Genomic DNA, 110927 nt, shown 5'->3' with positions numbered 1-110927 from the left:
GGTACAGGCTCATGGAGGTCAGCGAGGTCAGTGAGGTCATCGAGTTCACCGGGGTCACCAGCGCAGGAGGACGAGTTCGGAGGCGAAGCCGGGGCCGAAGCCGAGCATCAGCCCGACCGACCCGGGCGGCGGTCCGGCACTGCGGACGCCTTCGAGGATGTGCAGGACCGAGGCGGAGGAGAGGTTGCCCACGGCGGCCAGCGAACGCCGGCTCGCCGCGAACGCCGACTCCGGCAGCCCCAGCGCGTCCGAGAGCGCGTCGAGGATCTTCGGGCCGCCGGGATGGCAGATCCAGGCGTCGACGTCCGCGGGTTTGAGGTCGTGGGCGGCGAGGAAGCTCTCCACCTCCTCGGCCACGTGCAGCCGTGCCAGGTCCGGGAGTTCACGGCCGAGCACCATGCGCATGCCCCAGTGGCCGATGTCCCAGCCGAGGAGGTGTTCGGTGCCGGGGTAGAGACGGCTGCGCGTGGCGACGACTTCGGGGCCGGCGCCCGTCGCGTGCAGGGGATGGTCGTGGCCCACCGCCACCAGGGCGGCCGCACCGTCGCCGAAGAGGGCGCCCGCGACCAGGTTCGCCATCGAGGAGTCGGTGGCCTGGAGGGTGAGGGAACAGAGCTCGGTGGAGAGCAGGACCGCCGCGTGGCCGGGCCGCCCCGCGAGCAGGTCGTGCAGATGGCCCAGCCCGGCGGCTCCGGCGGCGCATCCGAGGCCGAAGAGCGGCAGCCGGCGTACGTCGGGTCGCAGCCCGGCCCGGGTGGCGAGGCGGGCCTCCAGCGAGGGCGTCGCCAGCCCGGTCACGGTGGTCGACATGACCAGGTCGACCTCGGAAGCCGTCACGCCGGCGTCGGCAAGGGCGAGTTCGAGCACCCGCGGCCCGAGTTCGAGGGCCGTCTCCACGAACAGGGCGTTCGTCATGCCGAAGTCGTTCGCGGGCCCGTAGCGCTCCAGGGGGAGCGCGAGATTGCGGCTCTCCACGCCCACGGAGGCGTGGACCCGGCGCAGCAGGGCGGTGTCGGAGCCGGGAGGCAGGAAGCGGGCGAGCGCCTCCGTGATCTCGGCCTGCGGATGGCGATGGGGCGGGAACACGCTGCGCACTGCCAGGACACGTGTCATTGAGTCACCATAGAAAACAACTGACACTTCGTTACGAATCACCGAATTCCGGCGCGGCGCCACATAGCGTGTCGCCGTGCCCGTGCGAACCCCGCAGATCACCGAGAACGGCAGCAGTGGTGCGGTCGCCCGCGCCGGACGTGCCCTCTCGGGCCTGCCGGCGGCGTGCCACCCGCTGCCCGCGTTGGCCGTGACCCTCTTCACCGCCGTGCTGGCGGTCGCCGCGGGCCACGGCCCGTCGGGGGTCGCCCTCACCGCCGGGGCGGTGGCCGCCGGCCAGCTGTCGGTGGGCTGGTGCAACGACCGGGCCGACCTGTCGCGCGACCGGGTCACGGGCCGACGGGACAAGCCCCTGGTCGCCGGTACGGCGTCACCCGCCGCGGTGGCCCGAGCGGCCGCGGTGGCGCTCCTGGCCTGCGTTGCGCTGTCGCTGGCGGCCGGTGCGCCCGCCGGCTGCGTGCACCTGGCCGGTGTGGCGGCCGCCTGGGGGTACAACCTGCGGCTCAAGGGCACGGTCGTCTCCTGGGCCCCGTACGCCCTGGCCTTCGGCCTGCTGCCCGCCTTCGTCACCCTCGGCCTGCCCGGTGCGCCCTGGCCGCCGCCGTGGCTGATGGCGGCCGCGGCCCTGCTCGGCGCGGGCGCGCACTTCGCCAACGTCCTGCCCGACATCGACGACGACCTGGCCACCGGCGTGGTGGGACTGCCCCAGCGGCTCGGTGCCCGGCGCTCGGCCGCCCTGGCCGGGCTGCTCGTCCTGGGCTCGGCCGCGGCCCTCGTGGCGGGCCCGCCGGGGCGGGTGACGGCGTACGGCTGGGCGCTGCTGGCCGCGACGGCCACGGCCCTGTTCCTCGCATCCCGCAGACCCGCGGGCAGGATCCCCTTCCGCACGGTGATGGCGGTGGCCGGAGCCGATGTGATCCTGCTGGCGGCCGAACTCCGCCCCTGAGCGCCGTGCCACGGGAACGCGTCGCGCAGCGGCAGGGTGAGACCCCTGGGTCGTGTCGTCAAAGTCCCGCCTGGTCGGCGGGGCGCCGACCCCGCCCTTCGGGCGGCCGACGCCACTTCGACGACACTCCCTAAGGCGCGCGCCGGGTGCGGGTCCAGGCCAGGAGGTCGTCCGCCGGCCAGGTGTTGACGACGCGTTCCGTCGGGACACCGCATTCCACGGCCCGTTCGCAGCCGAGGACCTGCCAGTCCAGCTGGCCCGGGGCGTGCGCGTCCGTGTCGATCGCGAAGAAAGTTCCGGCCGCCACGGCCAGCCGCAGCAGCCGCCGGGGCGGGTCCAGACGTTCGGGCCGGCTGTTGATCTCCACGGCGGTACCGGCCTCCGCGCAGGCCGCGAACACCGCCTCGGCGTCGAACTGCGACTCCGGACGGCCGCGGCCGGTGACCAGCCGGCCCGTGCAGTGGCCCAGGACGTCCATCAGCGGATTGCGTACGGCCGCCACCAACCGCCGGGTCATCGCGGGCGCGTCCATCCGCAGTTTCGAGTGGACCGAGCCGACGACGAGATCGAGCCGTTCCAGCAGCTCCGGCTCCTGGTCGAGCGCCCCGTCGTCGAGGATGTCGCACTCGATCCCGGTCAGCAGCCGGAAGGGCGCCCAGCCGGCGTTGAGCTCGGCCACCACGTCGAGCTGTTCGCGCAGCCGGTCCGGGGAGAGGCCCCGGGCGACCGTCAGCCGCGGCGAGTGGTCGGTCAGCACCGCCCACTCGTGGCCCAGACCGGCCGCCGCCCGGCCCATCGCCTCGATCGGGCTGCCGCCGTCCGACCAGTCCGAGTGCAGGTGGCAGTCCCCGCGCAGCGCCGCCCGCAGCGCGGCGGCGGCGGGCGGGGCCGGAGGCCCCTCCGGAAGCGCGGCGGCCTCGTCCTCCAGGGCCTGCAGATAGGACGGCACCGTGCCGGCGAGAGCCTCCTGCACGACCTTCACCGTCTTGGGGCCGAGGCCCCTGACTGCTTCCAGGGAGCCGGCGGCGGCCCGCTGGGCCACTTCCTCCCGGCCCATGCGCGCGACGACGGCGGACGCCGTCCGGAAGGCCCGCACCCGGTAGGTGGGTGCCAGTGAGCGCTCCAGCAGGAACGCGATCCGGTCCAGCGCCGCAACCGGGTCCATCGGCCACCTCCTGCCGCACGCCGCTCGGGTCGGGTGGCCCCAGTGTCCGTCGCGGACGGCGGCTACGCCTCCCGTGCCTCCTCAGTGGGCACCGCGGCGTCCAGCGCGGCGGTGAGGCGGCTCAGCCGGGCCTGGAGGTCGACGACCTCGGCCAGGTCGAAGCCGGTGGCCGCCGCGATCCGCCGCGGCACCTCCACCGCACGGGCGCGCAGCGCCGCGCCCTCCCCGGTCAGGCGGGCGCGCACGGAGCGCTCGTCCTCGGTGCTGCGCTCGCGGCTGATCAGCCCGGCCGCCTCCAGTCGTTTGAGCAGGGGCGACAGGGTGCCCGAGTCCAGCCGCAGGTGCCGGCCGATCTCCTTGACCGGCATCTCGCCGTGCTCCCAGAGCACCAGCATCACGAGGTACTGGGGGTACGTGAGCCCCAGATCCTTGAGGACCACGCGGTAGAGGCCGCCGAAGGCGCGGCTCGCGGCGTTCAGCGCGAAGCAGATCTGGCCGTCGAGGCGCAGGAAGTCCTGGTCGGCGCGGGTCGTGGTGGGCTGCTCGGTCATGTCCGCCAGTGTACCGGGGGCGAAGCTTGAACGGCATTGAATTGCGCACAACTGAATTGCGTGCTCTACTGGTGGAGCGCGGTCGGGAACCACCGGCCGCCGCCACGGTTCATTTCTGCGAGAGGAACTCTCATGGACGCGCTCTACACCGCTGTCGCCACCGCCAACGGCCGCGAGGGCCGCACCGTCAGCTCCGACGGCCAGATCGACCTCGCCCTGGCCATGCCCCCGGCGCTGGGCGGCAACGGGCAGGGCACGAACCCCGAGCAGCTCTTCGCCGCCGGCTACGCCGCCTGCTTCGCCAGCGCGCTCGGCCTGGTCGGCCGTCAGGCCAAGGCGGACACCAGCGAGGTCTCGGTCACCGCGGAGGTCTCCATCGGCAAGGACGGCGCCGGCTTCGGGCTCGGGGTCACCCTGCGGGTCGAGCTCCCGGACTCCCTGGCCGGCGAGACGGGCGCCCTCCTGGTGAAGCAGGCCCACGAGGTCTGCCCGTACTCCCGCGCCACCCGCGGCAACATCGACGTCGAGCTCGTCGTCGAGTAACCGACACCGCACGAAGACCGCACGAAGATCGAAGATCGCACGGAGATGCCGGACGCCCGGCGGACGGCCACCATGGAGTCAGACCGACTCTGACGGGGGCCGCACGCCGGGAGACGCCAGTGGGGCACAGCAGCACGACGGACGTTCTGGTCGTAGGCGCCGGCCCCATCGGGCTGACCGCCGCCGCGGAGCTCCGCCGGCGCGGCGTCTCCTGCCGCATCGTCGACCGGCTCCCCGCCCCGCTGCCGTTCGCCAAGGCCGTGGGCATCCAGCCGCGCACCCTGGAGATCTTGGACCGCATGGGGACGGTCCGCGCCGTCCTGGACGCGGCCGTCCCCATGCGCGGACAGATCACGTACGTCAACGGCGTCGAGCAGCCCCGGATCGACCTCGTCCTGCCGCCCGAAGTGCCCTACCGCTTCGCGGCCCTGCCGCAGTACGAGACCGAGCGCATCCTCGCCGAACACCTGGGCCGCTGGGGGACCGCCGTCGAACGCGGCACCGAACTGGTGTCCTTCAGCCAGGACACCGACGGCGTCACCAGCCGGCTGCACACCCCCTCCGGCGCCGAGGAGGAGCTGCGCACCCGGTACCTCGTGGGCTGCGACGGCGCCCACAGCATCGTCCGCAAGGGGCTCGGGCTCTCCTTCGAGGGCGGCGCCTTCCCCGAGGAGTACATGCTCGCCGACGTCGAGGCCGACTGGGACCTGCCGTACGGATACTCCCTGCGCGCCATGCACCTGGACGGCGCCGGCGCCGTCGACGACGTCCTCGTGTGCATCCCGCTGCCGGGCCGCGGCCGCTACCGGATGTCCATGAAGGTGCCTCCCGAACTGTCCACCGCCCAGCAGGCGGCGGCCGCCGCCGACGGTGTCGTCCACGGCCTCCAGGGCGGACGGGCCCCGCAACTGGCCGACATCCAGACCGTCCTGGACCGCCTCTCGCCGACCCCCACCACCGCCTCCGACATCCGCTGGTCATCGGTCTTCCGCATCAGCCACCGGATCGTCGACCGGTACGGCCACGGCCGGGTCTTCATCGCCGGGGACGCCGCGCACATCCACCCGCCGACCGGCGCCCAGGGCATGAACACCGGCATCCAGGACGCCTGGAACCTCGCATGGAAGCTCGCCCTGGCCGTCGACGGCGCCGCCCACCCCGGCCTCCTGCCCAGCTACGACACCGAACGCCGGCCGGTCGGCGAGGAGGTCGTCGGCCGCACCGTGCGCCACGCCTCCGCCCAGGGCGTCCAGTCCGACCCCGAGGACACCGACACCCTGATGCTGCGCGAGGCCCAACTGCTCGTCGGCTACCGCGGAAGCCCCGTCGTCGACCCGCCCGGCGAGGGCCCCGGACCACGCCCCGGCGACCGGGCCCCCGACTGCGGCGGCCTCACCTCACCGATCGCCGCCGTCCCGCTCCGCCTCGCCGACCTCCTGCGCGAGCGCGAACACGTCCTGCTGCTCTACGGGACCGGCCTCGACGAACTCGCCCGGACTGCCCGGGAATCCTCCGGCGGCCGCGTCGGGACGTGTGTCGTCCTGCCGGCCGACACCCCGCCCGACACCCCTGCGGGCCCGGCCGCACTGTCGGCCTACCACGACACCGGCGGCGAATTCGCCCGTGTCTACGCGGCCGAACAGCCGACCGCGTTCCTCGTCCGCCCGGACGGACACCTCGGCGCCCGGCTCTGCCCTCCCACCCCGCAGCGACTGGCCGCACACCTCGCGACCGTCTTCGCCCCGACCGCCCGGCACTGACCCTCCGTCACCGGCTGCTCGGCACTGACCGTCCGGCACCGGTCGCTCCGTCACTGACCGTCCGTCACCGGCCGCTTTGGCCGGTTCACGTCGCGGTCAGGCCTGCGCCGCGCCGCGCGCGGCCTCCCGGCGCTGCCGCTTGCCCAGCGGAGCCAGCGAAAGGTCCTGGGCCTGCGACCGCAACTGCTTGAAGCCGTATCCGCGTTCTGTCAGCCAGCCCTCCGCGGCCAGCTCCGCGCGGGCCGTCGCGTCGAGGACGTCCTCCTCCGCCTCGCCGGAATCCAGGAAGCGGAAGGTGAAGAACGGACGGGCCGCCAGGTCGTATGTGAGGTGCCCCTCGGCGGTGAACTCCGCACGCAGCATGTCGTGCGCGGGCGCGGCCGCGAGCAGCTCGGCCCGCTGGTCGTCGGTCAGCCCGTCGAACGCGCCGCGGACGGTGATACGGAAGGTACGGGTGCTCATCCGGTCAGCCTAGGCCGCGGGCTCCGTCCCGCGCATCCGGATATCGACCGGTCCGCGCCGCCCCGATTTTTGGATTGCCGGACGATCCTCAATACGATCCGGCGATGATCACTAGAAAACGGCTTGCGGCCAGGGCGTGCGGCCTGTTCGCCGCACTGGCCGTCGGGCTCTTCCCGGCGGGCGCCACAGCCGCCGACGCACCGACGGCGAAGGAACCCCCCAAGGTCGACCTCGTCCTGGACGTCAGCGGCTCCATGCGGGCCAACGACATCGACGGCGGGTCCCGCATGGCCGCTGCGAAGCAGGCTTTCAACGAGGTCATCGACGCCGTACCCGCCGAAGTCCAGCTCGGCATACGGACCCTGGGCGCCGACTACCCCGGTGACGACCGGACGCTCGGCTGCAAGGACACCAAGCAGCTCTACAAGGTGGGCCCCCTCGACCGGACCGAGGCCAAGACCGCCGTCGCGACGCTCGCCCCGACCGGCTGGACCCCCATCGGACCGGCCCTGCTCGGCGCGGCCCAGGACCTGGAGGGCGGCAACGCCACCAAGCGGATCGTGCTCATCACGGACGGCGAGGACACCTGCGCCCCGCTCGACCCGTGCGAAGTCGCCCGCGACATCGCGGCCAAGGGCATCCACCTGGTCATCGACACCCTCGGCCTGGTCCCGGACGCCAAGACCCGGGCCCAGCTGACCTGCATCGCCGAGGCCACCGGCGGTACGTACACCTCCGTGCAGCACAAGGCAGAACTCTCCGGCAGGGTCCGCCAACTCGTCGACCGGGCCGCCGACCCGGTCGTCAACCCCGTCGCGACCGAGGGCGCCAAGCAGTGCGAGGGCGCCCCGCAGTTGAAGGCCGGCCTCTACAGCGACCGCGAGACCTTCGGCGAGCACCGCTGGTACCGGGTGGACGTCCTGCCCGGCCAGGAACTGCGCGCCTCGGTGAGCATCGGCGCCGACCGGGCCGTCAACAACGACTACGGCGTCCTGCTGCGCGCCACGACCGTCCACGGGCGGGAGATCGTACGCGGCTCGGAGGCGGGCGACGGCCGAACCGACGTCCTCTCCACCGGCCTGCGCTACCCCAAGGCCGAGACCGACGACGACTCGGACTCGGACGCGAAGCCCGCGGCGGAGACCGTCTGCCTCCAGGTCAGCAACTCCTTCTCCGCTCCCGCGTCCGTCAAGACCACCCCCGGCATGCCCGTCGAGCTGACCATCGACCTGGTGAACGGTCCCGACAGTGCCTCCGACGCCGCGGCATTCGGCCTCGGGCGCGGCTGGTGGACGCTGGCCGTGCTGGTGCTGGCCGGACTGCTGGCCGGTCTGGTGTGGGGATGGATCTCGCGCTGGCGCATCTCCGTCTGGAGGACCAACTGATGCGTACCGTACGCACACTGACCGCGGGCCTGCTCGCGGCGGCCGCCGCCCTCGCTGTGGCCGGTACGGCCGCTGGCACGGCCTTCGCGGACACCCCGTCGCCGAGCGCCACCACCGGTAAGGGCGGCGCCGGAGCCGAGTCCGCCCCGACCGAGGCGGGCACGAGCTTCCGTACCGCCACGCCGTTCCGGCCCGGCCAGAAGGCCACGGCCGGCGCCTCCAGCGGCGACTACCTGTACTGGGTGCTCCCGGTCGACGCCCAGCAGCGCGTCACCGTCAAGGCAGCCGTCACCCTGCCCGAGTCCGCCGCCCGGCACGGCGCCTCGACCTGGCAGCTCGACGTGTACGACGGCCTGCGCCGCCGACAGGCCTGCACCTACGGCACGCAGAGCCGGTCGGCGGCCAAGGAGGCCGCCTCGGTCGAACTGTCCTGCACCCTGCGCACGGTCCGCGCCGGAGCGGAGCCGTGGGCCAACGACCCGCTCCCCGGCAGCTACTACGTCCGGCTGACGGTAGTGGACCTGCCCGAGGAGGACCTGGGCCTGCCGGTACGCGCGGCCGTCGAGGCCGACGTACATGAGGCCGGAGGCGCCTACGCGGTGGACGGGGCCCTCGCCGCGCCGCTGGTCGCCGGCACCGTGACCGGCTCCCTGCGCGAGCCGGAGGACGGCTGGTCCGGCGGCCGGTGGTCGGACCGCTGGCTCTGGACCGCGGCCGGGGGAGTACTCGGCGCCCTCGCGGGCATCTTCGGGTACTGCCTGACGCGCGGCACGGGCCGCCCGTCCCGGGTGCCGCCCGGCGCCTGACCCGGCGCACCCGGCCGGGCAGGGCGGTCACGGACCGTGCCGTGACCGCCCTGCCCGCAGCCGCGGCGGCGGACGGGTCCGGCGGCAGGCGCTGGGCCATGTGAGGACCGGCTGCTCAAGCGTTCCCGGACCCCGTCCGAAGGAGAGGGAGGCCGCGACCGACCACGGCGAGGACGCGGCCGTCTCCTGACGACCGCCGACCTCCCGGGGAGTACCTCCATGCGCCTGCTCGCACGTCTGACCACCGCGGCCCTGATCGCGGCGGCCCCCGCACTCGCCGGCGCCGCGGCCGCGGACGTCCCGGAACCCGTGCGGGCTCCGCTCCTCGTGTCCACCGCCGCCGTCCCCGGCAAGTACATCGTCAGCCTCGACGAGGGCGTGGACGCCACCGGGCTCGCGGAACGGCTCGGGCTGGAGCCCACGTTCGTGTACGGGTCCGCGATGAACGGCTTCGCGGTACCGCTGACCGCGCAACAGCTCGACGACGTCCGTACGACCCCCGGCGTCCGCTCGGTGGAGGCGGACGCGGAAGTCTCCGCCCCGCCGACCCCGGCCGGCCCCGCAGCCCTCTCCGCCGCCGGGGTTCCCGCCGCGACCTGGGGCTTGGACCGCATCGACCAGCGGACCCTCCCGCTCGACGGCGGCTTCTCCACGGCCGGCGACGGCGCCGGGGTGACCGCGTACATCCTCGACACCGGGATCGACTACGACCACGCCGAGTTCGAGGGCCGCGCCGAGCCCGGATTCGACGCCGTCGGGGACGGCGGCAACGGCCGGGACTGCGAGGGCCACGGCACGCACGTCGCGGGCACGGTCGGCGGCCGGACCTACGGCGTCGCACGCGCCGCCCGCCTGGTCAGCGTCCGCGTACTCGGCTGCGACGGGCGCGGCGAGTACTCGGCGGTCGTCGCCGGCCTGGACTGGGTGGCGGAGAATGCCAGGCAGCCGGCCGTCCTGAACGTCTCCCTGGGCGGGAGCCGCTCCGATGCCGTGAACAGGGCCGCGACCGCCGTGGCCGAGTCGGGCACCCTGCCGCTCATCGCCGCGGGCAACTCCGCGGCCGACGCCTGCACGGTCTCCCCCGCCTCGGCCGACCGGGTGGTGACGGTGGCCGCGAGCAACCAGGCCGACGAGCAGTCCGGATTCTCCAGCCGCGGCGAGTGCGTCGAGATCCACGCCCCCGGCGAGCAGATCGACTCGGCGATGCTCGGCGGCGGCAGCGTCGCCCTGGATGGCACCTCCATGGCCACCCCGCACGTCACCGGAACGGCGGCCCTCTACAAGGCTGCGCACCCGGCCGCCACGCCCGAGGAGGTCGCCGGCTGGCTCGTCGAGACGTCCACCGAGAACCTCCTGACCGGAACCGGTACCCCCAACCGGCTGCTGTTCACGGACGGCGTCTGACGGCCGGCCGCCGCCCGTCCTCAGCCGCCCGCCCGCCGGTTCGGTGACCGAACCGGCGGACGGCACCGGCCCAGCCGGTGGTCGGGGGCCGCTGGCCGGGGGCACCGGCCGCTCAGCCGAGACGCGTGAGCCTCGTACCGAACGAGGGCTCGGCCAAGACCCCCTTGACGGCCACCGGGACGCTCTTGACACCCTCGCCCTCACCCGCCGTCAGCACACCGACCTCCGTCCCGTCCTTCGCGGTGTGCGGCAGCGGCGAGGCACCGGCGTTCAGGGACAGCTCGAACCGCTGGCCGGGCACGCTGATCACGTTCAGGTCCTTGACGGCCACGAGCGGAGTCCGGCCGCCGAGCCCGTCGTCCACGTACCCGACGACGTCGCCCTTGCGGACGAGCGGGGCGGAGGCGAGGGCCGTCCGTACCGCCTCGATGATCTTCTTGCTGTTCGCCTTCACGAGGGCCAGGCTGTTGAGGGCGTCCTTGTCGGGGGCGGGCGCGCGCTGCTCCATCAACGAGCCGACGATCAGCGGGGTCTCGTCACCGACCTCCTTGTAAGCCGCCCACACGAAGCTTCCGCCGGCGGGTGTGCTGGAGCCGGTCTTGATGCCGCGGATGCTCAGGCCCTGCACCGTGAGCAGGTCGTTGTTGTTGACGAGCTTCTTGCCCAGGCCCTTGATGGGGGCCTCGGGCAGGGCGACGATCACGCGGAACGCCTCGTCCTTCATCACCGCCTCGGCGAGCTTCAGCTGATCGGTGGCGGTGCTGACGGTGCCCGCGTCCAGACCGCTCGGATCGGTGTACGTGGTGTCCTTCATCCCGAGTTCGCGGGCGGCGGCGTTCATCTTCTCCACGAACGCGGCCTCGGTGTCGGTGCCCGTGTCCCAGCGTGCCAGCAGGCGGGCGACGTTGTTGCCCGAGGGGATCATGAGCATCTTCAGCATGTCCTGCTGGCTGAACCTGGAGCCGACGGTGAGGCCCGTGATCCGGGACTCGTGCTCGGAATTGCCGTCCGCCACGGTCTTCGCGTCGACCGTGATGTCGGGACCGGGCTCGTTCTTGCGCAGCGGGTGGCCCTTGAGGATCACGTAGGCCGTCATGATCTTGGCGACGCTGGCCGTCGGGACGGGCTTCTGATCGCCGAAGGTGCCGATGTCGCCGGAGCCGGAGACGCGAACGGCGCCCTGGCCCTTGGCGGGCCACGGTATGGAGAACTGCCCGTCGACGGTGTGGTCGGTCTCGGCGGCGACGAGCCGGGGGGCGGGCAGGGGCCGCAGCATCTGGCCGCCGATGCAGGCGCCGACGAGCAGCAGCAGGATCGGCGTCCACACCTTGACGCGGCGCAGCGCGGTCCGCCGGGGGGTCTGCGGCGGGGGAGGGGTGTTGGTGAGGTCGGCCAGCAGGTCCAGCGGGGGCAGGGGCGGCGCGGTGGCCGCCCGCGCGGGTGCGGGTGCCTGCGGCTGGGGGCGCGCCGGGACGGGCGGCGGGACGTCGAGGTCCTTGAGCGCGACGAACTGGCTCGTCCGCTCGGAGTCCTTGTCCTTCGCCGCTCTGGCCCATCCGGGCACCCGCGGCCCGTCGCGGTCGTCACCGGCGGTGTCCGGGCCGGCGGAGCGACCCGCTCCGGGCTCGGCCCCGTCGCGCGACGCGTCGGCGTCCGCCTTCAGCAGGGGCCAGGCGGCCTTGTCCGCGGCGGACCGCTCCTGGGCTGCGCCGTCCGTCTCCTCGTCGGCCCGGCCGCCCGGCTCGCCGTCCTTGGCCTCGGTGCGGCTCGTCCCGGAAGCCTTGGCCTTGGCGGCGGGGCTTTCCGGGCCGCGCGGGACGTCGGCCGTGGCCTTGGGCTCGGTGGAGGCCGGCGCGGGCATCTTGAGTACGCGTGTGGCGTCGGAAGCCTCTGTGACCTCGTCCTCCGCGTCGGTGCCGCTCGGGACGTCGGCCGTGGCCCTGGGCTCGGTGGCGGGGCCTTTCGGGCCGGTCGGGGTTTCCGTGTCGGCGTCGTCGGGCGCGGCGGTGGTACGCGCCGGCATCTTGAGCACGCGTGTGGCGTCGGAAGCCTCCGTGGCTTCGTCTTCCGCGTCCGTGCCCTGGGGCTCGCCGGCCTCGGCCGTGGGCTCCGGAGCCTCGGCGTCGGCCTCGGGTTTGGCGGTGCCGGTTGTAGGTCCCGCCGGAACCTCGGCGGGCGCGGACGTGTCGTCGGCTCCCTCGACGCCGTCGTCGGGAGTGGTAGCGGTGGTGGTACGCGCCGGCATCTTGAGCACGCGTGTGGCATCGGAAGCCTCCGGGGCTTCGTCCTCCGCGTCCGTGCCCTTGGGCTCGCCTGCGGCGTCGGCGTCAGCCTCGGGTTTGGCGGTGCCGGCTGCAGGTCCCGCCGGAACCTCGGCGGGCGCGGACGTGTCGTCGGCTCCCCCGACGCCGTCGTCGGGAGTGGTAGGGGTGGAGGCCGGCGACGCCGGCACCTTGAGCACCCGTGTGGCGTCGGAAGCCTCCGGGGCATCGTCGGCCTTGGCCGGGGGCTTCGGAGCGTCGGCCTCGGGTTCGGCGTTGCCGGCTTCAGGCCCCGTCGGGGCTTCGGCGAGCGCGGACGTGTCGTCGGGAGTGGTGGCGGTGGTACGCGCGGGCATCTTGAGTACGCGTGTGGCGTCGGAAGCCTCCGGGGCCGCGTCCTCCGAATCGGTGTCCGCGGGCTCGTCCGAGCCGGGCTCGGGCTCGGGCTCCGGCCCGGCCTCGGGCACCGGCTCGTCGTTCCGCGCCGCGGCGCCGTCGGCCTCGGCCGACCCCGCCTGGTCATCGGTGTCAGGTTCCGTGGACGTGTCATCACGGTCCGCCCCCGCGACGGTGGTTCCCTCGATCTTCGGGTCGTCCGAGGAACCGCCCGTCACCCTTACCGTCTTCATCCCAGCCCCGCCTTGCCGCTCACACTGTGCAGATACCGTTCGGCGGCGCCCGAAGAGGGCCCCGCCGCACTTCTAGATGCGGGCCGTGAACCACGCGTTCCCCGAGCCCGATCTTGTGACCGTTCGGTCATATTCGGTGAGTACGGCTACTCATGACCGCGCCCCCACCCCCGCCGACGATGGACCGCAACACCACCGCACCGCCACCGCACCACCACCGAACGGGGCCGTCCATGCTCAGCCGAATCGCCTCCGCCCTGGTCCCCGCCTTCGGGCGGCTGACCGTCACCGCCGACCCCGGTGCCCGACCCGCCACCGGTTCCATCCTCGTGGCCAACCACACCTCGCTCGCCGACCCCGCCGTCGTGGTCGCGGCATTGCGCCGGCACGGGATCGAGCCGGTCATCCTGGCCACCGCCGGCCTGTGGCGCGTACCGCTGCTCGGTCCGGCGCTGCGCCGCGAGGGGCACATCGCCGTCCACCGCGGTACCGCCCGGGCCGCGGACTCCCTGGACGCCGCTGCCGTGGCCCTCGCCTCGGGCCGCAGCGTGCTGCTCTACGGCGAAGGCGGCCTGCCCGCGCGCCGCGACGCGGGGGAATCCGCCCCGGGCCCCTTCCGCAGCGGACTGGCCCGTCTCGCCGCCGCCACCGGAGCCCCCGTCGTGCCCGTGGGCCAGGCCGGCTCCCGCCGACTGTGCTCCGGCAGCCGCACCAAGCAGCTCGCGGGAGTCTTCACGGCGCCGCTGCGCAGGCCCTGCCTCCACGTGCACATCGGGTCGCCGCTGCAGCTCCCCACCCGGGTGCCGGAGGCGACGGACCGGGCCCGTGACGCCGTCACCGCGGCCTGGCGTACTGCGGCGTCCGCCGTCGGGGAGACCTGCGCGGCCGCCTGAGGACGGCTCAGCCGGTGCTGTGCCCGAGCAGGACATGGGCCGCGGCCTCCCGGTCGGCGTCGGTGTCGATGAAGGACATGACCACCGGGCTGCTGCCCGCCGGGCCGCCGGCCGTCGCGCGCAGCCGGTAACGCTCGATACGGACCGCCCCGCGGGCGAGCGGCTCGCCGCCCGTGAACAGCGACAGCGGCTTGGCGTCGTTCGCGACACGCAGCTCGGCCGACCGCCAAATGCCCGAGGTCCGGTCGAACCGCTCCAGCAGGAACCCCGGCCCGCTGCCCGCCCTGTCTCCCGGTTCACCGACGAGGATCTCCATCTGGAGGGCGACCAGCAGATGCCGGTACTCGGCGGAGTTCCCGTTCCGCAGGGTGACGGTGAACTCCTGCGCGGCGCCGCCCCGTACGAGGGCGAGCCGGCCGCCGCGGGTCTCCACCGCGACGGTCAGCCGGGTCGGAGCCGCAGGCGGCGTCGTTGCCGCCCCGGTCGTGGGCGCGGCCGACGCAGTGGCGGTACCGGGCGTGGAGGCAGCCGCGGAGGGAGCCCCGGAAGCAGTGGACGCAGTCGAATTCGTGGCGGTGGCCGTGGACGTGGCCGTCACGGGAGCGGAGGCCGCAGCCGAGACCGAGGACCCCCCGCCGTCCTCCGTGCCGCATCCGGAGGAGCCGGCGAGCAGGACGGCGGCCACGGCCGCGGCGCACAGGCCGCTGCGGGGCACTGTACGGGGCCTCGGGCTACGGGCATGGGATCGGTTCCCCCGGGGTCGGCGACGTCAGGAACCTAACAAGCGGGTGCCGGGCCGACGAGCCCGATCGGGCCTCGGGGCGGCGACGGTTCGGTCACGGAAAACGCGACCGGCCCCCTCAGCGGAGCGGCTTCTCGAAGCTGAAGGCGGTCACGGCCATCCGCTCGCGGAAGTAGAAGCGGTGCGCGTCGGTCCGCTGGGTGCCGGAGTCCAGGGTGAGGGCGGTGCACCGGGCGGCCACGGCGTGCTGCTCCAGGTGTGCGAGCAGGGCGCGGCCCACACCGGTGGACCGGGCGGTGGCGGACGTGACGAGATCGTCGACGTAGAGCTTGCGGACCATGGCCGTGGTGGCGACGATGCGCCAGCCCGCCGCGCCCACGCACACCCCGTCCGCGTCATAGGCCGCGGTGAAGCGCAGCCCCTGGCCCTGCCCCTCCGCGAGGACCGAGAGGAAGAGCTCCTCAGTGAGGTGGGGACGCAGTTCGAGCAGCACGGGCAGCAGGTCGGCGGTGAGCCGGGCGTCGTCGGGCTCCAGGTCGATGATCTTCATAGCGGCAGGGTACGGGCTCACCCGGCGCGGCGTTCTCGCGCGGTTGCGGCCCACGTGTCGAAATGGGAGGGACGGCTCCGACGTCCCGTGCGAAAGGCTCCCCACCCAGGAGCCCGCGACCAGAACAGAAGGAGTGGCACCCCATGAAGTACATGCTGATGGTCCTCGGGAGTCAGGCGGACTACGACGCCATGGGCGGTCGGGCGAGCACCGGCAACCCCGCATGGTCGGAGGCGGAGCTGAAGGCGATGTTCGACTACATGGCCGCCCTCAACGACGACCTCGCCGAATCCGGCGAGTGGGTCGACGGGCAGGGGCTCACCGAACCCCGCCAGGCCCGGCTGGTGACCGCGGGCGCCGACGGCACACCGGTGGTCTCCGACGGGCCGTACGGCGAGGCCAAGGAGGTGCTCGCCGGCTACTGGATCGTCGACGTCCCCGACTTCGCCCGGGCCGCCGAGATCGCCGCCCGCGCCCACGCCTGCCCGGTGCCCGAGGGGGCACCGAACTACCCGGTCGTCGTCCGGCCCGTCGACTCCGCCGCGGGCACCGAAATGTGACGACGCCTAGACGCACCTCTGCTCCCGCACCCCGATGACGCACCCCGCCCCCGAACCCGCGAGTGAGGACCTGCTGCGCCGGCTGGCGCCGCAGGTCCTCGGCGCGCTCGTCCGCCGCTACGGGCACTTCGACGCCGCGGAAGACGCGGTGCAGGAGGCCCTGCTCGCCGCGACCCGGCAGTGGCCCGAGGAGGGCCGCCCCCGCAATCCGCGCGGCTGGCTGATCCGCGTCGCCTCCCGTCGGCTCACCGACCAGCTGCGCAGCGAGGACGCCCGCAGGCGGCGCGAGGAGACGGCCGCGGCGCTGACGCCCCGTGACGAGTTCGTCGCACCACCACCCGGCGAGGACCGCGCGCCCGCCGAGGACGACACCCTCACGCTGCTCTTCCTCTGCTGCGGTGCCGACCTGCCCGCCGCCGGCCGGATCGCCCTCACCCTGCGGGCCGTCGGCGGCCTCACCACGGCCGAGATCGCCCGCGCCCTCCTCGTACCCGAAGCCACGATGGCGCAGCGCATCAGCCGCGCGAAACGACGCATCAAGACCTCCCCGTCGCCGTTCGGCACCCCCGACGGGCAAGAGGACGCGGCACGGCTCGCCGACGTGCTCCACGTCCTCTACCTGATCTTCAACGAGGGCTACACCGCCAGCTCCGGCCGCGAGCTGCAACGCGCCGACCTCGCCGCCGAGGCGATCCGCCTCACCCGCGCCGTCCACGCACTGCTGCCGGACGACGGAGAGGTGGCCGGCCTGCTTGCCCTGATGCTGCTCACCGACGCCCGCCGCGCCGCCCGCACCGGGCCGGACGGCAGCCTGATCCCCCTCGCGGAGCAGGACCGTACCCGCTGGGACCGCGCCGCCGTCGCCGAAGGGGTCGCCCTCGTCAGCGACGCCCTCACCCGCACCCCGCTCGGCCCGTACCAGGTGCGCGCCGCGATCGCCGCAGTCCACGACGAGGCGGCGAGCGACGAGGACACCGACTGGGCGGAGATCCTGGGCCTCTACGAGGTGCTGGTCCGGCTGGTCCCTGGGCCCGCGGAACGCCTGGGCCACGCCGTCGCCGTGGCCATGGTGCACGGCCCGCGACGGGCCCTGGACCTGCTCGCCGCACTGGACGAAGACGACCGCCTCGCCGGCCACCACCGCCTGGAAGCCGTACGGGCCCACCTGCTGGAGATGGCGGGCGACCGGGCGGCGGCCCGCGCCGCCTACGCGAAGGCCGCGGGCCTCACCCTCAGCACCCCGGAACGCCGCTACCTCCGGTCCAGGGCCGCCCGTATCGCCGAATGAGTCCATCATCGCGGGGCCCGCCGTCCGCATGCCGGACATCGACCACGGTTGTCGGAGCCCGGCCCCTACTCTTGATCACGTGAGCCCGACGCCTGACGACCACCCGGCCCCCGAACGCTCCCTCGCCGAGATCAACGCCGACATCCGCTGTCTCTTCGCGCGCGCCGAGGGCCGCCTCTCCGACGCGGAGCGGGTCCGCCACGCCACACTGCTCCAGGAATGGGCCGCGGCCATGCGCGCATCGGTGGTCCCGGCCGCGTAGCGGAGCAGCCGGGGCGCGAGCCGGCCCTGGGTACCCGGCGGTCGAGGCGCGGGAGGCGGCGAACGACGTGACACTCCCTAGCGGCCGAGGACGCGCCGGAGCCAGCGGACGCGGGCGTCACGGGCGTCCCGGGTCAGGGCCGCGCCCGGTGCGAAGGAGTCGAAGCCGTGGAACGCCCCGGGCCACACGTGCAGTTCGGCCTCACCGCCCGCCCGCCAGAGCGCGTCGGCGTACGCCACGTCCTCGTCCCTGAACGTCTCGGCCGACCCGACGTCGATGTACGCCGGAGGCAGCCCGGACAGATCCGTCGCCCGCGCGGGAGCCGCGTACGGCGGTACGTCCGAGGTGCCGTACAGGTCGCCCAACAGCGCCTGCCACGCCGTCGCGTTGGAGGTGCGGTCCCAGATGTCGACGCCGGCCATCTGGTGGCCGGAGACGCTGTCGCCGCGGTCGTCGAGCATCGGGCACAGGAGCAGCTGCCCGATGGGTGTGGGACCGCCCCGGTCGCGGGTGAGCAGGGCGAGCGCCGCGGCGAGGCCGCCGCCCGCGCTCTTCCCGCCGATCACGATGCGTTCCGGGTCGATGCCCAGCTCCTCCGCGTGTGCGGCCGCCCAGACGAAACCGGCGTAGCAGTCCTCCACCGGTCCGGGATGGCGCACCCGGGGCGCCAGCCGGTACTCGACGGAGATGACGGCCAGCTCCAGGGGGAGGGCCCACTCGCGGAGCAACTGCGGAAGCACGCACGAGGCGTTGCCCATGATCATGCCGCCGCCGTGCATGTAGTACAGCAGCGGCAGCGGCCCGTCGAGGCCGGCGGGCCGCGCGCTCACCAGCGTCACCTCGGGCTCACCCGGCGGCCCCGGCACGCACAGCTCGTCGACCTCGAAGCGGCCGCCGTCCCGAAGGTCCCGCACGGACGGTCGAGGCCGCACGGCGGCGTCCCGCTCCCGCCGGGCCGCGAGGTTTTCCGGAGTGAACGGCTCCCCGACCACCCCGCCCCCCAAAGCCGCCAGCGCCAGCGCCAGTTCGGGGTCCAGCGCAGGCGCACACCACGCCACGGAGTCGGGCCCGGTTCGCGTGAAATCCATGCCCCCAGTCAACCACCCACCCCTGAGCGTCAGCCGAGTTCGAGCCGTCCGAGCCGTCGGCCGACCGCCTGGCCTGCAGCTGGAACCGCAGAAGTTCTGTGGGTCCCACAGTCGAACGGTGCCGCCTGTTGAGTGGTCAATTGAATAGTCCACGTCCTCGACTTGCAAGCCGACCGGCCGGTGGCAAGCTATAAGCGAACCGCGTGTTCGGAATCGGATCCACCTTGACGATGCAACCATTGCATGAATGAGCGGAAGGTTGGATTTCATGGAAAACAAGCTGTCGCGCATCGATGATGCCGTTGTGGAAGGAGACTGCGTGGTCTCCGGAAGTCGCGACTCGGTGATCGAGCTGGTGAAGCAGGTGGTTGAGTCTGGGATCTCGGCGTCGTTCTACGTTCCCCGCAGCATCGCCGAAGCTGTCTTGGCCTGGTACTGGACTGCCGAAAGAATTCGGGAAGTCGGAGTGGAGGTAGTGTCGAGCGAAGAGCAGAGAAGAATTGAGAAGGAGCTCGGGCTCGAGGGCGTCATCCACTTCGCGAATCGCACCGAATGCGAGAACTGCGGTCACGTGTACGGGGCCTTCGAGTTTGTGGAGCAGGGAATTCGGACGCACGGGAGGGAAGCGGTCGAAGCTGTCCTGGAGCTCAAGAGTGCTGTCCTGATTCGCGTGAACCCCACCGAGGTCTCCGTCTGCCCCGATTGTGAACAGCGGATCACGCAGGGCGGCCTCAAGCTGGGGGAAAGAATTGTCGGCGGAACTGAAGTCCCTCACTACTATGGCGGGACATCTGCGTATGCGGGCTGCTGCAGAGGAGGACAACTTCAGAGGTAGCCCTCCTCGCACCACCGCACCGCGGACCTGGACGCGCCGGTCGGCCCCGTCCGCCGACGGGCCCGTCAGGCCCCGTCCGGTGGGGGGACGTGCCCCGCAGCCCGCTGCACCATGGCCTCCAGCTCGTCGCGGTCCAGACCGGTCGCCTCCGCGTAGTTCTCCAGGGCCGTGTCCAGCAACCACCAGGGCTCGCGAGCGTCTTCCCACGCGTCCCGCCAGGTCACATGCTGCTCGTCGGTCCACTGAGACGTTTCGCCGAGCTCTTTCTGAAGGAGCATCAACTCGGCGTGCGCCTCGTCGGACGCCTCCTGCAACTCCACCAGTTCGTCCAGTGCGTCAGACAGTTCGATTTCCACCCCGGGATCCTAACGGTGAGGGCGACGGATGGCCTCGCCCTCGCTACGCACGCCCGCCGTCGGTGGCGGGAGCCGTCGCCGCGTCGCTGCGCAGGCGGCGCTTGTCCGGTTTGCCGCGGGGGGTCAGGGGGATCTCCCGGAGCCAGAACACCGCGGTGGGGCGGTGTGCGCGGGCCAGCTCCCGTTCCACCGCGTCGCATACCTCGTCGGCCACGCCCGGACCCGGCGCGTACCCTGCCGCCGGGACGAGGAAGGCGCACACCTCCTCCCCGGTGAGGTCGCTGTGCCGGCCCACCACCACGGCCTGGGCCACGGCGGGGTGCCGGGTGAGGGCCGCCTCGACCGGCAGGCAGTACACGTTGTCCCCGTCGACCATCACCACGTCCGCGGTCCGGTCGTCGAGGTACAGGTAGCCGTCCCCGTCGAAGTGCCCAAGGTCCCCGGTCCGCAGCCAGCCGTCCCGCAGCACCTCGGCCGTCAGCTCGGGCCTGCCCCAGTAGCCGGCCATCACGGCCTGCGACCGGGCCCACACCTCACCGGTGCGCCCTGCCGCCACCGTCGCGCCCCGCTCGTCGCGTACCTCGGCCTCCACCCCGTCGACGGGCCTCCCGACCGACGCCAGCAGCTCCGGCCGCCCCCGCACCGCCGCGTCGTGGTCTGCCGGGGTCAGCCGGCAGACCACTCCCGCCTCGTTCGTGCCGTAGCCCTGCCGCCAGCGCCCGCCCCAGCGCGTCACCGCCTCCCGCAGCCGTTGCGGATGGACCGGCGAATCCCCGTACGAGATCACCTCCAGCCCGGGCACCCCATGGGCGGTCACCGGGTCGTCCAGCAACCGGTACACCATCGATGTCGTCAGGTACGTGGACACCGGTCCCAGGCGCAGGCAGGCCGCCGCGAACTCCCGCGTTCCGAACGGCTCCAGGATCTCCACCCGTCCCCCGGCCCGGAACTGCTCCAGGCACCGGCCCCCGGACCGCTGCGCCAGCGAGGTGACCGACAGGTAGTCCGTCCTGGCCCAGCCGGCCGGCCGTACGGTGTTCCGCGCGGCCATCGCGCCGAAGGTCGAGGCCACCCCCTTGGGCCGCCCCGTCGTCCCGCCGGTGTACGTCACCCGCGCCACGTCGTCGTCCCGCGCCCCCACGGACACCGGCCCGGCAGCCGCGCGTCCGCCGGCCTCGCGGACCGCTTCGTCCAGGTCCAGCTGCCGCGCCCTCGCAGCGGGCACCGGTACGTCGTGCACCACCAGGTCCGGCCGGCAGTCCCGCAGGATGAAGTCCAACCCGTGCAGGGCGGGTCCGGCGAGGACCTGCGTCAGCCGCGCACCGAGCAGGTGCGCGGCGATCCGCACCAGCAGCACCTCCGGCCGGTTGGTGCCCGCGACACAGGCCAGCCCCGAACCGCGCCCGATCCCCGCATCGGCCAGCACCCCGGCGAGCCGCCAGGACGCGTCGAGCACGTCCTGGAACTCCAGCACGACGGGTCCGGTCCCGAGCGCCGGCCGCCCCGCGTGGCGCTCGAACGCCCCGACCAGCTCCGTGACATACCGCGCGGCGACCATCCGCGATCCACCTCTCCACGTACTGCTGATGATCGTACGGGGCCTGCCGGGCCGCCGGCCCCACCACACCGGCGGCCCACTCCACGGACGGGCGGCCCACCGGCATCATGGGCGGCATGACGACCGAATCCCGTGCTCGTTCATTCAGCTCCGCGGCCGCGCGCTACGCCGCGAACCGCCCCTCGTATCCGCCCGAGCTCTTCGACGCGCTGGAGCAACTGGCCGGGTTTCCCCTGGCCGGCGCCCGCGTCGCCGACGTGGGCGCGGGTACGGGAATCGCCACCTCGCTGCTGGAGGCCCGGGGCGCCCGCGTCGTCGGCGTAGAGCCGGGCGAGGGCATGGCCGCCGAGTTCCGGCGCCGCAACCCCCGCACACCACTGGTCCGCGCGGACGGCAACAGGCTGCCGTTGACGTCCGGATGCCTGGACCTGCTGACGTACGCGCAGTCCTGGCACTGGACCGATCCGGACCGCGCGGTCCCCGAGGCGCTGCGGGTCCTGCGGCCCGGCGGGGCGCTCGCGATCTGGCACAACGACCCCGACGTCACGGTCGGATGGATCGCGGAGCAGCAGGCGCGCATCGAGGCCCGGTTCGGGCCCGGCTGGTACATCAACGAACGCGCCCGCTCACAGGACGGGCTGCGGTTCACCGACCGTCACCTGCCGTGGTCGCGCCGGGTCCCGGTCGACACGCACCTGGCCAAACTGTCCACCCACTCCCTCTTCCTCGTCGGCGAGCCCGGCACGGACGCCTTCCTGTCCGACGAACGCGCCCTCCTCATGGGCCGCTTCCCCGACGGCTGGGTGGAGGAGCACTACGTGGTCGAGCTGAACGTTGCCGTCCGAGGAGCGTGACGGGCAGCATGCCGCCGAACGGGTGAAGCACCGGAACCCGGCGCCGCCCCGGCCGTTGATCAAGGCGCTCACCCCCACGCACTCGTGTGACATAAGGACCTCTGATGCTCAAGAAGATCATGGCCACCGCCGCCGCCACCGCATCCATCGTCGGCGCGGGCGCCGCGGTCGCCGCCCCGGCCATGGCCATCGGCAACGACAACGGGATCAACACCGTCAACGGCAACGGCGCCCAGCAGATCTACGGCAACCAGAAGACCCACGGCGACCAGAGCCCGCAGCTCGGCCTGGTCCAGGGCACCCTGAACAAGCCCTGCATCGGCCTGCCGGCCAAGGTCAACGTCCAGTCCGTACTGGCGCTCATCGCCAACATCGGCGTTCAGGACATCAACGTCCTGTCCAACCCGCAGAACCAGCAGTGCACCGAGAACTCCACCCAGGCCAAGGGTGACGAGCCGCTCTCCCACATTCTGGACAACATCCCGGTCCTGTCCGGCAACCTGTCGGCCGGCAGCTGACGCAGGCCCCTTGTGCGAGCCGGGGCCTCCGACGCCTGCGCGAGTGCCCACGGGGCCCCGGCTTGTTCCACCCGGATCCGCCGATCCGACGCTTCCAACGGCACGCGCCGGCCATACGGCCTCGACGTGGGCACCGAACCTCGCAGCACAGAGCCTCCAGCCCGACCGGGCCGGAGGCTCTGTCGCGTTCCGCGAACCGCGTCAGCAGGACCTGAAGTTGCTGGCGCCGATGTTGCCTTTCCCGAACGGTTGGTGGACCGAGGCCTTCAGGGTGGTGCCATAGACCGGGAGCATGTCGAGGAAGCGGGAGATCGTCGGATCGCTCGGGATGCCGCCGTGACCCCCCTGTACACGGAGACCCTCGGCCTGGTCGTCACCGCCGAGGACGGCGGCCCGGATGCGGGGCTCCCGCCCCTGCCCGTACGCGACCTCGCCGCGCGCCGACTGGCCCTGCCCAGCGGGGACTTCCCCACCCCCGGTCACATCGACGACTACCTCGCCGCGCACGGCATCCGGCCGCACACCGCGGTCGAGGCGAACTCCGCCCAGGCGCTCACCGAGATCGTCCGGCGCACCTCGCTGGCCACCGTCCTGCCCAACGCCGTCACCCTGCTGCACCGGGAAAGCGCGCACGAGAGCGCCGCGTCGCGCACCTTCACCGAGCCGGCCGCCCGCCTGGTCCGCACCCGCGGGTATCCGCGTCCGAGGGGGCGGCCGGGTGGCCGGCCCGTGCGTGGCGCGCTCAGCGGGGGGGCGTGACCCGGCCCCGGCGGCCGGTGATCGTGGTGCGGCGCCGCGACGTGTGAAACCGGCTGCGCGCTTCCCCATCCGGTAGCTTCGGTTCCATGACCACTGAGCCGCAGAGCTTCGAGATCCTGGTGGTGCCCGAGCACATCGAGAACCTCCGTGGCGCCTCCCCGGCGGACCGCGCACTGAGGTCGGCCGTGGTCGAGGCGACCGGCGAACAGGGGGCCTCCGGGTACCCGCGCTACCGGGGGCAGGGCGTGGAGGCCGACATCGACCCCGACACGCGCACCATCGAGGCCCTGCTCATCGACGGCGCGGAGCTGGACTACGGGCTGATCGCCATGATCGCCCCCGAGGAGAAGGGCCGGGGAGGCCGCCGGACGTAGCGGCGTACGGCCGGGTGAACCGGGGCGTTTCGGTCGTATTGATGTTGGCCGGGAGCGGGCCAGCGCGGGCCGGGTGCGGCGCCGTAGCGTCTTTCCCATCGGGAAGAACGTGACTGGCGCGCATCGAGGAGACCGACGGATGACCAAGCCCGTTCCCCAGCAGACGAGTTCGCGTGCCGCCGTGCGGGAGGTCCTGGATCGGGCGGTGAGCGGGGCCGGCCTCCCCGGCATGGTCGCCGAGGTCCTGGACCGCCGGGGCCGGTGGTTCGGAGCGGCGGGGGTGGCCGACACGGCGACCGGGCGCGAACGGCTGCCCGAGGAGCAGTACCGCATCGGGAGCACCACCAAGACCTTCACGGCCACCCTCGCCCTCCTGCTCGCCGCCGAGCGCAAACTCTCCCTGGACGACACCGTCGAGCGATGGCTCCCGGGCCTGGTCAAGGGCAACGGCAACGACGCCGGCGCGATCACCGTCCGGCACCTGCTCGGCATGACCAGCGGGCTCTTCAACTACTCCGTGGACGAGGGGCTGCTCTCCCGGCACTACGGCCCGGCCTTCCTGGAGCACCGCTACGACCGCTTCAGCCCCGAGCAGCTGGTGGAGATCGCGACCTCCCACGCCCCGGACTTCGCCCCGGGCGAGGGCTGGACGTACAGCAACACCGGCTACGTCCTGGTCGGACTGATCATCGAGCGGGCGACCGGCCGGACCTTCGCCCACCAGGTGGAGCAGCGCATCGCCCGCCCGTTGGAGCTGACCGGCACCTACGTCCCGGGCGACGACGAGCACGGGCTGCGCGGACCGCACGCCCGGCTGTACAGCAAGAACTTCCTCACCGCGCCCGACGCCGAGATCCACGACGTGACCGAGCTCGACACCAGCTTCGCCTGGTCGGCCGGCGGCATGGTCTCCACCGCCGGTGACCTGAACCGCTTCTTCGCCGAGCTGCTGGGCGGCCGGCTGCTGCCGCCCGCCCAGCAGGAGGAGATGTTCGCGGCCCGCCCGACTCCCGAGGGCAAGTGGATCCCCGGCGCCTCCTACGGCCTGGGCATGTCGTCGATGACGGTGCCCTCGGGCGCGACGGTCTGGGGCATGGGCGGCGCCATCAACGGCTCGTTCTGCTACACCTACGGCACCCGCGACGGCGAGCACCTCGTGGCCCAGAGCGTCAACGGCGACTGGAACGACCCGATCGGACTCTTCACGCAGGTCCTCGAAGCGGAGTTCGCCGCCGACGGCCCCGCCTGACGGCCCGGCGTGACGGCCCCGCGTACGGAGGCCGGTGCGCGGGCGCCCCGGTGACAAGCGTCCGGCCCGGCCCCCGTGGGTGAACCGGTCGTAGACGACGCTCTCGTCCTCGTCCGTGTCGATGTGCAGGAAGAAGCCGAGCCGGTGCGAGGCGCAGGCCGAGGGGACGGATGGGGACTGCGAGGCGCTGTCCGCGTGGGTGGACCCGTACCCGTTGAGCCAGGCGTCGTAGCTGCCGCCGTGCGGGGCCTGGCCGGACTGGTTGGTGATGACGTGCATCCGGTCATCGACTGACCGGCCGGGTGGCCCCGGGGCGGGCGTCTCAGCTGCGGCGGTGGGCGGTCAGCAGGAGGTACCCCCACTCCATGACGCCGTCCGTGGTGTGCTCGGCGGCGAGGGCGTCGAGCGCCGCGTCCAGGGCCGCGACCTTCTCCGGATCGTCGCCCACCGCGCGGTACACGGCGATGGTCGGCCCGTAACAGGCCTTGAAGAACTCTCGGAAGTCCGACGGGTTCTTGAAGAGGGTCACGGGGACCGTCCGGCGGCGGGCGACCACGTCGGTCACCGCGTCGCCGAGCAGCTCGTGGACGTACTCCTCGTTGCCCCACAGGGGCGGCGGCTGCACACCGGGCGGGGGCGGCGGGGCGTACGGCTTCATCGTGGCGAAGAGTCGGCCGACGAAACCCTCGGGGGTCCAGCTGAGCAGCCCGACCGTCCCGCCGGCCCGGCACACGCGGAGCATCTCATCGGCGGCGGTGCGGTGGTGGGGAGCGAACATGATGCCGATGCAGGACATGACGACGTCGAACTCGCCGTCCGCGAAGGGCAGGGCCTCGGCGTCCGCCTCCCGCCACTCCAGCTTCGCGCCCTGCACGGCGGCCAGGTGCCGTCCGACCTCGAGCAGTTCGGGGGTCAGGTCCGACGCCACGACGTCCGCCCCGGCCAGCGCGGCCGGGATGGCGGCGTTGCCGGAGCCCGCCGCGATGTCGAGGACCCGGTCGCCGATCTGGATCCCGCACTCCTTCACCAGCAGGGGCCCCAGGGGGGAGACGACATGGGATGCGACGGACGGATAGTCGCCCAGTGCCCACATCGCCCGGTGCTTGGCCTTCAGGGTGCGGTCGGCCTGCCCCGCCTCGCTCGTATCGGTCACGACAGCCGTCCTCCAGCGCTCGAAGCGGTCCTTCCCCGAGCCTAGGGACGGTCGCGCGGACCGGCCCGTCGGCGGAGCCGCCCGGGTGACGGGTGCCTGCGGCGGACCGCGCCGGGCCACGGCCCGTCAGCCGTGGCCGTCCGCCGTGGCCGTCAGTCACGGGCCGCGAGGCCCCCGAAATCGCGGGCGAAGCCTTCGCGGAAGCCGGGGCGTTCGAGGGCCTCCTCGAAGGCCCGGGCGGCGCGCGCGAGCGCGGTCGCGTTCTCCTGGGCGGCGGTGAGTTCGGCGAGGTACGCGCGCAGGCTCAGTCCGCGGTCGGCGGCGAGCACGGCGAGCCGGTCGCGCACGTCGGTGTCGACCTCGACGGTGGTGGTGTCGGCCATCCTCCGAGTATGCGCGCCCGGCGCCCGCCCGGGGGCCCGTTCGCCCCCGCCGGCCCGCACCCCTGGGGAGTGTCGTCGAAGTCCCGCCTGGCGGGCGGGGTCTGGCACGCGGGTCCCGCCCTTCGGCGGCCGACGCCACTTTGACGACACTGCCTAGCCCGCCCAGCGTCCGGTGAGGAAGGTGACGGCCACCACGGTGCACAGCGGCCCCGCGACGTACAGGTAGGCGCTGCGCACCCAGGGGCGGCGCATGCTCCAGCCCGCCAGGCCGATCCACAGCGGCCACCACAGCAGGGTGGAGCGGGGCAGGGAGGTGTACCAGTAGGACGTGCCCAGGGCCCAGAGGGTGAGGGCGATGTAGAGGGCCTCCGGCCAGCGGCGGCCCCGTACCAGCACGGCCAGGAGGGCGAGGCCGGTCACCATGGCCAGGAGCTCGGCCTGCGACATCAGTGCGTAGCCCGTGGGCTGGGTGTGCTCGAAGGCGGCCGTCCAGGTGTGGGACCAGGCCTCCCACGGCAGGTGGAAGTCGCGGTACCAGCCCCGCTCCTGGGAGTGCTTCCAGGCCATCCAGTCGCCGGTCCACGCGTGCAGGTACCAGCTGTGCAGCACCGGTGGGAGGGCGGGCAGGAACAGCCAGGGGGCGGACCGCCAGGCGGCGCGGGTCCGGGCGGTCAGGAGGAAGTGGAGGGCGAGCGCGGCCGCGAGGAAGAGCCCGGTGACGCGCACCGAGCAGGCCAGGCAGGCAAGGACCGAGGCGACGGCCCAGCTCCGGCGCTGCGCCGCCAGCCAGGCGGGCAGGGCCAGCGCCAGGAAGAGCGACTCCGTGTAGCCGGCGGCGAGGAACACCGCGCAGGGCGAGACCAGCAGGAAGGCCACTGCCCGTCGGCCGGCCTCGTGGTCGCCCGGCAGGCCGCGGGCCAGGCGGGCGAGCGCCAGGACGGCGACGCCCCCCGCGGCGAAGGAGATCAGTGCTCCGGACGCGGCCCAGGAGGGGACGACCGTGTGCACGGCGCGCAGGGCGAGGGGGAAGCCGGGGAGGAAGGCCTCCCGGTTGTCCCAGCCGACCGTCCAGGGTCCCGCCCCGCCGGGGAAGTAGCCGTCCTTGGCTATGTGGAAGTAGAACGACCAGTCCCATCGCTGCCAGGGCGCGAGCAGCGACAGGGGCCGGTGGCTCTCGCCGTCGGAGGGGAACAGCCGGCCGACGGCGCCCGCGGTGGCCCAGATACCGGCGCGGGTCACCAGGTAGAGCCACAGCACCTCCCGGTCGGCCCTCCCGAGCCACCGCAGGGCGGGGAGCGCGCGGCGGGGACGAGGGATGGCGGGACGGCCCGCGGGTGCCGGCCGCCGGCCGGGGGTCTCGGACGGCCGAGTCGGGGCTGATAGGGACATAAGGGATCTCCTGGGCCGTCTGAGGGTGTGCGGAACCGCCGGCCCGGGGAGTCCGAGCCGGTGTCCGCAGGCGGCGGTGTGGGGCGGGGTGAAGGCGAAGGGCAGCGGGGCGGGCAGGGCCGGCGGGACGCCGCTACGGCGGCGGCTGCGCGGTGGTGGGGGCGCCGGGGTACGTCGACCCCTGGGGCGGGCGGGCGCTCATCGTCCAGGTGGGGTCGGGGCTACCCGCGCCCGCGGTCGCGGACGGCGGCGGGCTCGGCGCAGTCGTCGTGCTCTGCCCTGCCGTGGTGCTCTGCGCCGAGGGGGGAGGGGACGCCGGGACGGAGGTCGGCAGGTCGGACGGGGCGACCGGAGAGGGAGTGGTCGCCGGGAGCGTCGGCCGGCCGGAGTCCTGCGGGAGGAGCGCTGCCAGCGCCGCGCCGGATCCGCCCAGGAGCAGACAGCAGGCGGCGGCGATGCCCGCGATCCGGCGCCGCCGCACCAGTTCACCGCGGTGTTCGATGGCGGAGACGGGCGGGAGCGAGGTCGCGGACTGCCCGGCGGAGGCCGCGGCGCGGAAGGCCGACCGCAGGGGGTCGTGGGACTCAGGCATCGGGAGCCTCCTCGGTGCGCGGATCCTGCAGATGACGTGAGAGGGCGGCGCGGCCGCGGGAGAGGTGCGTCTTGACCGTGCTCGCGGACAGCGAGGTCTCGGCGGCGATCTGTTCGACGGTCAGGTCGCACAGGTAGTGCAGCGCCATCGTGCGGCGCTGCTTCAGGGGAAGCTGCCGCAGCGCCTCGACGAGGGCCACCGCCTCGGGCCCGGGCCCCTCCGCGTGCGGCTCGGGAGCGGTGCGCCGCCACGCCTCGGCGCTGCGCCGGCGCACCCGCCAGCGGCTGACCGCGAGCCGCCACGCGACGGTACGGATCCACGCTTCCGGGCGGCCGTCGCGGTCCAGCTGGCGCCGGCGACCCCATCCCCGGACGAAGGCCTCCTGTACCACGTCCTGTGCCTCGTGATGATCACCGAGCATCACGTACAGCTGTCCTGTGAGCCTTCCCGCCGCTTGTGCGTAGAACGCTTCGAACTCCTCGACGGTCAAAAATCGCTCCCGGATCCATGTGTCCCTCTCATCGGGCATACGCCCGGCGCACCGCATCCGGTCGACATCGGACGACGGGTTCTTCTTGTGACTGCGGTCACACGGCGTGCGGCCGGCTCATTGTCGCGTCGGCCGTCCCGGGGGCGGCGGCGCCAGGAGGCCGGACAGGGCCTGGCGGGTGAGGCGGATCCGGATCCGGACCCGCGGGAAATGCGGGGTCTGTTGCGGCCGCGGCTCCGCAGCTGCCCGGAAACGGCGGAAGGGCCCGGATCCACAAGGATCCGGGCCCTTCCGTGCAGTAGCGGGGACAGGATTTGAACCTGCGACCTCTGGGTTATGAGCCCAGCGAGCTACCGAGCTGCTCCACCCCGCGTCGGTGGACCTCACCCTACGGCATCCGGGGGACGCCCTTCGACGAATTTTCCGGCGGCGACGCCCGGCAAGTCCGTACAAGGGCGAAATCCCGCCGCGCAGGCGTGATCATTCCCCCTGGTGACAGTGCGTGCAGGCGTGTACCTTCTCCGGTAGCTGTCGTGGTTCCGAGTGCCTTGCCCGCGCCTTCTGGTGTGGGCAGTTTTGCTGTGTTGTGCCGTAGGACCAGGGCGATCACCTCCGTCCTCCACGCCGTGTGGAGGACGTACGTCAACGGGAAGGCATGAACATGGCTACGGGAACCGTGAAGTGGTTCAACTCTGAAAAGGGCTTCGGCTTCATCGCCCAGGACGGTGGCGGCCCGGACGTCTTCGCCCACTACTCGGCGATCAACGCCTCGGGCTACCGTGAGCTCCAGGAGGGTCAGGCCGTGACCTTCGACATCACGCAGGGCCAGAAGGGCCCGCAGGCGGAGAACATCACCCCCGCCTGATCCACGGCCGGCCCGGGCTGTGGCCCGGGCTCCGGAGAACCGTTTCCTCCTCCGGTGTGAACCGGGGGAGTGGACGATGAGGGCCGTGCGGCACCGCCGCACGGCCCTCATCCGCGCACGGGCCGGGACGCCGGCCGGCGCGTGCTCCGGAGCCGGACCGCCGCCCCGACGGCGGCGAGTGCGACCGTCGCGATCCCCGACGCCGCCAGCACCCCCCGGGGGCCCATCAGCGCGGTCAGGGGCCCGCCGAGCGCCGTGCCCACCGGCCCGGCGGTCAGGAGTGCCGCGCTACGGGCCGCGAGGACGGTCGTCAGCCAGGCGGCCGGGGTGCGTTCCTGGAACAGGGTGTACGACAGCGCCGTGAACGGGCCGTAGATCAGGCCGCCCAGGGTGAAACAGGCCAGCGTGACGGGTGCGGACGCGCCCAGGCCGAAGGGCACGAGAGCGAACCCCCAGCCCGCGACGATCCCCAGCGTCACCGGCCAGAGCGGGAACCTCCGCAGCGCGCCGGCGGCCAGCCCGCCCAGCACGGCGCCCGCGCCGAACAGCGCCCAGTACAGCCCGAGAAGAGCCGCCCCGGCATGCAGGTCGTCGGTGACGTGCAACGGCAGCGCGACCTCCGCCGGCCCGTACAGGAAGTTGAAGAACCAGGTCAGGGCCAGGACGCCGAGGAGTTCGGGCTGCTTCCGCAACAACCGCAGGCCGGCGGACGGTCGGTCGGCGCCGGCACCCGCCTGCGGCCCTGCCTCCGCATCTGCCTCCGCCTCCGACTCCCACTCCGTCTTCGGTTCCGTCTTCGGCTCACCGCCCGGGGCCCGGACCCTGCCCACCTGCACGGCGAGCACGGCGAAGGACAACGCGTCGAGGCCGATCAGCCAGGCGGGGCTCACCCCCGCGGCCAGGAACCCGGCCAGGGCCGGCCCGACGACGATCGAGGCCGCGACGCTCGACGACAGGAGGGCGTTGGCGGCCAGCCGCTGGTCCGGCGGGAGCATCTGCGCGACCAGCGAATACCGCCCCGCGTTGCCCCATGCGTGCAGTACGGACGAACCCGCGAGCAGGGCCACGTACAGCACGGGGTGCAGCAACCCGGCGGCCCAGGCCAGGGGTACGCAGCCGAGGAGGACCGCGCGGATCCGGCTGTCGGCCGCGAGCAGCCGCGCCGCGGGAAGGCGGCGCAGCAGGCGCCCGAACAGCAGCGCGCCCAGGGCGCCGGGAAGTGCGTACGCGGCGAGCGCGGCCCCCAGGAGCAGGCCCGAACGACCGGGAGGCGCGATCTCGATGGCCAACCAGGCCACCGCCACCACGCTCATCCCGTCACCGAGATCGGAGGCCGCCAGGGCCGGCAGCAGGCGTCTGAAGCCGGTGTGGGCGAAGAGCGGACGGTAGGCCTGCGGCAGGAGGCGAGTTGTCTGTGCGGGAGTCACCAGGTCAGACTCCTGGTTCAAGCGCACTTGAGGTCAAGGGGGAGCGGTCGGTGCGACAGCTCGGGATAGGAGAGCTCGCGCGACGGGTCGGTATGCGGCCCTCGGCTCTGCGCTACTACGAGAGCGTCGGGCTGTTGCCGTCCGCCGAGCGGACGGCGGGCCGACGGGTCTACCCGGTCGCCACCCTGCGCCGGATCGCCCTGATCAAGATGGCGCAGCGGGCCGGCTTCACCCTGGCCGAGATCCGAGCCCTGCTGGACACCGACGGGGACCGCGGCACCACCCGGCAGTGGCGCGCCCTCGCCGAGAGCAAGCTCCCCGAGCTGGACCGGTTCATCCGGCAGACGCAGATGCTGCGCGACGCCGTCGCGGACTGCCTCGCCTGCGGATGCATGAACTTCGACAAGTGCGGGCTGCTCGCCGAGGACGGTCCGGGGACCGCGCAGCCCCGGGGATGAGGCATGATCGGGGGATGTCTGATCGCATCATTGCCGCCTGTGACGGAGCGGCGAAGGGTAACCCCGGGCCCGCCGGCTGGGGATGGGTCATCGCCGACGCCGAAGGACGCCCGGAGCGCTGGGAGGCCGGTCCCCTGGGGCGGGCCACCAACAACATCGGAGAACTCACCGCGCTCCAGCGGCTGCTGGAGGCACTGGCGCCCGGTACGGCCGTCGAGGTGCGGATGGATTCGCAGTACGCGATGAAGGCCGTCACGCAGTGGCTGCCCGGCTGGAAGCGCAACGGATGGAAGACCTCGTCCGGCCAGCCCGTCGCCAACCGCGAACTCGTCGAGGAGATCGACCGGCTGCTGGCCGACCGCGACGTGACCTTCCAGTACGTTCCCGCGCACCGCGAGGACGGCGACCACCTGAACGCGATCGCCGACCAGGCCGCCAGCGACGCGGCCCTGCGGCAGGAGGCCGCGGGCACGGCCCTCGGGAACGCGGACATGCCCGTACCGGCGCCCGCCGCACCCGCGCGGAGCAAGTCCGGGACGGCGAAGAAGCGATCGGCCGCCGGCTCCGCGACGGGCCGGGGGAGCCGGGCCATCAAGGCGAAGTTCCCCGGCAGCTGCCCCTGCGGGAAGCCGTACGCCGTCGGCGACATGATCGCCAAGAACGGCAGCCGCTGGGGTCACGAGAGCTGCGCGACCGCCGTGACCGACTAGGTCGCGGTCAGGCCGCGGCTCGTGTCCCACAGCCGCGCCGCGACGTGGGGGCGGCGACGTGGTCCCACACCGGTTCGCGCCGCTGCTCGCCCCGCAGGCCGAACGCCCGCGTCCGCCGCGTCGAGCGGGGCGAGGGCGGCGAGGTCCAGCCGTACGGCCCGGACCCGCGCGCCCGGGACCCCGCGTACGGAGCGATGCCGGGGCGGCCTCGGCCCCGGCGGGGTCCCGGCAGCCGAGCACGACGGTGGCCCCGAGGGACGGCCGCCCCCGGCGGGCACACCGGTCCCCACGCTGCCGCCCCCCGCCGACGGCCCAGCGCCACCCCTACGGGCGGATCACGCGGAGGTAGGCCACCTCGAAGGACATCTCGGACACGTCCCGGTCGGGCGCGGGGTGGTAGCGGCCCGCGCAGACCGAGAGGTTGACGATGAGGTACGCGCGCCAGCGGCGGCCCACCCCGCGCCGGTCGGCGAAGACCTGCGTGCCGTTGACCCACCACACGACCGAGCGGGACCCGAACTCGACCTTGAGGTCCACCCAGCGACCGGGTCCGACCGCCGCGTCGCGGTGGTAACGGGAGCCGCCCTTGACGTGGTTGGACAGTTCGAGGAGGTCGGGGTTGTCCGGGTGGTACTCGAAGACGTCGATCTCGTTGCCGCCGTCCAGCCAGGTCCAGATCGCGGGCCAGGCCCCGAGCTCGGAGGGAAGCCGTACGCGGGACTCCAGCACGTCCCCGGTCCGCACCATGAACCCTTCGTCGCTGCCCTCGGTGGTCAACAGGCCCGTGTTCCAGTTGCCGTCGGGGCGGCGGACGGCCCGGAAGGTGCCGCTGCGGCTGTAGGAAGGGTCATGGACGAGGTGGTCGAGCTTGTTGTCGCCGGGGTTGGTCGGGCCGCCGTTCGGATAGGCCCAGGAACGGCCGGCGACCCACTGGCGGGTCGAGCCGAAGTCCGCCGTGAAGACCGGGGTCCGGGCGTTCGCCGGGCCGGCGCCGTCACGTTCGGGAGCGGAGGTGGAGGTAGAGGAAGAGGAAGAGGGGCGTCCGAGGAGCCGTCGGATCCGGTCGAGAACCTGAGTGAGCACATCGCTCCTTCCCGAGAACGCGAGCCCTTGCAGCATGCCCGCCTCCCGGACCATACATACCGGTCCACCGGTTTGTATTTCACCCACCCCGACGTGTAATAATCCAAATGCATTTTCAGCCATTACGTGAGAGGGTGGGTCCGCCGGGCGGTGGCACGTGTCCGGGGCACCGACTCGAAGAGCCGTGCAGGGAGTTGCACCAGTATGTGGAAGTGTGAGCGGGTCATCGGCGCCGACCTCGATGTCGAGGAGGTGCTCGGCGTCTACCGCGCCTCCACCCTCGCCGAGCGGCGCCCCGTGCACGACGTCGAGCGGTTCGCCCGCATGCTGGCCGGAGCCAACCTGGTCGTCGTCGCCCGCGACGAGGACGGCCACCTCATCGGCATCGCCCGCTCGATCACCGACGGCGCCTACTCGACCTACCTCGCCGACCTGGCCGTCGACGTCGCCCACCAGGGCAGGGGCGTGGGCCGCGACCTCATCCGGGTCACCCGGGAAGCGGTCCCCGAGGCGAAGGTGGTCCTGCTCTCCGCACCCGCCGCGGTCGACTACTACCCGCACATCGGATTCACCCGCCACGAATCCGCCTGGACCATGGACCGCTTGTCCCAGGGGCAGTCCTGAGCCGCATGCCATGCGCCAACAACGCTTGTGCATAAGACAGTTGCGCACGCCCACGGCGGGGTACGATCCGTGCCGTGGGGGGAAACGTGACACGACGTGATGTCGCGCTGCGCGCCTGCGGCTGCGCGGCGACAGGCTTGTTCTTCATGGTCATGGCCGGGTGCACGGCCGACGGAACGGCCGGAGGCGGGGCGACGAGCCGCGCCCCGGCCGCGTCACCGGCATCACCCACCTCACCCGCACCGCCGCCGTCCACCGCCCAGCCCTCACCAGGGGCCTCGCCCCTCTCCCTCGTACCGGAGCTGGACGAGTCCAAGCAGCCGAAGACGGCCGCCGAGGCACGCGCGCTGCTCGACCGGATCGTCATCACCGAGGACGCCTTCGGCCCGGACGTCGTGCGCCGCACCCCGTTCGAGAGCCGGCCGGACCGTTGGCCCGTCCTCGACGAGCAGTGCGTGTGGCAGACCGCCGACCTGCCGCGGGACGTACTCGCCACCAACACCCGCTACTTCCAGATCCCGGCCGGGAGCGGCCACGGCCGCGTTCAGATCAACGCCACGGTGACCGTCCACCACAACCGCGCGGAATCGGGCTGGGAGACCGCCCGCGCCATGGAGGAGGTCGTGCGCTGCCCCGACCAGAAGCTGCGCGAGGGCGAGGACATCAAGGGGCTGCTGGGCACCGCGAACCACCAGGGCGAACAGATGAACAACTGGAGCGAGGACGCCTTCAGCGAGTTCGGCACGTACGTCAGCGCACAGGGGGGCGAACCCCAGCGCTACTTCTGGTACCAGGCGCAGTTCGGCCCCGTCACCGTGGCCATCGCCGGCAAGGGCGCCGAGGGCTTCAAGCAGGAGACCCTCACCCAGCTCGTCGTGCAGGGCAACAGCCGCATGATCGCGCAGGCCAAGCAGGCCCTCGGAAAGGCGGCCGGCTGATGGAGCAGCTGCACCCCTCGGACCCGTCCCGGATCGGCGGCCACCGCCTCCTCGGACGGCTCGGCGCCGGCGGCATGGGCGTCGTCTACCTCGGCCGCACCGACGACGGTGCGCTCGCCGCCGTCAAGGTCATCCGTGCTGAATACGCCGAAGAGGCCGACTTCCGGGCCCGCTTCCGCCGCGAGGCCGAGATCGCCGCCGAGGTCGACACCCCGTGGGCCGTACGGATCACCGGCGCCGACCCCGACGCCCGCGAACCGTGGCTGGCCACCGCCTTCGTCGCGGGACCCTCCCTGGCCGAGGCCGTCTCCGCCCACGGGCCGCTCCCGCTGCGCGCCGTACGGATCCTCGGCAAGGCCTTGGCCAAAGCCCTTCAGGTAATGCACGCGCAGGGCCTCGTCCACCGCGACGTCAAACCCGGCAACGTACTCCTCGGCATGGACCGGCCCCGGCTCATCGACTTCGGCATCGCCCGCGGCGGTGAGCACACCGCTCTGACCTCCGCCGACGCCGTACTCGGCACACCCGGCTTCATCCCGCCCGAGCAGGCCGAGGGCCGCCCCGCCGAACCGTCCGGCGACATCTTCTCCCTCGGCTGCCTCCTCGCGTACGCCGCCACCGGCCGGCTGCCCTTCGACGCCGGCACCGCGGAGGCCGTGCTCTACCGCACCGTCCACGACGAGCCCGACCTCGGCCCGGAACTCCTCGCCGACCCCGAACTGACCGGCCTGCTGCGGACCTGCCTCGCCAAGCACCCCGACGTCCGCCCCACCGCGGCCGGGCTCGACGAGGCCCTCACCGAGGACACCCCGGGCGAGGGCACCGACTGGCTGCCCGACCCGGTCGTCGCCACCATCGCCGAACGGGCCGCCGCCCTGCTCGCCCTGCCCGGCATCGAGGAGACCGCCGCCGACCCGAAGGCCGCCCCGGCACCCGGCAGCACCGGCCCGGCGCCGTCCCGCAGGCGTTTCCTCGGCTTCGCCGCCGGCGCCGTACTCGCGATCGGCGGGGGCACCGCCACCTGGCTGGCCCTGCACGAGGACGACGACCCCGAAGGCACACCGGCGGCCGCTCCCCGGCCGTGGGTGATCGGCGTACAGGCCGACCTCTCCGGCCCGCAGAAGGCCGCCGGACTCGCACAGGAGCGCGGGGTGCGTCTCGCCGTCGACGCCTTCAACTCCCGCAAGGACAAACCCTTCACGCTCACCGTCGCCACCGCCGACGACGCGGGCGCGGCGGACCGCGCCCCGGCCGCCGCCACCAGCCTGATCTCGAACGCGGACGTGCTCGCCGTGATCGGCCCGACCGGCAACGCCACGGTCACGCCCTGCCTGGAGCTGTACGGGGAGGCGGCCCTGCCCCTGCTCACGGTCTCGGCCCTGGCGAGCGCCTTCAGCGTCGCCGACCGGCGCAGCTTCTTCCAGGTCAGCCCCATCTCCTTCATCCAGGGCTCGGCCCTCAACACGGCGCTGGCCCGCCAGCAGGGGGTGAGCAGGCTGGGCGTCCTGTGCGACCGGGACGGTGACGGAGAAGGCTGGCAGGCGATCCTGCACGCCAGCCGCACCATCGCCGGCTACGTTCCCGGAGCCACCGTCTACCCGCGGGTCGTCCCGCGCGGTACCCAGGACCTCTCCCCGGTCGTCACCGACATGCTCGCGCACGGCGTCGACGCCTTCTTCTACTCCGGCACCCCGCAGGGCGCGGCCAGGACCGCCACCCTGCTGGCGGCCACCGGGTACCGGGGGCACCGGGCCGCCGACTACGCCAGCATGGGCCCGGAGTTCCTCGCCGCGGCGGGCCCGGCCGCCGAGGGCTGGCAGTTCGTCGCCCCGTACACCGGCCCCGAAGCCCCCGAGACGGCCGAGTTGGCCCGCGCGCACAAGGCCGCCTACGGCACGGCGCCCGACGTGTGGACGGCGGAGGCCTACGACGCGGCCGGCCTGGTCATCGACCGGCTCGTCACGGCGGCCCGCGGCGGGAGCCGCCCGGCCCGCGCCGAACTGCTGACCTCCCTGGCGCAGGGCACCTTCCGCGGCCTGACCAAGGAGTACGCCTTCGGCGAGGACCGGACGGTGAAGGGCAACACCTACTTCCTCCACCGGGTGGAAGGCGGCCGGATCCGCTACGTGGGCCCGGCCGCCGAACCCCCTGCGGGATAGCGGCCGATGCGCCCCCTCCTGCCCGCCGATCCGGCCGCGATCGGCGGGAACCGGCTGCTGGGCCGCCTCGGCTCGGGCGGCATGGGCACCGTCTACCTGGGCCGTTCCCCCGAGGGCGTCCTCGTCGCCGTCAAGGTGATCCGCGCCGACCACGCCGCGGACCCCGCCTTCCGGGCCCGGTTCCGCCGTGAGGCGCAGGCCGCCGGCGGGCTGACCGGGCGCTGGGTCGTGCCGGTGATCGCCGCCGACCCCGAGGCCCGCGAACCGTGGCTGGCCACCCCGTTCGTCCCCGGCCCCTCGCTGGCCGAGGCGGTGGGCGGGTACGGGCCGCTGCCCGTCCGGACCGTGCGGATCCTCGGCACGCGCCTCGCCGAGGCCCTGGCCGAGGTGCACACGGCCGGGCTGATCCACCGCGACGTCAAGCCGGGCAACGTCCTACTGGCCCCCGACGGGCCCCGCCTGATCGACTTCGGGATCGCGCGGGTGGCCGGCGCGACCACGCTCACGGCCGTGGACGCCGTCGTCGGCACCCCGGGCTACCTGGCCCCCGAGCTGGCCCGCGCGGGCGGTCCGGTCGCGGGACCGGCCGGCGACGTGTTCTCCCTCGGCTGCGTGCTCGCGTACGCGGCGACCGGGACCGGCCCGTTCGGCGGCGGGCACGCGGCCGCGGTGGTCTTCCGCACCGTCCACGAGGAGCCGCACCTCGGCTCGCTGCCGGAGGAGTTGCGGGAGGCCGTCGGCGGCTGCCTGCTGAAGGAGCCGGCGGACCGGCCGACGCTCGGCGAGCTCACCGCACTCCTCGGACCCGACCCGGGCGGTGCGGGCTCAGCGGCGGCCGCGGACTGGCTGCCCGCCCCGCTGCCCCGGATCATCGCCGAACGCTCCACCCGGGCCCTGGACCTGCCCGCGCCCGAACCCACCCGGATCGACGCCCCGGCGCCCGCCCGGCAGTTCACCCGCAGGCGCCTGCTCGCGGCCGGCGGAGCCCTGGTCGCCGCCGCCGCGCCGATCGCCTGGTTCACCGCCCGGGGGCCGGGCGGCCGCGGCGCACCGCCCGCCGACGCCGACCGGGACCTCCCCGTCCCCGTCCTCACCCTCGGCCTGCAGGCCGACCTGACCGGACCCGGCCGGGCGACCGGCCGGGCACACGAGCGGGGCATGCGGCTGGCCGCGGACCGGCACAACGCCCGGGCCGACGCCCCCTTCCGGCTGGCCCTGCGGGTCGCCGACGACGGCGGCGACATGCAGCGCGCCGCCCCGGCCGCCAAGGAGCTGGTCGCCGACCCGGCCGTGCTCGCCCTCGTCGGCCCCACCTGGGACGCGGCCGTACCGGAGCTGGCCGGGGCCTGCCTCGCCGCGGACCTCGCCCTGGTGCTGGTGTCGGTGAACAGTCCGGAGAACACCCAGACGCTGTGGCGCACGGCGTGCGCCACCCGCCCGTCCGACGAGGGCCTCGGCCTGCCGGTCCTGCACTACCTGTCCCAGGTGCGGATCTCGCGCCGCACGGCGGTCGTGGAGGACGCGGCCGACGGATCGACGGCGTGGCAGGTCACCAGGGTGCTCCAGCAGAGCCCCCCGGCGCAGGGCACGGTGAGCGTCCACCGCGCCCCCGAGGGGGGCTCCGACTTCGCGGGCACCGTACGCGCGCTGACCGAGGCCCGCGCCGAGGCGGTCGTGTACGCCGGTACCTCACCCCAGCGCGCGGCCGAGCTGGCCCGCGCGCTGACCGACGCCGGCTTCCGGGGCCCGCGCGTGGGCCTCCAGCAGGCCATGGAACCGGCCTTCCTCACCTCGGCCGGCCAGGCGGCCGAGGGCTGGGTTTTCAGCGCCCTGTACACCGACCCCCTGGCCACGCCCCCGGCCGCCGAGTTCGTCGCGGCCCACCGGAGCGCGTACGGCGAACCGCCCGCCCGGTGGGCCACCGAGGCGTACGACGCGGTGGGGCTGCTGGCCACCGCCCTGGCCGGGCTGGAGGGGGAGGGCCGGGACCGGGCGGGTCTTTCCCGCCGGATCTTCCGCACGACGTACCAGGGCCTCGCCAAGGCGGTCGCCTTCGACACCGGGACGCGCGCCCTGACCGGAGACGCCCTCGGCCACCTCTACCGGGCCGAGGCGGGCGCCTTCCGGTACCTGGGCCGCTACGCGGACGTGAGGAGCGACCCGTGAGCACCGACCCGTGACCTGCGACCCGTGAGCGGCCTACTCGAACCGTGAGGTGTCTCCGGCCCCCCGGCGCACGATCTCCACGTCACCACCCGAGAAGTCGATCACCGTGGTGGGCTCGGTGCCGCAGTCACCCGAGTCCAGTACGGCGTCCACCTCGTGGTCGAGCCGCTCCTTGATCTCCCAGCCCTGCGTCATCGGCTCCGCCTCGTCCGGCAGCAGAAGCGTGCTGGACAGCAGCGGCTCGCCCAGCTCCGCGAGCAGGGCCTGGGTGACCACGTGGTCGGGGATCCGGACGCCCACGGTCTTCTTCTTCGGGTGCAGCAGCTGGCGCGGCACCTCCGAGGTCGCCGGGAGGATGAACGTGTAGCTGCCGGGCGTGGCCGCCTTGATGGCGCGGAACACGTTGTTGTCGATCTGCACGAACTGCCCCAGCTGGGCGAAGTTCTGGCACACCAGGGTGAAGTGGTGGCGGTCGTCGAGGTTGCGGATCGACCGGATCCTGTTGATGCCGTCCCGGTTGCCCAACTGGCATCCCAGCGCGAAGCAGGAGTCGGTCGGGTACGCGACGAGCTTGCCGGAGCGGATCATGTCGACCACGTTGTCGATGGTGCGCCGCTGGGGGTTCTCGGGGTGCACGTCGAAGTATTTCGCCATCCGCCGAGCCTACGCGGTCGTGGCGGGGCCCGGTCACGGCCGCTCGGGACGCTTCCCGGCGCTTTCGGGGGCACGATGAGAGGTAACCGTGCGCCCTGGACCGGCCCGGACCACCCCGAACGGGGGAGGAGCGGCCCGGGGCGGGTGGCCGCCGGGCCGACGGTGCCGGAAGGGAGCATCGCCGATGGGTGCGATCGACGGGTCGGGGGCCAACGGGAGGCGGCCCGCCGCGGCCGGACTCGCCCCGCCGAGCGGGCTGCTCGACGTCCTGAACGTCGCGGCCGTCGTCCTCGACGCCGAAGGCCGGGTAGCCCTGTGGAGCCCGCAGGCCGAGCAGCTGTTCGGCTGGACGGCGGCCGAGGCCCTGGGCCAGCCCGCCGCCCGGCTGCTCGCCGCCCCCCAGCACGTGGGCCTGGTGTCGGAGCTGTTCGCCCGGGTCATGGGCGGTGCCGGCGACTGGGCGGGCGCCTTCCCGGTGCGGCACAAGGACGGCAGCACACGCCTCGTGGAGTTCCGCAACATGCGGCTGCTCGACGAACGCGGCGACCTGTACGCCCTGGGCATCGCCACCGACCGCACCACGCTGCGGCAGCTGGAGCGGGACCTCGCCCTGTCCGCCCGCCTGGTGGCCCAGTCCCCGATCGGGCTCGCGGTCCTGGACACCGAGCTGCGCTACGTCCTGGTCAACCCCACGCTGGAGCGGATCAACGGGCTGCCCGCCTCCGAGCACATCGGCCGGGGGGTTCGGGAGGCGCTGTCCTTCCTCGACGACACGGAGGCCGCCGAATCGGCGATGCGCCAGGTCCTGGCCACCGGCACGCCGCTGCTGGAGCAGTTCACGGCCGGCCGCACCCACGGCGGGCACCGCGCCGAACACGCCTGGTCGGTGTCCTACTACCGGCTGGAGGACGCCACCGGCCGGGTCCTGGGCCTGGCCACCTCCGTGGTGGACGTCACCCAGAGTCACCAGGCGGCCCTGGAGATCGCCCGCAGCCGCCGCCGCCTCGCCCTGATCGCTGACGCCACCGTCCGTATCGGCACCACCCTGGACCTGGACCAGACCGCGCGCGAGCTCGCCGACGTCGTCGTGCCGGAGCTCGCGGACATCGCCGCCGTCGACATCCTCGACTCGGTCCTGGAAGGCCGGCCCACCCTGAGGTCCTCGGCCCACGAGCCCGCGGTGTTCCGCGCCCTCGCCGTCGCGGCCGCCTACCCGAGCGAGGCCGTCCGCGCCGCCGACCCGCCGGGGGACATCGCCCGCTACGCCGCGGACCGGCTGGTCACCCAGTCCGTGACGACCGGCCATCCCGTGCTCGTCGCGCACGTCCAGGCCCGGGACATCTCCCGGATCGCCCGTGACAGCAACGCCGCCTCCCTGCTGACCCGCGCGGGCCTGCGCTCCTACCTGGCCGTGCCGCTGATCGCGCGCGGCGAGGTCCTCGGCGCCCTCGACCTCAAACGCACCCGCAACCCGCTGCCCTTCAACGACGACGACATCGTGCTGGCCGGCGAACTGGCCGCACGGGCCGCCGTGTGCATCGACAACGCCCGCTGGTACCGCAACGCCCACCACACCGCCCTCGCGCTCCAGCACCACCTCCTGCCCCACCACCCGCCGACCACCCCCGGCCTGGAGGTCGCCTCGCGCTACCGGCCCGCCGCCGCCAGCAGCGAGATCGGCGGCGACTGGTTCGACGCCATCGCCGGACCGGACGACACCACCGTCCTCGTCATCGGGGACGTCATGGGCAGCGGCATCAACGCCGCCGCCAGCATGGGACAGTTGCGCACCGCGACCCGCACCCTCGCCGAACTCGCCCTGGACCCGCCCCAGGTGCTCCAGCAACTGGACCGCACCACGGCCGCCCTCGAGGAGACCATCGCCACCTGCGTCTACGTCGTCCACGACCCGCACCGGGCACAGTGCCGCATCGCCGTCGCCGGCCACCTCCCTCCCGTGCTCATCCGCTCCGGCCACGCACCCCGGCTGCTCGACCTGCCCACCGGCGCACCGCTGGGCGTGGGCGGCATCCCCTTCGAGGCCACCACCGTCGCCATGGCGCCGGGAGACCAACTGGTGCTCTACACCGACGGCTTGGTGGAGACCCGGGACCAGCCCATCGACGAACGGCTCGACCTCCTCCTGGACCTGCTCGCCGACACCGGCCGCCCGCTGGAGGAGACCTGCGACCGGCTCCTGGACTCCCTGCGCCGCCCCGACGACCACGACGACGTCGCCCTGGTCATCGCCCGCGCCAGGTCCCTGACGCCGGGCGACGGCTCGCCTCGCGGCCCCGCCGGTACGGGCCTAGGCTGACCGTGCATGCCTTGCCCTGGTCCTCGTACCGAAGGAGGCATTGGTGAAAACGACGCACGCACGGCTTCGCCGGGCCTGCGCGGCCACCGCCGCGGCGGGCCTGCTCCTCACCGGGGCCGTCACGGCCACCGCGTACGGCGCCCCCACTCCCGGACCGTCCGTTACCGCCACCCCCTCCCCGGACACGGCCGGGGAGTTCAAGCAGCTCACCCCGGCCGTCGCGCTCCAACTCGACGCCGCCGTCCGACAGGTCATGCGCGAGGCCCAGGTCCCGGGCGTGATCGTGGGGCTGTGGGCACCCGGCAAGGGAAGCTACGTGAAGGCCTTCGGCGTCGCCGACAAGGCGACCGGCGCGCCCATGCGGACCGACTTCAACACGCGCATCGGCAGCCAGACCAAGACGTTCACGGTCACCGCCCTCCTCCAGCTGGTCGACCAGGGCAAGGCCGGCCTCGACGACCCGATCGGCGACTACATCTCCGGCGTGCCGAACGGCGACCGCATCACCCTGCGCGAACTGGCCGGCATGCGCAGCGGGCTGTTCAACTACAGCGAGGACCCGGACTTCGACAAGGCGTTCACCACCGACCCCGACCGCCGTTTCACCCCGCAGGAGTTGCTCGACTACTCCTTCAAACACCCGGTGCAGTTCGCGCCGAACGCGGAGTTCCAGTACTCCAACACCAACCTGGTCCTGCTCGGCCTGGTGATCGAGAAAATCACCGGCCGGCCGCTCGCCGAGGTCATCGACAAGAACGTCGTGGAACCGGCGGGCCTGGGCCGCACCTTCTTCCCGACCGGCGCCGAGTTCCCCCAGCCGCACGCGCAGGGCTACACCGACCAGACCGCCACCGGCAAGGTCGAGGTGGCGACCGACTGGGACCCGTCCTGGGCCTGGGCGGCCGGGGCGATGATCTCCGACCTGCAGAACCTGCGCAGCTGGGCGCGCACCCTCGCCACCGGCACGCTGCTGACGCCCGCGACACAGGCCCAGCGCCTGAAGACCACGTCGGTCGGCATCCCCGGCGCCGGCTACGGCCTGGGCCTCTTCAACGTCCAGGGCTGGATCGGCCACAACGGGTCGCTCCCGGGCTACGAGAGCCTCGGCGTCTACCTCCCGCAGGCGCAGGCGACCATGGTCGTCATCCTCAACACCGACATCCTGCACGACGGCCAGGAACCCAGCACGCTCTTCGGCGAGGCGATCACCAGCATTGTGACCCCCGGCAACGTCTACCCCGGTCACAAGCCGTCCGAGCCGAAAAGCGGCTGACCGGGTCGGATGATCCGACTGTTAGGGTCCGAGGTATGCCCGAGCTCATCGCCCCCACCCCCCGCCTGCACCGATCCTGGACCGCCGCGCAGGAGGAATGGGGGCCCGACGCCCACATGGACGGCGCGGGGCTCGGCTCCGACGACGACGTCGACAGCCCCGAGGGCTTCGCCGCCTGGACGCAGAAGCTGCGCGGGTACGCGGACCGCTCGGTGCCGGTCGACCACGGCCGCGTCCACGCGACGTACTGGTGGATCGCCGAGGGCGACACCTACCTGGGCGCCATAGACCTGCGCCACTACCTCAACGGCTTCCTCCTCGACGCCGGCGGCCACATCGGCTACAGCATCCGGCCCTCGGCCCGCAGGCGGGGCCTCGCCACCTGGGCCCTGTCCGCGGTCCTCCACGAGGCGCGCGTCCTGGGAATGGACCGCGTCCTGCTGACCTGCGACCCGGGCAACGAAGGGTCCGTCCGCACCATCGAGCGCGGCGGCGGCGTGCTGGAGGACGTGCGCGAGACCCTGATCGGACCGAAGCGGCGCTACTGGATCACCCTCTGACCACCCCGGCCGGCCCGGGCGCACTGGCGGCCTGACCGTCCGGCGGCACGTGGGCGGCCCGTCGGCAGCACCGGCATCCCGGTGCGCTTCGGCCGACCCTGCGGGCCGTTGCCGCTCCCTGACGGCGCCGCCGCCCAGACCTGCTCCCCGGGCGATTGCGGACGGCGACCCGGCCACATAGTGTCGCGTCCATGTCCAAGGCCGAGATCGACGGGGTGACCGCCGAGTTCTTCGGCTCGTTCGACAACCGGGGCGGCAAGGCCGCCGACGTGGCCCGGATCCGCAGGCTCGCCCTGCCCGGCGCGGTGATCGTCATGACCGGCCCGCGGTTCACGGTCTACACCGTCGAGGAGTTCATCGAACCGCGCCGGGAACTGCCGGCCGGGGGCCGGCTGGTGGAGTTCTCCGAGTGGGAGACCTCCGAACGCACCGACATCTCGGGCGACATCGCCTCGAGGTTCGGCGAGTACCGCAAGTCGGGGGTGCTGGACGGCGAACCGTTCGAGGGCGGCGGCACCAAGACCATCCAGTTCGTACGCACCGCGGAGGGCTGGCGGATCGCGGCGTTCTCCTGGTACGACCGGCCCTGACCGGGCGGCCCGCTACACCCCGCCCTCCGCGCCGCCGCAGCAGCCGTCGCGGAGCATCTGGTGCAGCACCCCGCGCCAGTCGTCGGCCGCCGCGCCCGCCGGCGTCCCGTAGCCGGTGAAGGCCCGCTCCAGTACGGGGCGTTGGTGCCGGAACCCGCCGCGGAGGGTCGCGCGCACCCGGACCAGGTCCGCGAAGTCGGCGAAGGGATCGCCGTCGACGAGGGTGAGGTCGGCGATCCGCCCCGGTTCGACCGTGCCGAGCCGGTCCGCGACGCCGAAGACGCGGGCCGGAGTCCGGGTCACGGACCTCGGCGACGACCCGGTCCCCGCCCGCGGTGGCCGTCGCGGCGCCGTTGGTCGCACGGGTGAAGCGGAGTCTGACCGGGGCCGTCGGGCGCGGCCGCGCGGGCGTCCGCGGGGGAACGCCCCAGCAGTGCCGCAGCGGCGCCCGACGACGCCGCCTGGAGCACGGTTCTGCGCGCGACTCGCATCCCGACCACTCGCCTCACGTGTAGAGGTAACCGGTGACGACGGCCCGGACGGCCCGTCCGCCAGCGAACGATCAAGACCCCTTCCGGGCAACGGCGCCACGGAAGGGACCGGTCGGGACCCGCCGGGACCGCCGGGACGAGTCGGGACAGGTCGGGACGGGTCGGGACGGGCGGTGATCGGTCGGGGAAACCGTTTGACCCCGGCCGTTGCCGACGGGTCGGATGACCGTCGTGAGCACAGGACAGATGCACCCCGGGCAGTACCCGGTCGACGAACACCTCGTACGGCGGCTGCTCGCCGGGCAGTTTCCGCAGTGGGCGGGGTTGAGGGTGGAGAGGTTCCCGTCCGGCGGCACGGTCAACGCCATGTACCGGCTCGGCGAGGACATGGTCGTACGGCTGCCGCTGTACGAGGGCGGGGCCGAGGACGTGGTGACGGAACGGGACTGGCTGCCCCGCCTCGCTCCCCGGCTGCCGACGGCCGTCCCGCAGGTGCTGGGCGACGGCGAGCCGGCGGAGGGGTATCCCTGGCGCTGGTCGGTCTGCCGGTGGCTGGCGGGGGAGAACCCGGAGGCGGGGGCGCTGGGCGAGCCCGCCGCCCAGGACCTGGCGCGGGATCTGGCCGCCTTCGTCGCGGCGATGCGGAGCATCACCCTGCCCGGGGCGCCCCTGGCCCACCGCGGCGGGCCGGTCGCCTCGCTGGACGCGTCGACCCGGGCGGCGATCGGGGAGCTGCGGCTGGTCCCGGAGGAGGGCGTCGACTGCGATGCCGTGACGGCCGTATGGGAGGACGCGTTGCGGGTCCCGGAGTGGGGCGGGCCGCCGGTGTGGCTGCACGGCGACCTGATGCCGGGCAACGTCCTGGTGGACGGCGGCAGGCTGACCTCGGTCATCGACTTCGGCTGCACGGGGGTGGGGGACCCGGCGTGCGACCTGTTCCCGGCGTGGAACCTGCTGCCCGCCGCTGCGCGAGGGGTGTTCCGCGAAGCGCTCGGCGTGGACGACGCGACCTGGATCCGCGGCCGCGGACGGACGCTCTCCCAGGCCGTGATCGCCCTGCCCTATTACCGGACGACGAATCCGGCGATGGCGCGCAACGCCCGGCACGTGATCCGGGAGGTCCTGGCGGAGGGCTGACGGGCGGGGTCGGCCGGGCGGGGGAGGGGCGGTCGCGCGCTCTCAGGCGCCGCCCCTGAGGCGGTCGCGCTGGAGCTGGCGGGCGACGGCCCGGCGTACCGACGCCGGGGCCGACCCGGGGGCGGCCGGCTCCGGGCCGACGTCGAGGCCGCGGCTGATCTCGTCGTACGCGGCCCGGAAGGCGGCGGGCAGCTCCGCGGCGCCCAGCCGGAGATCCTCTTCGAGGAGGCGCCGCAGCTCGTCGGAGCTCTCCGGCGTGAACCGCTTCCGCCCCCTGGCGAGGGCGCCGACGAAGCGCGTACAGCGTGCGGCGTCCAGGGTCTCGGCGACCTCCTCCGCCAGCGCCCACAGGCGCCCTTCGAGCCATGCGGCGTCGGGCTGGTCGAGGGCGAGTCCCAGGTGCGGCGCCGGTCCGTCGGCCGCGAACCGCGTGATCTGCTTGGACACGGCGGGTTGGCTCATGTCCGTGATGCGGGCGATCTTGTCCTGCGTCCAGCCGAAGCCGGCGAACAGTTTGATCATCTCGGTGCGCAGCCTGCGCATCTCCTCACCCGCGCGGATGACCTCGTTCATCCCGGCGAGCATCCGCGCCGCCTGTTCCTCGGTCAGGGCCCCGGGCCCGTGCCGTACTCCGTCTTCCGCGTTCACAACCCGGTTATACACCCGAAGCGCACGCCCGCCATAACCGGGTTGTACAACCTGGTTATGGATGTCAGGATCCGCGTCATGCCCACATCCGCGTTCACCGCACCTGACGGAACCCTCCTCGCCTACCGCACCCACGGCAGCGGCGAGCCGCTCCTCTGCGTCCCCGGCGGACCCGCGGACTCCGCCTACCTCGGCGACCTCGGCGGCCTGTCCGCCCACCGCCGCCTGGTCGTCCTGGACCTGCGCGGCACCGGCCGCTCCGCGGTCCCGCGGGACACCTCGTCCTACCGCAGCGACCGTCTTGTCGACGACATCGAGGCCCTGCGCGAGCATCTCGGCCTCGGCCGGATCGATCTGCTCGCCCACTCGGCCGGGGCCAACCCCGCGACGCAGTACGCGGCCCGGCACCCCGACCGCGTCGGCAGGCTCGCCCTGATCGCACCCGGCACCCGCGCCGTCGGAACGGTGATCACGGGGGACACCCGGCGGGAACTCGCCCGTCTGCGCGCGCACGAACCGTGGTTCCCGGCGGCGTTCGCCGCGCTGGAGGACCTCATCGAGGGCGCCGGCGGCGACCGCGACGCCATCGCCCCCTTCTTCTACGGCCGTTGGGACGCCGAAGCGCGGCGCCACCACGCGGCGGGCCGCCCGGACAATCCGGCGGCCGTCGCCCACTTCGGAGCCGAGGGCGCCTTCGACCCGGAGGCCACCCGCGCCGGTCTCGCGGCCCTGCGCGCCCCGGCCCTCCTGCTCGCCGGGGAGTTCGACCTGAACAGCCCGCCCCGGACGGTCGCCGAGTGCGCGGAGCTGTTCCCCAACGCCACGCTCGTCGTACAGCCGGGAGCGGGCCACTACCCCTGGCTCGACGACGCCGGCCGGTTCGTGGCGGCCACCGCGGCGTTCCTGGGGTGAGCCCGCCGGCGGCGCGCGCAGCGCCCCCAGCCCGCCGCCGCCGTCGGCCGAGCCGCCCGTACGCTGCCGCCCGTACGCCCCCCGTACGCACGGCGACGGCCCCAGCCGGATTCCCCCCGGCCGGGGCCGTCTTCAACGTGCGGGCGCGCCGCCGCGCGCCGGCGCCGCTACCAGAGGACGGGGAGCCGCTCCGGCAGACGCTTCATGAAACGGGTGCGCCAGACGAGCTGGTCGAACGGCACGGCCAGCTGCAGGTTGGGCATCTTCTCCAGCAGTACCTCGATGGCGATCTCCGTGTGCCGCTTGCCGAGGGCGGTCGCCGGGCAGTAGTGCGGTCCGCCGCCGAAGGACAGGTGCGTACCCGCGTTCGCCCGGTCGATGTCGAAGACGTGCGGGTCGGTGTAGACGGCCGGGTCGGTGTTGGCGGCCTCGACCAGGACGAGCAGCAGCTCGCCCTTCTTGACCTCGACGTCGCCGAGGGTGACGTCCTCCAGCGCGAGCCGCGGCAGGCCGTCGGCGATCGACAGGTTGACCCGCAGGAGCTCGTCCACGGCGGACGGGATCTTCTCCGGGGACGTGCGCAGCTGCTCCCACACGTCGGGGTTCTGCAGGAGCGAGACGATCGCCATGGTCAGGAAGCCCATGGTCGAGATGACTCCCGCGCCGAACAGCGTGACGCCGACGGTTGCCAGCATCTCGTCCGTCAGGTGCGCGTAGTCGGGGTCCTCGCGCAGCGCGGCGAGTTCGGCCATCAGCCCGACGGTGGCCGGGTCGTCGAGGCGCTCCACCATGTAGGCCATGTCGCGGTCCCAGTTGAGCTTGGCGCCCGTGACGGGGCAGGCCGAGTTCATGAACGCGATGTCCAGGCTGGCGGCCAGGCGCGGGGCGTCGGCCTCCGGGATGCCGAGGATGCGGCAGTGGAGGTTCTCCGCGTACGGGTTGGTGAACGCGCCGCGCAGGTCGACCGGCGCACCGCTGCGCAGGATGTCGTCGACGAGGGTGTTCGCCTGGTCGCGCATCCAACCCGTGAGGTTGTCGGTCTTCGGGTTGATCGCCTTGAGCACGGCCTTGCGCAGGCCGGCGCCGGTGATGTTGCCCATGTTGTTGACGACCTCGGGCGGGATCGTCAGGGCGTACTGACGGGGCACGCCGGGGGCGGAGGTGTCCTTCAGACTGAACCGCGGGTCTTCGAGGACCTGCTTGCAGAGCGAATAGGACGAGACGAGCCACGCTTCGTCGCCGGCTATCGTGCGGACGCGCTTGACCGGTTCGTTCCGCAACTGTTCGACTTCAGCGGGGAGTTGGTCGCCGCGTGCGGAGAACGGGAAGTCGAGGAGGGTGTCAGCGGTCATCGGAGTCTCCTTCGGCGGGGGTGATGATGGCGTGGCCCTGGTTGCGTGAGGCACGAAGCCCCGAGCCGCGCGAGTAGAGCAGTTCCGCCATGGGCAGGAGCTGGTGGTAGCAGTTGAGGGAGGACGGCACGCCCAGGATGGCGGGCGTGTCCAGGAACAGCGGCGCCTCGGCGCAGACGTATTCCAGGCAGACCTCGCGCTGACGGGTGGTGGCTGCCTTGCCGTTCAGCACCTTCGAGGAAAGGAACGCGTCGACGAGGGAGTTGCAGGTCTCGCGGAACTCCGGGTCGATGTCGAGCAGGTTGTTCAGGTGGTTGTGGAGCGTCCGGTACGCCGGGATGTCGGTGAGGGACGACATCGGACGGGCCCGGAGGCGGGTGCCGGTGGGGTCGGCTTCGGCGGCGGCGTTGTTGACCTTGGCGCGGACACCGCGCAGGTTCTTCACCGCCTTGCGGCGTGCTTCGTCCTCGCCGTATCCGAGGGCCTCGTACATCTCCGCGACGTGCATGTCGGTGTAAATGAGGTCGACCTGCGCGAAGTTGCGCAGGCCCCACTGGGCGAGGTCGTTGACCCGCTGGGCCGAGAAGTAGCTGTTGCCCGGCGAGATGCCGATGACGGCGTGATCACCTTCGTCGTTGATCACCTGGCAGTGCGGGGTGTACGGACGGACTGTGAAGACTTCGGTTGCTGTCGTCAACAGGGGTCGGGTCCTTTGCGCCGCAAGTCCCGTGGGGCCCTGTGCCCCGGGTGTGGCGGCGACGTGATGGAAGGTACCCGAACTCTGAGCGACGTTCCATGTCTTCTGGGTAGTAACTCATCTGGCGGACAGAGCAGTTGACCAGGGCATCTTTCCTCGCCCCGGGCGGGCGGCCCGATACCGGCGACCTGCTGCTCGTCCGATCCGGTCGCCTCGGGCGTCTCCTTGGACGGCTGGGCTCCGTTCCGTGCCCTGAGTGTTCATCAGGACTTGACCCGGGGCTCAGTACTCGAGTTCCGTGAGGACCGGTGCGTGGTCCGACGGACTGTCGTGCGCGGCGGCCGGACGCGCCTCTTCCACGGTCGGCAGCCGCTCGGGTCCTGTGAAGACCTTCTCCACACGGTCCAACACGCCCCGGCTCACGAGGATGTGGTCGATGAGTTCCTTCTGGCCCTCGAAGATCCGGGAGAACCCGCCCTTCTCAAGGATGTGCGGAGCGAGGTTCCACAGCCGTCTCGGGTCCCCGAGGTCGGTGTCCCTGAAGCCCCCGGTCCCGATCTGGGAGCCGGGCGGCCCGTACAGGATCTGCGTGGTGGCGGCCTCGAACGCGTCGTTGAGGTCCCCCATCACGATCACCTCGTGCGCGGCGCCGTCGCCCTGGAGCAGCCGGTCGGCCATGGCGCGGAGGGTGACGGCCTCCGCCGCCCGCCGGTACAGGGCGTACGCGGCGTAGCGGGCGCGCAGTTCCTCGTCGTCGGTGCTGTGCCGGTTGCCGGGGAAGGTCAGCAGCTTCGACTTCAGGTGGCAGACGACCACGTCGACGCTCTGCCCGGCCGCCGGACTCCACCGCACCGCCAGCGCCCCGCGGCCCATCCGCCTGATGGTGGTCCCGTCGTCCTCGACCTGGACCCGGGGCAGGTGCTCCGGGAAGGCGGTGCGGTCCTCGGTGACGGTGAGCGGCCGGCGGCTGAGGAAACCGACCCGGATGCCGCGGCGGTCGGCGTGCTTCGACAGGGCGGTGTGCCACTCGCCGTCCAGCCGCTCCACCAGGTCGGCCAGCGCCTCGGGACCGCCCACCTCCTGCACGCCGAGCAGATCGGGCGCGAGGTGGCCGACGGTGGCGGCCAGACCCTCCAGCTTCGCCTCGTACGCGGCCCGGTCCTTGGCGGCGCACCTGCCGGAGGGCGGGCTGCCGGGGGCGAGGGGGCGGCAGAGGTTCTCCACGTTCCACGTACCGATGACCACACCCACAGCGGCTCCCGCCCTCCTCGACCAGGTCCCCCGTCGCCGCCAGTCTTCCGGCCGCCTCGGCGGCAGGCGGGCAAGCGACCGGGACTCGCTCACGTGTTCACCCGATCGCCGCGCCGACGCGGCCGGCCGGTTCCGGCCGGCCGAGGAAGACGTCCCGCCCCGGGTCGAGGAGGCGTCGGTGTGGTGACAGTGCACTGGCTCGATGCCAGGGGTGAATCGTGTGCCGCATCATGGTGAGCCCGGGTCATCCCCGACGAGACCTCCGGAGGCCGGCAGTGGAAGGACCGTCGCGCCGCGCCGTGCTGGGCGCCGGGCTCGGTGCCGTCGCGGCGCCGCTCGGCGGATGCTCCGGGGCCACGGGCCCCGTGCGGCGGCTGCGGCTCGCGACGGGCCCCGAGGGCGGCCCGTACAACGCCTTCGGGAAGGCCCTGGCGATCGCCGTCGGCGCGAGCGGTCTGCCGCTGGAGATCGTCCCCGTGAGTACCGCGGCGAGTGTGAACAACCTGCGCGGCCTCGACGAGGGCTCCGCGGAGCTGGCCCTGGCCATGGCGGACACCGCCGAGGACGCGGTGCTCGGGCGCGACACCTTCACCAGGCCGGCCGCCGTGACGGCACTGGCCCGCGTCTACGTCAACTACACGCACCTCGTCGTCCCGGCGGACGGGCCGGTGCGCGCGGTGACGGACCTGGCCGGACGTCCGGTCGCGGCCGGTGCCACGGGATCGGGCGTCCGGGTGGTGGCCCAGCGGGTCCTGCGGGCGGCCGGACCGGCCGACGAGCGGCCACTGGGCCTCGCCGCGTCGGTGACGGCCCTGCGCGAGGGCACGGTCGACGCGCTGTTCTGGTCCGGCGGCGTGCCCACACCGGCGCTGGCCGCGCTGGCGCGCGAGCTGCCCCTGCGGTTCCTCCCGCTGGACGCCTACGTGGCCCCGCTGCGGGAGCGCTACGCCCCCGTCTACACGGCGGTGACCCTGCCCGCCGGGGTCTACGGGCTGCGGGAACCGGTGGGCACCATCGGCGTCGGCAACTACCTCCTGGCCCGCACCGATGTGGACGCGGGCGTCGTACGGGGCCTGCTGCGGGTCGTCTTCGACCAGTGGCGCGACCTCCTGCGGGAGGTGACGGCGGGCGCCCGCCTGGAGCCCCGCTTCGCCATCTCGACCGGCCAGGTCCCCCTCCACCCCGGCGCGGCCGCGTACTACCGCTCGGTCTACGGCTAGGCCGTGTCTCGCGGAGGCGGGAGGCGGACTTGGGCGACCAGGCCGTGCGGGGTGTTGGCGGCGAGGTCGAGGGCGCCGCCGCTGATGCGGGCGATCTCGTCGGCGATGGCCAGGCCCAGACCGCTGCCGGGGACGTTCTGGTGTCCGGGCGCGCGGGTGAAGCGCCGCAGCAGCATCCCGAGCTGCTCCTGCGGCACGCCCGGGCCGTCGTCCGCGACCCGGATGGCGGTGCTCCCGTCCGACGCGCGCGAGGCGCCTACCTCGACCCGGCCGCCGCACGGCACGAACTTGACCGCGTTGTCCAGGAGCGCGTCCAGGATGCGGCCGGCCGCGTCGGGCAGGGCGCGGGCCCACAGGCCCTCCGGGACACCGTCGGCCGTCAGTTCCAGCCCCGCCGCGTGGAAGACCGGGGTCCATGCCGTCACCCGGTCCCGTACCGCCCGTGACACGTCCTGCCGGGTCGGTTCGGCCGTGCCGGATTCGACGCGCGCCAGGGCCAGGAGACCGTCGAGGAGCTCCTCCAGGCGTTCCGCCTCGTCCAGGGCGCGGGCGTGTTCGGCGAGGCCGGGCCCGGGGGCGACGTGCGGTTCGACGTTCTCCAGCTGCAGCACCAGGGTGGCCAGGGGATTGCGCAGCTGGTGGGAGGCATCCGCGACGAAGTCGCGCTGGCGGCCGATGGAGTCGGCCACGGCCTCCGCCATGGTGTTGAAGTGCTGCCGCAGTCGGCGCAGTTCGGGCGGACCGGTGTCCGAGCCTGCGCGGGCCTGGAGGCTGCCGGCCGCCAGCCGTTCCACCGCCCGGTCCAGATCCAGGACCGGCCGCATCAGCCAGCGGGCGATCCCCGCGGCGACCAGGGCGGCCGCCGCGAAGGAGGCGAGCGCCCCGGCGGCGATGAGCGACCAGCGGACCGTGACGTCCCGGCGTGCGGCGTCGGTGGGGACCGCCAGCAGGACCGCCCCGCTGACCCGCTCGTCGCGGCCCACCGGCTCGGCGAGCACGACACTGTCCGGCCCCCAGGGGCGCAACGTCGGCAGCCGGTCGGTCGAGCGGCCGGTGAGGGCGCGGCCGCGGGCCTCCGCCGCCCCTCTCCCGTCCGCGCCTGTCTCGTCCGCGCCGGGGCCGGTCCCGGCCCGCAGCAGCGTCGCGCCCGCCGTGTCGACGACCGCCACGCCCGCCCCGTACAGATCGGCGTACCGACCGATCTCAGCCGCCAGTTCGGCCCGGTCGGCCTCGGTACGCATCCGCTCGGCTAGATCGGCGAAGCGCACGGCCTCCGAGCGCCGCTGCAGCAGCAGGTGCTCGGTCCGCCCGCGCGCGTACCCCTCGGCCAGGGGGAGGCACAGGAGCAGCGCCGCCACCCCCATGAGCACCGTCAGCACGGCGAGGAGCCTGCGCCTCACCGCTCCCCGCCGAGCTGGTACCCGTACCCGCGGACGGTGCGCACCAGCCCGGAGCGGCCGGTCTTGGCGCGGATGCCCGCCACGTGGACGTCCAGCGACCGCGAGGCGGCGAGGAATGCGTCGCCCCAGATCCGGTCCAGGATCTCCTCGCGGGAGTGCACCTCCTCCGGCCGGGCGGCGAGGAAGGCGAGGACGTCGAACTCCCGCCGCGTCAGACGTACTTCGACACCCGCGACGGTGACCGTACGGCCCGCCGGGTCCACCTCGACGTCCCCTCGGCGCACGGCCGCCGCCGCACCCGGAGCGGTGCGGTCGGCGTGTGCGTCCGTACGACGCCGTACGGTGTCGATGCGGGCCATCAGCTCGGCCATCCGGAACGGCTTGACGACGTAGTCGTCGGCGCCCGCCCGCAGCCCCTGCACGATGTCGCGCTCCTCGCAGCGCGCGGTCACCACGATCAGCGGCACGCCGCAAACGGTCCGCAGCCGCCGCAGCAGCTCTATCCCGTCCAGGTCGGGCAGCCCCAGATCGAGCAGCACGAATTCCGCCTCGCGGGTGTGGCGCAGCGCGTCCTGGGCCCGCGCGACCCGGCGGACGGTGTGCCCGCGCTGGGCGAGGGCGGTGCCCAGCGCCCGGGCCATCCTGTCGTCGTCCTCGACGAGGAGCGCGTGCATGGGGTGCCTCCTCGCGGCGGGGCGTGCGGCCCGCGCGGCCGCCGCCCCAGGCTACCGCCGCCTCTCAGCGGACGGGCTCGACGGGAGCCGCTGCCGTATCCCCCCGGCCGGCAGCGCGATCGGCGTCCGCCCCGCCGTCCGCACCGGCCTCCGCGCGGCTGAGGGCCGCGTCGCGGGTGTCCGGCATCAGCACGTAGGTCACGAGGGAGATCAGCGCGCAGCCGGAGACGTACCAGAAGAACATGGTCTCGTGACCACTGTTCTTGAACCAGAGGGCCACGTACTCGGCCGTGCCGCCGAAGAGCGCGTTGGCGATGGCGTACGGCAGTGCCACGCCCAGGGCGCGCACCCTGGTGGGGAACAGTTCGGCCTTGACCGCCGCGTTGATGGACGTGTAGCCGGTGATGATCACCAGGGCGAGCAGGGACAGGCCGAGCGCGGACCAGTACGAGGACGCCGAGCCCAGGGCGGTCATGATCGGATACGTGCCGAGGGTGCATCCCACCGCGAAGGTGATCAGCAGCGGGCGGCGGCCGATCCGGTCGGACAGCATGCCGGCGAAGGGCTGGAGCACGGCGAAGAGGGTCAGTGCGGTGAAGCTGACCAGGGTGGCCGTCGTCTTCGGCATGCCCGCGCTGCCGACCAGGTACTTGGTCAGGTAGGTGGTGTAGGTGTAGTAGGCCACGGTGCCGCCGAGGGTGAGGGCCATGACGAGGCCGGCCTGCCGCCGGTAGTGCCACAGGGCCCGCAGCGTGCCGCGCGTGCTGTCGTCGTGCGCGTCCTCTCCGGACGCAGCCTCCTCCTTGAAGGCGTCGGTCTCCTGGAGCCGGCGCCGCAGCCAGAAGACGACCACCGCGAACAACGCCCCGAGCACGAAGGGGATCCGCCACCCCCAGCTCTCCAACTGCGCGGTGGTGAGGGTGTGCTGCATCGTGATCAGGATGCCCAGGCCCAGCAGCTGGCCGCAGGTCATCGAGACGTACTGGAAGGACGAGCCGAGGCCGCGCCGGTTGCGGGCCGAGGCCTCGGTCAGGTAGGTGGCGCTGGCGGCGTACTCGCCTCCGATGCTCATCCCCTGGAGCAGGCGGGCCAGCAGCAGCACCAGCGCGCCGAAGTAGCCGGCCTGGCCGTAGGTCGGGGCCACGGCGATGAGCAGCGCGGCGACGGACATCATGGTGACGGTGAGCGTGAGCGCGCTCTTGCGTCCGTGCCGGTCGGCGGCGCGGCCGAGGATCCAGCCGCCCACGGGGCGCATCAGGAAGCCGACGGCGAAGATCCCCGCCGTGTTCATCAGCTGCGTGGTCGGGTTGTCGCCGGGGAAGAAGGAGTCGGCGAAGTAGATGGCGAAGCTGGCGTAGACGAACCAGTCGTACCACTCGACGAGATTGCCGAGCGATCCGCCGACCAGTGCCAGACGGCGCTTCGCGCGCTCGTCTCCGGGCGGCGGGGCGGGGGTCCGACCGGGCTGGGATCCGGGCGCGACGGCGGACGGGGACATGGCGGCTCCAGAGGGAAGTCCCTGAGGGGAGAGAGGGCACTGGCCCCGGCGACGGGGGAGTGTCCAGAGCATGCGGGCGTCGTCGGACCCGGACAAGCTCCGCCGCGCAGATCTAACGTTCCGCTAAGGAAGCGGGCCGGTACGGGATTTCACGGCGCGGTCATGTCCACGTCATGTCCGCTCCATGGTCCTCACCCGCGGAGGGCCCACGGTGGGGGCGGCCCGTCCGCGGAGCACCCGTGGGACCCGACTCCGCGGCCGGCCCCACCCCGTGACCCCCGTGACCCCGTGACCCACCCCGTGACCCACCCCGTGACCCCCTCACCAGGAGGCAAGATGACCGCGATCTCGAGAAGGCGGGCGACGGCCGTCGGCGTGGCCGCCGTCGTGGCCCTGGGCGTGATCGCCGTGCCGGCGCACGCCGGCGGGGACGGCGGCGCCCCGCCCTCACTGCCCCACGTGCCCGCCTCCGTCGAGACGCCCTCCCTCTTCGACGACGAGGCCGGCGGCAACGCCAACGCGGACGACCCCGCGATCTGGCGCAACGTCAAGGACCCCGACCGCAGCCTGGTCATCGCCACCGCCAAGGAGGGCGGGCTGCGCGTGTACGACCTGGACGGGCGCCAGGTGCAGTCGCTGCCCGCCCCGCCGCCGCCCCGCGAGGGGGACGCCCCCGGCCGGTTCAACAACGTCGACCTCATCGCCGGACTCCGCTTCCCCGACGGCCCCCACGACGTGGCCGTGGTCTCCGACCGGGGCCGCGACCAGCTGCGCGTCTTCCGGATCGACGCCCGGCGGACCGGCGCGCCCCTGGTCGACGTCACGGACGAGACCGCGGCCCCGCTCGTCTTCTCGACCGGTCCGGACGAGGTCGCCGACCAGCGGACCGCCTACGGCCTGGCCGCCCACACCGACCGCCGCAGCGGCCGCTCGTTCGCGGTCACCAGCCGGCGCCACGAAACCGCGCTCGCCCTGGCCGAACTCCTGCCCACCGCGCAGGGGAAGGTCGGCTACCGCACCGTCCGCACCACCTCGCTGCCCGCCGCCTTCCCGCTGCCCGACGGCAAGACCTGGACGCCCTGCGGCGAACCGGGCGAGCTGCCCCAGGTCGAGGGGATGGTCATCGACCCCGACACCGGAGACCTGTACGCGGGCCAGGAGGACGTCGGCATCTGGAAGCTCGACGCCGACCTGCGTTCGCCCGCCCGGCTGATCGAGAAGGTCCGCTCCTTCGGAGTGCCCGGCACCTGGAACCCGCAGACCGAGGAATGCGACGCGGGCGCCGACCCCGGCTACGGCGGCCGGCACCTCACCGCCGACGTGGAGGGCCTGACCATCTGGCGCGATCCCGAACACCCGCGCCGCGGGGGCTACCTGCTCGCCTCCAGCCAGGGTGACGACACCTTCGCCGTCTTCGACCGCGAGCGCGGTGACGCCTACGTCCGCGGCTTCCGCATCACCGCGGGCGGCGGGGCAGCAGCGCCCGACGGCTCGCAGGAGTGCGACGGCGCCGCCGTCACGAGCGCCCCGCTGGGCAGGAGGTTCCCCAACGGCCTCCTCGTCGTCCAGGACGGGGCCAACACCCCCGCGGGCACCGGCCCCGACGGGGAGGCCCGTACCGACACCGACTTCAAGTTCGTGGACCTGGGCCGCGTCCGGCGCGCCGTACGCCTGTGACCGGGGCCGGGCGGCCGCGCGGAACCGCGGCGGCCCGGCTCGGTAGGCTCGCCACCGCACACGACGGAAAGCGATCATGGCGGACAGCGTCCGCTCAGGCCTCCTAGGAGCGATCGGGGCCGGCCGGCACAGCCCGGCCGGCCCCGACTGCGACATCAGGCGAGGTCGAACCGGTCGAGGTTCATCACCTTGTCCCACGCGGCGACGAAGTCCCGGGCGAACTTCTCCTTCGCGTCGTCGCTCGCGTAGACCTCCGCCAGCGCACGCAGCTCGGAGTTGGAGCCGAAGACCAGGTCGGCACGGGTGCCGGTCCACTTGACCTCGCCGGTGGCGGTGTCACGGCCCTCGAAGGTGTTGGCGTCCCCGCCCGCCGACGTCCAGGTCGTGCCCAGGTCCAGGAGGTTGACGAAGAAGTCGTTCGTCAGCGTGCCCGGGCGGTCCGTGAATACGCCGTGCGCGGTGTCGGCGTGGTTGGCGCCGAGGACGCGCAGACCGCCGACGAGGACGGTCAGCTCGGGCGCGCTCAGGCCCAGCAGGTTCGCCCGGTCGAGCAGCAGGTACTCGGCGGGCAGGCGGTTGCCCTTGCCGAGGTAGTTGCGGAAGCCGTCAGCGGTGGGCTCCAGCGCGGCGAAGGACTCGGCGTCCGTGTGCTCCTCGGTGGCGTCCACCCGGCCCGGGGTGAAGGGCACCACGATGTCGTGACCGGCGTCCCGGGCGGCCTTCTCCACGGCGGCGGCGCCGCCGAGGACGATCAGGTCGGCCAGGGAGACCTGCTTGGCGCCGGAGTTGAACTCCGACCGGACGCTCTCCAGGACCCGCAGGACCTGCGCCAGCTCGTCGGGCTCGTTGACCTCCCAGCCGGCCTGCGGCTGGAGGCGTACGCGCGCGCCGTTGGCGCCGCCGCGCTTGTCGCTGGTGCGGAAGGTGGAGGCCGACGCCCACGCGGTGGAGACCAGCTGGGAGACGGTGAGGCCGGAGGCGAGCACCGCGTCCTTGAGGGCGGCGGTGTCGGCGGCGTCCAGGGGCTCGCCCTGGGCCGCGGGCAGCGGGTCCTGCCACAGCAGGGTCTCCGCCGGGACCTCGGGGCCGAGGTAGAGCGACTTCGGGCCCATGTCACGGTGGGTCAGCTTGTACCAGGCGCGGGCGAAGGCATCGGCGAACTCCGCGGGGTTCTCGTAGAACCGGCGCGAGATCTGCTCGTAGACCGGGTCGAAGCGCAGCGACAGGTCGGTGGTGAGCATGGTCGGAAGGTGCTTCTTCGACGCGTCGTGGGCGTCGGGGATGATCGCCTCCGCATTCTTCGCCACCCACTGGTGGGCGCCGGCCGGGCTCGCCGTCAGCTCGTACTCGTACTCGAAGAGGTTCTTGAAGAAGCCGTTGCTCCACTGGGTGGGCGTGGTGGTCCAGGTGACCTCCAGACCGCTGGTGATCGCGTCGGCGCCCTTGCCGGTGCCGAAGGAGTTGGCCCAGCCCAGGCCCTGCGCCTCGATGGGGGCGGCCTCGGGGTCGTCGCCGACATGGTCCGCCGGGCCGGCGCCGTGGGTCTTGCCGAAGGTGTGGCCCCCCGCGATCAGGGCCACCGTCTCCTCGTCGTTCATCGCCATCCGGCGGAACGTCTCGCGGATGTCGCGGGCCGCGGCGATCGGGTCCGGGTTGCCGTTGGGGCCCTCCGGGTTGACGTAGATCAGACCCATCTGGACGGCGCCGAGGGGGTTCTCCAGCTCACGGTCACCGGTGTAGCGCTGGTCGTCGAGCCAGGTGGTCTCGGGACCCCAGTACACGTCCTCGTCCGGCTCCCAGACATCGGCGCGGCCGCCCGCGAAGCCGAAGGTCTCGAAGCCCATCTGCTCCAGCGCCACGTTGCCGGCGAGAATCATCAGGTCGGCCCACGACAGGCTCTGGCCGTACTTCTTCTTGACCGGCCACAGCAGGCGGCGGGCCTTGTCCAGGTTGCCGTTGTCCGGCCAGCTGTTGAGGGGCGCGAAGCGCTGCTGGCCCGCACCGGCGCCGCCGCGTCCGTCACTGATCCGGTAGGTGCCGGCGCTGTGCCACGCCATGCGGACCATCAACGGGCCGTAGTGGCCGAAGTCGGCGGGCCACCAGTCCTGGGAGGTCGTCAGGACCTCAGCGATGTCCTGCTTCACCGCGGGCAGGTCGAGGGCCTGGAACGCCGCCGCGTAGTTGAACTCCTCGCCCAGCGGGTTGGCCACCGCGGGGTTCTTGGCCAGGATCTTCAGGTTCAGCCGTTCGGGCCACCACTGGCGGTTTCCGCCGCCCTGGGTGGGGTGCGCGGCCCGCTCGTGCGCCACGGGACAGCCGCCCCCGCCCTGCGCCTTGTCGTCCGTGACGATCGCGTCGTGGTTCTCAGACATGGGAATCCTTCCGTACCAGGGAGATCGCGGTGCTCAGATCGCCGTCCCGTACTCCCGCCGTTCGGGAGTCTTCCTACCTCTTGGTTATGAACGGAACCGATCCTACGATGGACCCAATCCAAGTCAAGATGAGTACCAAGCCCATATTCGATCGGATCCCGCAAGCCCGCCGGCGCACGGAGGGCAGACCGCGGAATCCTGGTTGGGGGAGCCGATATGAGTGACCTGCTGGAGCGGCTGCGAGGGCGCGGCTGGCGGCTTACGTCCCAGCGCCGGGTCGTCGCAGAGGTCCTCGACGGGGACCACGTGCACCTGACCGCCGACGAGGTGCACGCCCGCGCGGTCCGGCGGCTGCCGGAGATCTCCCGGGCCACCGTCTACAACGCCCTGGGCGAGCTCGTGGCCCTCGGAGAGGTCGTCGAGGTCACCACCGACGGCCGCGCGAAGCGCTACGACCCCAACGCGCACCGCCCGCACCAGCACCTGGTGTGCTCCGGCTGCGGCGTCATCCGCGACGTCCACCCGCACGGCGACCCGCTGGCCGTGCTGCCCACGGAGGAACGCTTCGGGTTCACCGTCGCCGCGGTCGAGATCACCTACCGGGGCCTGTGTCCGGCCTGCGCCTGACGCGGGGCCGCCACCCCTGGATTGACGTCCCGCATGCGGGGGTAGGCGCCGTGCAGAACCGGGCGAGCGACGCCGGAACGACCTCGGCGGACGCGGCCGATCACCGGTCGCGGAGCGCGGAGGGCAGCAGGACGAAGGCCCACACGTACCTGCGCACTGGGAAGAGGTGGTTCCCGATGGCCCCGCCGGCGGACGGTGAGCGATTCGCCGTGGAGGTGCGGTCCGAGGGCGACGTGCTCGTGTTCACCCTGGACGGGGAGCTGGACCACGACACGGCCGAACCCCTGCGCGCGGCACTCACCGCGGCCGTCGACGGCGGCGCCCGCAGGCTGCTGGTGGACTTCTCCGGGGTGCGGTTCTGCGATTCCACGGGTCTGAACGTGCTGCTGCACAGCCGGCTCTCGCTGCGGGACGCGGGGGGCAGCATCGCCTTGGCCGGGCTGCGCGCACCTGTCGCCCGGATGTTCCGCATCACCGGTGCCGACGGGATCTTCCCCGTACACCCCGACGTGGCGCACGCGTTGGCCGAGCCGCGGCACGCGTGAGGGAGGAGCGCGCCATGGAGCCACGGCCACTCGACCGGAGGCGGAGCCTCCTGCTGACGGGCATGACGGACGTCGTCACCCGTTGCCGTGACTTCACCCGTGCCGCCCTGATCGACTGGAAGTGGATGCCGAGCGCCCGCGACGACGCGGAGGACGTCCTGCTGCTGGTGTCCGAGGTGGTCGCCAACGCCTGCCTGCACGCGGGCGGGCCGCACGCGCTGCTGCTGGAGTGCACGGACGACCGGCTGCGCGTCGAGGTCACCGACGGCAACCCCGCCGCCCCCACCCCGCGCCGCTCACGTCCGGATCCGGCCCGCCCGGGAGGTTACGGCCTGCTCATCGTGGAGCGGATCGCCCGGCGCTGGGGCACGCTGCCCCTCGCGGACGGAAAGTGCGTGTGGGCGGAGATCGACTCGCCACTGCGGTCCCCGGACCTCTGGGGACCGCAGCCCGTTTCCTGACGCGCCCAGTGGCCGGCGGGGGGCGCGCGCCGCGCGGCGGCCTCCGCGCCGGCCTCAGTGCACGCCGTCGTCCTCCGGCGGGTGCGCCCGCTCCTCGCCGTCCTCGGCGTCCTCCAGCATTCCCGCGCGCAGCTTCGCCATGATCCGGCTGAGGAGCCTGGACACGTGCATCTGCGAGATGCCGAGGCGCTCGCCGATCTGCGACTGGGTGAGCTCGTCGCCGAAGCGCAGCTGGAGGACCAGCCGGTCGCGCTCACCGAGCGCGGTGAGAAGGGGCTTGAGGGTCTCCAGGTCCTCTATGCGCTGGTACGCCTCCTCCTCCGAGCCCAGGGAACGCGGCAGGGAGCCGCCGTCGGAGTCCTGGCCGACGGAGGTGCTGAGGGACTCGGCGACGTAGCAGTTGGCGGCCTGCCGGCCTTCGGCCAGGGTGTCGTCACTGACGCCGAGGTGTTCCGCGAGCTCGTGGTCGGTCGGCCGGCGGCCCAGGTCCTGTTCCATCGCGTCACAGGACTTCGCCATGTCCAGGCGCAGCTCCTGGAGACGCCGCGGTACCTTCACCGACCAGCTGGTGTCCCGGAAGAAGCGCTTCATCTCGCCCGTGATCGTCGGTACGGCGAAGGTGGCGAACTCCACCCCGCGCTCGACGTCGTACCGGTTGATGGCCTTGATCAGGCCGATCGTGCCGACCTGGACGATGTCCTCGAAGGGTTCGCTGCGGTTGCGGAAGCGCCGGGCGGCGTACTTCACCAGGCTGAGGTTCAGCTCCACCAGCGTGTTGCGGACGTAGGAGTACTCAGGAGTGCCCTCGGCCAGGGAGCGCAGACGGTGGAAGAGCGCTACGGACATGCTCCGGGCGTCGTCCGTACTGACGGCCAGGGGGTTCTCGGGAATCTCGATGGTGTCCGCCGGGAGCCCGGTATGGACGCGGTCCGCGGTGCTGCGGGGCAGGGGGGTCATCAGTTTCCTCCGACGGGTCGGGGGGCTGCGCGAGGCGCAGCGGGGCCGTCGTGGGTTTCCCGTTCGGTTATATACCCGATCGTCGCGCGCTGACCCTTCCGGCGCCCCTCAGCCGGGCGACGGGGAGAGGTGGTACACGGCGAAGGCGCGGTCGATGACGGGCATGGCGACGTTGCGTACCCGCACCCCGCCGCTGGTCATCCCGTGTTCCGTGCCGAGGTGGGCGTGCCCGTGGACCGCGAGGTCCGCCCCGGCGCCGTCGATGGCCTCCGCCAGCAGGTAGCTGCCGAGGAAGGGGTAGATCTCCAGCGGTTCGCCCGCCAGGGTGTCCGGCACGGGCGAGAAGTGGGTGAGGGCCACACGGAGTCCGCTGCCCCGGGCGTCCAGCTCGCGCAGCGTGCGGCCGAGCCCGTCCGCGCACGCCCGGGAGTACCGGATGAAGGCCTTCATCTCCGGTTCCCCGAACTCTGTGGCGCTGCGGCCCGCGAAACCCCCGCCGAATCCCTTCGTCCCGGCGATCCCCACGGTGACGCCCCGGATGTCGAAGGTGGCGCAGTCACCCTCCAGGACGTGGACGCCTCCCTCGGCCAGCTCACGGGCCACGAGGTCCGGCTGGTCGCTCTGGTAGTCGTGATTGCCGAGGACGGCGACCACGGGCACGGGCAGGCCGCCGACCTCGGCGGCCACCACGCGGGCCTCCTCGCGGGTGCCGTGCCGGGTGAGGTCACCGGCCAGCAGCAGCAGGTCGGCGCAGTCACCGAGGGTGTCGAAGGCAGGCCGCAGGGAGCCGGCGCTGTCCGGTCCGAGGTGGATGTCCCCGACGGCGGCGATGCGGATCACGACAGCACCTCCGCCGGCCCGGGCGGCCCGACCCGGTGCACGGTCAGGTCCTCGTGCCAGGGCACGCCCTCCAGTTCCTCCGCGGCGATCCGCAGCACGGCCGCCCTGGAGGCGGCGTCGGTGACGACGCCCCAGACCATCACCCACGCGCCGCGCGCCTCCACGCGTACGCCCAGCTCGGCGATGTCCTCGCGCGCCAGGCGGTCGCGCAGGTGTCCCACGCGGTAGTCGAGGTTCTCGACGGAAGTCATGAGGTCCCCTTCCCCCGGTCGATGACCCGGAGCCGGTCGAGGAGGTACAGGAAGGCGTCGGGGAGCGGGGAGTCCCGGTGTACGCGGTCCAGCCGGCCCCAGTCGATCTGCTCGCGCAGCATCCGGGCCATCGGCAGCAGGTCTCCGAAGTCGCAGTAGTGCTCGGACAGGGCGGCGAGCAGGCTGTCCATCAGGTCGGTGGGGGCGAGGACCGGCATCCACACCGAGTCCACCGACTTCACCGGCGCCCGCTCCAGCAGCTCCGTGCTGACAGGCCGCCGGGCGAGCTCGAAGATCAGGTCGATCTCCTCCCCTCCCGTACGGCCCTTGACCAGCCAGTCCTCCGCGGCCCGGCGCATTTCGATGCCGCCGGCCTCCAGGGCCTTGATCGCCGCGTCGGCGTCCTCGCGCCGCATGCAGAAGTCCGTGTCGTGCTGGAACCGGGCCGGGACGCCGTGGGCGAACGCGGCCACGCTGCCGGCGAGCGCGAACGGCTGCCCCGACTGCTTCAGCAGCGCCGCGACACGTTTGGTGACCTGCAGGATCGCCTGGGTGTGGTCCTCGGGGAGCTGGCCGTCGGTCATGGTGGGCGGGCTCAGGGCCTCCTCCGGGGGAGGAGCCCCGCCGGAGGTGTCGGCCGGAGGGTTGTTCACGGAGGACCTCGCTCGTTCGATCCGGTAGACGGGCCGGGGATCCGCGCTGACGGCAGGCACCTTACCCGTCCGGCGCCGCCGAAACCCCCGTGCGGGGCCGGGCGAGTGGCCGGGAGAGCCGGGGGTAGGCGCCGTACGAGGCGGGGGCACCGGCGTTCCCGCACGGCCCCGGCCAACGATCCGTAGGGAGGCGGAAGATGAACCGCGCCGCTCTGTTCGATGTCGACGGGACCCTCGCCGACACCAACCACCTGCACGTCACGTGCTGGTGGGAGGCTTTCCGCCAGGCGGGCCACGACGTGGCGATGCACGACATCCACCGCGCCATCGGCCTTCCGGGCGAGGACCTCCTCGTCCACCTGCTGGGGGACGACCGCGACACCAGCGGGGACGAGCGGCTCACCGCGGCGCACGACACGCTGTACGCCACCTGGTTCGACCGGCTGCCCGGTCTCGACCGTGCCGCCGACCTGCTGCGCGAACTCGACCGCCGGGGCTGGCGGGTCGTCCTGGTCACGTCCGCGAGCGAGGCCGAGCTCACCGCGCTGAGGAGAGCTATCGGCGCCGACGACGCCATCACCGCCACCGCCAGCTCCGACGACGTCAGCGAGGGCAAGCCGGCCCCGGATCCGGTACGCCATGCCCTCGAACTCGCCGGGGCGGCCGCGCGCGACGCCGTGTTCGTGGGCGACACCGTCTGGGACATGAAGGCCGCGACGCGGGCCGATGTCGTCTGCCTGGGGCTGCTCAGCGGCGGGATCCCCCGGCGGGACCTGGAGGAGGCCGGGGCGCGTGCCGTCTACCGGCACCCGGCCGACCTGCTGGCCCGCCTCGACGACAGCCCCTTCGCCGACGGGTCCGGCAAAAGTGGGAAGTAGCACTCCGGCCGGTGAGCCGGGGCGGCGGCGCCCCGGGCCACACGAAACCCCACACGAAACCAAGGAGAGGGAATGACCGGCACCACCGAGGGACGGGACGAGAGCAAGCAGGAGCGCGCCGACCGGCAGTGGCAGGAGCTGATCCAGGAGATAAGAGTCGCCCAGACGGGCGTGCAGATCCTCTTCGGCTTCCTCCTGACCGTGGTCTTCACGCCCCTCTTCCACGAGCTCCCCCAGACGGACCAGACCATCTACGTCGTCACCATCGTCCTCGGCTCCCTCGCGACCGGCGCGCTCATCGGGCCCGTGGCCTTCCACCGCATCGTCTCCGGCCGGCAGATCAAGCCCGAGGCCGTGGCCTGGGCCTCGCGCCTCACCTTCGCCGGCCTCGTCCTGTTGCTGGCCACGTGCACGGCGGCGCTGTTCCTCGTCCTGCGGGTGGCCGCCCACGACGCCCTCGTGCCCTGGCTGGTGACCGGCGTGCTGGTCTGGTACCTCCTGTGCTGGTTCGCCTTGCCCCTGTGGGCGCGGATCCGCTACACGGTCGAGAAATGACGCGGGAACCGGATCAGGAACCGAAAGCCACCGATCCCGGCCGGACAGGAGACCGTCGCCAACCGGCCAGACCCGAGGCTTCAACGAGAAAATCCTTGACCGCGCACTAGGCTGGGGGGTTGTTCGGCAACAGACCGGGACAAAAGGGGTGAGTCAGGTCTCAGCCGAGGGAGCGGACCAACTGCCGGAACGACACGCGAGGGCCGATGCCAGCCACACCAGAACGCACTGAACTCGCCCTCCTCGACGACCGCGGCACCTACGACGCCACGGACGGAGCAACGGGAACGCACGAGGAAACCGCCAAGGCCGCCCGATTCCGTGCCGGGCCCGCCGCCCCGCCCCGCACGCTCGTCGACATCCTCGAAGCCACCGTACGGGCGTACCCCGACGAACCCGCCCTCGACGACGGCGCCACCCGCCTCACCTACCGCGCCCTGGCCGCCGAGGTCGAACGCGGCCGCCGCGCCCTCGCCGCCGCCGGGATCGGTGCCGGCGACCGCGTCGGCGTACGCGTCCCCTCCGGCACCGGCGATCTGTACGTGGCGATCCTCGCCGTCCTCGCCGCGGGAGCCGCCTACGTGCCCGTCGACGCCGAGGACCCGGACGAACGCGCCGACCTCGTCTTCGGCGAGGCCGGAGTACGGGCGGTGGTGGGCGCCGGACGGCACATCGACATCACGGGCGCCGCCGGCACCACGGGCGTCAGCGGCCCCGGCGGCGACCGCTCCGCCCGCCCCGGCCCCGACCACGACGCGTGGATCATCTTCACCTCCGGCTCCACCGGAAAGCCCAAGGGCGTCGCCGTCACCCACCGCAGCGCCGCGGCCTTCGTCGACGCCGAAGCCGCACTCTTCCTCGCCGAGGAGCCGATCGGACCCGGGGACCGGGTCATGGCCGGCCTGTCCGTCGCCTTCGACGCCTCCTGCGAGGAGATGTGGCTGGCCTGGCGCCAGGGCGCCTGCCTCGTGCCCGTCCCGCGCAGCCAGGTCCGCAGCGGCGCCGACCTCGGCCCCTGGCTGGTCGAACAGGAGATCACCGTGGTCTCCACGGTCCCCACCCTGGCCGCCCTCTGGGAGAGCGAGGCCCTCGGCGAGGTCCGACTGCTCATCTTCGGCGGCGAGGCCTGCCCGCCCGAACTGACCCAGCGGCTGGTCACCGAGGGCCGCGAGGTCTGGAACACCTACGGCCCCACCGAAGCCACCGTCGTCGCCTGTGCCGCACTCCTGACCGGCGGGGAACCCGTCCGCATCGGCCTCCCGCTGAACGGCTGGGAACTCGCCGTCGTCGACGGAGCCGGCGACCCGGTCCCGATGGGCGGCAGCGGCGAACTCGTCATCGGCGGCGTCGGCCTGGCCCGCTACCTCGACCCCGACAAGGACGCCGAGAAGTACGCCCCCCTCACCTCCCTCGGCTGGCAGCGCGCCTACCGCAGCGGCGACCTCGTCCGCGCGGAACCGGAAGGGCTCGTCTTCCTCGGCCGCGCCGACGAGCAGATCAAACTCGGAGGCCGCCGCATCGAACTGGGCGAGGTCGACGCCGCCCTCCAGGCCCTGCCGAACGTGGCGGGCGCCGCGGCCGCCGTCCGCACCGCGCGCAGCGGCAACCAGCTGCTCGTCGGCTACCTCGTCACCCAGGACGGCTGGGACCGTGCCGCGGCCGTCGAACGCCTGCGCGCCGAGCTGCCCGCTGCCCTCGTACCGCTCCTCGCGCCCGTCACCGAACTGCCCACCCGCACCTCCGGCAAGGTGGACCGCGACGCACTGCCCTGGCCGCTGCCCGACCAGGAGACCGCCCGCCCCGCCGAAGAGCTCCACGGCACCGAGGCCTGGCTCGCCGAGCAGTGGCGGGAGGTCCTCGGCGCGGCCGTCACCAGCGCGTCCGACGACTTCTTCGCGATCGGCGGCAACAGCATCGCCGCCGCCCAGCTCACCACCCGGCTGCGCACCCGCTACCCGAGCGCGGCCGTGCTCGACATCTACCAGCAGCCCACCCTGCGCAAGCTGGCCCGCCGCCTGGGGAAGTCCGTACCGGACGCGGGCGCGGCCCGCCCCGTCGCACCGGTGCCCTTCCGCTCCCAAGCCGTCCAGTCCCTCCTGCTGCTGCCGCTCCTCACCGTGCTCGGCCTGCGCTGGACGGTCGCGCTGCTGGCGCTCGGCAACGTACTGCACTGGTTCGGCCCCTACCCATGGGTGCCGTCGGCCTCCTGGTGGCTCGTGGCCGCCGGCGCCGTCCTGCTCTTCAGCCCCCCGGGGCGCCTCGCCATCGCCGCCGGCGGCGCCCGCCTGCTCCTGCGCGGGGTCGAGGCCGGACGGCACCCGCGCGGCGGCAGCGTGCACCTCCGGCTGTGGACCGCCGAGCGGCTGGCCGAATGCGCGGGCGCGACCTCCCTGACCGGATCCTGGCTGGAACGCTACGCCCGGGCCCTGGGAGCCAAGGTCGGTCCCGAGGTCGACCTGTACGCCCTGCCCCCCGTCACCGGCATGCTCAAGCTCGGCCGCGGCTGCGCCGTCGAGGCCGAGGTCGACCTCTCCGGGCACTGGCTGGACGGGGACCAGCTCGAGATCGGTCCCATGAGGATCGGCGCGGGAGCGGTGGTCGGCACCCGCAGCGTGCTCTTCCCCGGGGCGCGGATCGGCAAGCGGGCCGAGGTCGCCCCCGGCTCCGCCGTGGTCGGGACCGTCCCGACCGGCCAGCGCTGGGCCGGCGCGCCCGCCGTCAAACTCGGCAAGGCCAAACGGAACTGGCCCGACGAACGCCCGCCGCGCGCGGTCCACTGGCGCGCCATGTACGGGACCACCGGTTTCTGCCTCACCGTGCTGCCCGTCCTCGCCACCGTGCCCGCCCTGCTCGTGCTGAGCCGCTTCGTGCCCGCGGACGCCGGGCTCGTCGAGGCCCTGCGCGGGGCCCTGGTCGCCGTGGTGCCCGCGGCGCTCGCCTTCGGCCTCGCCTACGCGCTGCTGCTGCTGGTCGGCGTACGGCTGCTGAGCCTCGGCCTGCGCGCCGGGAACCATCCGACGCACAGCCGGATCGGCTGGCAGGCCTGGACGGTCACCCAGCTCATGGACCTGGCCAGGGAGACCCTCTTCCCGCTCTACGCCGGTCTGATCACACCGGTCTGGCTGCGCCTGCTCGGCATGAAGATCGGCCGCGGGGCCGAGGTGTCCACCGTACTGGCGCTGCCGAGCCTCACCACGGTGGGCGAAGGCGCGTTCCTCGCCGACGACACCCTCACCGCCCCCTTCGAACTGGGCGGCGGCTGGGTGCGGATCGGACACTCCGCGATCGGCCGCCGGGCCTTCCTCGGCAACTCGGGCATGGCCGCTCCCGGCCGCACCGTGCCGGACGACGGGCTGATCGGCGTGCTGTCCGCCGCCCCGAAGAAGGCCAAGAAGGGCAGCTCGTACCTGGGCCTGCCCCCGGTCAAACTGCCTCGGTCGGCCGCCGCCGCCGACCACAGCCGGACCTACGACCCGCCCGCACACCTGCTGTGGGCCCGCGGCCTGGTGGAGCTCTGCCGGCTCCTGCCCGTGTTCTGCTCGGCGGCGCTGGCCGTGCTGGCCGTGGCGGCCCTGTGCGCGCTGACCGCGCGGAGCGGCCTGGGCATCTGGGGCGCGGCACTGCTGTCCGGAACCGTCCTGCTGGCCGCCGGAACGGCCGCCTGCTGTGTGGCGGGCACCGCGAAGTGGCTGCTGGTGGGCCGACACCGGCCGAGCGAGCACCCGCTGTGGAGCGGCTTCGTCTGGCGCAACGAACTCGCCGACACCTTCGTCGAGGTACTGGCCGTGCCCTGGCTGGCCGGATCGGTGCCCGGGACGCCGCTGATGGCCTTGTGGCTGCGCGGGCTCGGCGCCCGGATCGGCCGCGGCGTGTGGTGCGAAAGCTACTGGCTGCCCGAGACCGACCTGGTCACCTTGGGCGACGGGGTCAGCGTGAACCGCGGCTGTGTGCTGCAGACCCACCTCTTCCACGACCGGATCTTGAGGACGGATACTGTGATCCTCCGCGAGGGTGCCACCCTGGGCCCGGGCGGCATCGTCCTGCCCGGCAGCACGGTCGGGGCGCGCAGCACCCTGGGCCCCGCCTCCCTCGTGATGGCCGGGGAGTCCGTCCCCGCCGACACCCGCTGGCTGGGCAACCCGATCGAGGCGTGGCGGTCCTGAGGGGCGGTGGCGCCGGCCGGGACGGGAGCGGCAGCGGGCACGACAGGGGCACACCAGCACGGCGTACGAGCACGGCGCAGGGAGCGGAAGCGGCAGTGAGCGGCCAGACCACAGCGGTATCGGACCCGTACTTTCCGGCCAACGGGGACGCCCGATACCGCGTGCACCGGTACGAGCTCGCCCTGGACTACCGTCCCGCCCCCAACCGGCTGGCCGGAACGGGCCGCCTCAGCGCGATCGCCGGCCGGGCGCCGCTCACCGAGTTCCACCTGAACCTGGCCGATTTCAAGATAGGCCGAGTCCTGGTCGACGGGCGGGCGCCGCAGTACACCCACCGCGGCGGCAGGCTCCGCATCCGGCCGGCCAAGCCGCTGCCGGCCGGAGCCGCCTTCACCGTCGACGTGCAGTGGTCGGGCAACCCCAAGCCGGTGCGCAGCCCCTGGGGCGGCCTCGGCTGGGAGGAGCTGACCGACGGCGCCCTCGTGGCCAGCCAGCCGGTCGGCGCCCCCTCCTGGTACCCGTGCAACGACCGCCCCGCCGACAAGGCCTCGTACCAGATCTCCGTCAACACGCCGTCCGCCTACACGGTCGTGGCCGGCGGCCGGCTGCTCACCCGGACCACCAGGGCCAGCACCACCACCTGGGTGTACGAGCAGCCCGCGCCGACCTCCAGCTATCTGGTCGGCCTGTCCATCGGCATGTACCAGACGGTGCTCCTCGGCGACCCCGGGCTCGGCGGCGTGGCACAGAGCGCCCACGTGCCCGCCCACCTGCTCCCGCGGTTCGCCCGGGACTTCGCCCGGCAGCCCGCCATGATGCAGCTCTTCGAGGAACTCTTCGGCCCCTACCCCTTCGGCGAATACGCGGTGGTCGTCGCCGACGAGGAACTGGACGTGCCGGTGGAGGCGCAGGGCCTCTCCCTCTTCGGGGCCAACCACGTGGACGGCGTACGCGGATCGGAGCGCCTCATCGCCCACGAACTCGCGCACCAGTGGTTCGGCAACAGCGTGACGATCACCGACTGGCGCCACATCTGGCTCAACGAGGGCTTCGCGAAGTACGCCGAATGGCTCTGGTCGGAGCGCTCCGGCGGCCGCACCGCACACGAGCAGGCGGCCGCCGCGCACCGGTCGCTGACCGCCCTGCCGCAGGACCTGCGGCTGGTCGACCCCGGCCGGAAGCTGATGTTCGACGACCGCCTGTACCAGCGCGGCGGCCTCGCCGTCCACGCGATCCGCCGCGCCCTCGGTGACGAGGCCTTCTTCCGCATGCTGCGCGACTGGGCCACCGTGCACCGTCACGGTGTGGTGAGCACCGCCGCCTTCACCACCCACGCCGCACGCTACGCGGCCGATCCGCTGGACGACCTGTACTCGGCCTGGCTGTACGAGGCACCCCTCCCGCCCCTGCCCGGGTAGTTTCCGGACGCGTTGCGTCCCCACCGCTCCACCCCTCCTCGGTGATCGTGCAGGTCAGAGGCTTGCCCGAGGCGGCCGGAAGTCGGTGGGGAGGGGCAGGGCCGTTCTTGCCCGGGGCCTATGCGGCTGCCAGCATTCAGCGCGCGCCCCGCGGGGCGCCGGGGCGGGAGCAGATCCCGGCGCCCCCCGTCGCACGGTTGTCGTCCGGTGAACAACGAGCCAGGAGTGCATCCCGTGATCCGATCGAAACTGCGTACGCTGCTGCTCGGTGGCGGCAGCGCGGCCGTCATGCTGGCCACCGCCCTCGCCCCCGCCACCGCGTCCGCCTCCCCGGCCCCGCACGCCACGGCCACGGCCGCCGGCTTCTGGTCCTGTACCGTCCCGCCCGGCTACACCTTCTCCTCCACCACCAACACCCTGAACTGCGGGGGCAGCGGCTTTCGCACCTACTACTTCGTCCAGCCGCCCAGCGACGGACTGTGGGCCTGCACCATGTCCGACGGGTTCACCTACTCCTCCACCCAGAACACGCTCGACTGCTCCACCGGTGGGGGCTTCCGCACCAAATACCTGCTGCGCACGCCGACGACCGGTCTGTGGGCGTGCACCGTCCCCTCCGGCTTCACCTACACGAGCACGCAGAACAGCCTCGACTGCTCGACCAGCGGCGGCTTCCGCACCAAGTACCTCCTGCGGGCCTTCTGACGCGGCGTCCGGGCGCCCGCCGGAGCGGTACGCACGCTCCGGCAGGCGCCCGGCTGCGGCCCCAGCGGCAGCGGCGCCGGCCGGGTACTACGTTCGCGGCGTGGGGGTGGGCGCCGGGGAGGTGGTGGTGGAGCCGCCCGCCTCCAGGCAGGTCAGGGACATCACCACCATGGCCTGGATGCCCTGCGCCGGTTCCGGGGCCGGGAAGCTCGCCAGGACGGTCCAGTTGCCCTTCGTGAGGGTCAGCGTGCCGCTGCCCAGGTCGGGGCCGGCCTGCCAGCCGTACTCGGAACGGGCCCGCGCGAAGGCCGACTTGAGGGCGGAGTCCACGGTGTCCGGGGCATGCCGGCCCGACAGCCGTTCACTGCACCGGCCCAGGGTGTCCGAGGGCTGCCGGGTGACCGTGACGCCCTCCGCCGCGAGGGCCGACGTCATCTCCGACACCACCGTGTCCGCCGGCAGCGGCGGACCCGAGAAGCGCGGGGGCAGCGGGCCGAGGTCCTGCAGGGCGGTGCCGCAGGCCGTGGCCGTCGCCGTCATCATTACCGCCATGACCAGGGACGCCAGGGCTTCGCGCCCCTGTTGCCGTCGCACGATGGTGTCCGCCCTCTCGGTTCGCCGTACGGTCGGCCAGTGTGCCATCCCGCCGATCGTGACGAACATCGGCCACCGTCGCGGGCGCGTCGGCCGGCCCTGATCCGCCGGACACCCCCTCAACCCTGCTTCGTCCAGCGCTGGGACGCCTCCCCGCCGCAGGTCTTCGTCACCAGGCCGCTGCTCATGCCGAGGTCCAGGCAGCCGCCGCCGAGGTCGCTGCGCAGGGCACCGCCCGAGCCCGTGCGCCACACCCGGCCGATGTCCTGGGCGCAGTCGCCGACGAAGACGGCCTGGCCGAGGCCGTTGGAGTAGAGGCAGCCCCCGCTCTGCTGGTTGACCAGCTTGAAGCTCCCGTCCGACCTGCTCTGTACGGTCCACCGGGCGGAGCCGCTCGCACAGTCCCCGAAGTCCGAGGACCCGAAGACCTGGGTGATGCACTTGCCGTTGTTGCCGTTGCGGTAGCGGTAGGTGCCGGAGTCGGGGGGCGGGGGAGGCTGCGCCGGGGCCTTGGTGGGCGCCGTCGACGTCCCTCCGGCGGACGGCCCGGATCCGCCGCCGTTGCCGCCGCCGGCGTTCGCCGAGCTTCCTGGGCCGCCCGAGCCCGGTGGGGCGCCGCCGCCGGGAACCGTGGCCGCGCCGGGACCGGTTCCGGCACCGTCGGCCGCCGTCACCGGTGCGCCGCCCGTGGCGCCCTGCGCCTGCCCCGGGTCCTGGGCCGGCGGCTGTGCGGGGGAAGCCGTACCGGACGGGCTGCCACCGGCCGCCGACGCCGGGTCGGCCTGGGCCGTCACGGGAGCCGTCGGGGTGTTCTGTGCTCCGGCCCGCGGCGAGGAGGCGTGCGGCAGGTACTGGATGGCGAGTGTCGTGCCGCCGGACACCACGACGACGGGGAGGACCGCGAGGAGGACACGGGTACGGCGGCGCCGCTCGCGCCTCCCGGGCCCGTCCGGGGCGGACCCGACGGCGGGCGTGGGCTCGGGTCGGCGGGCCTCGGCCTCCTCCTTCCCCGCTGCTGCCGGGTCCGGCCCCTCACTGGTGAGCGGGAGCGTGGGCACGTCGACGGCCTGCACGTTCGCGGCGAAGGCGGCCCGTTCGGCCAGGCGCTCGTCGATGGCCACCGGCCACAGCGGTCGCGTGAACGGGCCCTGCCGGGCAGCGCGTGCGAGGAGTTCCGGGGCCGTGGGACGGTCATCCGGATCCTTGGCGAGGCAGGCTTCGACGAGCTCGGCCAGCTCCGGCTCCAGCCCCCGCAGCGGCTCCAGGTCGGGCTCCTCGTGGACGAAGCGGTACAGCACGCCGTGCCCCGACTCGTCCCCGAAGGGCGGCCGGCCGCACGCCGCGTACGCGAGTACCGAACCCAGCGCGAAGACGTCGGTGGCGCCGCTCACCCGCCGCTTCCCCGACGCCTGCTCGGGAGCCATGTAGGCGGGCGTGCCCACGACCATGCCGGTCCTGGTCAGCCGGCTCTGTTCGGCGGCCCGGGCGACGCCGAAGTCGATCAGGGTCAGCCCGTCCAGGGTCAGCATGACGTTCGAGGGTTTGAGGTCGCGGTGCACCATGTCCAGCGCGTGCACTGGCGCCAGGCTCGCCGCGGCCTCCCGCAGCAGCAGCCACAGCGCGTCCACCGGCAGCGGCCCGCCGTGCAGCGTGACGGCTTCCCGCAGGGTGAGCCCGGGGAGGTAGGCGGTGGCGAACCACGGCGGCTTCGCCTCGCGGTCACTGGCGAGCAGCGGCGCGGTGGCGTCGGCGGGCAGCCGGGCGAGGTTGTCCAGCTCGTGCCCGAAGCGCCGCAGGAAGTCCTCGTCCTCGGCGACGACGGAGGACAGGAGCTGCTTGACGGCGACGTACTGTCCCTCACGGACGCCGAGGAACACCCGTCCCATGCCGCCGGCCCCGAGCCGCCCCGCCAGCGGGATCGGTCCGATTCGAACCGGATCCTCCGCCTCCAGCGGCTCGGCCCCGCTCCCCGTCAGCTCTAACACGTCGCCTGCCCCGCTTGATGTGGAAACAACTTCCGGAAATCTATCCCGATGGTCCCAAGAGGGCAGCGAGCCTGATGGGCAGCCGAGTTGCCGCTCCGCGGCGGGTGCGGACCGTATGGCGCCACGAGGCGGGGGAGCCCCTGACCGCCCCCGGTCGGCGGCCGGCTCGGGAGATACCCGGGGCGGGTGTGGGCGGACGATGCGGTTCCCCGTCCGGGGTGGGCCGCAGCGGCCGCGCCGACAGCGGGAGGATCGCCGCGGCCCGCCCCGGCAGCATCGTGAGAATCCTTACATTCATCCCTCAATTGCCCCTTTTGGGGGAATCATGATTGCCGGTAACTGTCGTCTATGAGCCGCGCGAGCCGCGGCCCGCGCCGTCCGGGGACGGTCGGCGCCACTGGGAGTGACATGGGACGCGTGCGCGGCTTGACGGGCAACCGGCGGACGGCCCTGCCGATGGTGGCGGGCGGAGCCGTCGTCCTCGGTCTGGGCGGCCTCTACGTCACCGGCCTGGTGGTCGGCGGGGACGTCGACCGGGGCACGCGCGTACACGGCGTGGACATCGGCGCAATGACCGCGGCGCAGGCCCGCCGGGCGCTGGACCGGGAGCTCGGCCCCACCGCCGCGGCGCCCGTAGCCCTGAAGATCGGCGACCACGTCGAGAAGGCCGATCCCGCCGCGCTCGGGCTGTCCCTCGACACCGAGGCGACCGCCGACCGCGCCGTACGCAAGGGCTACGACCCCGTCACCGTCATCGGCGGCCTCTTCGCCTCCGGCCGGCGCGACGTCGAACCCGTGATCCGCGCGGACGAGGAGAAGGGCCGGGCCGCGCTCGACCGCATCGCCGAGACCACCGCCCGCGCGCCCCGCGACGGAGCCATCGCCTTCGAGAAGGGCGCGGTGAAGGCCGTCACTCCCCTTCCCGGCGTCACCCTCGTCGCGGACCGGGCCCTCGCCACCGTCCGCGACTCCTATCTGGGCACCGGCACCTCCCCGGTCGTGCTGCCGGTCGAGCGCACCGAGCCGGCCGTCGGCGCCGAGGAGACCGGGCGGGCCCTGAAGCAGTTCGCGCAGCCCGCCATGTCGGGTCCCGTCGTGCTCACCGTCGCCGGCAAGAGCATGTCCATCACGCCCGCCGTGCTCGGCGAGCACCTGAAGATGCGGCCCGACGCCCAGGGCCGTCTCGTGCCCGCCCTCGACTCCAAGGGCCTGCTCGCCGAGCCCGCCGTGGCCCGCCCGATCGAGGAGGCCAGTCGTCCGCCCCTGGACGCCGCACCCCACGTCGGCCCGGACGGCACCGTGGTCCTGGCCCAGCAGAGCCGTGCGGGACGCAAGGTCACCGAGGACGCGCTCGGCAAGGCCGTGCTTCCGCTCCTGACCCGTACGGGCGCCGCCCGCAGCGGCGAGGTCGCCACCGTGGCCGTCCAGCCGGAACTCACGAGCGAGGCGGCCCGGCTCGGCATCAAGGAGAAGATCTCCTCCTTCACCGTCGAATTCCCCGCCGCCCCCTACCGCAGCACCAACATCGGCCGCGCCGTGGAGCTCATCAACGGCTCCGTCGTCCAGCCGGGCAAAGAGTGGAGCTTCAACCGCACGGTCGGTGAGCGCACCAAGGAGAACGGTTTCGTCGACGGCATCATGATCAATGACGGCCAGTACGTGAAGTCGCCCGGCGGCGGCGTCTCCGCGGTCGCCACGACCATGTACAACGCCGTGTTCTTCGCGGGCCTCAAGCCCGTCGAGCACGGCGCCCACTCCTTCTACATCGAGCGCTACCCCGAGGGCCGCGAGGCCACCGTCGCCTGGGGCACCCTGGACCTGCGCTGGATCAACGACTCCGGCCACCCCGTCTACATACAGGCCGAGTCCACCGACACCTCGCTGACCATCACCCTCCTGGGCACCAGGAAGTACGACGAGATACGCGCGACCAAGGGGCCGCGCAGCAACATCACGCAGCCTGCGAAGCGCACCGGGACCGGCCCGGCCTGCGAGGCCCAGACCCCCCTGGAAGGCTTCGACGTGACCGTCGGCCGCGTCTTCGTCCAGGGCGGCAAGGAAGTCCGCAGGGAAGAGTTCAAGACGCACTACACCCCGCGCGACGAGGTCGTCTGCACCCCGGAAACCCCCGGCGGGCCGCAGCCCCCGGCCCCGACGGCGCAAGCCGCGCCCGCCCCGTCCGGCACCGCGGCCGGCCACTTCAGCGCCGCGGGCGCACCCCGCTCGTCCTGAGCGACGGCTCGGGACAAGGGGTGACACTCCCAGCGCGGATTGTGCATGCCGGGAGCCATGGAGGCCCGGAAGTGCTACAACTGGGTTCGTGACCATTCCTCGCCACCCGTGCCGGGCACGTCGGTGCGGTCACCTCTAGGCAACCGCTTCAGGAGCGTCGCCGGCCAGGTATTCGTCCTCCAGGTGGCGATCGTGGTGTTGCTCGCCGCCGGAGCGCTCCTGGCCCTCGTCCTCCAGTCGCGGCACGACATCGACCGCGAGGCACGCAACCGGTCGGTGTCCGTCGCCGAGACCTTCGCCCACTCCCTGGGCCTCCGGTCCGCGCTGAAGACCTCCGACCCCTCCGCGGTCCTGCAGCCCCTCGCCGAGGAGACGCGCAAGGCCGCCGGCGTCGACTTCATCGTGGTGATGGACACCGACGGCATCCGCTACACCCACCCCCAGCCGGACCGCATCGGGAAACGGTTCGTCGGCACGATCAAACCCTCCCTCGCCGGGAACGTCCTCACCGAGAGCGTCCAGGGCCCGCTCGGCAAGGAGATCCAGGCGGTCGTCCCGGTCAAGGACCCCGACGGCAAGGTCGTGGCCCTCGTCTCGGCGGGCCTCACCGTCGAGAACGTCACCGGCGCCCTCGACCGCCAGCTCCCCGTCATCCTCCTGGCCATCGCCACGGGCCTGGCCCTGGCGACGGTCGGCACCTGGCTGATCAGCAGACGCCTGCGCCGCCAGACCCACGGGCTCGGCACGCAGGAGATGACCCGCATGTACGAGCACCACGACGCGGTGCTCCACGCGGTCCGCGAGGGCGTCCTGATCACCGATGGTGACGGACAGCTACTGTTGGCCAACGACGAGGCCAAACGCCTGCTCGGCCTGCCCGACGACGCGGAGGGCCGCCACATCGGCGACGTGCCCGGCCTGGAGCGCCGGATGGCCGACCTGCTGCTCTCCGGCCGCGAGGCCACCGACGAGGTGATCGGCTCCGGCGACCGCCTGCTCGTCGTCAACCAGCGGCCCACCCACCCCCGCGGCCGGCCCGAGGGCGCCGCGGTCACCATCCGCGACTCCACCGAGATGCAGATCCTCACCACGCGGGCCGAGACCGCCCGCAGGCGTCTCAAGCTGCTGTACGACGCCGGCGGCGACGTCGGCACCACCCTCGACGTGGTCCGTACCGCCGAGGAACTCGCCGCCGTCGCCGTCCCCCGCTTCGCCGACTTCGTCACCGTCGACCTCGCCGACCAGGTCATCGACGGCGACGAGCCCGCCCCGGGCGCCGACATGCGGCGCACGGCGATCAGCGGCATCCGCTCCGACCACCCCCTCTACCCCGTCGGCCGGCTGATCGACTTCCTGCCGTCCACCCCGCAGGCCCGCGGCTACGGCACCGGCCGGGCGGAACTCGTACCCGACCTGTCCAAGGCGCCGGGCTGGCAGGCCCAGGACCCGCCGCGCGCCCGCGCCATCGTCGACTACGGCATCCACTCGCTCATCGCGGCCCCCCTCATGGCCCGGGGCGTCGTCCTCGGCGTGGTCAACTTCTGGCGGTCGCAGAAACAGGAGCCCTTCGACGAGGACGAGCTGTCCCTCGCCGAGGAACTCGTCGCCCGCGCGGCGGTCAGCATGGACAACGCCCGCCGCTACACCCGCGAGCACGCCCTCGCCGTCACCCTCCAGCGCAGCCTGCTGCCGCGCGCCCTGCCCGAACAGAGCGCCATGGATGTCGCGCACTTCTACCTGCCCGCCCAGTCGGGAGTCGGCGGCGACTGGTTCGACGTGATCCCGCTCCCCGGCAGCCGCGTCGCCCTGGTCGTCGGTGACGTCGTCGGACACGGCCTGCACGCCGCCGCCACCATGGGCCGGCTGCGCACCGCGGTCCACAACTTCACCTCCCTCGACCTGCCGCCCGACGAGATCCTCGCCCGCCTGGACGACCTCGTACAGCGCATCGACCACGACCACAACGGCGACGCCGACGACGCGGACGGCGGCGGCGTCCTGGGCGCCACCTGCCTGTACGCCGTCTACGACCCGGTGTCCCAGCGCTGCACGATGGCCCGGGCCGGGCACCTTCCTCCGCTCGTCGTCGCCCCCGACGGCACCACGGAGATCGTCGAGCTGCCCGCCGGACCGCCGCTGGGCCTGGGCGGCATGCCGTTCGAGACCGCGGAACTGGAGCTGGCCGAAGGCAGCCAGCTGGTCCTCTACACCGACGGGCTGGTGGAGGAACGCACCCGGGACATCGGCGAGGGCCTGGAACTGCTCCGGGCGGCGCTGAGCCACCCCGACCGCGACCCCCACGACAGCTGCCGGGCCGTGCTCGACATGATGCTCCCCGCCCGGCCGACCGACGACGTGGCCCTGCTCATCGCGCGGACCCGGACCCTCGGCCCGGACCGGGTCGCCCAATGGGACGTGCCCTTCGAGCCGAGTGCGGTCGGCGCCATGCGCAGCGTCGCCGCCAAGAAGCTCGACGAATGGGACCTGACGGAACTCGGCTTCGCCGCGGAACTGATCCTCAGCGAGCTGATCACCAACGCGCTGCGGCACGGAAGCGAGCCGGTGCGGGTACGGCTCCTGCGCGACCACAACCTGACCTGTGAGGTGTGGGACGGCAGCAGCACGGCTCCCCACCTGCGGTACGCCGCCACCACCGACGAGGGAGGACGCGGACTGTTCCTGGTGGCGCAGCTCAGCGAGCACTGGGGCACCCGCTACACGCCCGACGGCAAGGTCATCTGGGCGGAACTGGCCCTGCCGGGTACCCCCGGCGGCGGCGAGGCCGTCCTCTCGGCCTTCCTGGACGTCGACCCCCTCTGACCGCCCTGACGCCTCTGACCCCTCTGACGGCGCACCCTCAGGGGGTGCCGGGCTCGGCGAGCAGATCGTCGACGATCTGCAGACGGGTCTCCGGGAAGCGCTCCTCGACGGCCACCGCCATCATGGCCACGCCCTCCGCGTCGGGCACCGAGCACCGCTCCCGCGCCGCCTCGTCGGGCCAGCGGGCACAGGCCTGGTGCTCCATGCCCGGACGGAGCCGCCACCGGTAGATCACAGCGAACATTTCCCCCTCGTCGGGGGTCGGTCGTACTGCCGTGATCATCTTGCCGGTCGGGCGGGGCCCGGTGTGCCGTCCCCCTCCCGGAAAAGACCTGCTCCGCACGGGCCGTGATCGCTACCATCGCCCGGTGCACCGTGAACCCGACTGGTCCCCCTATCCCAAGATCCCCGCGAACACCCGGCTGGGGGAGGCCCGCGGCCGGACGTGGGTGGCCCACGAGAAGATCCACGGCGCCAACTTCGCCGTCGTGTGCGACGCGGCGGGCGTCCACCCCGCCAAGCGGCGCGAGCTGCTGGCCGACGGCGGACTGGACGACTTCTTCGGCGTCGGCCGGATCTGGCCCGCGCTGGCGGTCGCCGCGACCCGTTGCGCGCGAGCCCTGCGGGCGGCCGTCGGCGCCGAGCCGTCGGCGGTCGTGACCGTGTACGGCGAACTGGCCGGCGGCCGCTACCCCCACCCCGACGTACCGGCCGTGCCGGGCGCGGGGGCCGTACAGACCGGCGTCTGGTACGCCCCCGACCTGATCTGGCTGCCCTTCGACGCGACCGTGACCGACGAGGACGGGCCGTGCTGGGTCGCCGACCGCACCCTGCGTGCGGCGGCGGAGTCGGCGGGCCTGCTCTGCGTGCCGCTGCTGGCCGAGGGGCCGCTCGCACGGCTCCAGGAGCTGCCGGCGCTCTTCCCGACCAGGCTGCCCGGCCTGCTCGGTCTGCCGGCGCTGCCTGAGAACCTCGCGGAGGGATTCGTCGTCAAACCTGCGGGGGAGTCCCGGGGGCCCGTCCGGCCCATGGCCAAGGCCAAGCAGCCCGCCTTCGCCGAGGACGAGCGGTTCGACGGCGCGCGCCCCTACCAGGCGCCGGCCGAAGGCGCCGCGGGCGTCCCCGGCTGGCTGCTCGCCCACGGCACCGGCCTGCTCACCCCGGCCCGCGCCGCGTCGGCGGTCAGCAAGCTGGGGCCCCGTACTCCGCCGGCGGACGTGGCCGCCGAGATCGCCCGGGACGCCGCCGAGGAGGCCGCCCAGGAGCTGGGCGGCCTGGACGGGGCCATGCAGCGGGCCCTGGAGGACTCCCTCCGCGCGGGCGCCCTGGCCCTGGCCCGCTTCGACGCCTCCGACCGCCGGTCCTGACGCCGCGGCCCGCCGGCAGGCGCGGCCGGCCCGGGCCTCACCGGCCGGTCCGGTGGTTCCTGCCGATGCGGGCCGTCAGCAGGGCGATGTCGTCGTCGGCGGACGCCGGGACGAGGTGGGCGATCAGAGAGTCGCACAGGTGGTCGAGGGGCTGGAGGGGTTCTGTGAGGAGGCCGGTCAGCTCGCCCAGGCGCTCGTCGATGTCACGGTTGCGGGCCTCGATCAGCCCGTCGGTGTACAGGACGAGCAGGCTGCCTCCGGGGAGGGTGATGTCGGTGGTGGTGAAGGAGACCCCGCCGACACCCAGCGGCGCGCCGGGCGGGGTCTTCACCAGGTAGACGGTCCCGTCGGGCTCGGCCACGGCGGGCGGCGGGTGACCGGCGCGCGTGACCGTGCAGCGGCCGGTCGCCGGGTCGCACACCACGTACAGGAACGTGGCGAGCATCGGCTCCGCGAGGTCCGCGAGGGTCGCCTCCAGCTGGTGCAGCAGTGCGGCCGGTGGCATGTCGAGCCGTGCGAGGGCGCGGACGGTCGCGGAGAGGCGCCCCATCACCGCGGCGGCGGCGATGCCGTGCCCCATCACGTCGCCCATGAGCAGGCCGGCCCTGCCACCGGTCAGGGGGACGACGTCGTACCAGTCCCCGCCCACCTCGTTGACGTCGCTGGCCGGCAGGTACCGGTGGGCGATCTCGATGCCCGGCGGCGGGGTGATGTGCTGCGGCAGCATGCTGCGCTGCAGGACGACCGCGGTCTCGTGCTCGTGGTGGTAGAGGCGGGCGTTGTCGATGCTGATGGCGGCCCGCGCGGCGAGCTCGCCGGCGAGGGTGACGTCGTCGGAGCCGAACGGTTCGAAGGGCCGGGTGCGGAAGAAGGAGGCCACACCGAGGACGAGACCCCGCGCGATGAGCGGGACCATCATGAGCGAGTGCACGCCCGCCTCGACGAGCTGCGCGGGCCTCGGGGTGTGCCGGGCGGCCGAGGCGACCACCATGGCGTCGAGGTGGGCGACCAGGAAGGGCTGGCGGGCCGCGAGGGCCTGGGTGTACGGGGCGGTCGCGGGGAAGGTGAGGGTCCTGCCCAGCGGCGCGAGGATCTGTGTGACCGTGGTGCCGGCCAGCGGGGCCTTGCCCAGACGGCGCAGCGCCACGCCGCCGGTCAGCCCCATTCCCGGTTCGTTGCCGCAGGCGAGAGAGTCCAGGACGTCGACGGTGACGGCACTCGCCAGGTGCGGGACGGCCAGGTCGGCCAGCTCCTGCGCGGTGCGTTCGAGGTCGAGGCTGGCTCCGATGCGGGAGCTGGCCTCCGTGAGCAGGGCGAGCCGGCGCCGCCCCGCCTCGGCCTCGGTGTGGTCGCGCTGCTGCGTGGTGATGTCCAGCAGGGAGGCGATCACGCCGATCGGCTGGCCGCCGGGGTCCTCGGCCCGTACGTACGAGCACGCCCACACGTGGTCGTGGTCGGGGTCGGCGGGGGTCCTGCCACTGCGCAGGCGGTTGAGGACCGGTTCACCGGTCTCCAGCACCTGGCGCATGGCCTCCTCCATCTCGCCCGCGTTCACCTCCGGCAGCACCTCGGCCAGACGCCGGCCCACATGGGCCGACTCCGTCAGACCGTTCATCGCCTCCAGAGCCGGATTGACCTGCAGGAACCGCAACTGCGTGTCGAGGACGGCGATCCCGACGGGCGAGCGGGCGAACAGGCCGTCCCACACCGCCGAGGCTCCCCGGATCCGGCGTGCCGCGTGCGCGTCCGCGGCTAACACCAGCACGGCCGAGGCGCCGTGCCGCCGATCTGGAACGGGGCAGGCCCAGATCTCCAGTTCGAGCGGATGGCCGTTGCGGTGCCAGGCGGTGACCGTACCCATCACCCCGCGGCCGGTGGCGGCCGTCTCCCACAGGGAACGGCCCAGACTGCGGTCGGCGCCGGGGTGGAGGAGTTCGGCGATGTGCCGTCCGAGCACCTGCGGCGGGTCATAGCCCAGCAGCTCCTGCGCGCCGTGGTTCCACCGCACGATCATCCCGTCGCCGCTCGTGGCCACGAGCGCCACCGGCAGGGCGCCCAGCCATCCTCCGGCGTCCTGTGCGGCGCTGCTGATCAGGTCCTCCAGCGGCATCTCCTCATGCATCCCGCACCCGCTCCTTCCGGGCGGACCCGGCCCGGCCGCACGGCCGGCCCGGATCGCGGCGCAGCTCCCGGCGGCCGCTCGCCGAGTGCGGTCCGCGGCTGCGTCTGTTCCCCTTCATCACCTTCATCCTCGCTCCGGGCGGCGGGCGGCGCCCCCCGGCCGCCGCACTCGGGTGCGCGGGCCGCCCGTGTGCGGCGGCCGGCCCGTACCGGTCGGGTTCATCCGGTCGGCCGAGCACAGCAAGCCACCCGTGCCACGCCGGGCCACGCTGTGGGCAAGGACCGCCACCACCGCACAGACGAGGACCGCACCATGTCCCACAGGCGACGTATCGGCATCATCGCGGGGGCCGCAGCGCTGCTGCTCAGCGCCACCGCTTGCTCGGGTCTGGGTCGGACCACGGTCGGCCAGCTCAGCTTCCGGGGCCATGACTCGCCGGTCGAGATCAACTACAACAACACCCTCGTCACCGGTTGCCACCGGATCGCCATCCCGGACGGTGCCACGCACGTCGCGAACCACACCCTCGTCGACGTCATCCTCTACCAGAACTTCGACTGCAGGCAGACCGACGAGCCCGACGACGGGATCTACGTGGCGACGACCCTCTCGGACGTGACGGCCCCCAGGACCCGCCCCTGGCGGAGCTTCAGCGTGGTCCACTGAGGCCTGCCAGTCGCTGCCGGCCAGGCGCTGCCGACCGGTCAGGGGCCGGCGGCGGCGCGGCGGACCGAGTCCAGCGCGCGCGTCACGTCGTCGTCGTTCGTCGACCAGTTGCTCACCGAGATGCGCATGACGCGCCGGCCGTGCCAGGTGGATCCGCTGATCCACGTCGTACCGTCGTCGAGCAGCCGTGTGAGTACCCGCTCGGTGCGCTCGTCGCCGCCGAAATCGGCGCACACCTGCGTGAACACCACTTCGTTGAGCACCCGGGCGCCGTCGATGGCGGCGATGCCGTCGGCGAACGCGCAGGCGTGCCGGCACAGTCGGTCGACGAGTTCGGCGACCCCCGAGCGGCCGAGCGACCTGAGCGCCGCCCACACCGTGAACGCCCTTCCGCGACGGGAGAGCTCGGGGACCTTGTCGACCGGGTCCCCGTGTTCGTGCTGGATGAGGTAGTCGCCGCGCAGACCCATCGCGGCCCGGAGCGCGGACGGGTCGCGCACGACGGCGAGACCACAGTCGTAGGGGACGTTCAGGGTCTTGTGCGCGTCCGTCGCCCACGAATCGGCGTACGCGCAGCCGTCGGTCAGGTGCGCGTGCCGCGGAGAGGCGGCCGCCCACAGCCCGAAGGCCCCGTCCACGTGCACCCACGCGTCCGCTTCGCGGGCGGCGCGTACGGTCTCGGCGAAGGGGTCGAATGCGCCGGAGTGGATGTCTCCGGCCTGGAGGATCACGATGGCGGGACCGGGCCCGCCCTGGACCAGGACGCGCCGCAGGGCCTCCGGATCCATGCGCCCCTGGTCGTCGGCCTCCACCAGGGCGGGGGCGCCGAGCCCCAGGTAGCGCAGCGCCAGGTCCACGGCCATGTGCCGGTCCGCGCCGGCGACGGCCCGTACGGGCGGACCTCCGACGAGGCCGTCACGGGCGACGCTCCAGCCGGAGCGCCGCAACACCTCGTCGCGCGCGGCGGCGAGGCAGGTGAAGTTCGCCATCGTGGCACCGGTGGTGAAGCCGACGCCGCAGTCCTGCGGCAGACCCAGCAGATCGAGCAGCCACGCGCCGGCGACCTCTTCCACCGCCGCGTACGCGGGCGAGGCGGCCCGCATCACGGAGTTCTGGTCCCAGGCGCTGACCAGCCAGTCCGCGGCGAGCGCGGCAGGCTCCGTACCACCGACCACGAACCCGTAGAACCGGCCGCTCGGGAACGCGGTCAGTCCCGGCTCGCAGGCCGTTGCCAGCAGGTCGACGACATCGGCCGGAATGCCGGGGGCATCGGGCAGTCCGGTCCCGAGCGCGCGCACGATCTCGTCGACCGAAGCGCGTGCGGGAACCGGCCGCTCGGACAGGCTCGCCAGCCACCGGACGGCATGCTCGTGCGCCCGCCGGAGCGCGGCCTCGCGCGCGTCCATACTTCGGACTATGGGACAGGAGCCGCCGCCCCGCAAGCCGCGGCTCGTACGTATGTTCCCCCTCGGTGGCGGTCCGTGCGGATCCGGGCGGTCGGTCGGCGCCGGTCAGTGCTGGACGGCGGTGTGGTCGAGGCCGCCCAGGGCGGCGGCCCAGGGGAAGGGGGCGGCGTCGGCGGCGGTGTTGTCGTGCTGGAGGAGCTGGACCCCTGCGTTCCGCAGCGTGGTGAGGGAGGTCTCGTACTGGGGGTGCGCGGCGAGGGCGCTGTTGGTGCACGAAATGGCGGTGACGGGGGTGCCGTTGCCGAGGGCTTCGGCGGCGAGGCCGATGGCGAGCCGGTCGGTGAGGCCCAGGGCCCAGGCGTTGACGGTGTTGAAGGTGGCGGGGGCGTAGAGGAGCGCGTCGGGGGTCGGCCACTGGTCCGGTTCGCCGGGCAGCTGGTACTGCCAGAGGACCGGGTGGCCGGTGAGTGCGGCCAGTCCGTCGAGGCTCTCCGCGAGCCAGTGTGCGGCGGTGGGGGTGAGCCCGAGGCAGACGTTCCAGCCGCGGGCCTGGGCGTCTTCGATGACGTGGGCGACGTCGAACACGGGTGGCGCGGCGGAGCAGAGCAGATAGAGGGTCTTCGTGGTCATGCGGCAATATGATCATATCGCTTGACCTCGAGTGTGGTTGAGGGAGCAAGATCGAGCCCATGGACACCGCACGGAGCGAACTCCTCCGGGAGGCCCTGGGCGGTGTCCGGCGCCCCTGTCGCAGCGCAACCGCCGGTGGGGGACAGTGGAGCTGTGGTCGATGTCGACGCGGTGGCAGCCGAGCTGTACGGGCTCAGGCCGGAGGAGTTCACGGCCGTCCGGGCCGCTCACGCGGCCACCGCGCGCAAGGCGGGGCAGCGGGCCGAAGCGAAACGCATCGCCGCCCTGCGCAAGCCCACGCTCGCGGTGTGGGCCGCGAACCGGCTCGCCCGTGCCGACGCGGACCAGGCCCAGCACCTGCTGGAACTGGGCCGGGATCTGCGCGAGGCGCACCGGACCCTGTCGGGCCAGGACTTGCGCAAGCTGTCCCACCAGCAGCACGTGGTCATCGCGGCGATGGCCGGCGAGGCCCGTCGCCTGGCCGGCGAAGCGGGGCAGGACCTTTCCGCCGGGGTACAGCGGGAGGTCGAGCAGATCCTGCGCAGCGTCCTCGCCGACCCCGAGGCGGCCGACACCTGGGCGCGCGGAGTACTGGACAAGACGCCGTCCCCTGCCGTCGGCTTCGCCGAGGTGGCACCCGCACCGGGTACGGCGCCGCGACCGCAGCAGCCCGAGCCCGAGACCGGGCCGCAGCGGCAGCCGGAGCCGGAGCCGAACCCGAAGGCCGATACGCAGGAGGCGGAGCGGACGAGCCGGGAGGCCGAGCTGGCCGAGGAGGCCCTGGCGCTGGCGGAGACGGAGCGGGAACAGGCCCGCACCGGCCTCGGCGCGCTCGACGAGCAGATCGCACAGCTGCAGGAGCGGCTGGACCGCGCCCGAGCGGAGCGCGAGCGCCTCGCGGCCGCCGTGGAGGCCGCCGAACGCAGCTACCAAGAGGCCGTGCGGGAGGCGAAAAGGGCCCGCACAGCGGCCCGGAAGGCCCGGCGCAGCTGACCGGACCGCGCCTCAGTACAGGCCTCAGTACAGGGGTGTACGGCCAGTCCGCACAGGCCGATCCCGTTCCGAGCGGCGTGCCGCCACAGGCGCATCGGGCCGTCGAGGACCCCGCTCCTCGCGTCGGGTGCAGGAGAGCCAGTCCTGGGAGTCCGCCGCGGCGCGTTCGACCGGCTGAAGGACAGCGCGCGCCCCACGGCCCCCAGGTGCTGCCGGACCTGAGCGGAGGTCAGCAGGGGGTACCCGCACCAGCCCGGCAGGAGGGCCGCTCGGGCCGGACCGATGGCATGGAGGAAGGACGCGACCGGGTACTCCTCGGAGTGCACGGAGATGAACACGTCCTCCTGCGCCTGCTCGGCCCACACGCCGGGCGACCACGTGGAAGAGCGGGTCGGCGGTGCCGTCGCAGGCGTCCACGTGCTGCCCCGGGGCCGGGAACTCCCCGAGCGAGTCCACGGCCGCGTGGGCGGCCGCGATGGCGGCGGGGGCACCCGTCGTACCAGGTGGCGCGGTCCGGCCGCGGCGCCTGCTGCCGGCGCCTCCAACGGTCCTGCGCACAGGGCCGGGCGCGATCCGCATCCATGGCCGGCAGCAGCCTCGGCGACAGCTCGGCCACGAAGGAGTCGGCGTGGCCGCTGATCGCCCGGGCGCTGGTGGATCCCATCCGCCCGACGCTACCGCCGTGCACCGACGCCGGTGTCACAGCGCCCCCCGAGGGGATGGCTCGGCGATCATGCCGGGCTCTCGGCGCCCGGTGCCGCGCCTCGCCGCGTTGTCCCCGGTCGCCTTGCGATCCCTCCCCTCGGCCCTGCGGGCCCGGGGAGGCCCCGTGACGCCAGACCCCGCTCCTGATCCTGCCTGATCGACGGGACACCCCGTAGGGTCCTACGCATGATCATGAAGACTGAGTTCAGCGACGCCTTCCTGCTGGAAGCCGAACGGCACGCGGCGTGGGGGGCCGCACAACTGGAGGCCCTGACCGCGTTCATGCCGGCGGGACCCTGGACCGCGGACCTGGAGGCGTGTCTGTACCGGCAGGGCGATCTGCAACTCCGGGTCGCCGTGCTCGGCACGTACGACTTCCGCGAGCGGTCCTGGATGTGGGGCTGGGCCAACCCGGGGCTCCGCGGCAGCGAGGCCGTCGCCCTGACCGGCGCGATCGAGCGCTATGGACGGGCCCACGGGATCGCCGAGTTCACCGAGGAGGTCCTGGACCTGTCCGGCTTCGAGGACCCCCGGCGGGCCGCGGAGACGCTGGCCTTCGCGGGCATGGGTGTGGCCGAGGCGCCCGGGTACCTGGCCCTTCGGGCGGGGCCGGACAGCCAGGTCTACTTCCTGCCGGACGATCCGCAGGTCCCGCGGGCCGGCCTGGACGCGGTGTCGCTGCCGCGCCAACTCGTCACCGGAGCCGGCCTGATCGGCCGTTCTGCCCGGCGGGTGGTCACCGGTTATCTGGAGCACCACGGCCTGCCGTCCCGGGAGGACGGGCGCCTGATCCGGACCGACCTTCCCGGCGGCAGCGCGGCGGAGATCGAGTTCGACGACGCGGGCCGCATCGCCGCCGTACGCCTTACCGCGGTCTGACCGACGGACCGCAGGCGCCGGGTCCTGTACGCACCCCACCCCGCCGCGGCCGCCTCGGGCGGCCGGCCCCCCTCGCGGACCCTCCCCAGGACGCCGCCGGGCCTCCGTGCCCGGTTTCCGGACCGCGCCGACCGGCCTGCCCGCCCCGCCGCCCGCCGCGGCGGGGCACCCGGGCCGGTCGCTCCGGCCAAGTTGCGCAGCGTGCCTCTCGGGCCGTCAGTCCCGGCCGCTCCGGCGGCCCGCCGCCCCACCTGCGTCGCGACGTACCGCGGCCCGGCCCGGCGGGCATGGAACGCCAGGGTCGGCTGCGCCTGCTGGGGCCGGAGTCGACCCCGCCCGCCCGACCGAACCGGGCCATTCCGGTCCATCGTGGGCATCGCCGCCGGTCGGGCGGGAGGCCTCCGGCCCTCGGGGCCGGATACGCGCCGTCGTAGCGGAATTCGGCCACTGGACGGGTGCGCGCAGCGTGTCGGGGCGGTTGTCCATATCCCGTCCTGTCGCCGCACCGCACCCCGTGGTGGCATGTGCATGCCGAAATCGGATCGGCGGCCCCCGATGAATGGAGAAACAAGGATGTTGCTCCGCAGGCTGACGGTCGGCGCGGCGGTGGTGGCGTTGTCCACCCTGGCGATGCCGGCACAGGCCCATGACGTCACGTATCCACCCGGGAGAATCACGGTCGACGTCGTCGGCGTGAACGGTTCGGGGTGTCCGCAGGGAACGGCGAGCGTCGCTGCCGCCTCCGACAACACCTCCTTCACGGTCACGTACAGCGACTACCTCGCCCAGACCGGCGCCGGCTCCGGCGGGACCGATTTCCGCAAGAACTGCCAGCTCGCCCTCCAGATCCACGTGCCGCAGGGCTTCACGTACGCCATCGCCCGGGCGGACTACCGCGGCTTCGCCCACCTCCAGCGCGGGGCCTACGGCCAGGAGCGCGCCAACTACTACTTCCAGGGCATGGCCCAGACGACCCGCAGGACCCACCAGTTCAACGGCCCCTACTCCGACAACTGGCAGGCGAGCGACCAGACGGAGTACGCCGACCTGGTCTGGGCGCCGTGCGGCGAGGAGCGCAACCTCAACGTCAACAGCGAACTGCGCGTGTACGCCGGAACATCGAGCCCGCAGGCCCTGAGCTTCATGAGCATGGACTCCACGGACGGCAGCGTCAGCACGGTCTACCACTTCGCGTGGAAGGAATGTCCCGCGGTCTGACACGGCGTGAGCCCTCGGAACCAGCACATCACGGTCAGGAGTGACAACGATGTCCCATTCCTTGCCCCGCACCCTGTTCACCGGCGCCGCGGCCGCGGCACTGATCGCCACGGCGACCCCGGCCGGAGCCGCCGGTCCCACCCCGCAGATCACCGCACCGCCCGACAAGATCGTGATCGAACTCGCCACGGTGAACGGGTCCGGCTGTCGGGAGGGCACCGCGGAAGTGGCCGTCGCACCCGACAACACTGCCTTCACCGTCACCTACAGTGACTACCTGGCCCAGGTCGGGCCCGGCGCGCCGCCGACCGGATTCCGCAAGAACTGCCAGCTCAATCTGCGGGTCCACGTTCCCTCGGGATTCACCTACGCCATTGTCCAGGCGGACTACCGCGGATTCGCATTCCTCCAGCCGGGTGCCTGGGGTCAGGAGAAGGCGAACTACTACTTCCAGGGAATGCCGCAGACCACCCAGCGCACCCATCAGTTCAACGGACCGCTCAATGACAACTGGCAGGCGACCGACAGGACGGAGTACGCGGATCTCGTCTGGGCGCCGTGCGGTGAGAAACGCAATTTCAACATCAATACCGAACTGCGCGTCAACGCGGGCACGTCCAACCCGCAGACGGCCACCAGCTTCATGACGATGGACTCCACCGACGCGAGCGTGAGCACGCTCTACCACCTCGCCTGGCAGGCCTGCCCGGCTCCCCGGCCCCGTCCGAGCCAGGTCGGGTCCGTGGGGCCGGCATCCTGAGCGGACCGTCGAGTGAGACACAAGGGCGGTACGGGCCCCGCGGCCCGTACCGCCGTGCGCGTGGCCCGCTCAGGCGGTGCGCCGCGTCCCCGACGGGAAGTGGGCGCGGGCCTCGGGCGGGTACATGGGGACGACGGCGGCCGCGGCCGGCACATCGGGCAGGGCGTTGACGACGGCCCACCAGGCGGGGTCGATCCCGTCCATGCCGAGCCCGCCGACCCGCAAGGCCAGGAACACCCCGACCGTGAGCACCGCCCGGGCCCACCCGCCCGGCCCGCATCCGGGCCGCCACGACCAGCCACGAGCCCAGGAGCACGGCCGGCACACCCGCCGACCGGGCGAGTTGGGTGGTGGCGGTGCTCCGCCCGGCGAACCCGGTCAGCTCCTCCAGGCCGGTGGGCGCTACCACGAACACCCCCAACACCCAGACCAGGCCTCCGCCGCGACGGCCGCCAGGGTGAGTGCCCACGCCGCCTCCACCTGCTTCGGGCGCCCTGGGCCCGCGCTGCCGGTACCTGCCTTCATGAGGGCCCCCTCCCGGTCACGCCCCGTGAGAGTGCGAACGGGACGCCGAGGTTCTCCCGTCCACCACGCGCGTGCGCGGCACCGGTGATCGGTTAGGTTGGCGCGATGTCCGAACTGCGAACCGAACGCCTTGTCCTGCGCGAGTGGCGGGACTCCGACCTGCGACCCTGGGCGGCGATGAACGCCGACCCCGACGTCCGCGAACACTTCGACGGAGTACTCACCCGCGAGCAGAGCGAGGCGTCCGCGGCCCGCTTCCAGGCCGCCATCGAGCAGCGGGGCTGGGGCTGGTGGGCCGTCGAGGTGCGGGACACCGGCGAGTTCATCGGCTTCACGGGACTGGACCCGGTGGACGAGGACATGCCCTTCACGGGGGTGGAGGTGGGCTGGCGGCTGGCCCGCTCGGCCTGGGGACACGGCTTCGCCACCGAGGCCGCCCTCGCCGCCGTGGCCTTCGGATTCGACACCCTCGCACTGCCCGAGCTCCTCGCGGTGACCACGGCCGGCAACCTCCGTTCCCAGGCGGTGATGCGCCGCATCGGGATGACCCGTGACCCGGCCGACGACTTCGACGACCTCACCGTGCCCGACGGACCGCTGCGCCCGAGCGTGGTGTACCGGCTCCGGGCAGAGAGCCGCCACCCCGCCGGGAGGTGACCGGCGCAGGACGGCGCATCCGCGCACGCGGCCGCCCCGACAGGAGCCGCCCCTTCGCCACGGTCGGCGGTCCAAGGCGGCTGACCTGCAGGGGAGACGGCGACACCGGGGCGGGGGCCCTGTACGGCCGCGGCCCGGGGCGGGATACCGTATCCCTTCATTCGAGGGGGAAACAGAGATGTCGCACAACACGGGGTGGGCGCAACACCCGGGACAGCCCATGCCACAGTGGGGAGGCGGCTGGGTGCCGCCGTCGGCGCCGAAACCGGGCGTCATACCCCTCCAACCGCTCAGCGTGGGCGACATACTCGGCGGCGCCTTCTCGGCCTTCCGCCGAAACTGGAAGGCCTTGGTCGGCATCGTCCTCGCCGTACAGGGCATCGGAATCCTGCTCGTGACCCTCGCGATCGGCATCGCCGTCGCGGTCGTGCACGACCGGTTCTCCGCCGTCTTCGACCTCGGGCCGGGGGAAACCGCCGCCGCCGACGACGTGATGGCCCTGCTCCTGGCCTTCGTACCGGCCGCGGTGCTCCTCATGGTCACGTTGACGGTCGGCGCGGCGATGATCAGCGCGCTGGGCCCGGCCGTGGTCCAGGAGGCCGTCGTCGGCCGCACCACGACGTTCGGCGCGATGTGGCGCCGCTGCTGGTCCCGGCTGCCGGCGGTGCTCGGCACCGTGCTGCTCGCCGGGCTGATCGCGGGCGGCCCGATGCTGCTCGTCTATGCGGTCTGCGTGCCGCTGGTCATCATGTCCGCTGACGGATCCGGGCCGCCGGCCGCGCTGTTCGTGCTGATCCCGGGCGTCCTGGTCTGCCTGCCCCTCTCGGTGTGGCTCGCGACGCGCCTCGGCCTCGCGCCCGCCGTCGCCGTGTGCGAGGGACTCGGGACCGTCGCGGCACTGCGGCGCTCCGCCCAGTTGGTCAAGGACGGCTGGTGGCGCGTGTTCGGCATCTCCATGCTGGGCTATTTCGTGGCGATGGCCGTGGGCTACGCCATCCAGATGCCGTTCAGCTTCATCGGGATGGCGGCGTTCCTGCCGAGCATGCTGGAGGCGGGTGACGGTAGCGCGGACCCGAGCGTGGCGATCGTCGGACTCGGCGTGTACGTGATCTGCATCGTGATCGGCGGCCTGGCCGGCGGGCTCTTCCAGTTCGGCTTCCCGCCGCTGGTCCTGGCCCTGCTCTACGTCGACCTGCGGATCCGCAAGGAGAACCTCGCGGAGTCCCTGATCGCAGCGGCGATTCCGACCGACGCCCCGGCCCCGCCCCCGGCGGCGGCTCCGGAACCCGACCAGCCATGACAGTGCCCGCTCAGCACGGAGGATGACCGCCCGATCGACAGGGCCGTCGCCCCCCGACGCACGTTCCCGGCCGGCGACATGACTTCCGCCGGCGACCGCGGTGCCGCCCTCGACCTTGGGCGGCACCGCACCCGTCTCGGTGTCAAACGTCGAACGCATCATGCGCCACCTCCTCCCCGCTGGGTCATTTCCTGAAGTGCCCACGGAAGCCGTCCGAGCCATCGGGGTGACCGGAGCGGTCGGCTGATCGATCGGCTTCGCCAGTACAGCGACGGGGAGATTTTTCGTCAACGCTTTTCACAAGGATTGAAGAAACTCCGAGTTCACAGCCTTGGCACGCAGATGTCGTCCCATCCGGCCTTCGATTCGTGAACGCTCAAGCCCTTGACGGCCTCCCCGGTGGGCAGTTCACTCACGCTTCGATCCCTCGGATCCACGACGTCAGGAGCACCCCCACATGCCTCCACGCCCCAGGCCGTCCCTCGCCGCGGCCCTCGCCACCGCGCTGGTGGCCGCCCTCCTCGTGCTGCTGCCCGGCAGTACGACCGCCCGGGCGGCGCCCGTTCTGCTCTCGCAGGGGAAGCCGGCCACCGCCTCCAGCATCGAAGGCGCCGGCACCCCCGCCTCTGCCGCCGTCGACGGTGACAACGGCACCCGCTGGTCGAGCCAGTTCGCCGACCCGCAGTGGATACAGGTCGACCTCGGCGCCGCTGCCCAGCTGAGCCAGGTGGTGCTGCGCTGGGAGACCGCCCACGCCCGCGCGTACCGGATCGAACTGTCCACGGACGGATCGAACTGGACCACGGCCCACTCCACCGCCGCCGGCACCGGAGGGGTGCAGACCCTCGACATCACCGGCACCGCCCGCCACGTGCGGGTGTACGGGACCCAGCGCGCCACCGCCTGGGGCTACTCGCTCTGGGAGTTCCAGGTCTACGGGACCACCGACACCGGCCCCACCCTCCCCGGCGGCGGCGACCTCGGTCCGAACGTGATCGTCTTCGACCCCTCCACCCCGGGCATCCAGGCCCGGCTCGACCAGGTCTTCCAACAGCAGGAGTCCGCGCAGTTCGGTTCCGGCCGCTACCAGTTCCTGTTCAAGCCCGGGACCTACAACGGCCTCAACGCCCAGATCGGCTTCTACACGGCCGTCTCCGGCCTCGGCCTGAGCCCGGACGACACCACCATCAACGGTGACGTGACCGTCGACGCCGGCTGGTTCAACGGCAACGCCACCCAGAACTTCTGGCGCTCCGCCGAGAACCTCGCCCTCAACCCGGTCAACGGCACCGACCGCTGGGCCGTCTCCCAGGCCGCGCCGTTCCGCCGGATGCACGTCAGAGGAGGCCTCAACCTCGCCCCCAACGGCTACGGCTGGGCCTCAGGCGGCTACATCGCCGACTCCAAGATCGACGGTCAGGTGGGCAACTACTCGCAGCAGCAGTGGTACACCCGCGACAGCTCGATCGGCGGCTGGTCCAACGGCGTCTGGAACCAGGTCTTCTCCGGCACCCAGGGCGCACCCGCGCAGGGCTTCCCGAACCCGCCGTACACCACCCTGGACACCACTCCGGTCTCCCGCGAGAAGCCCTTCCTGTACCTCGACGGCGACGACTACAAGGTGTTCGTGCCCGCCAAGCGGGTCAACGCGCGCGGCACCTCATGGGGCAACGGGACCGCCCCGCAGGGCAGCTCCGTCCCGCTCAGCCAGTTCTACGTGGTCAAGCCGGGCGCGAGCGCCGCGACGATCAACCAGGCGCTGGCGCAGGGCCTGCACCTGCTCTTCACCCCGGGCGTCTACCACGTCGACCGGACCATCCAGGTCAACCGGCCCGGCACCGTGGTCCTGGGTCTCGGCCTCGCCACCATCGTCCCGGACAACGGGGTGACCGCCATGAAGGTCGGCGACGTCGACGGGGTGCGCCTGGCCGGATTCCTGATCGACGCCGGACCCGTCAACTCGCCCTCACTGCTGGAGGTCGGCCCCGCCGGCACCACCACCGACCACGCCGCCGACCCGACCACCGTGCAGGACGTGTTCATCCGCGTCGGCGGCGCCGGACCTGGCAGGGCCACCCTCGGCATGGTCGTCAACAACCACGACACGATCGTCGACCACACCTGGATCTGGCGGGCCGACCACGGCGACGGAGTCGGCTGGGAGACCAACCGCTCCGACTACGGCTTCCGCGTCAACGGCGACGACGTACTGGCCACCGGGCTGTTCGTGGAGCACTTCAACAAGTACGACGTGCAGTGGAACGGCGAACGCGGCCGGACGATCTTCTTCCAGAACGAGAAGGCCTACGACGCCCCCAACCAGGCGGCGATCCAGAACGGCTCCGTCAAGGGCTACGCCGCCTACCAGGTGGCCGACTCCGTCAACGTCCACGAGGGCTGGGGACTGGGCAGCTACTGCTACTACAACGTCGACCCGACGATCCGTCAGGAGCACGGCTTCCAGGCGCCGGTCAAGCCGGGCGTGAGGTTCCACGACCTGCTGGTGGTCTCGCTCGGCGGCAACGGCCAGTACGAGCACGTGATCAACGGCACGGGAGCCCCTACGTCGGGCACCTCCACCGTCCCCTCCACGATCGTCTCCTTCCCCTGACCCCCTGACCCCCTGACGGCGCTGCGGGGCGGCCGGAGCCGCCCCGCAGCGCACTGCCCGCAGCCGCTGTCACCGGGTCCGGTGGGCGGCGATGATCCCGGCGTAGTGGCGGCCGCTCGACTTGACCGTGCGCCGCTGGGTGGCGTAGTCGACGTGGACCAGGCCGAAGCGCTTGTCGTAGCCGTAGGCCCACTCGAAGTTGTCCAGCAGAGACCAGGCGTAGTAGCCCGCCACCGGCGCCCCCCTGCGGGCCGCCCGGGCACAGGCGGCGAGATGGGCCGTCAGGTAGGCGGCCCGTTCCGGATCGTGCACGGTGCCGTCCGGGGCGACGGTGTCGGGGTAGGCCGAGCCGTTCTCGGTGATGTGGACGGGCCCGGCGCCGTACTCCAGGTGCAGCCGCATGATCAGGGTCTCGAGACCGCCGGCGTCGACCTCCCAGTCCATGCCGGTGCGGTGGACGCCGGGGCGCGCGACCTGCCGGGCGTACGGGGCCGGACCGTCCGGATCGGCGGTGACGACCTGCGGGAAGTAGTAGTTGAGGCCGATCCAGTCCAGCGGAGCGGCGATGGCGGCGAGGTCCCCGGCGCGCTCGGGGAGGTCGACCCGGTACACCTCGCGCATGTCGGCGGGGAAGCCGCGGCCGTGGACCGGGTCCAGCCACCAGCGGTTGACGTGGCCGTCCATACGGCGGGCGGCGGCCAGGTCGGCCTCGCGGGGGGTCGCGGGCGCGACGGTGGAGAGGTTGTTCACGATGCCGATCCGGGCGCCGGGCGCGGCAGCGCGCACGGCGCGGGCGGCGAGCCCGTGCCCCAGGAGGAGGTGGTAGGAGGCCCGGACGGCGGCGGTCAGGTCGGTCAGCCCGGGGGCCATCCGGCCCTCCAGATGGCCGATCCAGGCGGAGCACAGCGGCTCGTTGAGGGTGGCCCACTGGGTGACGCGGTCACCGAGGCGCGCGGCCACGAGCCCCGCGTACGAGGCGAAGTGCTCGGCGGTCTCCCGTACGGGCCAGCCCCCGCGGTCCTGGAGGGCCTGCGGCAGGTCCCAGTGGTAGAGGGTGACGGAGGGCTGGATGCCGGCGGCGAGGAGCCCGTCGACGAGGCGGTCGTAGAAGTCCAGGCCCCTGGGGTTGGCCGGGCCGTCGCCGCCGGGGACGACACGCGGCCAGGCGACGGAGAGCCGGTAGGCGTTGGTGCCCAGCTCCCGCATCAGGGCGATGTCCTCGGGCCAGCGGTGGTAGTGGTCGCAGGCGGTGTCACCGGTGTGGCCGCCGTCGACGGCGCCGGGGACACGGGAGAAGGTGTCCCAGATGGACGGGCCCCGGCCGTCCTCGGCGACGGCTCCCTCGATCTGGTAGGCGGAGGTGGCGGTGCCCCAGAGGAAGTCGCGGGGCAGCGCACCGAAGTCGACGGCGTCCACGCCGGTGTCGGGGAGGCTTTCGGAGAGGGTCATTTGACGGCTCCTGCCGTGAGTCCGGCCACCAAGTACTTCTGGAGCAGAAGGAATCCGGCGACGACGGGGATGCTGACGACGAGCGAGGCGGCCATGATCTGGTTCCAGTAGACGTCGTTCTGCGTGGAGTAGCCCTGGAGGCCGACCGCCAGCGTGCGGGTGGTGTCGTTGGTCATGACGGAGGCGAAGAGGACCTCGCCCCAGGCCGTCATGAAGGCGTAGACGGCGACGGCGACGATGCCGGGCACCGCTGCGGGCACCACCACGCGGAAGAGGGCGCCGAGGGGCCCGCAGCCGTCGACGGTGGCCGCCTCGTCGAGGTCGCGCGGCACCGAGTCGAAGTAGCCGATCAGCATCCAGATGGAGAAGGGGAGGGAGAAGGTGAGGTAGGTGAGGATCAGCGCGCCGCGGGATCCGTAGAGGGCGATTCCGGTGGCGTTGCCGATGTTCACGAAGATCAGGAACAGGGGGAGGAGGAAGAGGATCCCCGGGAACATCTGGGTGGAGAGCACCGTCAGGGTGAACAGGCGCTTGCCGCGGAAGCGGTGGCGGCTCACGGCGTAGGCCGCGAAGACGGCGATGACGACGGACGCCACGGTGGCGGTGCCCGCCACGATCAGCGAGTTCACCAGGTACTTGGCGAGCGGGACGGTGTGCCAGATGTCGGTGTAGGGGCGCAGCGTGAGCCCACTCGGGATCCACCGGAACCGTCCGGTGACGTCCTGGAGCGGTTTGAGGGAGCTGGTGACCATCACGAAGACGGGCAGCAGTGTGAAGGCGGCGAGCAGGGTGAGGAATACGGCCCGCAGCGCCCGGAACGAGGCCGGCGGATCGAGCGGGCCGCGGGTGCGGCGGCCGCCGCCCCTGGAGGAGTGCGTACTAGCGGGCATCGGCGTCCTTCCGGCCGCGACCGGTCAGGAGGAGGTACGCGGCGGTGACGAGAAGCAGGAAGAGCAGCAGCAGGACGGACATGGCCGAACCGGTGCCGAAGTTCCAGGTGACGAAGCTCGATTGGTAGATGTGGATGGAGACGAGGTCGGCGGCCTCGGGGGCCGATCTGCCGAAGAGCAGGAAGGGGGTGTTGAAGTCGTTGAAGGTCCACAGGAACAGGACGAGGACCAGGACCTGGTTGACGGCGCCGAGCGAGGGCAGGGTGATGCGCCGGATCTGCTGCCACACGCCGGCGCCGTCGAGTGCCGCGGCCTCGTACAGGTCCCGGGGGATGTTCTGCAGGGCGGCCGTCACGATGAGGAAGGCGAAGGGCCAGCTCTTCCAGACGGAGACGGTCAGCATGGCCCAGAAGCTGTTGTCGCCGATCAGCCAGAAGGTGTGCTCGGCGCCGCCGAGGCCCAGCTGGTCGTGGATGACGTGGTTCACCAGGCCGTTGTCCCTCTGGAACATGAACGCCCAGGTGATGACCGCCGCGTAGGCGGGCAGGGCGTACGGGACGAAGAACAGCGCGCGCAGCAGACCGCGGCCGCGGAAGGAGTGCTGGGTGCAGACGGCGGCCGCGGTCCCCAGCAGCCAGCACAGGGCGACGGACAGGAAGGTGAACAGGCAGGTGGTGAGGAAGGAGTCGAGGAGTGCCTTGCCGACGGGCCGGTTGACGTCGACGGCGAGCTCGTAGTTGTCGAAGCCCGTCCACGGGGCCCGGGACCAGTCCCGGATGAAGAACTGGGTGAGCTTGCGGAAGCTCATCAGGGTCCCCATCACCATCGGGACGAGGTGGACGAGCAGTTCGAGGAGCAGGGCGGGCAGCAGGAGCAGGTAGGGCAGGGCGCCGCGGCGGGCCCGCCCGGGGCGGCGGGGGCCGCCGCCGGACCGGCGGACGCGCGCGATGACGCCTCCGGTCCCGCGCGCGGTGGTCCCGGCCGCGGCCGTGGTGTGGGAGCCGGTCCCGGGTGGGACCGTACTGGGGGCGGAGGTCATGGCCGGCGTCTCAGTTCGCCATCTGCTGCTGGGCCTTGGCGAGCTTGGCCCTGACCGACTCGGTGGTCACCGGCCGGCCCGCCGCGGCATCGGCGAAGAGCTCCTTGACGGCCGTGCCGACGGTGGTCTCGAACTGCGACTCCTCGGGCACCTGGGGGAGCGGGGCGGCGCTGGTGGCGAGCGTGTCGCGCAGCACGGTGAGGTCCTGGTCCGCGAAGGCGGGGTCGCTCTGCGCCGCCTTGACGGGCGGGATGGAGCCGTAGGTCCTGTTGAGCACCTTCTGCTCCTCGTCGCTGGTCATGAACCCCACGAACTTCAGGGCGCCGTCGAGGTTGTCGGTGTTCTTGAAGACGGCCATGTTGATGCCGGCGACCATGGAGTTGACGTTCGCGCCGCTCGCGTCCGTTCCCGGGGCGGCGCCGGCCGGGACCGGGACGGGGGCCGTGCCCCAGTCGCCCTCCTTCATGCCGTGGGCCTTGAACGAACCGGCCGCGTTCTGCCACAGCACCATGGCGGTCCGGCCGCTCGCGAAGTCCTGGAGGGACTGGTTCTTGTCGTATTCGGCATTGCCCGGCGCGACGATCCCGTCCTTGGCCATCAGGTCGACGTACTGCTTGACGGCGTCGACGTTGGCAGGGGTGTCGAAGGTGGGCCTGCCGGCGGCGTCGAAGAAGGAACCGCCGTGCTGCCGGGACAGGACGAAGACCTGGTGGATGTTGTTGGCGAGGTTGGCGCCCTCGGCCCCCAGGGCCCACTTGCCGGACTTTCCGTCGCCGCTGATCCTCCGGCCGGTCTCGACGAGCTCGTCCCAGGTGGCGGGCGGCTTGTCGATGCCCGCCTCCTGGAACATCTTCTTGTTGTAGTAGAGGGCGTACGCCATGGAGTAGAGGGGGACGGCGGCCGGGTCCTGGCCGGCGGCCCCGGCCGAGCCCATGGCCGACGCCACGAAGCGGTCCCGGCCTCCGACGGCCTCGAAGTTCTCGGTGTTCCAGGGCAGCAGCGCCCCGGTGGCCTGCAGCGAGGCGGACCAGGTGTTGCCGATGTTCAGGACGTCGGGTCCCTGCCCGGAGGCGGTCGCGGCGAGGATCCGGTTGAGCAGGTCGGACCATGGGATCACCTCCAGTTTGACCTTGATGCCGGTCCGCTCCTCGAACTTCTTCAGCTCCGGGCCGAGGGCGGCCTGGTCGGCGGCTATGTCAGCGCCCTGGTTGGAGGCCCAGTACGTGAGCTCGCCGGGGGCGGAGTTCGAGCCGGCGCCGTCGGTGGAACCGCCACCGCACCCGGTGGCGGTGGCGAGCAGGGCGGCGGCGGTGACGGCTGCGGCCGTGGCTTTGACCGCGGCTGTGGTTGTGGCTGTGGTTGTGCATCTGCGCATGACGGCTCGGTCCCTTTCGGAGAGGTCGGGAGGAAGGCCGGTGTCCTGCGGAACGCCTGCTGCGCTGGACCGACGGTTTGGCCCAGGGCTTAATTTAGGACGTGAGTTAAGCCTCGTGGAAGGGTCGCGTCAAGTGGTCGCGCAAGGGTATGTTGCGAGCGGTGTCACGAGGACGTGACGGTGGAAGGGGCCAGATGACCACAGGGCGAGGCGGACGCACGGTACGGGACCTGCGGCGCGGCAACCGCAGCGCCGTGCTCCAGCGGCTGTACTTCGGGGGCCCCATGAGCCGCCAGGAACTCGGACCGGCCACCGGGCTGAGTTCCGGATCCGTCAGTAACGTCGTCGGCGAACTCGTCGCCGACGGGCTGCTGGAGGAGGCCGGGGTCGTCGACTCGGACGGCGGCCGGCCCCGCACCCTGCTGCGTGTCCGCCCCGGCAGCGCACACATGATCGGCGTCGACGTCGGCGAGACCCGGGTCCGCGTCGAGCTGTTCGACCTCGCCCTGACCGAACTCGCCCGCGCCGAGATGCCGTTGCTGCCGCGCGGCTGCTACGACGTCGGCCCGATCGTCGACCACGTCAGGACGGGCATCGCCACCGTCCTGGCCGACGCGGGGATCGGCGCGGGCCGGCTGCTGGGCGTCGGGGTCGGCGTGCCGGGCATCGTGGACCACGACGCACCGGGCGGATCCATGGTCCACGGCCAGACGATCGGCTGGGACGCGGTCCCGCTGGAACGGCTGCTGCGGGCCACCGGGGCCCTGCCCGAGGAGGTCCCCTACATCATCGACAACGGCGCGCGCACGCTCGGCCAGGCGGAGATGTGGTTCGGCGCCGGACGGGGCGCCAAGGACGCGGTCGTCGTGCTCTTCGGCTCGGGCGTCGGCGCGAGCCTGATCACCGACGGCTCCCCGGACGGCGGAAGCACCGAGGGCACCCCCCTCGAGTGGGGCCACCTGACCGTCTCCGTGCGCGGCAGGCGCTGCCGTTGCGGCGCGCTGGGCTGTCTGGAGGCATACACGGGCGCGGAGTCACTGCTGGCCCGGTGGGCGGAACGCGGCGGCGGCCCCGGCCGGCCCGGGGCAGTGGACGAGGAGGAGGCCCTCGCGGACCTGCTCGCAGCGGCGCGCGCGGCGGATCCGGTGGCCGTGGAGGTCCTGGAGGAGACTGCGGAGTACCTGGGCGCCGGCCTGTCGGACCTGGTCAACCTGTTCCAGCCGGAGCGGATCCTGATCGGCGGCTGGGCGGGCCTGCTGCTCGGCCCCTACATCCTGCCGTCGGTCCGGGAGCACACGACCCGCTACTCGCTGCGCCACCCGGCCGGACGGGTCACGGTGGGCCTCGGTTCGCTGGGACCGGACGCGGTCACGGTCGGCGCGGCCACGCTCCCGCTGTCGGCCTTCTTCGCGACGGGCGGCCGCCGGGCCGCGCCGGAGCCGGCCGCGGAACCCCCGGCCTGGCACGCCTCGCTCTCCACCCGGGCGGGCGGAGCCTGACGGCGCGCACACCCGGCCCGGTCCCGTGCGGCGGGCCCTGCGCCACGCGGGCACGGCCGATCGACGGGACAATTGCCCCATGGCTGACACAGGACTGTCACCGGAAGGCGCCGGCTCCCCGGGCGAGGGGCGTTACGGCGAGCGGGTCTTCCGGCCGGACCAGGGAGGCGAGGGCGACCGGATCGACCTCGGAGCCCTCACGTACGACGACACGACCATGGCCCGGCTCCGCACGCTGGGAGCGGGCCCCGGCTGGACCTGCCTGGAGGTGGGAGCGGGAACGGGCACGGTGGCCCGCCGCCTCCTGGAGGAAGCGGGCGTCGCCGAGGTCCTGGCCGTGGACCGCGACGTGCGCTTCCTCGCCGCGCACCCCGTGACCGGACTGACCGTGCTCCAGGCGGACGTCACCGCCGACGACTTCACTCAGGGCGCCTTCCGGCTGGTCCACGCCCGGTTCGTGCTCATGCACCTGCCCTCACCGCAGCGCATGGTCGCCAGGCTGAGCCGGCTTCTCGCACCCGGCGGCGTACTCGTCGTCAGCGACGCGGTCGACCTGACCACGGCCTCCGCGCCCGACACGCCGTACACCCGCGCCATGCGGGCCATGTGGCAGGGGCTGCGCGAGAGCATCGGCACGGACGTCTCCCAAGTGCCCCGCCATCCCGAACTGTTGCGGGAGGCCGGTCTGGAATCCGTGGCGGCCGAGATCCACGTACTGCCCCTCCAGCCGGGCAGCCCGATCAGCAGGTTCTGGGCCGACACCTGGGAACGTGCCCGCGAGGCCATGGTGGGCACCGGCCTGGTCGACGACGGACAGCTCGACGAGGCCGTGCGCTACCTCGATTCCCCCGGATGCACGGGATTGTCACCGGGCATGCTCACGGCCTGGGGCTGGAAGCGGCCTTGAGCAGGCACTCACGGTCCTCCGTGCTTTCCGCCCGCGGCGCGGGCCTCGGGCAGGATACGCACGTGAAGACGACGACGGAGCTGGTGGCGAGGGCGGCCGCGCTGGCCGCGCAGGGCGGCCGGCGGATCCTCGGGGTGGCCGGACCGCCGGGCGCCGGTAAGTCGACCCTCGCCGCCCGGCTGGCCGAAGCGCTCGGTCCGCGCACGGCCGTGGTGGTCCCCATGGACGGGTTCCACCTCGCCCAGGCCGAGCTGCACCGGCTGGGGCGCGCCGACCGCAAGGGCGCCCCGGACACCTTCGACGCGGCCGGATACGTGTCGCTGCTGCTCCGCCTGCGCGCGCCCGACGGGGCCACGGTCTACGCGCCCGCCTTCGACCGCTCCATCGAGGAGCCGATCGCCGGCAGCATCCCCGTCCCTCCGGACGTACCGCTGGTGATCACCGAGGGGAACTACCTGCTGCACGACGCGGGGGAATGGGCCGGGGTGCGGCCGCTGCTGGACGAGACCTGGTACTGCGCCCCGGACGAGGAGACACGGGTCCGTCGCCTGGTCGAACGGCATGTGCGCCACGGCAGGGAGCCGGCCGACGCGCGTGCGTGGGTGGCCCGTTCGGACGAGGCGAACGCCCGCCTCATCGCCCGCGGCCGCCACCGTGCCGACCTCGTCGTCGACGCCGGCTGAGGGCGGCCGGGGGCCGTTCGGGGGTGCGGGCGTGGCGCAATGGCATCGAAGGGCGTTGTCCGAATCCGCTGTTAGGGTGACGTGTGCTCGTCAAGGTGAGCGCATTTCGGTTCCTGACATTCCAACGGGGTTCAAACGTGAAGTTTCGTCATGTCCGTGCCATAGCCGTCTTCGGCATCGCCATCGTCGCGCTGACGGGTGCCCGGGGTTCCCACGGCGCCAGCTGTGGCGGAAGCAGCAGCTCCAGCAGCTCCGGCGGCAGCAGCGGTAGCACCACCAGCGGTAGCGGCGGCAGCGACAGCACCAGCGGCGCCAGCGGTACGAGCAGCAGCTCCGGCGGCACCACCACCGGCGGTACCAGCAGGGACAAGGCCGAGCGCGACATCAGGATCGACAGCTGCAAGCTGGACAGCTCCGGCAAGAACCTGGTCGCCCGACTGACCGTCACCAACAGCGGCTCGCTGGACCAGACTTACAGCATCACCATGAAGTTCAACCCGGCCGCCGGCTCCAGCGCGGTCGCGGCCCAGGCCCGGGTGACCGGACTCAAGGTCAAGGCCGGCGCCTCCCAGCAGACCGAGGCCACCGCGCCGTACACCGGCAAGGGCGACGGCAGCGAGTACAAGGAGTGCGTCGTCTCCACCGCGTCGAAGAGCTCCCTCTGACACACGGCTGACGTCCCGGCCGGCCGCCACGAGCGGCCGGCCGGGACTCCCGCGTCAGACGAGGTCGAACCGGTCGAGGTTCATGACCTTGTCCCAGGCCGCCACGAAGTCACGGACGAACTTCTCCCGCGCGTCCTCGGACGCGTAGACCTCCGAGATGGCCCGGAGCTGGGAGTTCGCACCGAACACGAGGTCCACGGCGGTGGCGGTCCACTTGGGTTCGCCCTCGCCGCCGGCGTCGCGTCCCTCGAACACGTTCTCGTCCGCGGCCGACGCCTTCCACTGCGTGCCCATGTCGAGCAGGTTGACGAAGAAGTCGTTGGTCAGCGTCTCCGGCCGGTCGGTGAACACACCGTGCGCGGCGCGCCCGAAGCCGGTGTTCAGGGCCCGCATACCGCCGACCAGCACCGTCATCTCGGGCGCCGTCAGGTTGAGCATGCTCGCACGGTCCAGCAGCAGGGTCTCCGGCGACAGCTTCTCTCCCGCCGGGAGGTAGTTGCGGAATCCGTCGGCCCTCGGTTCGAGCACGGCGAAGGACTCCAGGTCGGTCTGTTCCTGCGTGGCGTCCGTGCGCCCCGGCGCGAACGGGACCGTGATGTCGTGCCCGGCGTTCTTCGCGGCCTGTTCGACCGCCGCACACCCGCCCAGGACGATCAGGTCGGCGAGGGAAACCTTGGTCCCCCCGTCCTGGGAGCCGTTGAAGTCCTGCTGGATCCCTTCAAGGGCCCGCACCACCTCGGTCACCTCGGGCAGGTCGTTGACCTCCCAGTCCTTCTGCGGCGCGAGCCGGATCCGGGCGCCGTTGGCCCCGCCGCGCTTGTCGGTGCTGCGGAAGCTGGCCGCGGACGCCCAGGCCGTGGTGACCAGTTGGGAGACGGTCAGTCCCGAGGCGAGGATCCGGCCCTTGAGGGCGGCGACGTCCCCGGCCGAGACCAGCTCGTGGTCGACCGCGGGGAGGGGGTCCTGCCACAGCTGCGGTTCGGGGATCCACGGGCCGAGGTACCGCGAGATGGGCCCCATGTCGCGGTGCAGCAGCTTGTACCAGGCCTTGGCGAACGCCTCGGCGAGCTTGTCCGGGTTCTCGTGGAAGCTCTTCGAGATCGGCGCGTAGACCGGATCCACCTTCAGCGCGAGGTCCGTCGTCAGCATCATGGGGGCGTGCCGCTTGGCGGGATCGTGCGCGTCCGGCACCGTGCCCTGCGCCGCGGCATCCTTGGGCGTCCACTGCTGCGCGCCGGCGGGGCTCCTCGTCAGCTCCCAGTCGTACGTGAACAGGTTGTCCAGATAGCCGTTGTCCCACTTCGTCGGCTCGGTCGTCCACGCGCCCTCGAGCCCGCTGGTGATCGTGTCGACGCCCCTGCCGCTGCCGTGCGAGTTGTGCCAGCCGAGGCCCTGCTGCTCCAGCGGGGCGGCCTCCGGCTCCGGACCGACGTACTCGGGGTCGACCGCACCGTGACACTTGCCGAACGTGTGGCCGCCGACGATGAGCGCGACGGTCTCCTCGTCGTTCATCGCCATGCGCCCGAACGTTTCACGAATGTCCCTGGCGGCGGCGATCGGATCCGGATTGCCGTCGGGGCCCTCGGGATTGACGTAGATCAAACCCATCTGCACCGCGCCGAAAGGACCGGTGAGTTCCCGGTCGCCGCTGTAGCGCTCGTCCCCGAGCCAGGTGTCCTCGGGGCCCCAGAAGACCTCCTCGGGCTCCCAGATGTCCTCCCGTCCGAAGCCGAATCCGAACGTCTTGAACCCCATTGATTCCATAGCGCAGTTGCCCGCGAAAACCAGAAGGTCGGCCCACGAGATCTTCCGCCCGTACTTCCGCTTGACCGGCCAGAGCAGACGGCGCGCCTTGTCCAGACTCGCGTTGTCCGGCCAGCTGTTGAGGGGGGCGAAGCGCTGCGCGCCGGAACCTCCGCCGCCGCGGCCGTCGGCGATGCGGTAGGTACCCGCGGCGTGCCAGCTCATCCGGATGAAGAGCGGCCCGTAGTGGCCGTAGTCGGCGGGCCACCACTCCTGCGAGGTCGTCATCACCTCGAAGACGTCCCGCTTCAGCGCGTCGACGTCCAGGGTCGCGAACTCTTCCGCGTAGTCGAAGCCCTCGTCCATCGGATTGGCCTGGGGCGAGTTCTGGTGGAGAACCTGAAGGTCCAGCTGATTCGGCCACCAGTCCCGGTTCGTCCTGGGACGAGTGGGCGCGGGGGTCGGGGAAGGGATTGCTGGGTTCTCGCTTTCGCTGCCGGACACGTCCGTCCTTCTTCCTGTCTCGGTGCTTCCAACTGCTGGCTGCTCGCTCTTGACGGCGTCCGTATGGTCGCGCACCGCGGACCGCGCGGCGGAGAGAACACGCAGGGCTTCCCCGCCCAACCGGCTTTCCCGGTTTCCGCCCGCGCGGGAAAGAGGGGATAAGGGGAAGGATCGTAGGATCATCGTTATCGCGCAGGCGTTGTGGAAAGCCCCGCCCGCATCATCGCCGGGTAACCTGTAGCTCGCTTTTCGGGCCCGTGACAGGTCCGCCCACTTCCTTTGTCCCGCCGAGTCCGAACTGGTGAGCGAAATGAGTGACCTGCTGGAGCGGCTGCGGGGGCGCGGCTGGCGCATGACGTCCCAGCGGCGTGTCGTCGCGGAGGTCCTCGACGGCGAGCACGTGCACCTCACCGCCGACGAGGTGCACGCCCGTGCGGCCCGGCGGCTGCCCGAGATCTCCCGGGCCAGCGTCTACAACACCCTGGGCGAGCTGGTCGCCCTCGGTGAGGTCGCGGAACTCTCCGCGCACGGGCGCGCCAAGCGCTACGACCCCAACGCGCACCACCCGCACCAGCACCTCGTGTGCTCCGGCTGCGGCCTCATCCGCGACGTCCACCCGACCGGCGACGCGCTGGCGGGCCTGCCGACGCAGGAGCGTTTCGGCTTCGCGGTGTCCGACGTCGAGATCGTCTACCGCGGGCTGTGCCCCTCCTGCGCGGCCGGTCCGCCGCGTGCGTGACCCCGGTCCGCCGGCGTGCGTGACCCCGGTCCGCCGCGCGTGACCACGGAGCGACGGCTACCACTCGGGGTGGACGTCGTGACTGTCGTAGCGATCGCCCGCGGCGGTGACCCAGGGCCGGAAGCGGCCGGGCCCGGTGCTGTCGTGGGCGTAGCTCACCGGCTCGCGGGTGTCGTCGGTCACGATGACGGCCCCGGCCCGCTGGGCACTGCGCAGCGCATGCGTCCAGTGGCGGCCGCGGTGGCCGGTGCGGTAGTCGGGGACCTTGCACTGGGACATCTCTGGTCTCGCCGTCTGGGTCTCTTCACCGAATCCAGACAGGACGTATACCCCTTTCGGCCCGGTTCGAACGTGTGTGTCCGGGCGGCCGGCCGTGCCGTGCACCGCGCCCCTCTCGTGCCGGGCGCGTGATGGCCCCAGAGTGGTCGATCGCACCTCCTCCGCATCCGACAGCACCACTCGACCCATGGAGTTCCGCCGTGGCCACGACCTCCGCATCACCGGGAACGACACCCGCCGCCACCCCGCCAGCAGAACCGGGCGCCGTCCGGATCGAACGGGACGGCCCCGTCACCACGGTGATCCTCGACCGCCCGGGGGTCCGCAACGCGGTCGACGGCCCGACCGCGGCCCGGCTCGCCGAGGCCTTCCGCGCCTTCGAGGCGGACGAGGACGCGGCCGTCGCCGTCCTGTGGGGCGAGGGCGGTACGTTCTGCGCGGGCGCCGACCTGAAGGCCGTCGGGACCGACCGCGGCAACCGGGTGCGGGCCGAGGGCGACGGCCCCATGGGTCCCACGCGGATGGAGCTGAGCAAACCCGTGATCGCCGCGATCAGCGGGCACGCGGTGGCGGGCGGGCTCGAACTGGCCCTGTGGTGTGATCTGAGGGTCGCGGAGGAGGACGCGACCCTCGGTGTGTTCTGCCGTCGCTGGGGAGTGCCGCTGATCGACGGCGGTACGGTGCGGCTGCCCCGCCTGATCGGCGAGAGCCGCGCCATGGACCTGATCCTCACCGGCCGCCCCGTGACCGCCGCCGAGGCCCACGGGATCGGGCTCGTCAACCGCCTCGTACCGCCCGGGGAAGCCCGCACCGCGGCGGAACGCCTCGCGCACGAGATCGCCGGGTTCCCGCAGGCCTGCCTGCGCCACGACCGGCTCTCCGTACGACAACAGCACGGCCTGGGGGAGCGGGAGGCCCTGGCGGCCGAATACCGGCACGGCCTCGTTCCGCTCACCACCGGTGAGACCCAGGCCGGCGCCGACCGTTTCGCGGCCGGAGCGGGCCGCCACGGCTCGTTCACCGGCTGAGGCCGCCGGCCCACGTCCTTGGCCGGTGTCCGGGGGCATCATGGCCGTGTGAACGTGTCCCCGGCCGCCGACGGCGGAGCCGGCGTCCCCGCCGTCCCCGGCTTCCTGGGGGTGGCACCCACGCCCCGGACCGCCGTGGTGTGGCTTCCGCCGGCCGGACTGTGGCCCGCCGTCCAGAGCATCCGGGCGGAGCACGACCCCCAGATCCGCCGCTGGCCCCCGCACGTGAACCTGGTCTTCGGCTTCGTCCCGGAGGACGACTTCGACCTTGCCGCCCCGCTGCTGGCGGCCGCGGCCGCCGGCATCGAGCCGTTCGACATCCGGCTCGGCGGGGTGCGCGCGTTCCGGCACCGCGGCTACGCCACCGTGTGGCTGGACCCCGCCGCGGCCGGCCTCGCCCCGTGGACGGCGCTCCAGGAGAGCCTCGCGGAGCCCTTTCCGGCATGCCGCGGCCGGTTCCCCTCGTTCACCCCGCACCTCTCCCTCGGGCGTACCCGCGACCCCCGGGGCCTGGCCGCGCAATGCACGGCCCGCCTGGGCAGCACGGCGGCACGGGTGGACGAGGTCGTGCTGCTCTCCCGCCGCGGTGACGAGCCCATGCGGCCCCGTGCCACGATCGGCCTGGGCACGGGCACGACCACGTGGTCAGCGCGGTGACGCCGTCCCCCTGCTCTCGGGCAGAGCGTCACGCAGGCGCTCCAGGAGCGCCCGCGCGGCGGGGCTCGCGGGTCCGGTGGCCGGCCAGGCGAGGACGATACGGGCACGCAGGCCCGGCTCCACGATCCTCAGGGAGCGCAGCACACCGCCGGGACGGGGCCCCTCTTCCCCGAGGGGCATCACCGCGATGCCCAGCCCGCGGGCGGCGAGTTGCGCGAGGACCTGCGGGGACGCCGCCTCGAAGGCCACCCGGGGCCGGAACCCGGCCCGGGCGCAGCCCCGTTCGAGTGCCGCCCGTACGCCGGTACCGCGCGGGAGGCAGATCAGCGGCCGGCCGCGCAACTCGGCCAGGGGAACCGTGGTGCGGCCGGCGGGGGCGAGCAGCGGGTCACCGGATGCGACGGCGGCGCCGAGCGGCACGTCGATGACCGTCCGGTGGGTGAGGCCTGGCGGGGGCTCTTCCCCCGTGGGTCCGAGGAGGGCGATGTCGATCTCGCCGGCCAGCAGCGCGGTCTGCATCCGCTCCGAGGTGTCCTCGGTCAGGGCGATCTCCAGGGCGGGGTGGGCGCCGTGGAACTCCGCGAGGAACGCGGCGACGTCGAAGGCATGGCCGGTGGCCCCGGAGACCAGCCCCAGCGTGACCCTGCCGCGCAGCAGCCCGGTGTGCTCGTCCACGGTCTGGCGCACCGCGTCCGCGGCGGCCAGCGCCGCCCGCGCGTACGGCAGGACGGCCCGGCCCACCTCGGTCGGCGTCACCGACCGGCCGGACCGGTCGAGCAGCGGCTGCCCGAGCTCCTTCTCCAACTGGCGGATCTGGGCGCTGAGCCCGGGCTGGGCCAGATGCAGCCGGGCGGCGGCGCGGGTGAAACCGCCCTCCTCGACGACGGCGACGAGATAGCGCAGCTGGCGGAGTTCCATAACCGATGATTCTAGGCAGGAGCAGATCAATCTATTGGAGGTATGGCGGCGTTGGCCGCAGGCTGGATCACATGGCGAACACGACTTCTCACAAGGTGCGGAAGGCCCAGATCAGGGCTTTGATCGCGGCGGAACGCCACGAGTTGGCCGATCTGCTCGACGCCCTGCGGGACGACCAGTGGAACGAGCCCAGCCTTTGCGTGGGTTGGCGGGTCCGCGAGGTCGTGGCCCACATGTCGATGGGGTTCCGGCTCTCCCTGGCCGCGACCATGGGCGAACTCGCCAAGGCCCGCGGGAACCTGCACCGCATGACCGACCGGCTTGCGCGCAGGGACGCGGCCGCCCATTCGACGGCCGAGCTCTCGGCGTTCCTGCGGGACGGCGCCCACCACCCGTGGACGCCGCCGGTCGGCGGGTTCGCGGCGGCCCTCGGCCACGACGTGGTGCACGGACTGGACATCACGGTCGCCCTCGGCCTCGACCGGCGCGTCCCCGAGGACCGGCTGCGCGTCCTGCTCGCCGGGATCCGGCCCAGCGGCCTGCGGTTCTTCGGGGTCGACATGGACGGAGTACGGCTGTGCGCCGAGGACCTGGACTGGTCGTACGGCTCCGGCTCGCCCGTCCGGGGCACGGCGCAGGACCTGCTCCTGCTCGCCTTCGGCCGCCGGCTGCCGCCCGGCCGACTCCGCGGTGAAGCGGGCGCCCGCTTCACCGCGGCCTGAGTCATGCGGCCCGCCCCGGCCGTGGCCGCTGGTGCCGGGGCTCCGCCCCGGACCCCGCGCCTCAATCGCCGGCGGCGCTGGGTTCGGCTGCGCGTTCCGGGAGCGAGCCGGTCGGTCCGGGATCCGGGCCCGGCGCGGGCCGGTCCGCGGGGCCGGGGAGGGGTGTCTCCTCGGCTCGGCGCGTGCGAGCGATCGCGGCTGTGCCCGGTGGTTGCGCGCTCGTCCTGCGGGGACAC

At 73.0% G+C, this 110927-nt stretch carries 106 protein-coding genes and 1 tRNA gene (1 of these 107 running past the window's edge); 59 read left to right on the top strand and 48 right to left on the bottom strand.

Annotated elements, in window-relative coordinates:
• Both AB0F82_RS26855 and AB0F82_RS26850 read right to left on the bottom strand, forming a co-directional pair.
• Positions 1–13 carry the start of an isoprenylcysteine carboxyl methyltransferase family protein gene (locus AB0F82_RS26855; protein WP_356815802.1) on the bottom strand. It extends 542 nt beyond the left edge of the window, so 13 of the gene's 555 nt are visible here — the first part of the coding sequence; the start codon lies at positions 11–13; the stop codon falls past the left edge of the window.
• A 41-nt stretch (positions 14–54) separates the two neighbouring features.
• On the bottom strand, positions 55–1113 hold the full coding sequence (locus tag AB0F82_RS26850; RefSeq protein WP_362631967.1) for a type III polyketide synthase: 1059 nt from the start codon (positions 1111–1113) through the stop codon (positions 55–57).
• Between the two features lie 76 nt (positions 1114–1189).
• Here AB0F82_RS26850 and AB0F82_RS26845 point away from each other — a divergent pair, with 76 nt between their 5' ends.
• Positions 1190–2059, top strand: coding sequence for a UbiA family prenyltransferase (locus AB0F82_RS26845; protein ID WP_362631965.1), 870 nt, complete (start codon positions 1190–1192; stop codon positions 2057–2059).
• Between the two features lie 130 nt (positions 2060–2189).
• On the opposite strand, the gene AB0F82_RS26840 is transcribed toward AB0F82_RS26845, so the two are convergent.
• The gene (locus AB0F82_RS26840; protein WP_362631963.1) at positions 2190–3224 is read right to left on the bottom strand and encodes a PHP domain-containing protein; all 1035 of its coding nucleotides are present in this window, start codon (positions 3222–3224) and stop codon (positions 2190–2192) included.
• 62 nt (positions 3225–3286) lie between these two features.
• Positions 3287–3775 carry a MarR family winged helix-turn-helix transcriptional regulator gene (locus AB0F82_RS26835; RefSeq protein WP_356815797.1) on the bottom strand — a complete coding sequence of 163 codons (489 nt, stop codon included), beginning with the start codon at positions 3773–3775 and terminating at the stop codon, positions 3287–3289.
• 132 nt (positions 3776–3907) lie between these two features.
• Here AB0F82_RS26835 and AB0F82_RS26830 point away from each other — a divergent pair, with 132 nt between their 5' ends.
• Together AB0F82_RS26830 and AB0F82_RS26825 are read left to right on the top strand one after the other, a co-directional pair.
• Entirely contained in the window at positions 3908–4318 is a 411-nt protein-coding gene (locus AB0F82_RS26830; protein WP_356815798.1) for an organic hydroperoxide resistance protein, read from the top strand.
• A 119-nt stretch (positions 4319–4437) separates the two neighbouring features.
• A complete protein-coding gene (locus AB0F82_RS26825; protein WP_362631960.1) occupies positions 4438–6078 on the top strand; it encodes an FAD-dependent monooxygenase in 1641 nt (546 codons plus the stop codon).
• A 96-nt stretch (positions 6079–6174) separates the two neighbouring features.
• Here the strand turns inward: AB0F82_RS26825 and AB0F82_RS26820 are convergent, their stop codons facing one another.
• Positions 6175–6540 carry a DUF6204 family protein gene (locus tag AB0F82_RS26820; protein WP_362631958.1) on the bottom strand — a complete coding sequence of 122 codons (366 nt, stop codon included), beginning with the start codon at positions 6538–6540 and terminating at the stop codon, positions 6175–6177.
• A gap of 104 nt (positions 6541–6644) precedes the next feature.
• Here AB0F82_RS26820 and AB0F82_RS26815 point away from each other — a divergent pair, with 104 nt between their 5' ends.
• The 3 genes from AB0F82_RS26815 to AB0F82_RS26805 all read left to right on the top strand — a co-directional run bounded on the left by AB0F82_RS26815 (position 6645) and on the right by AB0F82_RS26805 (position 10135).
• On the top strand, positions 6645–7925 hold the full coding sequence (locus tag AB0F82_RS26815; RefSeq protein ID WP_362631956.1) for a VWA domain-containing protein: 1281 nt from the start codon (positions 6645–6647) through the stop codon (positions 7923–7925).
• Complete coding sequence (locus AB0F82_RS26810) at positions 7925–8731, top strand: hypothetical protein (protein WP_356815230.1); 807 nt, start codon at positions 7925–7927, stop codon at positions 8729–8731. Before AB0F82_RS26815 ends, AB0F82_RS26810 begins: the two co-directional genes overlap by 1 nt.
• A gap of 219 nt (positions 8732–8950) precedes the next feature.
• A complete protein-coding gene (locus tag AB0F82_RS26805; RefSeq protein ID WP_362631954.1) occupies positions 8951–10135 on the top strand; it encodes a S8 family peptidase in 1185 nt (394 codons plus the stop codon).
• Between the two features lie 112 nt (positions 10136–10247).
• Here the strand turns inward: AB0F82_RS26805 and AB0F82_RS26800 are convergent, their stop codons facing one another.
• Positions 10248–13025 (bottom strand): D-alanyl-D-alanine carboxypeptidase, encoded by a 2778-nt coding sequence (locus tag AB0F82_RS26800; protein WP_362631952.1) that lies wholly within the window; start codon positions 13023–13025, stop codon positions 10248–10250.
• A gap of 233 nt (positions 13026–13258) precedes the next feature.
• On the opposite strand from AB0F82_RS26800, the gene AB0F82_RS26795 reads away from it, so the two are divergent.
• Positions 13259–13918, top strand: coding sequence for a lysophospholipid acyltransferase family protein (locus AB0F82_RS26795; protein ID WP_362631950.1), 660 nt, complete (start codon positions 13259–13261; stop codon positions 13916–13918).
• Between the two features lie 7 nt (positions 13919–13925).
• On the opposite strand, the gene AB0F82_RS26790 is transcribed toward AB0F82_RS26795, so the two are convergent.
• Positions 13926–14633 carry a hypothetical protein gene (locus tag AB0F82_RS26790; RefSeq protein ID WP_362631948.1) on the bottom strand — a complete coding sequence of 236 codons (708 nt, stop codon included), beginning with the start codon at positions 14631–14633 and terminating at the stop codon, positions 13926–13928.
• A 145-nt stretch (positions 14634–14778) separates the two neighbouring features.
• Positions 14779–15210: a GNAT family N-acetyltransferase gene (locus AB0F82_RS26785; RefSeq protein ID WP_362631946.1), complete on the bottom strand. Its 432-nt coding sequence runs from the start codon at positions 15208–15210 to the stop codon at positions 14779–14781.
• Positions 15211–15353: 143 nt separating this feature from the next.
• Between AB0F82_RS26785 and AB0F82_RS26780 the strand changes: the two genes are divergently transcribed.
• From AB0F82_RS26780 to AB0F82_RS26770, 3 genes are all read left to right on the top strand, one after another.
• Positions 15354–15770 carry a YciI family protein gene (locus AB0F82_RS26780; protein ID WP_362631944.1) on the top strand — a complete coding sequence of 139 codons (417 nt, stop codon included), beginning with the start codon at positions 15354–15356 and terminating at the stop codon, positions 15768–15770.
• A 34-nt stretch (positions 15771–15804) separates the two neighbouring features.
• Positions 15805–17058 (top strand): RNA polymerase sigma factor, encoded by a 1254-nt coding sequence (locus AB0F82_RS26775; RefSeq protein WP_362631942.1) that lies wholly within the window; start codon positions 15805–15807, stop codon positions 17056–17058.
• A gap of 79 nt (positions 17059–17137) precedes the next feature.
• Positions 17138–17320 carry a hypothetical protein gene (locus AB0F82_RS26770; RefSeq protein ID WP_362631940.1) on the top strand — a complete coding sequence of 61 codons (183 nt, stop codon included), beginning with the start codon at positions 17138–17140 and terminating at the stop codon, positions 17318–17320.
• A 77-nt stretch (positions 17321–17397) separates the two neighbouring features.
• Here the strand turns inward: AB0F82_RS26770 and AB0F82_RS26765 are convergent, their stop codons facing one another.
• Entirely contained in the window at positions 17398–18408 is a 1011-nt protein-coding gene (locus AB0F82_RS26765; protein ID WP_362631938.1) for an alpha/beta hydrolase, read from the bottom strand.
• Positions 18409–18676: 268 nt separating this feature from the next.
• Between AB0F82_RS26765 and AB0F82_RS26760 the strand changes: the two genes are divergently transcribed.
• The gene (locus AB0F82_RS26760) at positions 18677–19243 is read left to right on the top strand and encodes a hypothetical protein (protein ID WP_362631936.1); all 567 of its coding nucleotides are present in this window, start codon (positions 18677–18679) and stop codon (positions 19241–19243) included.
• Between the two features lie 65 nt (positions 19244–19308).
• Here the strand turns inward: AB0F82_RS26760 and AB0F82_RS26755 are convergent, their stop codons facing one another.
• Positions 19309–19599 (bottom strand): hypothetical protein, encoded by a 291-nt coding sequence (locus AB0F82_RS26755; protein ID WP_362631934.1) that lies wholly within the window; start codon positions 19597–19599, stop codon positions 19309–19311.
• A 43-nt stretch (positions 19600–19642) separates the two neighbouring features.
• The gene (locus AB0F82_RS26750; protein ID WP_362631932.1) at positions 19643–21157 is read right to left on the bottom strand and encodes an AMP-binding protein; all 1515 of its coding nucleotides are present in this window, start codon (positions 21155–21157) and stop codon (positions 19643–19645) included.
• A gap of 116 nt (positions 21158–21273) precedes the next feature.
• On the opposite strand from AB0F82_RS26750, the gene AB0F82_RS26745 reads away from it, so the two are divergent.
• Positions 21274–22011 (top strand): class I SAM-dependent methyltransferase, encoded by a 738-nt coding sequence (locus tag AB0F82_RS26745; protein ID WP_362631930.1) that lies wholly within the window; start codon positions 21274–21276, stop codon positions 22009–22011.
• Between the two features lie 104 nt (positions 22012–22115).
• Complete coding sequence (locus AB0F82_RS26740) at positions 22116–22529, top strand: rodlin (RefSeq protein WP_356815215.1); 414 nt, start codon at positions 22116–22118, stop codon at positions 22527–22529.
• A gap of 201 nt (positions 22530–22730) precedes the next feature.
• On the opposite strand, the gene AB0F82_RS26735 is transcribed toward AB0F82_RS26740, so the two are convergent.
• A complete protein-coding gene (locus AB0F82_RS26735; RefSeq protein WP_436842163.1) occupies positions 22731–22859 on the bottom strand; it encodes a hypothetical protein in 129 nt (42 codons plus the stop codon).
• A 6-nt stretch (positions 22860–22865) separates the two neighbouring features.
• On the opposite strand from AB0F82_RS26735, the gene AB0F82_RS26730 reads away from it, so the two are divergent.
• From AB0F82_RS26730 to AB0F82_RS26720, 3 genes are all read left to right on the top strand, one after another.
• Positions 22866–23288, top strand: coding sequence for a LysR substrate-binding domain-containing protein (locus AB0F82_RS26730; RefSeq protein WP_362631927.1), 423 nt, complete (start codon positions 22866–22868; stop codon positions 23286–23288).
• Between the two features lie 86 nt (positions 23289–23374).
• Positions 23375–23662: a hypothetical protein gene (locus AB0F82_RS26725; protein ID WP_356815214.1), complete on the top strand. Its 288-nt coding sequence runs from the start codon at positions 23375–23377 to the stop codon at positions 23660–23662.
• Positions 23663–23801: 139 nt separating this feature from the next.
• Positions 23802–24911, top strand: a complete 1110-nt coding sequence (locus tag AB0F82_RS26720; RefSeq protein ID WP_362631925.1) for a serine hydrolase domain-containing protein — start codon at positions 23802–23804, stop codon at positions 24909–24911.
• A gap of 322 nt (positions 24912–25233) precedes the next feature.
• Here AB0F82_RS26720 and AB0F82_RS26715 read toward each other — a convergent pair whose 3' ends face one another.
• The 6 genes from AB0F82_RS26715 to AB0F82_RS26690 all read right to left on the bottom strand — a co-directional run bounded on the left by AB0F82_RS26715 (position 25234) and on the right by AB0F82_RS26690 (position 29291).
• Positions 25234–26064, bottom strand: a complete 831-nt coding sequence (locus AB0F82_RS26715) for a class I SAM-dependent methyltransferase (RefSeq protein WP_362631923.1) — start codon at positions 26062–26064, stop codon at positions 25234–25236.
• 152 nt (positions 26065–26216) lie between these two features.
• Positions 26217–26447, bottom strand: a complete 231-nt coding sequence (locus AB0F82_RS26710; protein WP_356815232.1) for an antitoxin MazE7 — start codon at positions 26445–26447, stop codon at positions 26217–26219.
• A gap of 153 nt (positions 26448–26600) precedes the next feature.
• A complete protein-coding gene (locus AB0F82_RS26705; protein ID WP_362631921.1) occupies positions 26601–27836 on the bottom strand; it encodes a mannosyltransferase family protein in 1236 nt (411 codons plus the stop codon).
• A gap of 133 nt (positions 27837–27969) precedes the next feature.
• Positions 27970–28428 (bottom strand): hypothetical protein, encoded by a 459-nt coding sequence (locus AB0F82_RS26700; protein WP_362631920.1) that lies wholly within the window; start codon positions 28426–28428, stop codon positions 27970–27972.
• Complete coding sequence (locus AB0F82_RS26695; protein WP_362631918.1) at positions 28421–28957, bottom strand: SigE family RNA polymerase sigma factor; 537 nt, start codon at positions 28955–28957, stop codon at positions 28421–28423. The genes AB0F82_RS26700 and AB0F82_RS26695 overlap by 8 nt, the downstream gene beginning before the upstream one ends.
• A 260-nt stretch (positions 28958–29217) precedes the next feature.
• A tRNA-Met gene (locus AB0F82_RS26690) sits at positions 29218–29291 on the bottom strand.
• Between the two features lie 288 nt (positions 29292–29579).
• Here AB0F82_RS26690 and AB0F82_RS26685 point away from each other — a divergent pair.
• Positions 29580–29783, top strand: coding sequence for a cold-shock protein (locus AB0F82_RS26685; protein WP_030384970.1), 204 nt, complete (start codon positions 29580–29582; stop codon positions 29781–29783).
• A 107-nt stretch (positions 29784–29890) separates the two neighbouring features.
• On the opposite strand, the gene AB0F82_RS26680 is transcribed toward AB0F82_RS26685, so the two are convergent.
• Positions 29891–31210, bottom strand: coding sequence for an MFS transporter (locus tag AB0F82_RS26680; protein ID WP_362631915.1), 1320 nt, complete (start codon positions 31208–31210; stop codon positions 29891–29893).
• Between the two features lie 50 nt (positions 31211–31260).
• Here AB0F82_RS26680 and AB0F82_RS26675 point away from each other — a divergent pair, with 50 nt between their 5' ends.
• On the top strand, positions 31261–31668 hold the full coding sequence (locus tag AB0F82_RS26675; protein ID WP_362631913.1) for a MerR family transcriptional regulator: 408 nt from the start codon (positions 31261–31263) through the stop codon (positions 31666–31668).
• A 14-nt stretch (positions 31669–31682) separates the two neighbouring features.
• Positions 31683–32378 carry a ribonuclease H family protein gene (locus tag AB0F82_RS26670; RefSeq protein WP_362631911.1) on the top strand — a complete coding sequence of 232 codons (696 nt, stop codon included), beginning with the start codon at positions 31683–31685 and terminating at the stop codon, positions 32376–32378.
• Positions 32379–32702: 324 nt separating this feature from the next.
• Here the strand turns inward: AB0F82_RS26670 and AB0F82_RS26665 are convergent, their stop codons facing one another.
• Positions 32703–33461, bottom strand: a complete 759-nt coding sequence (locus AB0F82_RS26665) for a beta-glucanase (RefSeq protein WP_362631909.1) — start codon at positions 33459–33461, stop codon at positions 32703–32705.
• A gap of 204 nt (positions 33462–33665) precedes the next feature.
• Here AB0F82_RS26665 and AB0F82_RS26660 point away from each other — a divergent pair, with 204 nt between their 5' ends.
• The 4 genes from AB0F82_RS26660 (at position 33666) to AB0F82_RS26645 (ending at position 39348) form a co-directional block, all read left to right on the top strand.
• Positions 33666–34085: a GNAT family N-acetyltransferase gene (locus AB0F82_RS26660; RefSeq protein ID WP_362631907.1), complete on the top strand. Its 420-nt coding sequence runs from the start codon at positions 33666–33668 to the stop codon at positions 34083–34085.
• Between the two features lie 86 nt (positions 34086–34171).
• Positions 34172–35023: a hypothetical protein gene (locus AB0F82_RS26655; RefSeq protein ID WP_362631905.1), complete on the top strand. Its 852-nt coding sequence runs from the start codon at positions 34172–34174 to the stop codon at positions 35021–35023.
• Complete coding sequence (locus tag AB0F82_RS26650; RefSeq protein ID WP_362631903.1) at positions 35023–37182, top strand: bifunctional serine/threonine-protein kinase/ABC transporter substrate-binding protein; 2160 nt, start codon at positions 35023–35025, stop codon at positions 37180–37182. The genes AB0F82_RS26655 and AB0F82_RS26650 overlap by 1 nt, the downstream gene beginning before the upstream one ends.
• A 6-nt stretch (positions 37183–37188) precedes the next feature.
• A complete protein-coding gene (locus tag AB0F82_RS26645; protein WP_362631901.1) occupies positions 37189–39348 on the top strand; it encodes a bifunctional serine/threonine-protein kinase/ABC transporter substrate-binding protein in 2160 nt (719 codons plus the stop codon).
• A gap of 33 nt (positions 39349–39381) precedes the next feature.
• Here the strand turns inward: AB0F82_RS26645 and AB0F82_RS26640 are convergent, their stop codons facing one another.
• Positions 39382–40002: an L-threonylcarbamoyladenylate synthase gene (locus AB0F82_RS26640; RefSeq protein WP_030819830.1), complete on the bottom strand. Its 621-nt coding sequence runs from the start codon at positions 40000–40002 to the stop codon at positions 39382–39384.
• Positions 40003–40186: 184 nt separating this feature from the next.
• On the opposite strand from AB0F82_RS26640, the gene AB0F82_RS26635 reads away from it, so the two are divergent.
• The 4 genes from AB0F82_RS26635 (at position 40187) to AB0F82_RS26620 (ending at position 44742) form a co-directional block, all read left to right on the top strand.
• Positions 40187–42319, top strand: coding sequence for a SpoIIE family protein phosphatase (locus tag AB0F82_RS26635; protein WP_356814530.1), 2133 nt, complete (start codon positions 40187–40189; stop codon positions 42317–42319).
• 43 nt (positions 42320–42362) lie between these two features.
• Positions 42363–43592 (top strand): serine hydrolase domain-containing protein, encoded by a 1230-nt coding sequence (locus tag AB0F82_RS26630; protein ID WP_362631898.1) that lies wholly within the window; start codon positions 42363–42365, stop codon positions 43590–43592.
• 35 nt (positions 43593–43627) lie between these two features.
• The gene (locus AB0F82_RS26625) at positions 43628–44152 is read left to right on the top strand and encodes a GNAT family N-acetyltransferase (RefSeq protein ID WP_362631896.1); all 525 of its coding nucleotides are present in this window, start codon (positions 43628–43630) and stop codon (positions 44150–44152) included.
• A gap of 191 nt (positions 44153–44343) precedes the next feature.
• Positions 44344–44742, top strand: a complete 399-nt coding sequence (locus AB0F82_RS26620) for a DUF4440 domain-containing protein (RefSeq protein ID WP_362631894.1) — start codon at positions 44344–44346, stop codon at positions 44740–44742.
• A gap of 12 nt (positions 44743–44754) precedes the next feature.
• On the opposite strand, the gene AB0F82_RS26615 is transcribed toward AB0F82_RS26620, so the two are convergent.
• Positions 44755–45045 (bottom strand): amidohydrolase family protein, encoded by a 291-nt coding sequence (locus AB0F82_RS26615; RefSeq protein WP_362631892.1) that lies wholly within the window; start codon positions 45043–45045, stop codon positions 44755–44757.
• Between the two features lie 434 nt (positions 45046–45479).
• On the opposite strand from AB0F82_RS26615, the gene AB0F82_RS26610 reads away from it, so the two are divergent.
• Entirely contained in the window at positions 45480–46370 is an 891-nt protein-coding gene (locus tag AB0F82_RS26610; RefSeq protein ID WP_390074702.1) for an aminoglycoside phosphotransferase family protein, read from the top strand.
• A gap of 42 nt (positions 46371–46412) precedes the next feature.
• Here the strand turns inward: AB0F82_RS26610 and AB0F82_RS26605 are convergent, their stop codons facing one another.
• Positions 46413–47018, bottom strand: coding sequence for a helix-turn-helix domain-containing protein (locus AB0F82_RS26605; RefSeq protein WP_356814524.1), 606 nt, complete (start codon positions 47016–47018; stop codon positions 46413–46415).
• Positions 47019–47096: 78 nt separating this feature from the next.
• Here AB0F82_RS26605 and AB0F82_RS26600 point away from each other — a divergent pair, with 78 nt between their 5' ends.
• Entirely contained in the window at positions 47097–47930 is an 834-nt protein-coding gene (locus tag AB0F82_RS26600) for an alpha/beta fold hydrolase (protein WP_362631889.1), read from the top strand.
• Between the two features lie 167 nt (positions 47931–48097).
• Here AB0F82_RS26600 and AB0F82_RS26595 read toward each other — a convergent pair whose 3' ends face one another.
• The 3 genes from AB0F82_RS26595 to AB0F82_RS26585 form a co-directional block, all read right to left on the bottom strand.
• Complete coding sequence (locus AB0F82_RS26595) at positions 48098–49282, bottom strand: cytochrome P450 (protein WP_356814522.1); 1185 nt, start codon at positions 49280–49282, stop codon at positions 48098–48100.
• Positions 49272–49979 (bottom strand): tRNA-dependent cyclodipeptide synthase, encoded by a 708-nt coding sequence (locus AB0F82_RS26590; protein WP_356814521.1) that lies wholly within the window; start codon positions 49977–49979, stop codon positions 49272–49274. Before AB0F82_RS26590 ends, AB0F82_RS26595 begins: the two co-directional genes overlap by 11 nt.
• A gap of 282 nt (positions 49980–50261) precedes the next feature.
• Positions 50262–51224: an endonuclease/exonuclease/phosphatase family protein gene (locus AB0F82_RS26585; protein ID WP_362631887.1), complete on the bottom strand. Its 963-nt coding sequence runs from the start codon at positions 51222–51224 to the stop codon at positions 50262–50264.
• Here AB0F82_RS26585 and AB0F82_RS26580 point away from each other — a divergent pair.
• Both AB0F82_RS26580 and AB0F82_RS26575 read left to right on the top strand, forming a co-directional pair.
• A complete protein-coding gene (locus AB0F82_RS26580) occupies positions 51217–51417 on the top strand; it encodes a hypothetical protein (protein WP_362631885.1) in 201 nt (66 codons plus the stop codon). The two genes, AB0F82_RS26585 and AB0F82_RS26580, sit on opposite strands and share 8 nt — an antisense overlap.
• An 88-nt stretch (positions 51418–51505) precedes the next feature.
• Positions 51506–52450: a TAXI family TRAP transporter solute-binding subunit gene (locus AB0F82_RS26575; RefSeq protein ID WP_356814519.1), complete on the top strand. Its 945-nt coding sequence runs from the start codon at positions 51506–51508 to the stop codon at positions 52448–52450.
• Here AB0F82_RS26575 and AB0F82_RS26570 read toward each other — a convergent pair.
• The 3 genes from AB0F82_RS26570 to AB0F82_RS26560 all read right to left on the bottom strand — a co-directional run bounded on the left by AB0F82_RS26570 (position 52447) and on the right by AB0F82_RS26560 (position 56022).
• Positions 52447–53850, bottom strand: a complete 1404-nt coding sequence (locus tag AB0F82_RS26570) for a sensor histidine kinase (RefSeq protein ID WP_362631882.1) — start codon at positions 53848–53850, stop codon at positions 52447–52449. The genes AB0F82_RS26575 and AB0F82_RS26570 overlap by 4 nt on opposite strands.
• Positions 53847–54524, bottom strand: a complete 678-nt coding sequence (locus AB0F82_RS26565) for a response regulator transcription factor (RefSeq protein ID WP_356814517.1) — start codon at positions 54522–54524, stop codon at positions 53847–53849. Before AB0F82_RS26565 ends, AB0F82_RS26570 begins: the two co-directional genes overlap by 4 nt.
• A gap of 64 nt (positions 54525–54588) precedes the next feature.
• Positions 54589–56022: an MFS transporter gene (locus AB0F82_RS26560; protein WP_390074397.1), complete on the bottom strand. Its 1434-nt coding sequence runs from the start codon at positions 56020–56022 to the stop codon at positions 54589–54591.
• 336 nt (positions 56023–56358) lie between these two features.
• Here AB0F82_RS26560 and AB0F82_RS26555 point away from each other — a divergent pair, with 336 nt between their 5' ends.
• A complete protein-coding gene (locus AB0F82_RS26555; RefSeq protein ID WP_362631880.1) occupies positions 56359–57699 on the top strand; it encodes a phytase in 1341 nt (446 codons plus the stop codon).
• 155 nt (positions 57700–57854) lie between these two features.
• On the opposite strand, the gene katG (AB0F82_RS26550) is transcribed toward AB0F82_RS26555, so the two are convergent.
• Positions 57855–60071: a catalase/peroxidase HPI gene (gene katG / locus AB0F82_RS26550; protein WP_362631878.1), complete on the bottom strand. Its 2217-nt coding sequence runs from the start codon at positions 60069–60071 to the stop codon at positions 57855–57857.
• A gap of 216 nt (positions 60072–60287) precedes the next feature.
• On the opposite strand from katG (AB0F82_RS26550), the gene AB0F82_RS26545 reads away from it, so the two are divergent.
• The 3 genes from AB0F82_RS26545 to AB0F82_RS26535 all read left to right on the top strand — a co-directional run bounded on the left by AB0F82_RS26545 (position 60288) and on the right by AB0F82_RS26535 (position 61704).
• On the top strand, positions 60288–60698 hold the full coding sequence (locus AB0F82_RS26545) for a Fur family transcriptional regulator (RefSeq protein ID WP_362631876.1): 411 nt from the start codon (positions 60288–60290) through the stop codon (positions 60696–60698).
• 176 nt (positions 60699–60874) lie between these two features.
• A complete protein-coding gene (locus AB0F82_RS26540; protein WP_362631874.1) occupies positions 60875–61243 on the top strand; it encodes an STAS domain-containing protein in 369 nt (122 codons plus the stop codon).
• Positions 61244–61257: 14 nt separating this feature from the next.
• Complete coding sequence (locus AB0F82_RS26535; RefSeq protein ID WP_356814511.1) at positions 61258–61704, top strand: ATP-binding protein; 447 nt, start codon at positions 61258–61260, stop codon at positions 61702–61704.
• A 54-nt stretch (positions 61705–61758) separates the two neighbouring features.
• On the opposite strand, the gene AB0F82_RS26530 is transcribed toward AB0F82_RS26535, so the two are convergent.
• The 4 genes from AB0F82_RS26530 to AB0F82_RS26515 form a co-directional block, all read right to left on the bottom strand.
• The gene (locus AB0F82_RS26530; protein ID WP_362631871.1) at positions 61759–62661 is read right to left on the bottom strand and encodes a SigB/SigF/SigG family RNA polymerase sigma factor; all 903 of its coding nucleotides are present in this window, start codon (positions 62659–62661) and stop codon (positions 61759–61761) included.
• Positions 62662–62769: 108 nt separating this feature from the next.
• A complete protein-coding gene (locus AB0F82_RS26525; RefSeq protein ID WP_362631869.1) occupies positions 62770–63501 on the bottom strand; it encodes a metallophosphoesterase family protein in 732 nt (243 codons plus the stop codon).
• Positions 63498–63752 (bottom strand): hypothetical protein, encoded by a 255-nt coding sequence (locus tag AB0F82_RS26520; protein WP_356814508.1) that lies wholly within the window; start codon positions 63750–63752, stop codon positions 63498–63500. Before AB0F82_RS26520 ends, AB0F82_RS26525 begins: the two co-directional genes overlap by 4 nt.
• Positions 63749–64336: a nucleotidyltransferase family protein gene (locus tag AB0F82_RS26515; protein ID WP_390074706.1), complete on the bottom strand. Its 588-nt coding sequence runs from the start codon at positions 64334–64336 to the stop codon at positions 63749–63751. Before AB0F82_RS26515 ends, AB0F82_RS26520 begins: the two co-directional genes overlap by 4 nt.
• A gap of 266 nt (positions 64337–64602) precedes the next feature.
• On the opposite strand from AB0F82_RS26515, the gene AB0F82_RS26510 reads away from it, so the two are divergent.
• From AB0F82_RS26510 to AB0F82_RS26490, 5 genes are all read left to right on the top strand, one after another.
• Positions 64603–65283, top strand: a complete 681-nt coding sequence (locus AB0F82_RS26510) for an HAD family hydrolase (protein ID WP_362631866.1) — start codon at positions 64603–64605, stop codon at positions 65281–65283.
• 72 nt (positions 65284–65355) lie between these two features.
• Positions 65356–65838 (top strand): DUF6328 family protein, encoded by a 483-nt coding sequence (locus tag AB0F82_RS26505; RefSeq protein WP_362631864.1) that lies wholly within the window; start codon positions 65356–65358, stop codon positions 65836–65838.
• Between the two features lie 206 nt (positions 65839–66044).
• On the top strand, positions 66045–70001 hold the full coding sequence (locus AB0F82_RS26500) for a Pls/PosA family non-ribosomal peptide synthetase (protein ID WP_362631862.1): 3957 nt from the start codon (positions 66045–66047) through the stop codon (positions 69999–70001).
• A gap of 95 nt (positions 70002–70096) precedes the next feature.
• Complete coding sequence (locus AB0F82_RS26495) at positions 70097–71419, top strand: M1 family metallopeptidase (protein WP_356813694.1); 1323 nt, start codon at positions 70097–70099, stop codon at positions 71417–71419.
• A 234-nt stretch (positions 71420–71653) separates the two neighbouring features.
• On the top strand, positions 71654–72124 hold the full coding sequence (locus AB0F82_RS26490) for a hypothetical protein (protein WP_362631860.1): 471 nt from the start codon (positions 71654–71656) through the stop codon (positions 72122–72124).
• Between the two features lie 87 nt (positions 72125–72211).
• On the opposite strand, the gene AB0F82_RS26485 is transcribed toward AB0F82_RS26490, so the two are convergent.
• The gene (locus AB0F82_RS26485; RefSeq protein WP_362631858.1) at positions 72212–72766 is read right to left on the bottom strand and encodes a hypothetical protein; all 555 of its coding nucleotides are present in this window, start codon (positions 72764–72766) and stop codon (positions 72212–72214) included.
• 71 nt (positions 72767–72837) lie between these two features.
• Complete coding sequence (locus AB0F82_RS26480) at positions 72838–74703, bottom strand: serine/threonine-protein kinase (RefSeq protein ID WP_362631856.1); 1866 nt, start codon at positions 74701–74703, stop codon at positions 72838–72840.
• A gap of 408 nt (positions 74704–75111) precedes the next feature.
• On the opposite strand from AB0F82_RS26480, the gene AB0F82_RS26475 reads away from it, so the two are divergent.
• Positions 75112–76935, top strand: a complete 1824-nt coding sequence (locus AB0F82_RS26475; protein ID WP_436842161.1) for a VanW family protein — start codon at positions 75112–75114, stop codon at positions 76933–76935.
• 45 nt (positions 76936–76980) lie between these two features.
• The gene (locus AB0F82_RS26470; RefSeq protein ID WP_362631852.1) at positions 76981–79755 is read left to right on the top strand and encodes a SpoIIE family protein phosphatase; all 2775 of its coding nucleotides are present in this window, start codon (positions 76981–76983) and stop codon (positions 79753–79755) included.
• Positions 79756–79792: 37 nt separating this feature from the next.
• Here the strand turns inward: AB0F82_RS26470 and AB0F82_RS26465 are convergent, their stop codons facing one another.
• Positions 79793–79999, bottom strand: coding sequence for a hypothetical protein (locus AB0F82_RS26465; RefSeq protein WP_362631850.1), 207 nt, complete (start codon positions 79997–79999; stop codon positions 79793–79795).
• 124 nt (positions 80000–80123) lie between these two features.
• Here AB0F82_RS26465 and AB0F82_RS26460 point away from each other — a divergent pair, with 124 nt between their 5' ends.
• Entirely contained in the window at positions 80124–81122 is a 999-nt protein-coding gene (locus AB0F82_RS26460) for an RNA ligase family protein (protein WP_362631848.1), read from the top strand.
• 37 nt (positions 81123–81159) lie between these two features.
• Here the strand turns inward: AB0F82_RS26460 and AB0F82_RS26455 are convergent, their stop codons facing one another.
• Positions 81160–83244, bottom strand: coding sequence for a SpoIIE family protein phosphatase (locus AB0F82_RS26455; RefSeq protein WP_362631846.1), 2085 nt, complete (start codon positions 83242–83244; stop codon positions 81160–81162).
• Between the two features lie 312 nt (positions 83245–83556).
• Here AB0F82_RS26455 and AB0F82_RS26450 point away from each other — a divergent pair, with 312 nt between their 5' ends.
• Positions 83557–83910, top strand: coding sequence for a hypothetical protein (locus AB0F82_RS26450; RefSeq protein WP_356813684.1), 354 nt, complete (start codon positions 83557–83559; stop codon positions 83908–83910).
• 38 nt (positions 83911–83948) lie between these two features.
• Here AB0F82_RS26450 and AB0F82_RS26445 read toward each other — a convergent pair whose 3' ends face one another.
• Complete coding sequence (locus tag AB0F82_RS26445) at positions 83949–85316, bottom strand: pyridoxal phosphate-dependent decarboxylase family protein (protein ID WP_362631843.1); 1368 nt, start codon at positions 85314–85316, stop codon at positions 83949–83951.
• A gap of 105 nt (positions 85317–85421) precedes the next feature.
• Positions 85422–85946: a flavoprotein gene (locus AB0F82_RS26440; RefSeq protein ID WP_362631842.1), complete on the bottom strand. Its 525-nt coding sequence runs from the start codon at positions 85944–85946 to the stop codon at positions 85422–85424.
• Positions 85947–86099: 153 nt separating this feature from the next.
• On the opposite strand from AB0F82_RS26440, the gene AB0F82_RS26435 reads away from it, so the two are divergent.
• From AB0F82_RS26435 to AB0F82_RS26420, 4 genes are all read left to right on the top strand, one after another.
• Positions 86100–86939, top strand: coding sequence for a hypothetical protein (locus tag AB0F82_RS26435; RefSeq protein ID WP_362631840.1), 840 nt, complete (start codon positions 86100–86102; stop codon positions 86937–86939).
• Positions 86940–87830: 891 nt separating this feature from the next.
• Positions 87831–88523, top strand: coding sequence for a DUF6882 domain-containing protein (locus AB0F82_RS26430; RefSeq protein ID WP_362631838.1), 693 nt, complete (start codon positions 87831–87833; stop codon positions 88521–88523).
• 573 nt (positions 88524–89096) lie between these two features.
• On the top strand, positions 89097–89741 hold the full coding sequence (locus AB0F82_RS26425; RefSeq protein ID WP_356813677.1) for a DUF4360 domain-containing protein: 645 nt from the start codon (positions 89097–89099) through the stop codon (positions 89739–89741).
• Between the two features lie 49 nt (positions 89742–89790).
• Entirely contained in the window at positions 89791–90501 is a 711-nt protein-coding gene (locus tag AB0F82_RS26420) for a DUF4360 domain-containing protein (RefSeq protein ID WP_356813676.1), read from the top strand.
• A gap of 69 nt (positions 90502–90570) precedes the next feature.
• Here the strand turns inward: AB0F82_RS26420 and AB0F82_RS26415 are convergent, their stop codons facing one another.
• Positions 90571–90753 (bottom strand): hypothetical protein, encoded by a 183-nt coding sequence (locus AB0F82_RS26415; protein ID WP_362631835.1) that lies wholly within the window; start codon positions 90751–90753, stop codon positions 90571–90573.
• 378 nt (positions 90754–91131) lie between these two features.
• Between AB0F82_RS26415 and AB0F82_RS26410 the strand changes: the two genes are divergently transcribed.
• The 3 genes from AB0F82_RS26410 (at position 91132) to AB0F82_RS26400 (ending at position 95594) form a co-directional block, all read left to right on the top strand.
• The gene (locus AB0F82_RS26410) at positions 91132–91683 is read left to right on the top strand and encodes a GNAT family N-acetyltransferase (RefSeq protein WP_356813673.1); all 552 of its coding nucleotides are present in this window, start codon (positions 91132–91134) and stop codon (positions 91681–91683) included.
• Positions 91684–91978: 295 nt separating this feature from the next.
• Positions 91979–92983, top strand: a complete 1005-nt coding sequence (locus AB0F82_RS26405) for a hypothetical protein (protein ID WP_362631833.1) — start codon at positions 91979–91981, stop codon at positions 92981–92983.
• A 457-nt stretch (positions 92984–93440) separates the two neighbouring features.
• Entirely contained in the window at positions 93441–95594 is a 2154-nt protein-coding gene (locus tag AB0F82_RS26400; protein ID WP_362631831.1) for a discoidin domain-containing protein, read from the top strand.
• A gap of 69 nt (positions 95595–95663) precedes the next feature.
• Here the strand turns inward: AB0F82_RS26400 and AB0F82_RS26395 are convergent, their stop codons facing one another.
• Genes AB0F82_RS26395 through AB0F82_RS26380 form a run of 4 tightly spaced genes read right to left on the bottom strand, consistent with a single transcriptional unit; the run spans position 95664 to position 100347 of the window.
• Positions 95664–97043: a GH1 family beta-glucosidase gene (locus AB0F82_RS26395; RefSeq protein WP_362631829.1), complete on the bottom strand. Its 1380-nt coding sequence runs from the start codon at positions 97041–97043 to the stop codon at positions 95664–95666.
• Positions 97040–97933, bottom strand: coding sequence for a carbohydrate ABC transporter permease (locus AB0F82_RS26390; protein WP_356813669.1), 894 nt, complete (start codon positions 97931–97933; stop codon positions 97040–97042). The genes AB0F82_RS26395 and AB0F82_RS26390 overlap by 4 nt, the downstream gene beginning before the upstream one ends.
• The gene (locus AB0F82_RS26385) at positions 97923–98972 is read right to left on the bottom strand and encodes a carbohydrate ABC transporter permease (RefSeq protein ID WP_362631826.1); all 1050 of its coding nucleotides are present in this window, start codon (positions 98970–98972) and stop codon (positions 97923–97925) included. The genes AB0F82_RS26390 and AB0F82_RS26385 overlap by 11 nt, the downstream gene beginning before the upstream one ends.
• 10 nt (positions 98973–98982) lie before the next feature.
• A complete protein-coding gene (locus AB0F82_RS26380) occupies positions 98983–100347 on the bottom strand; it encodes an ABC transporter substrate-binding protein (protein WP_362631824.1) in 1365 nt (454 codons plus the stop codon).
• Between the two features lie 194 nt (positions 100348–100541).
• On the opposite strand from AB0F82_RS26380, the gene AB0F82_RS26375 reads away from it, so the two are divergent.
• From AB0F82_RS26375 to AB0F82_RS26360, 4 genes are all read left to right on the top strand, one after another.
• Positions 100542–101846 (top strand): ROK family transcriptional regulator, encoded by a 1305-nt coding sequence (locus AB0F82_RS26375; protein WP_362631822.1) that lies wholly within the window; start codon positions 100542–100544, stop codon positions 101844–101846.
• Positions 101847–101925: 79 nt separating this feature from the next.
• Entirely contained in the window at positions 101926–102753 is an 828-nt protein-coding gene (locus tag AB0F82_RS26370) for a class I SAM-dependent methyltransferase (RefSeq protein ID WP_362631820.1), read from the top strand.
• 62 nt (positions 102754–102815) lie between these two features.
• Positions 102816–103436: a nucleoside/nucleotide kinase family protein gene (locus AB0F82_RS26365; protein WP_362631818.1), complete on the top strand. Its 621-nt coding sequence runs from the start codon at positions 102816–102818 to the stop codon at positions 103434–103436.
• A gap of 137 nt (positions 103437–103573) precedes the next feature.
• Positions 103574–104101 (top strand): hypothetical protein, encoded by a 528-nt coding sequence (locus AB0F82_RS26360; RefSeq protein ID WP_362631816.1) that lies wholly within the window; start codon positions 103574–103576, stop codon positions 104099–104101.
• A gap of 54 nt (positions 104102–104155) precedes the next feature.
• Here AB0F82_RS26360 and katG (AB0F82_RS26355) read toward each other — a convergent pair whose 3' ends face one another.
• Complete coding sequence (katG, locus tag AB0F82_RS26355; protein ID WP_362631814.1) at positions 104156–106348, bottom strand: catalase/peroxidase HPI; 2193 nt, start codon at positions 106346–106348, stop codon at positions 104156–104158.
• 310 nt (positions 106349–106658) lie between these two features.
• Between katG (AB0F82_RS26355) and AB0F82_RS26350 the strand changes: the two genes are divergently transcribed.
• Positions 106659–107087 carry a Fur family transcriptional regulator gene (locus AB0F82_RS26350; protein ID WP_362631812.1) on the top strand — a complete coding sequence of 143 codons (429 nt, stop codon included), beginning with the start codon at positions 106659–106661 and terminating at the stop codon, positions 107085–107087.
• A 57-nt stretch (positions 107088–107144) separates the two neighbouring features.
• Here the strand turns inward: AB0F82_RS26350 and AB0F82_RS26345 are convergent, their stop codons facing one another.
• Positions 107145–107366: a hypothetical protein gene (locus tag AB0F82_RS26345; RefSeq protein ID WP_362631810.1), complete on the bottom strand. Its 222-nt coding sequence runs from the start codon at positions 107364–107366 to the stop codon at positions 107145–107147.
• A gap of 272 nt (positions 107367–107638) precedes the next feature.
• On the opposite strand from AB0F82_RS26345, the gene AB0F82_RS26340 reads away from it, so the two are divergent.
• The gene (locus tag AB0F82_RS26340) at positions 107639–108394 is read left to right on the top strand and encodes a crotonase/enoyl-CoA hydratase family protein (RefSeq protein ID WP_362631973.1); all 756 of its coding nucleotides are present in this window, start codon (positions 107639–107641) and stop codon (positions 108392–108394) included.
• A gap of 48 nt (positions 108395–108442) precedes the next feature.
• Complete coding sequence (locus AB0F82_RS26335; RefSeq protein ID WP_362631808.1) at positions 108443–109051, top strand: 2'-5' RNA ligase family protein; 609 nt, start codon at positions 108443–108445, stop codon at positions 109049–109051.
• On the opposite strand, the gene AB0F82_RS26330 is transcribed toward AB0F82_RS26335, so the two are convergent.
• Positions 109040–109969, bottom strand: coding sequence for a LysR family transcriptional regulator (locus tag AB0F82_RS26330; protein ID WP_362631806.1), 930 nt, complete (start codon positions 109967–109969; stop codon positions 109040–109042). The two genes, AB0F82_RS26335 and AB0F82_RS26330, sit on opposite strands and share 12 nt — an antisense overlap.
• Before the next feature lie 71 nt (positions 109970–110040).
• Here AB0F82_RS26330 and AB0F82_RS26325 point away from each other — a divergent pair, with 71 nt between their 5' ends.
• Complete coding sequence (locus AB0F82_RS26325) at positions 110041–110691, top strand: maleylpyruvate isomerase family mycothiol-dependent enzyme (RefSeq protein WP_362631804.1); 651 nt, start codon at positions 110041–110043, stop codon at positions 110689–110691.
• The last annotated feature ends 236 nt before the right edge of the window (positions 110692–110927 follow it).

It is taken from the genome of Streptomyces virginiae, assembly GCF_040638905.1.
In the GTDB taxonomy this organism is placed as follows: domain Bacteria; phylum Actinomycetota; class Actinomycetes; order Streptomycetales; family Streptomycetaceae; genus Streptomyces; species Streptomyces virginiae_B.
Note: the sequence above shows the minus strand (reverse complement) of the source record. Positions and strands in the feature narration are given on the sequence as shown.

What these genes read in the sequence shown, in the direction of transcription:
- AB0F82_RS26850 (WP_362631967.1), bottom strand. Translation starts at nt 1,113, where the DNA reads ATGACACGTGTCCTGGCAGTGCGCAGCGTGTTCCCGCCCCATCGCCAT.
- AB0F82_RS26840 (WP_362631963.1), bottom strand. Translation starts at nt 3,224, where the DNA reads ATGGACCCGGTTGCGGCGCTGGACCGGATCGCGTTCCTGCTGGAGCGC.
- AB0F82_RS26835 (WP_356815797.1), bottom strand. Translation starts at nt 3,775, where the DNA reads ATGACCGAGCAGCCCACCACGACCCGCGCCGACCAGGACTTCCTGCGC.
- AB0F82_RS26830 (WP_356815798.1), top strand. Translation starts at nt 3,908, where the DNA reads ATGGACGCGCTCTACACCGCTGTCGCCACCGCCAACGGCCGCGAGGGC.
- AB0F82_RS26820 (WP_362631958.1), bottom strand. Translation starts at nt 6,540, where the DNA reads ATGAGCACCCGTACCTTCCGTATCACCGTCCGCGGCGCGTTCGACGGG.
- AB0F82_RS26815 (WP_362631956.1), top strand. Translation starts at nt 6,645, where the DNA reads ATGATCACTAGAAAACGGCTTGCGGCCAGGGCGTGCGGCCTGTTCGCC.
- AB0F82_RS26810 (WP_356815230.1), top strand. Translation starts at nt 7,925, where the DNA reads ATGCGTACCGTACGCACACTGACCGCGGGCCTGCTCGCGGCGGCCGCC.
- AB0F82_RS26805 (WP_362631954.1), top strand. Translation starts at nt 8,951, where the DNA reads ATGCGCCTGCTCGCACGTCTGACCACCGCGGCCCTGATCGCGGCGGCC.
- AB0F82_RS26800 (WP_362631952.1), bottom strand. Translation starts at nt 13,025, where the DNA reads ATGAAGACGGTAAGGGTGACGGGCGGTTCCTCGGACGACCCGAAGATC.
- AB0F82_RS26795 (WP_362631950.1), top strand. Translation starts at nt 13,259, where the DNA reads ATGCTCAGCCGAATCGCCTCCGCCCTGGTCCCCGCCTTCGGGCGGCTG.
- AB0F82_RS26785 (WP_362631946.1), bottom strand. Translation starts at nt 15,210, where the DNA reads ATGAAGATCATCGACCTGGAGCCCGACGACGCCCGGCTCACCGCCGAC.
- AB0F82_RS26780 (WP_362631944.1), top strand. Translation starts at nt 15,354, where the DNA reads ATGAAGTACATGCTGATGGTCCTCGGGAGTCAGGCGGACTACGACGCC.
- AB0F82_RS26775 (WP_362631942.1), top strand. Translation starts at nt 15,805, where the DNA reads ATGACGCACCCCGCCCCCGAACCCGCGAGTGAGGACCTGCTGCGCCGG.
- AB0F82_RS26765 (WP_362631938.1), bottom strand. Translation starts at nt 18,408, where the DNA reads ATGGATTTCACGCGAACCGGGCCCGACTCCGTGGCGTGGTGTGCGCCT.
- AB0F82_RS26760 (WP_362631936.1), top strand. Translation starts at nt 18,677, where the DNA reads ATGGAAAACAAGCTGTCGCGCATCGATGATGCCGTTGTGGAAGGAGAC.
- AB0F82_RS26750 (WP_362631932.1), bottom strand. Translation starts at nt 21,157, where the DNA reads ATGGTCGCCGCGCGGTATGTCACGGAGCTGGTCGGGGCGTTCGAGCGC.
- AB0F82_RS26745 (WP_362631930.1), top strand. Translation starts at nt 21,274, where the DNA reads ATGACGACCGAATCCCGTGCTCGTTCATTCAGCTCCGCGGCCGCGCGC.
- AB0F82_RS26740 (WP_356815215.1), top strand. Translation starts at nt 22,116, where the DNA reads ATGCTCAAGAAGATCATGGCCACCGCCGCCGCCACCGCATCCATCGTC.
- AB0F82_RS26725 (WP_356815214.1), top strand. Translation starts at nt 23,375, where the DNA reads ATGACCACTGAGCCGCAGAGCTTCGAGATCCTGGTGGTGCCCGAGCAC.
- AB0F82_RS26720 (WP_362631925.1), top strand. Translation starts at nt 23,802, where the DNA reads ATGACCAAGCCCGTTCCCCAGCAGACGAGTTCGCGTGCCGCCGTGCGG.
- AB0F82_RS26710 (WP_356815232.1), bottom strand. Translation starts at nt 26,447, where the DNA reads ATGGCCGACACCACCACCGTCGAGGTCGACACCGACGTGCGCGACCGG.
- AB0F82_RS26705 (WP_362631921.1), bottom strand. Translation starts at nt 27,836, where the DNA reads ATGTCCCTATCAGCCCCGACTCGGCCGTCCGAGACCCCCGGCCGGCGG.
- AB0F82_RS26700 (WP_362631920.1), bottom strand. Translation starts at nt 28,428, where the DNA reads ATGCCTGAGTCCCACGACCCCCTGCGGTCGGCCTTCCGCGCCGCGGCC.
- AB0F82_RS26695 (WP_362631918.1), bottom strand. Translation starts at nt 28,957, where the DNA reads ATGCCCGATGAGAGGGACACATGGATCCGGGAGCGATTTTTGACCGTC.
- AB0F82_RS26685 (WP_030384970.1), top strand. Translation starts at nt 29,580, where the DNA reads ATGGCTACGGGAACCGTGAAGTGGTTCAACTCTGAAAAGGGCTTCGGC.
- AB0F82_RS26670 (WP_362631911.1), top strand. Translation starts at nt 31,683, where the DNA reads ATGTCTGATCGCATCATTGCCGCCTGTGACGGAGCGGCGAAGGGTAAC.
- AB0F82_RS26660 (WP_362631907.1), top strand. Translation starts at nt 33,666, where the DNA reads ATGTGGAAGTGTGAGCGGGTCATCGGCGCCGACCTCGATGTCGAGGAG.
- AB0F82_RS26650 (WP_362631903.1), top strand. Translation starts at nt 35,023, where the DNA reads ATGGAGCAGCTGCACCCCTCGGACCCGTCCCGGATCGGCGGCCACCGC.
- AB0F82_RS26645 (WP_362631901.1), top strand. Translation starts at nt 37,189, where the DNA reads ATGCGCCCCCTCCTGCCCGCCGATCCGGCCGCGATCGGCGGGAACCGG.
- AB0F82_RS26640 (WP_030819830.1), bottom strand. Translation starts at nt 40,002, where the DNA reads ATGGCGAAATACTTCGACGTGCACCCCGAGAACCCCCAGCGGCGCACC.
- AB0F82_RS26635 (WP_356814530.1), top strand. Translation starts at nt 40,187, where the DNA reads ATGGGTGCGATCGACGGGTCGGGGGCCAACGGGAGGCGGCCCGCCGCG.
- AB0F82_RS26625 (WP_362631896.1), top strand. Translation starts at nt 43,628, where the DNA reads ATGCCCGAGCTCATCGCCCCCACCCCCCGCCTGCACCGATCCTGGACC.
- AB0F82_RS26620 (WP_362631894.1), top strand. Translation starts at nt 44,344, where the DNA reads ATGTCCAAGGCCGAGATCGACGGGGTGACCGCCGAGTTCTTCGGCTCG.
- AB0F82_RS26610 (WP_390074702.1), top strand. Translation starts at nt 45,480, where the DNA reads ATGCACCCCGGGCAGTACCCGGTCGACGAACACCTCGTACGGCGGCTG.
- AB0F82_RS26600 (WP_362631889.1), top strand. Translation starts at nt 47,097, where the DNA reads ATGCCCACATCCGCGTTCACCGCACCTGACGGAACCCTCCTCGCCTAC.
- AB0F82_RS26595 (WP_356814522.1), bottom strand. Translation starts at nt 49,282, where the DNA reads ATGACCGCTGACACCCTCCTCGACTTCCCGTTCTCCGCACGCGGCGAC.
- AB0F82_RS26580 (WP_362631885.1), top strand. Translation starts at nt 51,217, where the DNA reads ATGACCACACCCACAGCGGCTCCCGCCCTCCTCGACCAGGTCCCCCGT.
- AB0F82_RS26565 (WP_356814517.1), bottom strand. Translation starts at nt 54,524, where the DNA reads ATGCACGCGCTCCTCGTCGAGGACGACGACAGGATGGCCCGGGCGCTG.
- AB0F82_RS26560 (WP_390074397.1), bottom strand. Translation starts at nt 56,022, where the DNA reads ATGTCCCCGTCCGCCGTCGCGCCCGGATCCCAGCCCGGTCGGACCCCC.
- AB0F82_RS26555 (WP_362631880.1), top strand. Translation starts at nt 56,359, where the DNA reads ATGACCGCGATCTCGAGAAGGCGGGCGACGGCCGTCGGCGTGGCCGCC.
- katG (WP_362631878.1), bottom strand. Translation starts at nt 60,071, where the DNA reads ATGTCTGAGAACCACGACGCGATCGTCACGGACGACAAGGCGCAGGGC.
- AB0F82_RS26545 (WP_362631876.1), top strand. Translation starts at nt 60,288, where the DNA reads ATGAGTGACCTGCTGGAGCGGCTGCGAGGGCGCGGCTGGCGGCTTACG.
- AB0F82_RS26540 (WP_362631874.1), top strand. Translation starts at nt 60,875, where the DNA reads ATGGCCCCGCCGGCGGACGGTGAGCGATTCGCCGTGGAGGTGCGGTCC.
- AB0F82_RS26535 (WP_356814511.1), top strand. Translation starts at nt 61,258, where the DNA reads ATGGAGCCACGGCCACTCGACCGGAGGCGGAGCCTCCTGCTGACGGGC.
- AB0F82_RS26530 (WP_362631871.1), bottom strand. Translation starts at nt 62,661, where the DNA reads ATGACCCCCCTGCCCCGCAGCACCGCGGACCGCGTCCATACCGGGCTC.
- AB0F82_RS26520 (WP_356814508.1), bottom strand. Translation starts at nt 63,752, where the DNA reads ATGACTTCCGTCGAGAACCTCGACTACCGCGTGGGACACCTGCGCGAC.
- AB0F82_RS26515 (WP_390074706.1), bottom strand. Translation starts at nt 64,336, where the DNA reads ATGACCGACGGCCAGCTCCCCGAGGACCACACCCAGGCGATCCTGCAG.
- AB0F82_RS26510 (WP_362631866.1), top strand. Translation starts at nt 64,603, where the DNA reads ATGAACCGCGCCGCTCTGTTCGATGTCGACGGGACCCTCGCCGACACC.
- AB0F82_RS26505 (WP_362631864.1), top strand. Translation starts at nt 65,356, where the DNA reads ATGACCGGCACCACCGAGGGACGGGACGAGAGCAAGCAGGAGCGCGCC.
- AB0F82_RS26500 (WP_362631862.1), top strand. Translation starts at nt 66,045, where the DNA reads ATGCCAGCCACACCAGAACGCACTGAACTCGCCCTCCTCGACGACCGC.
- AB0F82_RS26485 (WP_362631858.1), bottom strand. Translation starts at nt 72,766, where the DNA reads ATGGCACACTGGCCGACCGTACGGCGAACCGAGAGGGCGGACACCATC.
- AB0F82_RS26475 (WP_436842161.1), top strand. Translation starts at nt 75,112, where the DNA reads ATGGGACGCGTGCGCGGCTTGACGGGCAACCGGCGGACGGCCCTGCCG.
- AB0F82_RS26470 (WP_362631852.1), top strand. Translation starts at nt 76,981, where the DNA reads ATGCCGGGAGCCATGGAGGCCCGGAAGTGCTACAACTGGGTTCGTGAC.
- AB0F82_RS26465 (WP_362631850.1), bottom strand. Translation starts at nt 79,999, where the DNA reads ATGTTCGCTGTGATCTACCGGTGGCGGCTCCGTCCGGGCATGGAGCAC.
- AB0F82_RS26455 (WP_362631846.1), bottom strand. Translation starts at nt 83,244, where the DNA reads ATGCATGAGGAGATGCCGCTGGAGGACCTGATCAGCAGCGCCGCACAG.
- AB0F82_RS26450 (WP_356813684.1), top strand. Translation starts at nt 83,557, where the DNA reads ATGTCCCACAGGCGACGTATCGGCATCATCGCGGGGGCCGCAGCGCTG.
- AB0F82_RS26445 (WP_362631843.1), bottom strand. Translation starts at nt 85,316, where the DNA reads ATGGACGCGCGCGAGGCCGCGCTCCGGCGGGCGCACGAGCATGCCGTC.
- AB0F82_RS26440 (WP_362631842.1), bottom strand. Translation starts at nt 85,946, where the DNA reads ATGACCACGAAGACCCTCTATCTGCTCTGCTCCGCCGCGCCACCCGTG.
- AB0F82_RS26430 (WP_362631838.1), top strand. Translation starts at nt 87,831, where the DNA reads ATGATCATGAAGACTGAGTTCAGCGACGCCTTCCTGCTGGAAGCCGAA.
- AB0F82_RS26425 (WP_356813677.1), top strand. Translation starts at nt 89,097, where the DNA reads ATGTTGCTCCGCAGGCTGACGGTCGGCGCGGCGGTGGTGGCGTTGTCC.
- AB0F82_RS26420 (WP_356813676.1), top strand. Translation starts at nt 89,791, where the DNA reads ATGTCCCATTCCTTGCCCCGCACCCTGTTCACCGGCGCCGCGGCCGCG.
- AB0F82_RS26410 (WP_356813673.1), top strand. Translation starts at nt 91,132, where the DNA reads ATGTCCGAACTGCGAACCGAACGCCTTGTCCTGCGCGAGTGGCGGGAC.
- AB0F82_RS26400 (WP_362631831.1), top strand. Translation starts at nt 93,441, where the DNA reads ATGCCTCCACGCCCCAGGCCGTCCCTCGCCGCGGCCCTCGCCACCGCG.
- AB0F82_RS26395 (WP_362631829.1), bottom strand. Translation starts at nt 97,043, where the DNA reads ATGACCCTCTCCGAAAGCCTCCCCGACACCGGCGTGGACGCCGTCGAC.
- AB0F82_RS26390 (WP_356813669.1), bottom strand. Translation starts at nt 97,933, where the DNA reads ATGCCCGCTAGTACGCACTCCTCCAGGGGCGGCGGCCGCCGCACCCGC.
- AB0F82_RS26385 (WP_362631826.1), bottom strand. Translation starts at nt 98,972, where the DNA reads ATGACCTCCGCCCCCAGTACGGTCCCACCCGGGACCGGCTCCCACACC.
- AB0F82_RS26380 (WP_362631824.1), bottom strand. Translation starts at nt 100,347, where the DNA reads ATGCGCAGATGCACAACCACAGCCACAACCACAGCCGCGGTCAAAGCC.
- AB0F82_RS26375 (WP_362631822.1), top strand. Translation starts at nt 100,542, where the DNA reads ATGACCACAGGGCGAGGCGGACGCACGGTACGGGACCTGCGGCGCGGC.
- AB0F82_RS26370 (WP_362631820.1), top strand. Translation starts at nt 101,926, where the DNA reads ATGGCTGACACAGGACTGTCACCGGAAGGCGCCGGCTCCCCGGGCGAG.
- AB0F82_RS26350 (WP_362631812.1), top strand. Translation starts at nt 106,659, where the DNA reads ATGAGTGACCTGCTGGAGCGGCTGCGGGGGCGCGGCTGGCGCATGACG.
- AB0F82_RS26345 (WP_362631810.1), bottom strand. Translation starts at nt 107,366, where the DNA reads ATGTCCCAGTGCAAGGTCCCCGACTACCGCACCGGCCACCGCGGCCGC.
- AB0F82_RS26330 (WP_362631806.1), bottom strand. Translation starts at nt 109,969, where the DNA reads ATGGAACTCCGCCAGCTGCGCTATCTCGTCGCCGTCGTCGAGGAGGGC.
- AB0F82_RS26325 (WP_362631804.1), top strand. Translation starts at nt 110,041, where the DNA reads ATGGCGAACACGACTTCTCACAAGGTGCGGAAGGCCCAGATCAGGGCT.